This window comes from Kosakonia sp. SMBL-WEM22 (assembly GCF_014490785.1).
Classification (GTDB): Bacteria; Pseudomonadota; Gammaproteobacteria; order Enterobacterales; family Enterobacteriaceae; genus Kosakonia.
Genome location: NZ_CP051488.1, coordinates 2,182,585 through 2,294,851, shown reverse-complemented (window position 1 = coordinate 2,294,851; position 112,267 = coordinate 2,182,585). Strand labels below are relative to the sequence as shown.

Here is a 112,267-nt window from a genome sequence, read left to right as displayed (position 1 = left end):
AATGCGACCGGGCCTTTCTCCTCATCACATCCGGTCAAAATCAGGGCCAGAGAGACAAGTAATAACTGTTTTTTCAAAGGTTTCACCACAGTTTTCTTTAGAATGGCGCTTATATTAGCAAAACATTTACGCTATAGCGTAATGAGTTAATAACTTCCTTCGCTGTTATCTGGCTAATTTCACATACAGTTAAGATGATTCAGAGTTTTACCTTTTGTCGAAAAGAGAAGTGCTAAGCTTAAAGTGGACAATAAATAAGGAGACAAGCATGCACTACTCACGTTGGCTGTGCGCAGCACTGCTGGTAGGTTCTGTTCCTGCTTTCGCCGCGCCGGACTCATGCGAACGCGTAAAAACGGATATCCAGCAAAAAATTATTAACAATGGTGTCCCGGAATCCGGCTTCGAATTGACCGTGGTACCAAACGATCAAGCCGAACAGGCGGGTGGACAGGTAGTTGGTCACTGCGCCAATGATACCTACAAAATTATCTATGCCCGTAATGGCGGCGCATCAGCTCAGAACGAAAACAGTAACAGCAATCAGTAAATTCTAATCCCCCTTATATCCAGGGGGATCTCCCTCTCTTTGATCGTGCATAACATTCCCCTACTCCTAAATGATTACCATACCTCCATCATTAGCCTGCTTTTAATTTGCGCGGGCAAGTTTTTACTTAAAAATAATAATGGAGTGAGTCATGTCGAAGACGGAATATTCTGGGGGAATTAGCCGACGAACGTTGGTGAAGACGACCGCCCTCGGATCGCTAGCGCTGGCAGCAAGCAGTTTTTCTCTGCCGTTTGGCCTGCGCTCCGCCGCTGCTGCGGTGCAACAGGCGACGCAGCGCGCGCCGGATAAAGTGGTCTGGGGCGCTTGCTCCGTCAACTGCGGCAGCCGCTGCGCCCTGCGTCTCCACGTGCGCGATGATGAAGTCTACTGGGTTGAAACCGATAACACCGGCGAAGATCAGTACGGCAATCATCAAGTACGCGCCTGCCTGCGCGGCCGCTCTATTCGGCGGCGTATCAATCACCCGGATCGCCTCAACTACCCGATGAAACGCGTCGGTAAACGCGGTGAAGGCAAGTTCCAGCGTATCAGCTGGGACGAAGCCCTCGACACTATCGCCAACCGCCTAAAGGGTGTGGTGGAAAAATATGGCAATGAAGCGGTCTATATCAACTACTCTTCCGGCATCGTCGGCGGCAACATTACCCGCTCGTCCCCTTCCGCCTCGCTCGTTGCCCGTCTGATGGCGATGTACGGCGGCTTTCTTAATCAATATGGCACCTACAGCACGGCGCAAATCTCTTGCGCGATGCCCTACACTTACGGCTCCAATGAGGGTAATAGCACCTCCGATATTGAAAACAGCAAGCTGGTGGTGATGTTCGGCAACAACCCGGCGGAGACCCGCATGAGCGGCGGCGGCATCACTTACTTTCTGGAGCAGGCACGCGAACGCTCTAATGCCCGCATGGTTGTGATTGACCCACGCTATACCGATACCGCAGCCGGGCGCGAAGATGAGTGGGTGCCGATCCGCCCCGGCACCGATGCCGCGCTGGTCGCTGGCATGGCCTGGGTGCTGATCAGCGAAAACCTGGTCGATCAGACCTTCCTGGATAACTACTGCGTCGGCTACGACGAGAAGACCCTGCCCGCTGGTGCGCCAGCAAACGGCCACTACAAAGCCTATATTCTCGGCCAGGGCGACGATGGCGTGGCGAAAACGCCGCAGTGGGCGTCGCGCATTACCGGCATTCCGGCAGACAAAATCATTAAGCTCGCCAGAGAGATTGGCAGCACCAAACCGGCCTATATCTGCCAGGGCTGGGGCCCGCAGCGGCAGGCCAACGGTGAGCTGACTGCCCGTGCGATCGCCATGCTGCCGATCCTCACCGGCAACGTCGGTATTAACGGCGGCAACAGCGGCGCGCGCGAGTCGACCTACACCATCACCATCGAGCGGATGCCGATGCCGGAGAACCCGGTGAAAACCGCCATCTCCTGCTTCAGCTGGACCGACGCTATCGCCCGCGGGCCGGAGATGACGGCAACGCGCGACGGCGTGCGCGGCAAAGAGAAGCTCGAGGTACCGATTAAGTTCATCTGGAACTATGCCGGAAACACCCTCGTCAACCAGCACGGCGACATTAACCACACCCACGATGTGCTGCAGGATGAGAGCAAGTGCGAGACGATCGTGGTGATTGAGAACTTTATGACCTCGTCGGCGATGTACGCCGATATCCTGCTGCCGGATCTGATGACCGTTGAGCAGGAGGACATTATCCCCAACGATTACGCCGGCAACATGGGCTATCTCATCTTCCTGCAGCCGGTCACCGCACCGAAATTCGAGCGCAAAGGCATCTACTGGATCACCAGCGAGATCGCCCGCCGCCTCGGGCCGGATATCTACCAGCGCTTCACCGAAGGGCGCAGCCAGGAGGAGTGGCTGAAATTCCTCTACGCCAGAATGGTAGAGAAAGATCCCGCGCTGCCCAGCTATGAAGAGTTAAAAGCGATGGGTATCTACAAGCGTAAAGATCCAAATGGTCACTTCGTTGCCTATAAAAAATTCCGCGATGATCCGCAGGCCAACCCGCTGAAAACACCGTCGGGCAAAATTGAGATCTACTCCAGCAAGCTGGCAGAGATCGCAAGCCGCTGGGAGTTACAAAAGGATGAGGTGATAAGCCCGCTGCCGGTCTACGCCCCCACCTTTGAAGGCTGGGACGATCCGGCGCGCGCCACCTTCCCGCTGCAACTTTTCGGTTTTCACTACAAAGCGCGTACCCACTCCAGCTACGGCAACATTGATGTGCTGAAAGAGGCCTGCCGCCAGGAGGTGTGGATCAACCCGCTTGATGCCGAACGGCGCGGGATTAAGAACGGCGATCTGGTGCGCGTGTTTAACGACCGCGGCGAAGTGCGGATTGCGGCGAAAGTCACGCCGCGCATTATGCCGGGCGTCAGCGCCATGGGCCAGGGTGCATGGCATCAGGCGGATATGACGGGCGATCGCGTCGATCACGGCGGCTGCGTCAATACGCTTACCACGCACCGCCCTTCGCCGCTGGCGAAAGGCAACCCGCAGCACACCAATCTGGTCGATATTCAAAAGGTTTGAGGAGTAGCCGATGAGCACCCAGTATGGATTTTTTATTGATTCCGCCCGCTGCACCGGTTGTAAAACCTGCGAACTGGCCTGTAAAGATTACAAAGATTTAACCCCGGACGTCAGTTTCCGCCGCGTCTATGAGTACGCTGGCGGCAGTTGGCAGGAGGATAACGGCGTCTGGCAGCAAAACGTCTTTGCCTACTATCTCTCGCTCTCCTGTAACCACTGTGAGGATCCGGCTTGCACCAAAGTCTGCCCGAGCGGTGCAATGCATAAACGCGAAGATGGCTTTGTGGTTGTCGACGAAGAGGTCTGCATCGGCTGCCGCTACTGCCATATGGCCTGCCCGTATGGCGCGCCGCAATACAATGCGGCGAAAGGCCATATGACCAAGTGCGACGGCTGCCACGAGCGCGTAGCAGAAGGTAAAAAGCCGGTCTGCGTGGAGTCCTGCCCGCTGCGCGCCCTCGATTTTGGTCCAATTGAGACGCTGCGTAAAAAGCACGGCACGCTGGCGGCGGTCGCGCCCATTCCGGCGGCGCACTTTACACGGCCAAATATTGTCATCAAACCCAACGCCAACAGCCGCCCGACCGGAGATACAACCGGCTATCTGGCTAATCCACAGGAGGTATAAAAATGGGAAACGGATGGCATGAATGGCCGTTGGTACTGTTTACGGTACTCGGTCAGTGCGTGGCAGGCGGCGTGATTGGCACCGGTCTGGTGTGGATGGCCAATGAGAGCGACCGCCGCGGGCAGCTGCACATTGTGCGCAGCCAGTTTTTCCTCTGGCTGCTGATGGGCATCGGCTTTGTCGCCTCGATGATGCACCTCGGCTCGCCGCTGCGCGCCTTTAACTCCCTTAACCGCATTGGCGCCTCTGCGTTGAGTAATGAGATTGCCGCCGGCTCGCTCTTTTTTGCTCTCGGCGGCATCTGGTGGCTACTGAGCTGGCTCGGCAAAATGCCCGCCGGGCTCGGACGCATCTGGCTGCTGGTCAGCATGGCCTCTGGCGTGCTGTTTGTCTGGGCGATGACACGGGTCTATCAAATTGAGACCGTGCCGACCTGGCATAACGGCTACACCACCGCCAGCTTCTTTCTGACCATGCTGATCGGTGGCCCGATGCTGGCGGCACTGCTGCTACGACTCGTTGGTATGCGCTTTCCGGCATCCCGTTTTGCGGCGATAAGCGTAGTCGCGCTGCTGGCAAGCGCGGCGGTGGTGATGTTGCAGAGCATCCAGCTTGGCGAAACGCACTCCTCCGTGCAGCAGGCGAGTGCGCTGATTCCTGATTACGGCTTATTGCAGGCGCTGCGATTGCTGCTTTTAGCGCTGGGGCTAGGGTGCTGGCTCTGCCCGCTGGTGCTGCGCAGGCAGCCACGTGTCAGTAGCCTGCTGATTGGGTTCCTGCTGGTGGTCGCCGGGGAGCTGATTGGCCGCGGCCTCTTTTACGGGCTGCATATGACCGTTGGCGTCGCCGTTGCCGGGTGATCGATTACGGAGCCGGAGAGCGGTTGACGTATCTCCGGCCTTCGGCACTTTTTTCAGGGAATACCATGACAGTTGAGAAGCGTGAATCGTTTATCTTTACCGCCCGCGTGCTCGGTGCGCTCTTTTACTACCCGCCGGAGAGCGAGTCCTCTGCGCCGCTGGTCAGCGCCTTTACGCATAATGCGTGGATGGCGTCATGGCCGCTGGCGCAAAGCCGCCTGCTGCCACTGGCTGAACTGTTTTCAGCGGATGGCGAAGAGCCGTTAACCGATGCCTGGCAGCGGCTGTTTATCGGCCCGTGGGCGCTGCCTGCGCCGCCGTGGGGGTCAGTATGGCTGGATAAGGAGTGCGTGCTGTTTGGCGACTCGACGCTGGCTCTGCGCCAGTGGCTTCGAGAGAACAACATTGCTTACGAGGCACAGCAAAATGAGCCGGAGGATCATATTGGCACCCTGCTGCTGTTAGCGGCCTGGCTGGCGGAGCAGGGAGAGATGCAGGCCTGCGATGAGCTTCTGGCCTGGCATCTGCTGCCGTGGTCGGGCCGCTTTCTTACCGTGCTGGAGGCGCAGGCGCAGCACTCTTTCTGGCAGGCCTTTGCCCGGCTGGCGCAGCTTACGCTGGCGGAGTGGCAAGCAAACCTGCTGATACCGGTGGCGCAGAAACCACTTTTTCGTTAACGCCCTCTTTTTCACATGCCGGGATTGTTTATTCCGGCAACTATATGTGACAACGTCACTCCTGCCGCTTCGCTTTTAAGACAATTCTTTAATCTTCCGATCAGCCTGTATCCGGCAAGGCTTACTCCAAAAAAGTGGCCTGCCGCTGGGTTTTAAAAAGCGGCTTCAGAATTGGAATCCTTGCGGGACGCAAGCTATAGCTCAAAGCACCCTGCCGAACATGGCATAACAACACGCAACCCGCCGTTGCCATAACCGCATGCAACCAGGGAGAGACACTGCAATGCAGACTTCTATGCTTACCCGCGCGCTGCTTTTCATCGCCGGGATAGTCGCCATACTGGCGCTGATTACCTGGGGCGTCGGACTCGAGACGATAAAAGCCCGCCAGGTGGATTTAATATACCTCGGGCAACAGCATCTGATTCTGGTGTTCAGCTCGATGTTTTTTGCCCTCTTAGTCGGCATTCCCAGCGGTATTGCCCTTAGCCGCCCCGCCGCACGCGGCGTTGCCGAGTATGTGATGCAGATTTTTAACGTCGGCAACACGCTGCCGCCGCTGGCGGTGCTGGCCCTGGCGATGGTAGTGATTGGCATTGGCGATACGCCGGCTATCATCGCGCTGTTCCTCGCCTCGCTGCTGCCAATTGTGCGCAACACCTATGCCGGTCTCTGCTCGGTGCCCGCCTCGCTAATCGAAGCGGCGAACGGGATTGGCATGACAAAGTGGCAGCGCTTACGCCAGGTGGAACTACCGAATGCCCTGCCGGTGATCCTCTCCGGGGTGCGAATTGCAACGGCCATCAACGTCGGCACCGCGCCGCTGGCATTTCTGATTGGTGCCAGCAGCTATGGCGAACTGATCTTCCCCGGTATCTATCTCAATGATTTCCCAACGCTGATTTTAGGCGCAGCCGCCACGGCGCTGTTTGCCCTGATCCTCGATACCCTGCTGGCGGCGCTGGGCCGTCTCCTGAGCCCGCACTCGGCATGAAAACAATAAGAGGAAATGTGATGAAGCGACTTTTTCATACGCTGGGCTGGCTGGCGGCAACGGCGCTACTCACCGCCAGCGCCCATGCAGCACCGCTGATTGTGGCGACCAAAAGCTTTACCGAACAGCATATTTTGTCGGCCCTTACCGTGCAGTATTTGCAGAAAAAAGGCTTTCAGGTGCAGCCGCAGACCAATATCGCGACGGTGATTTCACGTAATGCGATGATCAACAAGCAGGTCGATATGACCTGGGAATATACCGGCACGTCACTGATTATTTTTAACCACATTAACAAACGCATGTCGGCCCAGGAGACTTACGACACCGTTAAACGTCTCGATGCGAAACACGGTCTGGTGTGGCTCAACCCGGCCAACATGAACAATACCTATGCCTTTGCGATGCAGCGTAAACGTGCCGAAGCGGAGCACATCACCACCATGTCGCAGATGGTGGCGAAAATTGAAGAGATCCGTAAAACCAATCCGAAGAGGAACTGGCTGCTGGGCCTCGACCTGGAGTTTGCCGGACGCAGCGACGGCATGAAACCGTTGCAGGAGGCCTATGCCATGGAGCTGGATCGCCCGCAAATCCGCCAGATGGACCCCGGTCTGGTCTATAACGCCATCCGCGACGGTTTTGTCGATGCCGGTCTGGTCTACACCACCGATGGCCGCCTGAAAGGTTTCGATCTGAAAACGCTGGAGGATGATAAAGGCTTCTTCCCGAGCTATGCGGTCACGCCGGTGGTGCGTAAAGACACCCTTGAGGCCAATCCGGGCTTAGCGGATGCGCTCAATACCCTCTCCGGGCTGCTGAATAACGAGGTGATTATCTCCCTCAATGCCAAAGTCGATATCGATCACCAGACGCCGCAGCAGGTCGCCCGCGACTTCCTGCGCGAGAAAGGGTTGCTGTAAGGAGAGCCTATGGACACGATTCACTACATGATGGACAACGCCGGCTATCTGGCGAGCCTCACCTTTCAGCACCTCTGGCTGGTGCTGCTGGCGGTGGGCCTCGCGATACTGATTGGCGTGCCGCTGGGGATTTTGATTGTGCGCCACAAATGGCTGGCCACGCCGGTGCTCGGCCTGGCAACGCTGGTGCTGACCATCCCGTCGATTGCCCTGTTCGGCCTGATGATCCCGCTCTTTTCGCTGGTCGGTCAGGGGATTGGCGCGCTGCCGGCAATCACCGCAGTGTTTCTCTACTCCCTGCTGCCAATTGTGCGCAACACCCATACCGCCCTCGACAGCCTGCCACCGGGGCTGCGTGAAGCGGGCCGCGGAATTGGCATGACCTTCTGGCAGCGTCTGCGCTGGGTGGAGATCCCGATGGCGCTGCCAGTGATTTTTGGCGGGATCCGTACCGCCGTGGTGATGAATATTGGCGTGATGGCCATCGCCGCCGTGATTGGCGCGGGCGGGCTGGGGCTGCTGTTGCTGAACGGCATCGGCGGAAGTGATATTCGCATGCTGATTGCCGGGGCGGTGATGATCTGTTTATTGGCAGTCGTGCTCGACTGGTTACTGCACCGCTTACAAATCGTGCTGACGCCGAAGGGGATTCGATAATGATTAAACTGGAAAATCTGACTAAACAATTTACGCAGAAGAACGGCCAGAGTGTGAATGCCGTCGACAATGTCAATCTGATGGTGCCGGAAGGCGAAATGTGTGTGCTGCTCGGCCCCTCCGGCTGCGGTAAAACTACGACGCTGAAGATGATTAACCGGCTTATCACGCCAAGCAGCGGCACGATCCTGATTAACGGAGAGGATACCAGCGGCATGGATACGGTCACTCTGCGGCGCAATATCGGCTATGTGATCCAGCAGATTGGCCTGTTCCCCAATATGACCATCGAAGAGAACATTACCGTGGTGCCGCGCATGCTGGGCTGGGATAAAGCGCGCTGCAAAAGCCGCGCGGAAGAGCTGATGGAAATGGTAGCGCTGGATGCGAAAAAGTTTCTGCATCGCTACCCGCGCGAGATGTCGGGCGGTCAGCAGCAGCGTATTGGCGTGATCCGCGCGCTGGCGGCCGATCCGCCGGTGCTGCTGATGGATGAACCCTTTGGCGCGGTCGACCCCATCAACCGCGAAGTGATCCAGAACCAGTTTCTTGAGATGCAGCGCGCGCTGAAAAAGACCGTGCTGCTGGTCAGCCACGATATCGATGAAGCGTTAAAGCTCGGCGATCGTATCGCGGTCTTCCGCCAGGGACGCATAGTGCAGTGCGCCAGCCCCGACGAGCTGCTGGCAAAACCGGCGAATGAGTTTGTCGGATCGTTTGTTGGTCAGGACCGGACGCTCAAGCGACTGCTGCTCGTTTCAGCCGGTGACGTGACCGATCAGCAACCCACCATCACCGTGCGCGAATCGACTCCGGCCGCCGAGGCGTTCGCCATTATGGACGATAACGATATGCGCGCCGTAACGGTGGTCGACGGTGCCGGTAAACCGCTTGGCTTCGTCAAACGCCGTGAAGCACGACACGATCCGCGCGACTGCGCAGCCCTGCTGCACCCTTTCCGCATAACCGGAAAAGCCGAGGATAATCTGCGCGTGGTGCTTTCGCGGCTCTATGAGAGCAACACCAGCTGGATGCCGATTGTCGACGAAGAGGGTCGCTATAACGGCGAAATTTCGCAAGACTATATCGCCGAGTATTTAAGCTCCGGGAAAACGCGTCGGGCGCTGGCAATTCAGAGCGAAAGCTAACACCCGGCAGGCCAGATACCTGTTGAGCTGTTGTATTGATAACGTGCCCATCATCAGGGCACGTTTTATTTTATCGATTTCATTTTATTTTCAATATAACTCTTAATATTCGGCCAGTTGCGGGCATTTGATTGCAGATATAGATCGCTAAATCCTTCAGCAAATGCTTCCTCCGCTCCGCCACTGCTTCCACCTTGCCAGTAATAGTTATCGTGGGAATCTGGCGGCGTATTACTTAAATCCCTCTTCCAGGCCGCGATAAAGCTCTCTCTGCGGCTTAAAAAGTCACCAGCTTCGCCGGTCCCTTTCGGCCCCATCAGGCCTTTCTCGCCAAAGCTGCGATCAATTGCGTGCCCATACTCATGCAACACCAGATTTGTCGCACTGTGTCCACCGGCCAGCGACCATCCTCCCGCTGAATTTTTGCTTAATGCAATAATGGTCTCATCAGGATGGGTACCCTCCATGGCGACTTTACCGGGGGCCCCCATTCCACTGAGCGATTCCAGCGTTGTGCCGGCAGGCCAACCGCGAGGCGTGAAATGTTTATACTTATTCATGCGCGGATGGTTAGTAATATTATCATTCGTTGCGGTGAGGACCTGTCCAAACGAAAATGCTTTTTCTAGCACGTTTACAGGTATTTTCTGTAAATAACGTCTTATCTCAGCGACATCGATGGGTATATCGCTGGGCGTTGTGCGGGTATAAATTTTCCGCGAGATTAACTCTCTGGTTACGATAAAATCTGCTATCGCCTCCATATGTTGCGGCGTAATCAACTGCGTACTGTTGAGCGGTATTTTGTCACTTAGTGCACTCCACAGCTCGTTATAAGACTCAAGCCCATGTACTTGATAAATATAATGAAAAGCCTGCTGATAGGTTTGAATATACCCTGGAAGTAAAATCCGCCGGGCCTGTTTGGCAATTAACGCCTTATCATCGTTTCTGGTTTCATCTGTGCTGGTTGAGAATGAAGCACTCGGTTTATCTTCCTGTTTAGCATGAGCGTACATACGTTTTGTCTCCAGAGTGTTTACAGATAATTATGACAATACGCTCGGGTCCAGTGATTACCGATAAAGACGATAAATATCACCTTTGTACTTTTTCATCTCGGCGGCGGACTGCTCAACAAAACGATATGTCGTGCCCTCCCGGCCAATATATTTAAATTTTGCACCGACGGGAAAAAGTCTCTCTTTTTCGACAGGATCGCCAAACTTAAAATCGTGAGGATTGCCAATAATGTCATAGATAACGCCCAACTCATCCTGATCTTCAGCGGTGTTGTATACTCCTTCGGCAAAGCGCTCTGCCATTCTCTTACTTTCCGTTACAGACATCAGGAAATTGGCGCTGACCACATCGCCAGGTTTAATCACATCCAGAACAGGCCGGTGTCTCGTGCCCCGGTAATAGCTGTTTATACCGGATGTTTTCGCAGTCTCTACGGCTTGATTCATGATGACTATCGCTTGCCCCTTTTTACTTAATGTTTTTATAACGTTCTTGATATCAATTCCGGGCGCAAAGGGCGGCCTGTTCTCGCCTGCTTCAAACTGCATTTTGGCGTGTCTGGCCAACTGTGTCGTGTCAGGGATATCAATAACTTGCCCCTTCTCTTTACGGATAAGTGAATTAATAAACAGCGCGCCTTTATTTGTGGCATATAAATAGAGTGCGCCATCCACAATCTCAGCCGGGTATTTGTAGGCAGCAGAAGCTGTCGGACCGGCGGCCGATGAAGCAGGTTTTGCACGCACTTTTCCGCCTAAATTGACGCCCGCACGGTATTTACCGACCAGTAAATGCGGGTCTTTTAAGCGTGGATTGAGCTGTTTTATTTTATCGAGAATGGTTTTGAGGTCGTCTGTTGGCACATTTTGGCTTTTTAAATGCCCCAGTATTTCCTCTTCTGAAGGGCCCGCATGATGCGCTAGCTGAGGCTTAGTTTTTTGCTGGGCGTGAGCATACATAACCTTCGTCTCCGGCCTATTCTTTTCTATTGAGAATAGTGATATCCATCCGGGACGAAGTGAAGTTTCAGATGTTTCATACACCCTTTGCGCTGCGCCGGGGGACGCAAACAGCGTCTCGCCGGCGGGATCCGCAAGGTGTGGAGTCAGGCCAGTACGCGATCGGCGACCAGCATGCCGGTTGCCATCTGCAGATTGATATAGTGGGCAAGATCGCGCTGCTCGGCGCGCGGGAGATAAGGCAGCTCACCTACCAGCGGCGCAGGCAGTTTTTTACTGAGCACATTGATAATTTCGGCATAGTGCGCAAGGCCAGGGTTGATGCGGTTTGCCACCCAGCCGATCAGCGGCAGGCCATCGCTGGCGATCGCCTGAGCGGTGAGCAGTGCATGGTTAAGGCACCCCTCCTGGATCCCCACCACCATCACTACCGCCATCTGCTCCTGTACTACCCACTCGGACAGCGGGCGCAGGTCGTTCATCAGGCTGCGCCAGCCGCCGGTGCCTTCAACAACGACGTGATCAACCTGCCTACACAACTCTGCCAGCCCGTTAGACAGTAAGGTGTAGTTGATGGGGCAGCTGTGCGCCACGCTGCTCTCCTCTTCACTCAGCGCAATCGGATTGATGGCGCTGTACGGCAGCGCGAGGGAAGAGACGCTTTGCAGCACCAGCGCATCTTTATTACGCAGCCCTTCCGGCGTTGCCTGACTTCCTTTTGCAACAGGCTTATAACCTGCCACCGTTTTGCCGCTGGCAGCCAGCGCCTGGAGCAGCGCGCGGGACGCCACTGTCTTCCCGACAGAAGTGTCTGTACCCGTTACAAAGAAACGCTTAAGCATAAGTAACTCCACCGTTAAGCAACGAAAATATAAACCGGAAATATAATTCAGAGCAGAAAGTCTACGGGAAGTGGTGGAGGCTCAATTTGAGATAGCGCAATTTTTATCGCGACTACGTAAAAATGTTAGCCCTGTAACAAACGAATCAGCAACGATCCGTTATACATCGCATCTTTTACCAGCGCGGCACCCGCCATCGTGCCCTGATTGGTGAACTGCGTACTCTCAACGGAGATATTTTTGCTGTACGCTGGCAGCGCCTGCTGGCGAATGCAGTCAGCTATGGCAGGAAAAAGCACATCTGCCGCAAGGCTCAGCGGTGAACCAATCAATATTTTTTGCGGATTGAACAAATTGACCATGATGGCCAGAATGCGCCCGACATTTGCCCCAACGCCGCTGATGATATCTTTTGCCAGCAGATCGCCCTGCTGCGCTGCCTGGCAGAGCCACTCTACCGTCAGGGGCTGCTGGTGCAGCATGGAACTCATCGACTGGCTCATACGCAGCTGCGCCAGCTCCAGCACGCTTTCCACGCTGGCGATGGTCTCAAGGCAACCGTGATTTCCGCAGTAGCAGCGCTTGCCATAGGGATCGACCTGCGTGTGGCCAATCTCCACCAGGCTGCTGCTCCCCGCATGGAGCAGGCGTCCATCGGTGATGACCCCGGCACCGACGTTATGGTCAATCACCACCTGAATCACATCCCGCGCGCCGCGCGAGGCGCCAAACAGCGCTTCCGCCATCGTCCAGGCGCTGATATCGTGCTGCACATAGACCGGCACACCGGTGTGTGCTTCCAGCGCTTCGCCGAGCGGCATCTCCTTCACATCCTCATAAAATGGCATACGGTGGATAATGCCATTTTCGGTATCAATAATGCCCGGCAACGTAATGGCGATCGCCGTCAGCCGCTCAAGCCTGTGCTGATGGCGGGTAAAAAATTGATCGATATGGGTAATGATCCGGGTGAGCAAGGGTTCTGCGGCGGTTAAAGGAAGATCGAGACGATCCTCGACCACCAGTTTGCTGCTTAAATCGCGCAGGGAGAGAAAAATTTCGCCGCGGCTAATGCGTAACGAGAGGTAGTGCCAGGCTTCCGTCTCCACCACCAGCCCCACTGCAGGACGTCCACGGCTGCCCGGCTCCTGGATCTCTGTCTCCTGTACCAGGTGGGCTTCCAGCATTTCGCGCACGATTTTGGTAATACTTGCGGGGGCCAACTGCGCTAAACGTGAAAGGTCGATACGCGAGACCGGGCCAAGCTGATCGATGAGGCGATAGACTGCGCCCGCATTGGTCTGCTTTATTTGGTCAATATGCCCCGGCTGGCTATCAGCGACCACCTCATACTCCCTTATTTTCGCGCTTCGAAATAAACATTCGGCTATGGTGAAACACTTAACGGCCGTCGTCAAATATTTACCCATGCTTGTGATTTAACGCACATTTTGTTCACCGTTATGGGCAAAATTCAGCCGTTTGCCGCATCAAGCAGCTGCTGTTTGAAACGCGCCGCCGCCGCCCCCTGCTCCTGGTGTTTTGACCACACCAGCCACATCTCTGACACGGCATCCTCTTCAACAATTGGTATCCAGCGCATCTCGCTGAGCTGAACGCGGTGAAATGAGGCGGGTAAAATCGAAACGCCCAGCCCGGCAGCCACCAGGCCGATAATGGTCATCGCCTCACCCACCTCCTGTGCGATGCGCGGCGTCAGCTGGTAGCGGCGCATCAGGCTGAGGATATCGTCATACAGTCCGGTGCCAACATGGGGATCGAAAAAGACAAACGGCTCCTGCGCCAGTTCGTGCAGCGAAACTGCCGTACGTTTTGCCAGCGGGTGGGTACGCGGGATCATCGCCAGCAGCGGCTCGCGCAGGATCACCTCCCAAGCCAGCGTCTCCGGCAGCGGGGTGTTGCGCATTAAACCGAGATCCAGCGTTCCTTCATTAAGGGGTGCTATCTGTTCGCGGGTGTTGATCTCCCGCGTCTGGATATGCACATCCGGATAGCGTTGACGAAAGGAAGAGAGAGTATCAGAAACCGCTTTGATAAAGGGCGCGGAGGAGGTGAAGCCGATCCTTAACTCACCCGTTTCGCCCTGGTGCAAACGCAGCGCACGGGCGGCGGCCTCCTCCACCAGGTTTAAGATCTGCCGGCTATCCGCCAGAAACTGTCGCCCGGCGGGGGTCAATGAGACGCTACGATTCGTGCGGGCCAGCAGCCGCGCACCAACCTGCTGTTCGAGGATCTGAATTTGCTGGCTCAGGGGCGGTTGCGAAATGTTCAGACGCGCGGCGGCATGACCAAAATGGAGCTCTTCAGCGACGGCAATAAAGTAGCGCAGATGGCGCAGTTCGATATTCATATTTTTAAAGTATTATTTGAGATTATTAATATATTAGACAGAATATTTCCGCTTTCATACCCTTACGCCGTGGTAAGCCTGTCGCCGTAATGACAGGTCAAAAAGCTAAGGATCTCAAGTGAGTCGTACAACAACGGTTGATAACGAACCGACACACATCGTCAACGAGCAACCCGTCGCCCCGCAGGGGCAATTTATTAAACGTGGCACCCCCCAATTTATGCGCGTCACGCTGGCGCTCTTTTCCGCCGGGCTGGCGACTTTCGCCCTGCTCTACTGCGTGCAGCCTATTTTGCCGGTGCTCTCCCATGAGTTCGGCATCTCCCCCGCCAGCAGCAGTATCTCTCTCTCCATCTCCACCGCCATGCTGGCGATTGGCCTGCTCTTTACCGGGCCATTATCGGATGCGATTGGGCGCAAAAACGTGATGGTCACCGCGCTGCTTCTGGCGTCATGCTGCACGCTGCTCTCAACGATAATGAGCAGTTGGCACGGCATTCTGGTGATGCGCGCGCTGGTGGGATTATCGCTGAGCGGCGTGGCGGCGGTCGGCATGACCTACCTGAGTGAAGAGATCCACCCCAGTTTTGTCGCCTTCTCCATGGGGCTCTATATCAGCGGCAACTCCATCGGCGGCATGAGTGGTCGTCTGTTAAGCGGAGTTTTTACTGACCTCTTTAACTGGCGGGTGGCGGTGGCGGTGATTGGCTGCTTTGCGCTGGCATCGGCGCTAATGTTCTGGAAGATTCTGCCTCCCTCACGCCATTTTCGCCCCTCTTCGCTGCGGCCAAAAACGCTGCTGATCAACTTCCGCCTGCACTGGCGTGATAAGGGGCTGCCGCTGCTCTTTCTCGAAGGCTTCTTGCTGATGGGATCGTTTGTTACGCTATTTAACTATATCGGTTATCGCCTGATGCAATCCCCGTGGATGCTGAGCCAGGCCGTGGTTGGCCTGCTGTCGGTGGCTTATCTGACCGGTACCTGGAGTTCGCCAAAAGCGGGCGCGATGACCAGCAAATATGGCCGAGGACCGGTGATGATCGCCTTTACCGCTATCATGCTGCTCGGCTTATTGCTGACGCTCTTCTCATCACTGTGGCTCATCTTCCCTGGCATGCTGCTTTTTACCGCCGGTTTTTTTGCCGCGCACTCCGTCGCCAGCAGCTGGATTGGACCACGCGCTAAGCGCGCCAGAGGCCAGGCTTCGTCGCTCTATCTCTTCAGCTACTATCTTGGCTCCAGCCTGGCAGGAACCCTGGGCGGCGTATTCTGGCACAGCTATGGCTGGAACGGCGTCGGCGGATTTATTGCGGCAATGCTGGTGCTGGCCGTCGTGGTCGGCAGCAGGCTGCACTCGCGTCTGCGGTAGCGCATAAAAAACGTGCTCGCCCTGCGCAAGCGGGGCTTGTTATTACCGCAGACCTGAATTTAATATCGCGCCTGGATTATCCTCAATGATATCAGCGACCTGAGGTTTGAATTTAAACGACATATTTTCGATTAACTTTTTACGCCCCCCCTCAACGCGCCAGCTGACGCCTTTGTGCATATAGCTATTTTCACCTGCGAATATCTTCGCCTGCGCCTCGGTGAATTGATCGTAGCCATTTATCCAGGCGCGAAGCATTGAGTTTCTGACGTTGCCCCACGCTGAACCGGAGTAGCCTTTGGTGGGAAGATTGAATTCATTGGCGATTTGTTGAGCCAGTGGCGATCCACTGTCTGCGGAGCGGCAACAGACCAGCCGAACTTTTTTATAGCGCGTGAGGTTTACACCCGACTCTACCAGCAGCTTTTTAAGTTCTTTCCCGTCGTAGTAATCATGTTTGGCATCCACCATTACCCCTTTATTATTGATGACATAACCATGCCCCTGGATAGTAAGCCTTCGTCCCTCTTTGGTCATATCCTCAAAAGCAAATATTCCTCTTACAACCTCTTTTGCGTTTCTTACTGCTTTATAAGGCTGCACCTCCTCCTCTTCCTGTGCGTCGCTCGGCGTACCGTAATTCATAAACGTATTCAGCACCCTGTTCAGAACTTTATACATAGTCAGCTCCTGTTGAACACTGATGTAACGTGAGCAAATAGATGTATACACCCAGTGACCAGCACAGGGCTCTCTAAAACTGTAGTGGCTATTTTTTATACAGGCAAGACGCTACTCGCGCATCTGCGTTAGCGCGTGAAGGGGGGGCTGCCCCTACGTAAGCGGGGCGTTGTACGCTATTCCAGCGCGGTAGGGCTAGAAAAGTGCGAAGACGGAGCTTGCGCCCATCCATTCCCGCACGGCGTCGAGCACCATCAAACTGCAGATCACCCAAATGAAAGGATTCATGGTTTTTTGCTGTGTTAAGAGTTTATTGGTTAAATGAATATGTTCCCTATTATGGTACAGATTTTAACATTAGCCGCGGAACTACTATTTTTAGGTGTTCAGGCTGAGAAAATACAAAAAAATCAGAGGCATTATGGATAAGCAAAACTACCAACAACTCACCCGTACCTTCCTTCGCCTGTCACGTTTCTCTCATCTTACTGCCATTGCCAGCTGGGATATGTTCGCCATGATGCCGCCAGGCGGCAGCGCCACGCGCGGTGAAGCGCTGGCGGAAATGAGTGTCCTGCGCCACCAGATTTTAACCAACCCGCAGGTTGGCCAGTGGCTCTCCAGCGCCGCTCAGGAAGATCTCAACGACGTCGAGCAGGCTAACCTGCGCGAAATGCAGCGTCACTACGATGAAGCGGCGCTGCTACCGGAAGCGCTGGTTGAAGCCCTGTCGCTGGCAGGCAGTAAATGTGAACACGCCTGGCGTACCCAGCGCCCGGCCAATGACTGGGTGGGTTTCTCCGCCAATCTGAAAGAGGTCGTAAAACTCACCCGCGAAGAGGCGAAGCTGCGCGCGGCGGCGAAAGGCTGCTCGCCCTATGACGCCCTGCTTGATAAATTTGAGCCGGATATGACCAGCGCCCGTCTTGATGAGTTATTTGGCGAGGTAAAAAGCTGGCTACCCGATCTGCTGAAGCAGGCGGTAGCGAAGCAGGGGCAGCAATCGCTCATCGCGCCACAAGGGCCGTTCCCGATTGCCGATCAGCGCGAGCTGGGGTTACAGGCGATGAAGACGCTCGGTTTCGACTTTGACGGTGGACGCCTTGATGTCAGCGCCCACCCCTTCTGCGGCGGTGTGCCGGAAGATGTGCGCATCACCACCCGTTATGATGAAAATGAGTTGCTGAGTGCTCTGTTCGGCGTGGTGCATGAGACGGGACATGCCCGCTATGAGCAGAACCTGCCACGCAGCTGGCCGGGCCAGCCGATTGCGCTGGCGCGCTCCACGGCGATTCACGAATCACAGAGCCTCTTCTTTGAGATGCAGCTCGGGCGCAGCGAAGCCTTCCTGCGTCGCCTGCAGCCCGCGATTATCGAGCGTTTTGGTATGCAGCCTGCCTTTGAAGAGCGCAATTTTATCGCCTGGAACCAGCGTGTGAAGCCGGGTTATATTCGCGTTGACGCCGACGAAGTAAGTTATCCGGCGCACGTTATTTTGCGCTATGAGATCGAGCGGGCGCTGATCGACGGTGAGATTGAGGTCGACGATATCCCGGGGCTGTGGAATGAGAAAATGCAGGCCTGGCTTGGGCTTTCGACGGAAGGCAACTACCGCAACGGCTGTATGCAGGATATTCACTGGACTGACGGCGGCTTTGGCTATTTCCCCTCTTATACTCTGGGCGCGATGTATGCCGCGCAGCTGTTCCACGCCGCGCGCCGCGCGCTGCCGGGTCTTGATGACGCCATCGCCGCCGGCGATTTCAGCGCATTGTTTGAGTGGCTGCGCCAGAACATCTGGCAGCACGGCAGCCGCTTTAGCACCGCACAGCTGATTGCCAACGCCACCGGCGAGCCGCTGAACGCGGACTATTTCCGCCAGCACCTTACCCGCCGTTACCTCTGAACCTGTCGCGCCGGAGCCACTCTCCGGCGCACTTTACCCTCGTTGTACATTCCGTTACACGCCGATACCAATCACTCACGGAAAGGCTTTGCTTACAGGGATATAGTTCTTTCAACGGCCCCGCAGTGGGGTTGAATGAAGAAACCAATTCGAGGATATCGGAATGAAAAAAGTATTAGCTCTGGTTGTTGCCGCTGCAATGGGTCTGTCTTCTGCTGCTTTCGCTGCTGACACCGCTGCCACCTCTCAGGCGCCGGCTGCTGCGCCGACCACCACTACTGCTGCTCCGGCTGCTGCTGACACCAAAGCGGCTCCGGCGAAGAAAGTTCACCACAAGAAACACAAAAAAGCCGCTGAGCAGAAAGCCCAGGCTGCTAAAAAACACCACAAAAAAGCCGCCGCTAAACCGGCTGCAGAGCAGAAAGCCCAGGCTGCTAAAAAGCACCATAAAAAAGCCGCCGCTAAACCGGCTGTAGAGCAGAAAGCTCAGGCTGCTAAAAAACATCACAAACATGTAAAACACGCTGCTGCTAAACCGGCTGCACAGCCGGCTGCATAAGCCACGTGTCTGTAACCGGCGCTCCCCCGAGCGCCGTGCTAAAACGCGGCGCTGAGCCCTTCGGGTGAAGCGCCGCTTTTCTCTGGAGGCCTGAGCATGCTGCGACGTTATCGTTTTGAAGTTATCCTGATGATGTTAATTCTGTGCGCGCTTATTGCCCTCCGTTTCTATCTTTATTGATGTAGCACGCTGATTTTACTCCCGCTTTCTATGCGTCCCGTCTATATTTATTACTCATGGCTCGACCTTAATAATCATAATTTCCCCACCTGAGAGTACTATGCGAAGAACCGTTGTGCTGTTGCTGGGACCGCTGCTTTTGTTTTCCGCTGTTGGACATGCTGATGATGGCGATGAGGCCGCGGTTAGCGCCAGGGATATAAAAACCCTCTTTTTTGGGCATGACGATCGTGTCCGCGTCGCGTCGCCGACCACCGCACCGTGGGATGCGATAGGTCAGTTGGAGACCGCCAGCGGCAATCTCTGTACCGCCACACTTATCTCTCCGCATCTCGCCTTAACCGCCGGGCACTGCCTGCTGACGCCGCCGCGCGGCAAAATCGATAAGGCAATAGCGCTGCGGTTTGTGTCGCAAAAAGGGATTTGGCGCTATGAGATCCACGGTATCGAAGGGCGCGTTGATGCCTCACTGGGCCGACGCCTGAAGGCGGACGGCGAAGGGTGGATTGTCCCCTCCTCGGCCGCCTCATGGGATTTTGGGCTGATCGTTTTACGCTATCCGCCCTCTGGCATTACGCCCCTACCGCTGTTTAGCGGTGATAAAGAGGCGCTTACCGCCGCGCTGAAGGCCGCCAATCGTAAAGTGACGCAGGCGGGTTATCCGCAAGATCATCTGGACAATCTTTTCAGCCACCAGGATTGCGTCGTGACAGGTTGGGCGCAGAGCAGCGTGCTGTCGCATCAGTGCGATACGCTGCCGGGCGATAGCGGTTCGCCGCTGATGTTAAAAACCGATGATGGCTGGCAGTTGATCGCCGTGCAAAGTTCAGCCCCGGCGGCAAAAGATCGCTGGCGCGCCGACAACCGTGCCATTGCGGTAACCGGTTTTCGTGACAAGCTGGACGCACTGGCCAGCGACACGGTGCAGTGATGACTCACTCCTGCCGCTGGCGATGCTGCTGTAACAGCCTCTCCAGCGGCATCGGCGCGCTAAAGTAGAACCCCTGCAATTGATCGCAGCCCGCATCACGCAGCAGCCCCATTTGCCTTTCGTTTTCCACCCCTTCCGCCACAACCTGCATCCCCAGCGCGCTGGCAATGCGGATTGTACCGCTCACTAATATCGAAGCCTGCTCATCGCTATCCACCAGCCCTGCCAGCGATTTATCAATCTTGATGGTGTCGAAATTAAATCGCCGCAGATAGCCGATGCTGGAGTAGCCAGTGCCGAAATCGTCGAGCGCGACCGCGGTGCCCAGCGCTTTTAAGTTGGCGATTGCCGCTTGCGCGCGCTCCGGGTTCTCCAGCACGTAAGTCTCCGTGACCTCCAGTTGCAGGCGCTGCGCCGGAAAGCGGCAGCTCTCCAGCACATGCGCCACTTTGTCTTCAAATTCCGGATCACGAAACTGCGCCGGAGAGATGTTGACCGACAGTTTCAGTCCGGTTTGCGGATAGAGATCGCGACAGGCGCGGCGCAGAACAAACTGCCCCAGCGCGTAAATCAGGCCGCTGGTTTCAGCGATGGGGATAAACTCGTCCGGTTTAAGCTCACCCTCCGGGCGACGCGGCCAGCGCGCCAGCGCTTCAACGCCGCTCATCGCGCCACTGCTGGCATCGATAATGGGTTGATACCAGACGTCAAACTCCTCGCGCTCCAGCCCGTTGCGGATATCGTTTTCAATCATCAGCTGCCGCTCGCGGGCGCTGTTGAGCGCGGCGTCATAGTGCGTCATCCGCGCTTTACCGCACATTTTCGAATGGTACATAGCGATATCGGCGCGGCGAAACAGCTCGGAGCTTGAACACGCCACCAGCGTTCCGCTGGCAATGCCGATGCTGGCGCTAATATGCAGCGTACGTTTGCCAATGCGCACCGGTGCGCAGAAGTAGTCGAGCACCGTTTGCGCAAAGTCGGTGGCTTTTTCAACTGACCACGGCCCGCTCAGGGTCATGGCGAACTCATCCCCACCCATGCGCGCCAGCATGCCGTCGGTCGGTACTTTTTCCTGCAATGTCTGCGCGATGGTGACAATCAACCGGTCACCCACATCGTGACCATAGATATCGTTCACATCTTTAAAACCATCAAGATCGATAAACACCACGCTAATCAGTTCGTTGTTACCCCATTCGCTCCACTGATCTAGCTGCTCAATCAGCGCGCGCCGGTTGGGCAGACGGCTGAGCCAGTCGGTTAGCGCAATGCTGCGCGCCAGTTTTTCCCCTTTTGCCAGTTTGTAGAGCCCGGCGCTGCTGAGCCCGATAAACAGCAGGATAAGGCCGGAGCCAAGCAGGGCGATCTGGCGGATATCGCTTGCCGCCGCGTCTGCCGCTTCAGCGCCCGGAAAGTGCGGCTTCCAGATCATATAACCGAGAAATTCGTCGGCGGATCCGTATAAAGGGATGCTGCTTGCCTGCGTGTTTTGCGACGTCAGCCGCAGGTTCTGGATCTGAAAGGTCGTGCCAAGTTCGCTAAGCAGTTCATCATCAAGATGACGGGTCATCACTAAATAACGCCGCGCACTGCCCTGTTTCTCAAGCCGCCCCGACACCGGGCGGATCAAGCCAATGCTGACAAACGCGACCCCCCGCTGCGTACGGGTGATGCCAGCAAAAATGTCCTTGCCCTGCTGCAGGTCTGCGGCATGGTTGCGAATAAGCGCCGCCAGCCCGTCGCCAAAAAAGGCGAGATTGCGTTCGGAGAAGGGCTGGCTGCGAAAGGCGCCCCATACCACCGCAAAGTGCTCATCCAGCACAAAGGTGCCGTCATAGAGATTATCGACCTTAAAGCCCGCCCCCCAGGTGTTGTAGAGCCAGCCAGTATCCATCGGCGTGCGGTAGACCACGCGCACCGCTTCATCCCACACTGCGTTATCGAGACCGAGGGATCGCATTCTGTTAACAGAGGTCTGGATCGCTCCCTGCACGGCAAGCGCCGCGCGGTGCTCATCAATTTCATTCGCTTTACTGCTAATCAGGTGGAGTGAGAGATAAAGGAGCGCAACGACGGAGATGATTAAGCCCACCCCTGCCAGAAAAATCATCACAAAAAGCGTTCTTGCTGTGGGGATATTGCGCCAGCTTAGCGGATTGAGCATCGACGACCCTTACTGGTGTCCCGTAACGTTTGTTATTGTCCTCTAAGCGTAATACAGCCCACAAATTTCGTTGCCCGCAAACGCGGGCAACATCACATCAGGAGAGTTTTATCAGCATCATGCCGATAAGCAGCAGCGCCAGGCCGAGCCAGCCTTTGCCATTAAGGCGCTGTCCGAAGAGGATCCAGCCGGCGGCAAGCGTCGCCACGATACCAAACCCGCCCCACAGGGCGTAGGCGACGGAGAGATCGATCCCCTTTACCGCCTGCGACAAGGCGCTGAAGGCAGCCAGCACCGCCACTAGCGATCCGCAGCCATAGAGTTTGCGACGAAAGCCGTCAGAAAGTTTTAAAAAGATATTGGCGACAATTTCCAGAATAATGGCCATCGCCAGCCATAATGCGTGCACCCACTCAAGCAGTAACATGACCCTGCTCCTGACGTGGGGCTTTACGCGTGCCGGACTTAATCAGCACAATACCGAGCGCCAGCGCTACCAGACCCGCCGCTTTCAACGGTGAGAGGGGTTCATCAAACAGCAGCACGCTAAATAGCGTAATAATGGCAATACCGACACCTTCCCATAATGCGTAGGCCACGCCGAGGGCAATTTTTTTCACTGCAAACGCCAGGAAAATATAGGAACAGGTAATCATCACCAGCATTAAAATAAAGCCGCTGTGGCTATTATTAATACTTGCCCATTTCATCGATAGCGTACCGGTTATTTCCGAGAGAATCGCCAGCGCTAATAAAATCCAGTAAAACATATTTTTCTCCTGCTTGAGAATAGAGATCCTTGCGATTTACCGCATGGCGGAAAACCGTAAAATAATTAACAGTTGCGCACAGAGCGCCGAATCGGGCAGGAGAAAACTACAGCGCGGTGCACCAGTATTGTTCGCCCACAGGCGGGCAGCAGAAGGAGACAGGAAGTGAAAAACAGGGGGCAAGACGACTGAACCGAATGTCCATATTTTTACAATTTACCGCGCGTTGCTTCTCTTCGTGGCGGTTAAAAATTGTCCTCAGTTGTTGTACATGCTTTATATTTAGCACAAGCTAAGATTTTACTCAAAGTATTTGCAATTCTTTACCGCTCAGCAAATTAATTAAACGAAGAGTAAACGAACGCTGCCGGTTTATTTCCGGCAGCGTAGTCCGTTTTATTCTGGCGGCGTATTAAGCGCATTCGCACGTGCTTCTGCCAGTAAGTTCCATGAGGAGATAAACAGCCCTGCGATCAGTGGCCCAAGCACGAAGCCGTTGATGCCAAAGAATTGCAGGCCGCCAAGGGTGGTCAGCAGGATCAGATAGTCCGGCATGCGGGTATCTTTCCCCACCAGCAGCGGGCGCAACAGGTTGTCCGCCAGCCCGACCACAATCACAAAGTAGAGGGTCAGTAGCGTGGCGGTGAGCAGCTCGCCCGTGGAGTAGAGGAAGATCACCGCCGGGATCCAGATAAGTGCGGTACCGACCGCCGGGATCAGCGACAGGAACGCCATCAGCGCGCCCCACAGCAGACTGCCGTTCAGCCCGGCGAACCAGAAGCCAATCCCGCCCAGCGCCCCCTGCGCAATCGCTACCACCAGCGTCCCTTTTACCGTCGCGCGCGCCACACCGGCAAATTTCAGGAACAGGCGGCGTTTGATTTTGGCCGATAACGGCATCACCTCGTAGATTTTCTTCACCAGCGCGGCGCCATCTTTCAGCAGGAAAAAGAGCAGATAGACCATCAGTGAGAAGCTGATGGTTAACCCCAGCGTACCCTTACCGATAATCACCGCGCTGCCCGCCAGATAGCGCCCGACGCTAAGCGCCGCCCCGGAGAGTTTTTCGCGAATGGCCTCAACCGAATCGAAATTGTTTTCACGCAGCGCGTGTTTCGCCCACTCCGGCAGGTGCGCAATGCCGTTACTTAACAGCTGCGGCAGATCCGTCGCGTTAGTTTGCAGACGCTGATAGAGCGCGTTGATCTCAACCGCCAGCGACGAGAGCACGATCATCATCGGAATAAAGACGAGGATACAGATCAGCAGCACGGTGATCAGCGAGGCGATACCGTTTCGCCCGCGCAGCAGCCCGGTGAGCTTTGTACGCAGCGGATAGAAGATCAACGCCAGGATCACCGCCCAGATAATGGCGGAGTAGTAAGGCTGGATCAGGGTGAAAAACGCCACGCTGACCAGTAATAACAAAATGGTAAAAAAGAAGTTGTTGCTCTTGAGCGTTGTCATGCGGACCGTCCAATGGAAAGATTCCCTCTAAGTGTAGTGGCTTACCCTTTGATTGCAAAAGCATTAACCGTTAAAGCATGCAGTCCGCGGCGCAAACGCTGAAAATGATTGTGCAAAAAATTGCCAATATCATCAGGATCTTTCAACGATCCTGCCTCCAGGGGGTTGATCCTTTCGTGCGAACAACGATACTGTATTTATATACAGTAATAATAAAAGATCGACACCCATTATGACTACCAGCGCTTTTCCCAGTCCGGCTACGGACTACATTGAAGATGCGATCGACCTGGTGAGTAGCCTGATCGCCCACCCGTCGGCCACCTATGTGATGCGGGCTTCCAGTGACGCTATGTGCGAAGCCGCGATCCTGCCAGGTTCTCTGTTACTGGTTGATACCAGCCTGCAACCGGGCGATGGCGATATTGTTGTCGCCCGCCTGCTAAGCGGTTTTATGGTAAAGCGGCTACGGCTGCGCCCTTACCCGCAGCTGGTGGCGGATAACCCCGCCTATCCGGCGATCAGGATCGAAGAAGAGGAAGGCGCGCATATAGTTGGCGTCGTAACCACCGTGATCACTTTGCCGCCTCGCCATCATGTACGCGCTCGTTGATGTTAATTCGTTCTATACCAGTTGCGAGACCGTCTTCCGGCCCGATTTAACCGGTAAGCCGGTGGTGGTGTTATCCAATAACGATGGCTGCGTCATCTCCCGTTCGGCTGAAGCTAAAGCGCTTGGCATCACGATGGCTGACCCCTACTTCAAGCAGAAGGCGCTTATGGAGCGTCACGGCGTGGCGGTGTTCAGCAGTAACTACGCACTGTATGGCGATATGAGCCATCGGGTGATGACACTGCTGGAGGAGCTCTGTCCGGCGGTGGATACCTACAGCATCGATGAAGCGTTTGTGGATTTGACCGGCATTCCGCAGCTGCGAGAATTTGGGCGCACCCTGCGTAATGCCATTTATCAGCGCACCATGCTTACCGTCGGCGTCGGCATTGCGCCGACGAAAACGCTGGCCAAGCTAGCCAATAACGCCGCGAAAAAGTGGCCGGAGGCGTCGGGCGGCGTGGTGGATCTCTCGCGCCAGGCACAGCAATTAAAGCTAATGGCTGCCCTGCCGGTAGGTGAAGTGTGGGGAATCGGCCGCCGCCTGAGCAAGCGGCTGGAGGCGATGGGGATTGATACCGTGCTCAAGCTGGCGCAGAGCGATTTGTGGTTTATCCGTAAAAACTTCAGCGTGGTGCTGGAGCGAACGGTACGTGAACTGCGCGGCGAACCCTGCCTTGGATTTGCCGAGTTCGCACCGGCGAAGCATGAGATCATCAGCTCACGCTCCTTTGGCGAGCGCGTCAGCGACTACGCATCGGTGCGCGAAGGGATCTGCACCTGGGCGGCGCGCGCCGCTGAGAAGCTGCGCGCGGATCATCAATATTGCCGCTATGTCGGTGCGTTTATTAAGAGTAGCCCCCACGATGATGAGGAACCTTATTACAGCAACAGCGCAGGCATTCGTTTACTGACGCCAACACACGACACCCGCGATATTATTGCAGCGGCAACGCGTAGCCTGGATATTATCTGGAAGCAAGGGCCGAGATATCAAAAAGCAGGCGTTATGCTGGGGGACTTTTTTAGTAAAGGCGTCGCGCAGCTTAATTTATTCGATGATTTTTCTCCGCGAGAAAATAGCGAATCGCTAATGAATGTTTTAGACATGCTTAATAAAAAGGGAAATAAACTATGGTTTGCCGGCCAGGGCGTTACGCCAGGCTGGAAGATGAAGCGCTCCCTGCTCTCCCCCGCCTGGACCACACGCTTAGCGGATGTGCCGCTTGTCGGCTAGCGGCTGCGCTTAGCGTGCCGCTCCCAGTTCTCCTGCTTTGCCTGTTCGGATTTGCGCAGGGCGACATAGCACGCGCCGCTGCCGCCGTGGTGCGGCAATGCCGGGCAGAACGCCTGTACATCCTCAAACTCCGGCAGCCAGCGCGCCAGGTAGCTGCGGATAATATTGGCGTGTGAGGTCTCGTCGCGCCCTTTTCCGTGAATGATCAATACATTGCGCAGCCCATCCTGGCGGCACTGATGCATAAAGCTAAACAGCATCTGCCGGCACTGCTCGACGGGCTGACGCAGCAGGTTTAGGCTCGCCTGCTGGGTATATTTGCCCAGCCGCAGTTTATCGAGCACGCCGATTTGCAGCCCTTCACGGCGAAACTCTAGCGGCGTATCGAGCGCAACCGGGTCAAGAAAACCGGTGGTGAGAAAATTATCGAGTTGCAGGGTGTCAATGCGCTGCAAGGGTCGGGATTTATGACTCGGGTGCCAGTGCACATCGGCACTGCGCTTCAGGGGTTGGACATCCTCCATGGCGTCAAGAAACAGCGATTTTTCATCCGGGTTCATGGGGCAGTCCTCCAGCAATATCTGCTGAAACACTATAGCTGGCGCTGGGCCGCTTCTCAATGCCGCACGCGAATTACGCGTACGCACAAGAACTTATAAAAAGGGTATAAAGACATGCCCTGTTATGCCCTTAATGTCCGTTAAATAAACGTGAAATTAATCACTGATTAAAACTGGCAATAATTATCGTGACCGCTATATATATAAGGAAGGCGCAAGGATGGCGCGCAAAAAATAAAGATCGGATGCTCAGTTTGTGTGTACTCTGGAGCCTGACGGATGTCGGCAGGCTCTATTTTTTTAATTAATAAACGTTATTAACCTTATATTTTCTGTGTCAACTACCTCTTAAGTGTTATTTCTTTATTGATAACCATCACTACCACCCTTTCAGGGTATGGTGAGGCACTTTTTTGTTTGCTAAATTATCGCCGCTGTGTAGCGATAAGGATGCCCGATGCTCACCCTACTTGAAGATAAAATCGCCACCCCGCTTGGCCCGCTGTGGGTCATCTGCGATGAGCAGTTTCAGCTGCGCGCCGTAGAGTGGGAGGAACACGATGCCCGGATGGTTGAACTGCTTAATATTCACTATCGCCGCGAAGGGTATCAGCGCGTGGCTTCACACAACCCAGGCGGGCTGAGCCAAAAATTGCAGGACTATTTCGACGGCGATCTGGCGGTGATTGATACCCTGCCAACCGCAACCGGCGGTACCCCTTTTCAACGCGAAGTGTGGCAGATGCTGCGCACCATTCCCTGCGGTCAAGTGATGCATTATGGTCAACTGGCGACAATTCTTGGTCGCACGGGCGCGGCGCGTGCCGTGGGGGCTGCTAACGGAGCCAATCCCATCAGTATTGTTGTGCCCTGCCACCGCGTAATCGGCAGTAACGGCATGCTCACCGGCTATGCGGGTGGGGTTGCGCGTAAAGAGTGGCTGCTGCGCCATGAGCGTTACTTACTATTGTGAGAAAACAGGTCGGTTTGGTATGCATTTCATGCACTTCGCTCGCTAAAGCCTTAGTGAACCAGTGGAAATTCAATAACATGAGTCAAAGTAAGCCTTTACCGTTTCGTTCCACTGTTTCATTTATGGTGAATTGACGTTTTGCCAGGCTTACGTGCGCCCTAAAAAGATGTTAAAATTGACCAATATCAATTACGGCGTAGAGCAGACCTATGATCCCGGAAAAGCGAATTATTCGACGCATTCAGTCTGGCGGTTGTGCTATCCACTGTCAGGATTGCAGTATCAGCCAGCTTTGCATCCCCTTTACTCTTAATGAACATGAGCTGGATCAGCTCGACAATATCATTGAGCGTAAAAAGCCCATCCAGAAAGGTCAGACCCTGTTTAAAGCAGGTGATGAGCTGAAATCGCTCTACGCTATCCGCTCGGGCACAATCAAAAGCTATACCATTACCGAACAGGGTGATGAGCAGATCACCGGTTTCCATCTGGCGGGCGATCTGGTGGGCTTTGACGCCATCGGTACCGGCCACCACCCGAGCTTTGCTCAGGCGCTCGAGACCTCAATGGTCTGTGAGATCCCGTTCGAAACGTTGGACGATCTCTCGGGTAAAATGCCAAGCCTGCGTCAGCAGATGATGCGTCTGATGAGCGGCGAGATCAAAGGCGATCAGGATATGATCCTGCTGCTGTCGAAGAAAAACGCAGAAGAGCGCCTGGCTGCATTTATCTATAACCTCTCGCGCCGTTTTGCGCAGCGTGGTTTCTCACCGCGTGAGTTCCGTCTGACCATGACCCGTGGCGATATCGGCAACTATCTGGGCCTGACCGTTGAGACCATCAGTCGTCTGCTGGGTCGTTTCCAGAAGAGCGGCATGCTGGCGGTGAAAGGGAAATATATCACCATCGAAAACGGCGATCTGCTCTCTGAGCTGGCGGGTCACGCTCATAACGCTGCCTGAGTTTTACCCCCGCCTTTTGCCTTTTTGCCGGGTCATTACATTTTTCTGATTTATTGATCCGGCAAAAGGTTTCCGCTGTTTCATTCAGCTTATATGGGTTATCTTTTACTGTCAGAGAGTGGTGACAGATGTAAGGAGACCCTGTATGGCTAAGTATCAGAATATGTTGGTCGCCATCGATCCTAATCAGGACGATCAACCCGCATTACGACGTGCCGTGTATTTGCATCAACGGATTGGCGGTCGGATCAAAGCATTTTTGCCGATTTACGACTTCTCATACGAGATGACCACCCTTCTGTCCCCCGATGAACGAACGGCGATGCGCCAGGGGGTTATCAGCCAGCGCACCGCATGGATCCGCGAACAGGCAAAATACTATCTCGACGCCGGAGTGCCCATTGATATCAAAGTGGTATGGCACAACCGTCCTTTCGAAGCGATTATTCAGGAAGTGCTCTCCGGCGGCCACGATCTGCTGCTGAAGATGACCCACCAGCATGACAAACTGGAATCGGTAATTTTCACCCCTACCGACTGGCATCTGCTGCGTAAATGCCCCTGCCCGGTGTGGATGGTAAAAGATCAGCCGTGGCCAGAAGGCGGGCGCGCTGTTGTTGCCGTTAATCTTGCCAGCGAAGAGATCTACCACAACGCGCTGAATGAAAAGCTGGTGAAAGAGACCCTGCACCTGGCTGAACAGGTCAACCATACTGAAGTGCATCTCGTCGGTGCCTATCCTGTCACCCCCATCAATATTGCTATTGAGCTGCCGGAATTTGATCCAAGCGTCTATAACGACGCCATTCGCGGTCAGCATCTGCTGGCGATGAAAGCGCTACGGCAAAAATTTGGTATCGATGAGAAAATGACGCATGTCGATAAAGGGTTACCAGAAGAGGTGATCCCGGATCTGGCAGAACATCTGCAGGCCGGGATTGTGGTGCTTGGCACAATTGGCCGCACCGGTATCTCCGCGGCGTTTCTCGGCAATACCGCAGAGCAGGTGATCGATCACCTGCGCTGCGATTTGTTGGTTATCAAACCGGATGATTACCAGTCGCCCGTTGAGCTGGATGATGACGAAGACGACTGAATAAGCAACCCGCCGCGAGGCGGGTTTTTTTATACCGCCGGTTGCTCACTCTGCGGCTCTGCGGAGGGCGTTTCCACTGCCAGCCCCCCTTTCACTACCACACACGGGATCGCAAGCTCAATCCCTTCTGCCGCCAGCTGCTCCATAATGCGGATATTGATCTCCTGCTGAATATCCATGTAGGTGTTGTAATCCGCTGAATTCACAATATGTACCACTTCAAAATTCAGCCGATCGGTGCCAAAGCCGAGGAAGTGGGCACGATCGAAGCGCGTATTGCCCACTTCAGTAATGATGGCTTTCACCATCTCACCCACTTTGCGCAGCTTGTCCGGCGGTGTGGTAAGCGCAAGACCAAAGGTGAAGACGATACGGCGCGTCTGCATACGCTTATAGTTGTGCAGCGTTTGTTGCAGCAGAATGGCGTTGCCGCAGACGATCTGCTCCCCGCTGAGGCTGCGAATACGCGTGGTTTTAAGACCTATATGCTCAATGGTACCGGCAACATCGCCGAACACCACAAAATCACCGATCTCGAAGGGTTTATCGAAGCCGATAGAGAGCGAGGCGAAAACATCGCTCAGAATAGTTTGCACCGCCAGCGCAATGGCGATACCGCCCACCCCGAGACTCGCTACCAGCGCGGTAATATTGACACCGACGTTCGCCAGAATCGACAGCAGCATCATCGTCCAGAGCATCATGCGCAGCAGCAGACCGGCAATTACCATGGTGACCGGGTTTTTGCTGGTGTTAGGGGAATACATCAGATGACGCATCCATGACACCACGCCCTGATCCAGCCAGAGCGCAATCTGGATGGCCAGCACTAAGAACCAGGCGTGCCCGAGGGTATTGAATAGGTGATCGGGAAGGTCAACGAAGCGCAGGCTGAAAAGCAGCGCCGCCACAAAGAGCAGGAATTTACTGGTGCGTCTGAGCATGTCCACCACAACATGCTGCAACGTGCCAACACCACCCTGCTTCTCACTCCAGTTGTGCGCGCCTTTCAGCACCATTTTTAGTAAGTGGGTGAAGAGCCAGTAGACCACCAGCGTCACAATCACTACCGTGCCAAGACCAATCCAGAATGAGGGCAGCATCAAGATGGATATAAAGTCAAAACGTGACAGAAACGTCATCCTTCCTCCTTATAAAAAAGATCAAGCAAGAAGTATAGACGCTCTCACCAGCCTCACCGCGGGCAAAAAAATACCGCTCCGAAGAGCGGTATCAGTGAGGGGTGAATCTTATAGCGCTTTGAGAATAGCATCGACACTGGCTTTGGCATCGCCAAACAGCATCTGCGTATTCTCTTTGAAGAAGAGCGGGTTCTGCACGCCTGCGTAACCGGTGTTCATAGAACGTTTGAAGACAATCACGTTCTGCGCTTTCCACACTTCCAACACCGGCATACCGGCGATGGGGCTGCGCGGATCGTCCTGCGCTGCCGGGTTAACAGTGTCGTTCGCGCCAATCACCAGAACCGTGTCAGTATCGGCGAAATCATCGTTGATCTCATCCATCTCCAGCACGATGTCATAGGGCACTTTCGCTTCCGCCAGCAGCACATTCATATGGCCCGGCAAACGGCCGGCAACCGGGTGGATACCGAAACGCACTTTCACGCCGCGGGCGCGCAGTTTTTCAGTAATTTCCGCTACCGGATACTGCGCCTGCGCCACCGCCATGCCGTAGCCTGGGGTGATGATCACCGACTGGGAGCTTTTCAGCAGTTCCGCCGTCTCTTCAGCGTTGATTTCACGGTGCTCACCCGCTTCCTCTTCGCTACCGCTGGAGGAGCCGTCGGTACCAAACCCACCGGCAATCACGCTGATAAAGGAGCGGTTCATCGCCTTACACATAATGTAGGAGAGGATGGCCCCGGACGAACCCACCAGCGCACCGGTGACGATCAGCAGATCGTTGCTGAGCATAAAGCCCGCCGCCGCCGCCGCCCAGCCGGAGTAGGAGTTAAGCATTGATACTACGACCGGCATATCCGCCCCGCCAATCGACGCCACCAGATGCCAGCCAAACACCAGCGCGATGATGGTCATCAGCAGCAGCGCCATCACCTGCAGACCGACGCTGTCGGTACGCACAAACACCAGCAGCAGCACAAAGGAAACCACCAGCGCGGCAAGGTTCATCTTGTGACGATTCGGCAGCATCAGCGGCTTAGAGGAGATCTTTCCGCGCAGCTTGCCGAAGGCCACAATCGATCCGGTAAAAGTGACGGCACCGATAAAGATACCGATAAACACTTCGGTAAGATGAATATTCACCAGCACCGGATCCATACCCGGGTTGTGATCGAGATAGCTGTTGAAGCCTACCAGCACCGCTGCCAGGCCGACAAAGCTATGCAGCACTGCTACCAGCTCCGGCATTTCGGTCATTTCGACGCGCTTCGCCAGGCGCATACCAATTGCGCCACCGATGATCATCGCCAGCAGGATCCAGGCAACATTACCGGTATCCGGACCAAAAATAGTCGCCACCAACGCAATCGCCATCCCGGCGATACCGAAGTTGTTACCTTGCTGCGAGGTTTCATGCTTTGAAAGCCCCGCCAGGCTGAAAATAAACAGGATCGCGGCAACAATGTATGCAGCTGTAACTAATCCACCAGACATTTGTTACCCCTTAGTTCTTCCGGAACATTTTCAGCATGCGCTGAGTGACGGTGAAACCACCAAAAATATTGATACTGGCAATCAGCACCGCAATAAAGCTGAAGAAGCTGACCCAGCCGCCGTGCCCCATCTGCAACAGCGCGCCAACCACAATAATGCCGGAGATGGCATTAGTGACTGACATCAGCGGTGTATGCAGCGCATGGGAGACGTTCCACACGACGTAGAAGCCGACAACGCAGGAGAGCGCAAACACGGTGAAGTGACCGAGGAACTCTTTCGGTGCAACATCGGCAAGCCAGCCAAACAGCACAATTGCCAGCGCCATCAGCGCATATTTACGCCATGGTGAAGCCGGTTTCGGTTCCTCTTTCGGCGCTGCGGTTGCGGCTGCGGCTTTAGGTGTGGCCTGCGGCTGGGCAGATACCTGAATCGGCGGTGCCGGCCAGGTTACTTCGCCTTCGCGCACCACCGTTACCCCGCGCACCACTACATCGTCGAAATTAACCACCACGTTGCCATCTTTTTCAACGCAGAGCAGTTTCAGCAGGTTAACCAGGTTGGTGCCATAGAGTTGTGAGGCCTGGGTCGGCAGGCGGCCCGGAAGATCGGTATAACCAATCACTTTGACACCGTTAGCGGTCGTGGTGACCTGATTCGGCACGGTATATTCGCAGTTGCCGCCGTTTTGCGCCGCCAGATCGACAATCACGCTGCCCGGTTGCATAGCATCAACCATCTCACGGGTGATAAGTTTCGGCGCAGGTTTACCCGGAATTAATGCCGTGGTGACGATGATGTCGACCTCTTTCGCCTGCGCGGCAAAGAGTTCCATCTCTGCTTTAATAAAAGCTTCAGACATTACCTTCGCATAACCGTCGCCGCTGCCCGCCTCCTCCTCAAAATCAAGCTCAAGGAACTCAGCGCCCATACTTTGCACCTGCTCCTTCACTTCCGGACGGGTATCGAACGCGCGGACGATAGCACCGAGGCTGTTAGCCGCACCGATGGCAGCAAGGCCAGCAACGCCTGCGCCAATCACCATCACTTTAGCGGGTGGCACTTTACCAGCGGCGGTGATCTGCCCGGTGAAAAAGCGGCCAAACTCGTGGGCGGCTTCCACAATGGCGCGATAACCGGCAATATTCGCCATCGAACTCAGCGCATCCAGCGACTGGGCGCGTGAGATGCGCGGAACAGAGTCCATCGCCATCACTGTGACATTGCGCGCCGCCAGCGTCTCAATCAGCGCCGGGTTTTGCGCAGGCCAGATAAAGCTCACCAGCGTGGTGCCCGGATTAAGTAGCGCAATCTCCTCCTCCAGCGGCGCGTTGACTTTCAGGATCACATCCGAATGCCAGACATTATCCCCCTCGACAATGGTCGCGCCCGCCAGGGCAAACGCTTCGTCGTCAAAACTTGCCAGCTTGCCTGCGCCGCTCTCAATCGCGACGGTGAAACCCAGTTTTAGTAGCTGCTCGACCGTTTTCGGCGTAGCGGCCACGCGGGTTTCATTGGCCAACCTCTCTTTAGGTACACCAATACGCATAGTTTTCCCTTCCATCGGTTTTAGTTGATGGTTTGTCCGTTTTACGCGGCGGCTTATTAACGCCGGGCGGAAAATAAAACAGTAACAAACTTTCTATAACCTACTGAAAATAACGCCTGCGATCCACCTTCAGAAAAGCGAAATGGTGCACTAATCCGTGAAAATTAAGCGCTGAAGCGGGCTGACAGGGTTATTTGACTTAAATTAACGTGGAAAGGCTGATATTCCGCTTAAGCGAAGCGGCAAAACATGATTTATCTCCGGCTCACTACACCTTTTAACATTACATTAACTTTAAAAAGTCATAACCTTTACCGCTTTTGCTGGTCAAGGGGCTGTTTTTTCAACATATCACCAAAGGTTATCGTTCACCCCCCTGACGACGCACACTCTGTAAAAAATGACGCAGACAGTTGCGCGGTTTAAATGCAATAATCACCGACGTTTTATCAATAACAACTTATGGTTTGCGCAAGGCGAAGGATTATTTTTATGAAGCTCAAGTACACCCTCCTGGCGTCAGCACTTCTGTCCGCAACCGCGTTTACTGCTAACGCCGCGACAGAGTTAACACCGGAGCAAGCCGCTGCGGTGAAGCCGTACGATCGCATCGTGATTACCGGACGTTTTAACGCGATTGGCGATGCGGTTAACGCCGTCTCAAAACGTGCAGATAAAGAAGGCGCCGCGTCCTTTTATGTGGTTGATACTTCTGATGCCAACAACAGCGGCAATCAGCGTGTCACTGCCGATCTCTACAAAGCTGACGCGCCAAAAGCAGATAAGCCCACATATCGCGTGATCAATGGCGTAACCGAATATCCAAAAGATAAAGCCATTGCGCTCGAGCCTTACGATACCGTAACGGTGCAGGGTTTCTATCGTACCCAGCCAGAAGTGAACGCCGCAATCACCAAAGCGGCGAAAGCCAAAGGTGCTGATGCGTTTTACATTGTGCGCCAGGTTGATGCCAACCAGGGCGGCAACCAGCTGATCACCGCGTTTATCTATAAAGCTAATGCGAAAAAACGCGTAATTCAGAGCGCAGACGCCATTCCACGCGACTCCGAAGCGGGCCGTGCAGCGCTGGCGAAAGGCGGTGAAGAGGCGAAACGCGTTGAAATTCCGGGCGTAGCGTCAGATGCTACCCCAGGCGTCGGCGTCGGCCGTTTCTTTGAAACGCAATCAACAAGCGGCGGTCGTTACAGTGTCACGCTCCCGGACGGTAAAAAGATTGAAGAGCTGAATAAAATCACCGCCGCGCAGATGGTGCCTTTTGACAGCGTTAAGTTCACCGGCAACTATGGCAACATGAGTGAAATCTCTTATCAGGTCGCCAAACGTGCCGCCGCGAAAGGCGCGAAGTATTACCACATCACGCGTCAGTGGTCTGAAAGCGGCAACAACATGACCATCAGCGCCGACCTCTATAAATAAGGCGTCGCAAAGAGAAAAGGCGGCTTAGAAAGCCGCCTTTTTTTTCAGTTTTATCTACTTTTTCACAAAATTCCCCTCGCCCTCATTGCATGCCCTGGCGACTCTCCGTAAAATTCCGCGCCTTAGTGATATCCACCATATTTATGCGCTCCGGCAAAATAATTATTCTGGATGAGTTGCTTTTTTGACAGGATAACAATGGAAAAGAAACTTGGCCTTAGCGCTTTAACTGCGCTGGTTCTGAGCTCAATGCTTGGCGCGGGCGTCTTCAGCCTGCCGCAAAATATGGCGGAAGTCGCCAGCCCCGCCGCGCTGATCATCGGCTGGCTGATCACCGGCGTCGGCATAATCCTTCTCGCCTTTGCCATGCTGATCCTGACCCGCATCCGCCCGGATCTTGATGGCGGCATCTTCACCTATGCCCGCGAAGGCTTTGGTGAGCTGATTGGTTTCTGCTCCGCCTGGGGCTACTGGTTATGCGCGGTGATCGCCAATGTCTCCTATCTGGTGATCGTCTTCTCTGCCCTCAGTTTCTTCACCGACAGCCCGTCGTTGCGCCTGTTTGGCGATGGCAACACCTGGCAGTCGATCGTCGGCGCCTCCGCACTGCTGTGGATTGTTCATGCGCTGGTGCTGCGCGGTGTGCAAACCGCAGCAAGCATCAACCTGGCGGCAACGCTGGCGAAACTGGTTCCACTGGGGCTGTTTGTCGTGCTGGCAGCGCTGGCCTTTAACCTCGATAAATTCTCCCTCGACTTCAGCGGCGTGGCGCTTGGCGTGCCGGTCTGGGAGCAGGTGAAAAACACCATGCTGATCACCCTGTGGGTGTTTATCGGCGTCGAGGGCGCGGTGGTCGTCTCTGCCCGCGCGCGTAATAAACAGGATGTGGGCCGCGCGACGCTGCTGGCAGTGCTGGCAGCGCTGACGGTCTATCTGCTGGTGACGCTGCTCTCCCTCGGTGTGGTCGCACGCCCCGAGCTGGCGGAGATGCGCAACCCGTCGATGGCCGGGCTGATGGTAAAACTGCTGGGCAGCTGGGGCGAAGTGGTGATCGCCGCGGGGTTGATTATCTCCGTGTGCGGTGCCTACCTGAGCTGGACCATTATGGCGGCAGAAGTGCCGCTGCTGGCGGCAACGCATAAAGCCTTCCCGCGTATCTTTGCGCACCAGAACAAACAGAGCGCGCCTGCGGCCTCACTGTGGCTGACCAATGCCAGCGTGCAGATCTGCCTGGTGCTGATCTGGCTTACCGGCTCGGATTATAACACCCTGCTGACCATTGCTTCAGAGATGATCCTCGTGCCCTATCTGCTGGTTGGCGCTTTCCTGCTGAAAATCGCGCGCCGTCCGCTGCACCGCATGGTCGCCGTTGGGGCTTGCCTCTACGGTTTATGGCTGCTCTATGCCTCCGGCCCGATGCACCTGCTGCTCTCGGTGGTGCTCTATGCCCCAGGTCTGCTGGTCTTTATCTACGCCCGCAGCACCCATAGCGAAACCATCTCGCTGATGCAGCGCGAAAAAGTACTGATTTTCCTGCTGCTGGTTGCCGCCCTGCCCGCCACCTGGATGCTGGTGCGTTGAGATCAGTGCAGGCGACTCCAGCAGTAAATTAACAGCCAGGCGCTGAGGCTCCAGCAGATCACCGCACAGCCCAGCGCCGGGCCTACCCGCATAAACGCAGTGAAGTACCAGAGCGAAAGCAGATAGAGAAAGTAAGGGATGATCGCCCACATGCCAAAGATAATGGTGGTGCGCAGCGCTTCAACACCGCGCTCGGTGGCGACAATATAGTGCGCAATCATGGCAAAGGTAGGAAAGAGCGGGATTAACCCGGCTATATAGTAGTTTTTTGTCTTCGCCAGCAGACCAATCAGCACCACCACCAGCGCGCCAATCGCCGCTTTAATCAGCAAACCCATCATTTTTCCTGTTAACACTTCAACAACATAGACCGCCAGCATAGCGGAAGCGCATGCGTTTAGAAAAGAGTAATGGCAGGTTCAATCAAGGCGGTGTATGTTGACGTTTTTGTTCATCATGATGGCTTATGAATAAGATCGTTTTTGTAGAAGACGACCCGGATGTGGGCGCACTGATTGCCGCATACCTCGGCAAGCACGATATGGATGTGATTGTCGAGGCAAGAGGCGATCGTGCGGAAGAGGCGATCGCGCGGGAAAACCCGGAGCTGGTGCTGCTCGATATTATGCTGCCAGGCAAAGATGGCATGACCCTGTGCCGCGATCTGCGTAAACAGTGGAACGGCCCGATTGTCCTGCTGACCTCTCTCGATAGCGATATGAACCATATCCTGTCGCTGGAGATGGGCGCCAATGACTATATCCTGAAAACCACCCCGCCCGCCGTGCTGCTGGCGCGGCTGCGGCTCCATTTACGCCAGCGCAGCGCAGTGACCGCCGAGCCTGCTGTACCATCGCTAAAACAGCATAAAACAATCACCTTCGGCACGTTGTCGATTGACCCCGTTAACCGCCAGGTGCTGCTGGCAGGCATTGAGGTGGCACTCTCAACTGCCGACTTCGACCTGCTGTGGGAACTCGCCACCCACGCGGGGCAAATTATGGATCGCGATGCGCTACTGAAAAATCTGCGCGGCGTAAGCTACGACGGGATGGATCGCAGCGTCGATGTGGCGATTTCGCGCCTGCGCAAAAAGCTCCTCGACAGCGCCACTGAGCCCTATCGGATCAAAACCGTCCGTAACAAAGGCTATCTGTTTGCGCCCCACGCGTGGGACAACTGAAACCGTAACCAGGTGTCACGATGAAAAAGCTGTTCGTCCAGTTTTACCTTCTGCTGTTCGTCTGCTTTCTGGTGATGACGATGCTGGTCGGTCTGGTCTACAAATTTACCGCCGAGCGTGCCGGTCGCCAGTCTCTCGACGATTTGATGAAAAGCTCGCTCTACCTGATGCGCAGCGAGCTGCGAGAAATTCCGCCTCATGAGTGGGCAAAGACCTTAAAAGAGCTGGATCTCAACCTCTCTTTCGATCTGCAAGTTGAGCCAATGAATAAATTCGCCCTTGAACCGGCAGCCGCCCAGCGTCTGCGTGAAGGTGATATCGTGGCGCTTGATTCGCAGTACACCTTTATTCAGCGCATTCCGCGCAGCCATTACGTGCTGGCGGTTGGCCCGGTGCCCTATCTCTTTTTCCTGCATGAAACGCGGCTGCTGGATATGGGGCTGATGGCGCTGATTGCCATCTCGCTGGCCTTCCCGGTCTTTATCTGGATGCGGCCACACTGGCAGGAGATGCTGCGGCTGGAGTCCGCCGCCCAGCGCTTCGGCGAAGGCCATCTTGAGGAGCGCATCCACTTTGACAGCGCCTCCAGTTTTGAACGGCTCGGCATCGCCTTTAACCAGATGGCGGATAATATCAATGCCCTTATTGCCAGTAAAAAGCAGCTGATTGATGGCATCGCCCACGAACTGCGTACGCCACTGGTCAGGCTGCGTTACCGGCTGGAGATGAGCGATAACCTCAGCGAGGCCGAACACACCGCATTGAATCGCGATATCGGGCAACTGGAGGGGTTGATTGAGGAGCTGCTGACTTATGCCCGTCTCGATCGCCCGCAGACCGAATTGCAGTTAACGACGCCGGATCTGCCCGCCTGGTTTAGCAGTTATCTCGATGATGCGCGCAGCATGAACCCGCAGCACAGCTTACTGCTCGACTGTCAGGCTGGCGGCGAATATGGCGCGCTCGATATGCGCCTGATGGAGCGCGTACTCGACAACCTTGTGAATAATGCGCTGCGCTACAGTGAAGGAACCATTAAGGTGACGTTGCAGCGCCAGGGATCGCTTGCCAGCATGACGGTAGAGGATGATGGCCCCGGTATCGCCCCGGCGGAACGGGAGCGCATTTTCGAACCCTTTGTACGCCTCGATCCGAGCCGCGATCGCGCCACCGGCGGCTGCGGCTTAGGGCTGGCGATTGTCCACTCCATTGCCCAGGCCTTTGGCGGCAGCGTCAGCTGCGGCGAGAGCGAGCTTGGCGGCGCAAAATTTACCTTCCAGTGGCCGATCTACCATAATCTTCCGCTTCCTGCTTAACCCTTAAACGCACAGTGGCTAATGCCCGGCTCCTGTGCTATAAACCATTAGCATGTTGTAACTACAGGAGTAAAAAATGGCCGCGTTAGATCTGATTGACCGCCTGAACAGCACCTTTCGCCAGCTGGAGCGTGAGCTGGCGGCGCTGAAGGCTGAACTGAGCGAGTGCCGCCTGATGGTCGCGCGCGTCTTTACCCTGCCGGAGATTGCCAAAGGGGCCGAGCACGATCCACTCCCCTCTATCGCGGTGAAGCAGCATATCGGCAAAGCAGCGGCCAGCCTCGCACTTAACCACTACACTCACTTCTTTATTCAGCAGCAGTCGGAAAACCGCAGCAGTAAAGCGGCAGTCCGGTTGCCGGGCGTGGTCTGTTATCAGGGGAGTGACGCTATGTTGCAGGTGTTGCAGGCGCGTATTGACACTATCAATACGCTCAAGCAGGCGTTTGAAAAGATCGTCACGGTTGAATCCGGGCTGGCCCCAACTGCCCGCTTCGAGTGGGTGCACCGTCATCTGCCAGGGCTTATCACCCTCAATGCCTACCGCACGCTGACGCTGCTGCGCGCGCCGGCGACCATCCGTTTCGGCTGGGCCAATAAGCACATTATTAAAAATTTCACCCGCGACGAGGTGCTGGCGCAGCTGGAGAAGAGCCTGAAATCACCGCGCGCGGTGGCAGGCTGGAGCCGGGAAGAGTGGCTGGCACGTGTGCAGCAGGAGTATAACGATGTCGCCGCCCTGCCGCAGAAGGCGCGGCTGAAGATCAAGCGTCCGGTGAAGGTGCAACCTATCGCCCGGGTCTGGTACGCCGGTTCGCAAAAGCAGGTGCAGCACGCCTGCCCGACACCGATTATCACGCTGATCTCTGAGGAGAACGGCGGCGCGGTGCCGGACGTCGGCGAACTGCTGGACTACAACGCCGATAACATTCAGCACCGCTATAAACCACAGGCGCAGCCGTTAACTTTACTCATTCCCCGGCTGCACCTTTATGTGGCGGATTAGGCTGGCTTCATGCTGCCAACCATCGATTCCGGCCGTACCCAGCTGTCGAACTCGGCTTCCGTCAGGTAGCCGAGCGCCAGCGCAGACGCTTTCAGCGTCAGCCCCTCTTTATGCGCCTTCTTGGCAATCTCCGCTGCTTTGTCGTAGCCAATATGGGTATTAAGGGCGGTCACCAGCATCAGCGACTCATTCAGCAGCTGATCGATACGCTCGCGGTTCGGCTCAATGCCCACCGCACAGTGCTCATTGAAGCTCTCCATGCCATCTGCCAGCAGGCGAATCGACTGCAGGAAGTTATGGATCACCATTGGGCGAAAGACGTTAAGTTCAAAGTTGCCCGACGCGCCGCCCATATTGACCGCTACATCGTTGCCCAGCACCTGGCAGCAGAGCATGGTCATCGCTTCACACTGGGTCGGGTTGACTTTACCCGGCATGATGGAGCTGCCCGGCTCGTTTTCCGGGATCGAAATTTCGCCAATTCCGCAGCGAGGGCCGGAGGCGAGCCAGCGCACATCATTGGCGATTTTCATCAGCGATGCGGCAAGCCCCTTTAACGCGCCGTGCGCATGCACAAGCGCATCGCAGGTTGCCAGTGCTTCAAACTTGTTCGGGGCAGTGATGAACGGCTGTTGCGTAAAGCTTGCCAGCTCTTTTGCCACCCGTTCAGCATATTCCGGATGGGTATTCAGCCCGGTGCCCACCGCGGTGCCGCCGAGCGCCAGCTCGCCAAGATGCGGCAAGCTCTGTTCGATATGTTTAAGATTGTGCTCAAGCATCGCCACCCAGCCGGAGATCTCCTGGCCGAGGGTCAGCGGCGTCGCATCCTGGAGGTGGGTACGGCCAATTTTGACGATGTCGGCAAAGGCGGTCGCTTTTTCACTGAGGGTCTTTTTCAACACCTCAAGCTGCGGGATGAGTTGATCACGCACGCCAATTACTGCCGCAACGTGCATCGCCGTCGGGAAGACATCATTGGAGCTCTGGCTCTTGTTGACGTCATCATTGGGGTGGATTTTGCGCGCCATACCGCGCTCGCCGCCGAGGATCTCACTGGCGCGGTTTGCCAGCACCTCATTCATGTTCATGTTGCTCTGGGTGCCGGACCCGGTCTGCCAGATCGCCAGCGGAAACTCGTCAGGGTGTTTCCCGGACAGCACCTCATCGGCTGCGGCCATAATCGCGCGCGCCTTCTCTTCTGGCAGCAGGCCCAGATCCTGGTTCACTTTCGCCGCCGCGCGTTTGGTCAGCGCCAGGGCGTGGATCAGCGAGACCGGCATCTTCTCGGTTGAGATACGGAAATGCTTAAGCGACCGCTGGGTCTGCGCGCCCCACAGCTTATCTGCCGGGACGTCAATCGCGCCCATCGAATCTTTCTCACTGCGATGCGTTGTCATTACTCTCTCCTTGGGTACAAAGTGATAGGGTTTTCGACTGGCTCACTTGCAAACAGGTAAAAGTATTGATGCTTTTTAGAATGTTGTTGTGAAGTTCGTGCTTTATAACTGCCAAAACGGGGGAAAAAGCCGCCCCGCAGGGCGGCATAGACTATTTCAGGCAGCTGGCGCACTGACCAGACTGGATTTGCTGGAAGAAGTCATTACCTTTGTCATCCACGAGGATAAACGCCGGGAAATCCTCCACCTCAATTTTCCAGATAGCTTCCATACCCAGCTCCGGATAAGCGACACACTCCAGCTGTTTAATACTGTTCTGCGCGAGGATCGCCGCCGGGCCGCCAATGCTGCCAAGGTAGAAACCGCCGTGCTTCGCGCAGGCATCCGTCACCTGCTTGCTGCGGTTGCCCTTCGCCAGCATGATCATGCTACCGCCCTGGGATTGCAGCTGATCGACGTAGGAGTCCATACGTCCGGCGGTGGTAGGGCCAAGCGATCCCGATGCGTACCCTTCCGGGGTTTTTGCCGGGCCGGCGTAGTAGATCGGGTGATCTTTTACGTACTGCGGCAGATGCTCACCGCTGTCCATTAGCTCTTTCAGCTTCGCGTGAGCGATATCGCGGGCGACGATGATCGTCCCGCTTAGCGACAGGCGCGTGGAGACCGGGTATTGCGACAGCTGGGCCAGGATCTCACTCATCGGGCGGTTAAGATTGACTTTTACCGCTTCGCCCTCGCCCGCCTGGCGCAGTGCTTCAGGAATGTATTTACCCGGGTTCTGTTCGAGGCGCTCGAGCCAGATGCCATCGCGGGTAATTTTGCCTTTGATATTGCGATCTGCGGAGCACGACACGCCCATGCCCACCGGGCAGGATGCGCCATGGCGCGGCAGGCGGATCACGCGAATGTCGTGGGCGAAGTATTTACCACCGAACTGCGCACCAAGGCCGAGGTTACGCGCCTCCTGCAGTAGCTCTTGCTCTAGCTGCACATCGCGAAACGCCTGACCATGCTCGTTCCCCTGGGTCGGCAGCGCATCATAATATTTGGTTGAGGCCAGTTTGACCGTTTTTAACGTCGCTTCCGCCGAGGTCCCGCCAATGACAAAAGCGATATGGTACGGCGGGCAGGCCGCTGTGCCGAGGGTGCGCATTTTTTCCACCAGATAGTTTTTCAGCTTCGCCGGGGTGATAAGCGCTTTTGTCTCCTGGTAGAGATAGGTTTTGTTCGCCGAGCCGCCACCTTTGGCGATAAACAGGAATTTATACGCCTCACCGTCAACACTGTAGAGATCGATCTGCGCCGGCAGGTTAGTGCCGGTATTGACCTCTTTGTACATATCCAGCGGCGCATTCTGCGAGTAGCGCAGGTTATCTTCGGTATAGGTGTTGTAAACGCCCTGGGCCAGCGCAGCTTCATCGCCGCCGCCGGTCCAGACGCGCTGCCCCTTTTTGCCCATGATGATGGCGGTGCCCGTATCCTGGCAGGTCGGCAAAATGCCTTTGGCGGCGATTTCCGAGTTGCGCAAGAATTGCAGCGCCACATATTTGTCGTTTTCGCTTGCCTCCGGGTCGCTCAGAATATCGGCAACTTGCTGCTGATGCGCCGGGCGCAAGAGAAACGAGGCATCATGAAAAGCGTGCTGCGCCAGCAGCGTCAGCGCCTGCGGGTCAACTTTGAGAATATCCTGCCCCTCGAACTGGGCAACGGAGACGTGGTCGCGGCTTAGCAGGTAGTATTCGGTGTCATCCTCTCCGAGGGGGAAAGGATCCTGATAACAGAAGGGTTTGTTCGACATTGTTCTCTCACTTACGGCACGATTTGGTTATTGTTCAGGCAGGAGATCCCTCAGCCTGTGTTAAAGCGAGTCGCCATATCCTACACAAATTTTTAACAAAAACTGAGACTAGTACGACTTTTTGCCCTCACTGATTACTTCCGCCGGGTTTGTTGCTTTAATGGCGCGATAATTTTTCCTAATCAAAAAGGGCTTGATAATGCAAAAACTCATCAACTCCGTGCAGAACTATGCCTGGGGAAGTAAAACTGCGTTAACGGATCTCTACGGCATCGCCAATCCGGACAATCTGCCAATGGCCGAGTTATGGATGGGTGCGCACCCGAAGAGCAGCTCAAAAGTGCAGGACGAGGCAGGGGAAACCCGTGCGCTGCGCGAAGTGATCGAGGCTGATAAGCAGCGCCTGCTCGGGGATGCCGTGGCTGAACGCTTTGGCGAACTGCCGTTCCTGTTTAAAGTGCTGTGCGCTGACCAGCCGCTCTCCATCCAGGTTCACCCGAACAAGAAAAACTCAGAGCAGGGCTTTGCCAAAGAGAATGCCGCCGGTATCCCGATGGATGCCGCAGAGCGCAACTACAAAGATCCTAACCACAAGCCGGAGCTGGTCTTCGCCCTCACCCCTTTTTTGGCGATGAACGCGTTTCGCGAGTTCTCTGACATTGTCTCACTGCTGCAACCGGTCGCCGGTGCGCACCCCGCCATTGCTCACTTCCTGCAGGCCCCCGGTGCCGATCGCCTGAGCGAGCTTTTTGCCGCGCTGCTCAATATGCAGAACGAGGAGAAATCCCGCGCGCTGGCGGTACTGAAGTCGGTGCTTGATAAAGAGCATGGCGAGCCATGGAACACCATCCGCACCATTGCGGAGTTCTACCCGGACGACAGCGGCCTCTTCTCGCCGCTGCTGCTCAACGTGGTCAAACTCAATCCTGGCGAGGCGATGTTCCTCTTCGCGGAAACGCCGCACGCTTACCTGCAGGGCGTGGCGCTGGAGGTGATGGCCAACTCCGATAACGTGCTGCGTGCTGGGTTAACGCCGAAATATATCGATATCCCGGAACTGGTAGCGAACGTAAAATTCACCCCGAAGGCCGCCGATGAGCTGCTGACGCAACCGGTTCGTAACGATGCCGCCCTCGATTTCCCAATCCCGGTCGCGGATTTTGCCTTCTCGCTGCACGACCTCTCTACCCACGAAACGCCGCTGGCGCAGCAGAGCGCGGCGATTATCTTCTGTATCGAGGGTGAAGCGGTGCTCAGCAAAGGTGAGCAAACGCTGGTGCTGAAAGCGGGCGAATCGGCCTTTATTGGCGCGGATGAGTCGCCGGTCGGCGCAAGCGGCACCGGACGCCTGGCGCGCGTGTTTAATAAAATAGACTAAGTTACTGAAGTTTTAAGCAACTATTGCTAAGCTTTAGCGAACTTCATTCGACAGTCCAGGCGGTTTACACCGCCTGGTTTCTTTTTCAGGGATAAGCGCTATGAAAAAAACGTTGGTTGCCGCCGGGGTTATTGTTGCATTAGGTGTCGTCTGGGCAGGCGGAGCCTGGTATACCGGGAAACAGCTGGAGGGTCGCCTGGGCGAGATGGTGAGCCAGGCAAATGCCCAGATCAAACGCAGCGCGCCGGACGCCAATGTTGAGCTTTCGGCACAGGATTACAAACGCAGCCTCTTCTCAAGTACTTTCACGCTGCAGGTCAAGCCGATTGCAGGCACCACCAGCCCGTGGCTGAAGCCGGGACAGAGCGTGGTTTTGCATGAAAATGTCGATCACGGCCCCTTCCCGCTGGCACAGCTGAAATCTTTCAGCCTGACGCCGGCGATGGCCTCCGTCCACACGCAGCTGGTCAATAATGATGTCACCAAGGCATTGTTTGAGATGGCGAAAGGCGAGTCGCCGTTCGTCGCAGAAACGCGTATTGGCTACTCTGGTGATACCCGTAGCGACATCAACCTGCGCGCCCTAAATGTGGAAAAAGAGGGTGAGAAAGTGGCTTTCGGCGGCGGTAACTTCCGCGTCAGCGCCGATAAAGAGGGCAATGCGGTTGCGGTAAGCGGCGAGGCGCAAAGCGGCCTTGTCGATACGGTCAATGAATTTGGCCAGAAAGTACAGCTCTCCTTTAATAACTTCAAGACCGATGGCTCCAGTGAAATCAGCGCTTTTAACGAGCGTACCGGCAGCCAGAAGATGAGTCTTGATAAACTCGCTATCTCCATTGAAAACAAAGAGATGGCGATTCTTGAAGGGATGGAGCTGACGGCGAAATCGGACGTGGCGGATGATAAAAAAAATATCAACAGCCAGGTCGACTACACCTTAAACAGCCTGAAAGTACAGGGCCAGGATCTCGGCAACGGCAAGCTAACGCTGAAAGTCGGCCAGGTTGATGGCAACGCCTGGCATCAGGCCACGCAGCAGTATGATGCGCAGATCCGCGCCCTGATGGCGCAGCCTGATATCGCTCAGAACCCTGAGCTGTACCAGCAGAAAGCGACCGAAGCGTTTCTCAGTGTTGTGCCGCTGCTGTTGAAAGGCGAGCCGGTGATTACCGTTGCGCCGCTGAGCTGGAAAAATGCGAAGGGTGAATCAACCTTTAACCTCTCTCTGTTCCTCAAAGACCCGGCTAAAACCGCTGACGCCCCGCAAACGCTGGCGCAGCAGGTCGATCGCAATGTGAAATCTCTCGACGGTAAACTCTCCATTCCGGTGGATATGGCGACCGAACTGATGACCCAGGTTGCGAAACTGCAGGGGTATCAGCAGGAGGATGCGGCGAAACTGGCTAACCAGCAGGTGAAAGGCCTGGCAGCAATGGGGCAGATGTTCCGCATCACCACGCTTGAAAACAACACCATTCTCACCAGCCTGCAGTATGCTAATGGCCAGGTAACGCTGAACGGCGAGAAGATGCCGCTGGAGCAGTTTGTCGGCATGTTTGGCCTGCCATCACTGCAGCCAGCCGTGCCGGGCGAAGCGGTTCCTCCCGCTCCGCCTGCCATCCCGCAGCAGTAAGCAAAACGCCCCTCAATCGAGGGGCATTTTTTTACGCCTCCCTGGAAGATATATCCTTCAGAACCCCCCTTTTCCCTTCCCTATCTATTTCTTTCAGTTATTATTAGCCAGCAAAATTCGGGGCTGCTGAATGCTTTGTAGCGCGAGGCTGATAACCGAATCAGTCCGTTGATGCAAAATCATTCTTTTGGCATTTAGCCCGTTGAAGAGAGGACAGTCGTGAAAGGTTTCCAGGGTAAAGGTCCGGATGAGAGTGCGTTCTTCCCGCCGGGTTGCACGCCCTCGCAAGAGGAGTTGTTAGGCGAAGTTGTGATCGAGCTTTTGCGTGAAAAAGGCCAGGTCAGCCGCCAGAGCCTCTGTATCAAACTGGCAGCGCGCCTCGATAAAGCCAACGATCCGTTAACAGAAGCGCGTTATGGCGATCTGCTGAAGCTCATTTTCACCAGAAAAATGGGCTCTTCATTTCCATAATTTTAATGAATGCGCTATAACGTTTAGCATAACGTTACTAAGATGCATGACCGGGAACCCCTTGTACGGTGTAGCAAATGTGTGAGGCAGAATGAGTAAAAATGAGTCAGATAAGCTTGTAGATACGGTAATGGGCGAGGCGGTACTGGCCCTGCTTGATTCAGATGATGATGTCTCTTTCGATGCGCTTATTGGGCAACTGCAAGAGTCCCTGATGAGCGAAACCGACAGCACACGACGTGAAGCCCTGCAAACCGCGATTGGCGGTATTCACCACTATAAAACCCAACCGGCCTTACGCGGTCGCAAAAGCAGTTTACAGGTCAGCCGCCTAAAGAGCCGGTTACCTTTGTCAGGCCCGGGCATCGATAACAAAGCCCGTAAGCACTGATTTTTCCAGCAACCTATCTTCACCAGGTCTGGCGTTCCCTACCGGACCACTATTTTCACCCTTCTATTCAGACTTGCTTCGCATGTTTCCATCAATGCACAGTGGATTTGATCTGGCCAACAGGCTTAGAAGAAAAAGTCACCCGTGCCACAAGGGAGAATCATTGAACGACGATGTGCAAGTTCAACCCGCAGAGATCCATGAGGCCATCGGCTTAGCCGCTACCTACCTTATGCATTCTCAACGGCCTGTGAAACCCAGCAACCTGATAATGGTGCTACGTGCGCAGAGCAGCATAACCACTGACCCGAGAAAGAAGCGCGTACTTGACGCCGCCCGACAGCTTATCCTCGACAGAGTTACTTACTCCGCCTGATCTGTCTTTCGTGAAAACGCCTTCGTCTGCGAGGAAGGCGTCTTCGTTGGTAAATCAATGCGGGTTTAGATATCGTCCGGCGTCTTCTGCACAACTCTCTCTAATGCCTTGCGATAACTCTCCAGCAGTGCGGGATCCTCTTCGGTTTCCAGAAGTCTAACCAGCGCCAGGATGAGATGTTTATGGGTGACGTCTCGCTGTTGCAAACGCAGGTTTGCAATAAGGGTGCTGATCACCTGCCTTTCCGCCTCGTTATCATCCGCGTTCACGCCAAAAAAGGCGTTAAGCTGCTCTTCTGTGGTTGTGGTTTGCATAGTCATCCTGAATAAAAATATCGATAGCGACCCTCCGCATCATGCTTAGAGGGTCTCATTTCGCTCCTAAAAATAGTCGTGCTTTTCAGACTTCGCAACCGGGTATATGAAATTTTCTCATCCATTTGCCAAAGCTGGAAAACAGCTCGCAAATCCCTCGCTATCTTGTTGAATTCCTAATTAAGATCGTCAGGATGATTAGCTGTGCCGCCAGCGCCAGAAACCTGATACAACGCTATGCGCAGAGTCAGGAAGCCTGCCGTTCGCTTACTTTTATGAGGAGTTGTTATGACGGGTAAAAAAAGATCGGGCAATGCCGTATGGGAGTTTTTTCAGCAACTGGGCCGCACCTTTATGCTGCCGGTCGCGCTGCTCTCCTTTTGCGGCATTATGCTGGGCATTGGCAGCTCGTTGAGCAGCCGCGATGTGATTACCCTGCTGCCGCTGTTAGGCCACCCGTTACTGCAGGCGGTCTTTATCTGGATGAGCAAAATCGGCGCGTTTGCCTTCACCTTCTTGCCGGTGATGTTCTGTATTGCTATCCCACTGGGTCTTGCACGGGAAGAGAAAGGCGTCGCCGCCTTCTCCGGCTTTGTCGGCTATGCGGTGATGAACCTGGCGGCCAACTTCTGGCTCACCGCGCAGGGCATTTTACCGACTACCGATGCTGCCGTGTTAAAAGCGCATAACGTTCAGAGCGTGCTCGGCATTCAGTCGATTGATACCGGCATTCTTGGCGCAGTGATTGCAGGGGTGATCGTCTGGCGGCTGCATGAGCGCTTCCACACGTTGCGGCTGCCCGATGCCCTGGCCTTTTTTGGCGGCACGCGCTCCGTTCCGATTGTTACCAGCGTGGTGATGGGCATTGTCGGCCTGCTCATCCCGCTTATCTGGCCCTGGTTTGCGCTCGGCATCAGCGGCCTCGGGCAGCTTATCGATCGCGCGGGTGACTTCGGGCCGATGATCTTCGGCACCGGCGAGAGGCTGCTGCTCCCTTTCGGCTTGCAGCATATTCTGGTAGCGCTGATCCGCTTTACCGATGCAGGGGGCACAATGGAGGTTTGCGGTCATCAGGTGAGCGGTGCGCTGACCATCTTCCAGGCACAGCTTGGCTGCCCGCAGACGCACGGCTTTTCTGAGAGCGCGACGCGTTTTCTCTCGCAGGGAAAAATGCCCGCCTTCCTCGGCGGGTTACCCGGCGCAGCATTGGCAATGTACCACTGCGCACGGCCAGAAAACCGCCATAAGATTAAGGGACTGCTTATTTCCGGCGTCATCGCCTGCGTGGTCGGTGGCACCACCGAGCCCATTGAGTTTCTGTTTCTTTTTGTCGCCCCCGCGCTTTATCTAATCCATGCCCTTCTCACCGGGCTGGGCTTTACCATTATGGCAGTACTGGGTGTGACAATTGGCAACACCGACGGCAATGTGATTGATTTCATCGTCTTCGGCGTGCTGCATGGGCTGGCGACCAAATGGTATCTGGTGCCGCTGGTCGCCGCGGTGTGGTTTATTGTTTACTACGCGCTGTTCCGCTTCGCCATCACCCGTTTCGATCTGAAAACGCCTGGCCGTGAGCCGCAGACGGTCGGGAACGAGCAAAGCACTACCCCTGAGGGGACAGGCCGCTCCGGCTATGATGTCCCGGCCTTGCTTGCCGCCCTTGGCGGGGCGCAAAATGTGCAGAGCCTGGATAACTGTATTACCCGCCTGCGCCTGTCGGTGAGCAGCATGAAGCCGGTTGATGCCGCCGCGCTGAAAGCCCATCGCGCCCTCGGCGTGGTGAAAGTCAACGACCACAACCTGCAGGTGGTGATTGGGCCGCAAGTGCAGTCGGTAAAAGATGAAATGGCGCAGCTCATCGCGGCGGCGCGGGTCCAGACAACCCCAGAGGCAGAGTAGATGAAACACGACATCGCTTTTGATTTTTCCACCCCGGTCGATCGCCACGGTACCTGGTGCACACAGTGGGACTATGTGAGCGACCGTTTTGGCCACGCTCACCTGCTGCCCTTTACCATCTCGGATATGGATTTTGCCACCGCGCCCTGCATTCTTGACGCTCTGCAAACCCGCCTCGCGCACGGGGTCTTCGGTTATAGCCGCTGGCAAAACGACGACTTTCTTGGCGCGATCGAATACTGGCTCGCCAGCCGTTTTGACACCCGCATCGACTGCGACGCCCTGGTCTATGGGCCGTCGGTTATCTGGATGATTGCCGAGACCATCCGTCAGTGGACGCAGCCCGGTGACGCCGTTGTGGTTCATACGCCCGCCTATGACGCTTTCCCGAAGATGATAAGCCACAACCAGCGCAGGCTGCTGACAGTGCCGCTGCATCAATATCACGGCGGCTGGGTCTGTGACATGACGCAGCTCGAAGCGGCGCTGGCGCGCCCCGAGAGCAAAGTTCTGCTGCTCTGCAGCCCGCATAACCCGACCGGCAAAGTGTGGACGCACGAAGAGTTGACGGCTATGGCGCTGCTCTGCGAGCGCCACCAGGTGAAAGTGATCAGCGACGAGATCCATATGGATATGGTCTGGGGCGCGCAGCAACACATTCCATGGGGCAATGTCGCGCGCTCGCCGTGGGCGCTCTTCTCCTCGGCATCGAAAAGTTTCAATATCCCGGCCTTAACCGGCGCATGGGGGCTGTTTGGCGATAAGGCGTCGCGTGAGCGCTATCTCGACGCGTTAAAAAACGGCAACGGCTTATCCTCGCCGTCGGTGCTGTCAGTAACGGCGCATGTTGCCGCCTATCGTGAAGGGGCTCCCTGGCTTGAGGCGCTGCGTCGCTATCTGCGCGCTAACCTGGCATACCTCGCTATGACTCTGAATGACGCCTTCCCGCAACTGCGCTGGCAGCCGCCGGAGTCGACCTATCTGGCGTGGATCGATCTGCGAGCGCTGGAGATTGACGATGACGAGCTGCAAAAAACGCTGATTGAGGAGCAGAAGGTGGCGATTATGCGCGGCGATATCTATGGCCCAGAGGGGCGCGGATTTCTTCGCCTTAATGTCGGCTGTCCGCGTGAGAAGCTGGAAGAGGGAGTAAAAAGGCTGATTGCCGCGCTGCGTTCATGTTAGCCTGTGGCGAAATGTATCAACGGAGTGAATGATGGTCTGGGGCGTGTCGGCGGTTTACTTTATTCTTGGCTGGATCTTTTTTACCCGCACGTTCCGCCTCTATGCGCTGGTATCGAGCCTGCTGCTGGCCATCGCGCTGCACAATGTGCTGCAGAGCCAGCTGCTGGTGATGCTCTATCTCGCGATCCTGGCGGTGGCGTTTTTCACCCTCCTTTTGCTTAAACGAAGCCCGGACAAAAAGGGCACGCTCTATTTTTCAGTACCCTGCTGGCTGCTGATCGCCACGGTAATTATCAACGTCTTCTTTTGAGTGCGTGATCGATGCCAGCCCGGCTTGCACTGGCACCAGCAGGTGCATACTTTTCCCTCATCTTTGCACGCCCTCTTTTGCCATCCTCCTCATTTTATTACTATTTTTAATAAGTTAACGAAGTGTTGTATAATGCTTTGCACTTTTACAAAAATATGAGTGCGATCATGATTGATTTAAAACTGCCTTTAACCGATATCCATCGTCATCTTGACGGCAATATCCGTGCCCAAACCATCCTCGATCTTGGCCGCCAGTATAATTTAACTCTTCCCGCGCAGACCCTCGACGCGCTGCGCCCGCATGTGCAGGTGACGTCGAACGAACCCGACCTGGTGAGTTTTCTGGCTAAACTCGACTGGGGCGTGAAGGTGCTGGCCTCGCTGGATGCCTGCCGCCGTGTAGCCTATGAAAATATGGAAGATGCGGCGCGCAATGGCCTGCACTATGTTGAGCTGCGCTTCTCGCCGGGCTACATGGCGATGACCCATAACCTGCCGGTAGCTGGCGTGGTGGAAGCGGTAATTGCCGGCGTGCGTGACGGGAGCCGCGACTTTAACGTGCAGGCGCGCTTAATTGGCATTTTGAGCCGCACTTTTGGCGAAGCAGCCTGCGAACAGGAGCTGGACGCCCTGCTCGCCCATCGCGACAGTATTACTGCGCTCGATCTGGCGGGCGATGAGCTCGGTTTTCCGGGAAGCCTGTTCCTTTCCCACTTTACCCGCGCCCGCGATGCCGGATGGCAGATCACCGTGCATGCCGGCGAAGCCGCGGGGCCTGAGAGCATCTGGCAGGCGATCCGTGAACTGGGTGCCGTGCGCATCGGCCATGGGGTAAAAGCAATTGAAGATACCGCACTGATGGACTTCCTCGCAGAGCAGCGCATTGGTATTGAGTCCTGCCTTACCTCCAACATTCAGACCAGCACCGTGGCCTCGCTCGATCGCCATCCGCTGAAAACCTTCCTCGACCACGGCATTCTGGCCAGCATTAATACGGACGATCCGGCGGTACAGGGGATCGACATTGGTCACGAATATGAGATTGCTGCCCCGGCTGCCGGCCTGAGCGCTGCGCAGATACGCCAGGCGCAGATTAACGGGCTGGAGATGGCCTTTATCACTGCCGAAGAGAAACAGGCGCTGCGCGAACGCGTCGCGCAGGCTTGATGAACGTGGCTCACGCGCTGCGTGAGCCACTTAGTCAGGTGAGGCTGAGGGTGGCGCGGTGTTTTGCCGATTCGATACCAAGCTCAATCAGCTCCATAATGCGGATCGCCTGGCTGACCGGAACCGGGTTCTCTCCGCCGCCCATCAGCGCATCGCGGATTGCCGCATAATAGGCCGGATAGTTGCCCGGCAGCGTCAGCCAGGTCTCCTCTTTCCGCGCTTCGCCATCGATGCGGGTTAACACCCCATCGCGCATGTCGTAGCCCCAATCTTCCTGCGGTAAGCGCGCCCCGCTTTTCAACCGCTCCTCCTGCGGATCGAGACCATACTTCACATAACTGCCCCGCGTACCATGCACGATGTAACGGGCGGATTCTGCCGCTGCCAGCATGGTGCCATGCAGCACTACGCGGCGCTGCGGGTAGGTCAATACCGCGTGAAAATAGTCGGTGGATTGCGCGCCAGGCCGCAGCTGCGCCAGATCGACTGTTAATGAGACCGGTAGACCAAACAGGTTAACCGCCTGATCGAGCAGATGTGGCGCTAAATCGTACCAGATGCCGCTGCCCGGGCCGCCCTGCTCGCGCCAGCGGTCACGCACCTGTGGCCGAAAGCGGTCGAAATGGGATTCAAAATAGGCCACTTCACCCAGCGCACCGTCGGCAAGCAGCGCTTTCAGCGTCAGGAAGTCGCTATCCCAGCGCCGATTGTGAAACACAGAGAGCAGGCGACCATAACTCCGGGCCAGCGCGTCAAGCTCGCGCGCCTGTGACAGTGTCACAGTAAAGGGTTTATCTACCACCACATGCTTACCCGCTTCAAGCGCCGCTTTTGCCAGCGGAAAGTGGGTATCGTTAGGCGTAGGGATGACGATCAAATCGATATTGGGATCGTTAAACAGACGTTTGGGATCGGCGACGACATCGACGTTTGGCCAGTCCGCTTTCACTTTTGACTCATCACTGCTGGAAATAGCCGCCAGCGTCATACCGGCGGTGCCAGCAATCAGCGGTGCATGAAATGTTTTACTGGCGTAGCCATATCCGATTACGCCAACCCGAATAATATCACTCATATCACGGCCTCTTTTCAGTGGTCCTCCATTTCACACTATCTGCCTGACGCCGACAACCGCTGTTATAAAGCATTTTTAAGGTGAATAATTCAGCGCATTCTGGTCTGGTTTCCGCTTACAAAATCTGCTTAAATCTGCGCCCGACACCCGTTAATGACTACCGGCGTGTGATGTTAATCCCAGGGAGCAGTATAAATATGACCGCAATATTCAATCGGATTGTTGAATTAATGGGCTGGATCGTACTCGGCGTATCAACCATTCTGTTGGTGTTTGCCAGCCATATTGATAATTACCAGCCGCCTGAGCAGAGCGTAGTCGCTCAAAAGAAATAGCGGCAATTCCTCCTGGTGCTGCGATAGCACGTAGCGCCAGACGCGGATTGCCCGTCATGAGAAAGACGTTAACCTTTCTCACCCGGCACCCTTCCGGTGCCGGGTTTTTATCTGAAAGAATAGGCTTAATTCAACGGCAGATTATTCTCACGCTATTTACGCCTGGATAATAACGTCTATTATTTGCGCGCATAGCCGGTCTTATTTTGCCTCTTCATTATATGGACACTCTCCGACATGACTGTGCAGGACTATTTATTAAAATTTCGCAAAATCAGTTCGCTTGAAAGCCTGGAAAAGCTCTTTGATCATCTCAACTACAACCTGACGGAGAGCAATGACATTATTAATATGTACCGCGCGGCCGATCACCGTCGCGCAGAGCTGGTTTCTGGCGGGCGATTATTTGACATTGGGTGCGTTCCGCGCTCGGTATGGCGCTACGTAGTCTGAGGCTGCTGGCAATCGCCGTGCGATGCTTTATACTCGTCGCCCGGCAATGTTTGCCGCAACTGAATGTGTTAACAGAGGAAATGGCATGACAACAACACCCGCAGAACGTATCGGAGGCTGGTTACTCGCCCCTCTGGCCTGGTTGCTGGTTGCGTTATTAAGCACCTCGCTGGCGTTAATGCTCTATGTCACCGCCCTGTTAACGCCACATGCACTTACCGCATTGATGTCGCAGCCGGCAAAAGAGATGCTGCTATTGATCTTCTCATTCGTTTTTGCCGCCGCACTCTGGTGCTATACGCTCTGGTTGGTTATCGCCTTTTTTAAACGCCGTAGCCTGGTACCAAAACACTACATCATCTGGCTGCTGGTCTGCGTTTTGCTGGCGATAAAAGCCTTTGCTTTTTCACCAGTTTCCGATGCGATGGCGGTCCGTCAGCTGATCTTCCCTTTGCTGGCGGCGGCGCTGTTTGTGCCTTACTTCAAGCGCGCGGTGCGCGTGAAGAAGACCTTTATTAACCCGTAAATAACCTTACAGTTAACCTGTTGTCGCCCGGGGCAGTTTGCCCGATAATAGGCGGCTTTTTTCATTTCAGGCCACATAATGACAGACTATCTTCTGCTATTTATCGGAACGGTACTGGTCAACAACTTCGTGCTGGTGAAGTTTCTTGGCCTGTGTCCGTTTATGGGCGTTTCCAAAAAGCTGGAAAGCGCAATGGGTATGGGGCTGGCGACCACCTTCGTGATGACCATGGCTTCGATCTGCTCATGGCTTATCGATAACTGGGTGCTGATCCCATTGAACCTTGTTTATCTGCGCACCCTCTCCTTTATTCTGATTATTGCCGTAGTGGTGCAGTTCACCGAGATGGTGGTGCGTAAAACCAGCCCGGCACTCTATCGCCTGCTCGGAATTTTTCTGCCGCTTATCACCACCAACTGCGCGGTGCTCGGCGTCGCCCTGCTCAACATCAACCTTGGGCACAACTTTATGCAGTCGGCGCTCTATGGCTTCGCTGCCGCCGTCGGCTTCTCACTGGTGATGGTGCTGTTCGCCGCGATCCGCGAACGCCTTGCCGTCGCCGATGTTCCCGCGCCGTTTCGCGGTAATGCGATTGCGTTAGTTACCGCGGGCTTAATGTCTCTGGCCTTTATGGGCTTTAGTGGTTTGGTAAAACTGTAATGAATGCGATAACCATCGCCGTTGCAGTCCTGAGCGTACTTGGGCTGCTGTTCGGCCTGATCCTCGGTTACGCCTCGCGCCGTTTTGCGGTCGAGGACGATCCGGTTGTTGAACGTATTGATGAAGTGCTGCCGCAGAGCCAGTGTGGGCAGTGCGGCTACCCCGGCTGTCGCCCCTACGCCGAAGCGGTGGGCACCCAGGGTGAAAAGATCAACCGCTGTGCCCCCGGTGGCGAAGCGGTGATGCAGAAAATCGCCACGCTGTTGAACGTCGACCCGCAGCCGATTGACGGCGATGCTGAAGCGCAGGAGCCGGTGCGTATGCTTGCCATCATTGATGAAAGCAACTGCATTGGCTGCACAAAATGCATTCAGGCCTGCCCGGTCGACGCCATCGTCGGCGCAACCCGCGCCATGCATACGGTGATAAGCGATCTCTGCACCGGCTGTAATCTTTGTGTGGACCCGTGCCCGACGCAGTGTATCGACCTGCGCCCGGTTGCGCCAACCACGCAGAACTGGAAATGGGATCTGCACACCATTCCGGTGCGCACTATTCCCGTGGAGCACCATGCTTAAGTTATTTTCCGCATTCCGAAAAGAGAAACTGTGGGATTTCCACGGCGGCATTCATCCGCCGGAGATGAAAACCCAGTCTAACGGTACGCCGCTGCGTCAACTGCCTCTGGCGAACCGTTTTGTCATTCCCTTAAAACAGCATATCGGTACTGAAGGCGAGCTGTGCGTCAGCGTGGGCGATAGCGTTTTGCGCGGTCAGCCACTGACCCGTGGCCGCGGTCGTATGCTGCCGGTGCACGCGCCGACCTCCGGCACCGTTGTAGCGATTGCCCCTCACGCCACCGCACACCCCTCCGCCCTGCCAGAGCTGAGCGTCATTATCGAGGCGGACGGTGAAGATCGCTGGATTGCGCGCGAAGGGTGGCAGGATTATCGCAGCCAGAGCGTTGAGGCGCTGATTGAGCGCATCCATCAGTTCGGCGTTGCCGGGCTGGGCGGCGCTGGCTTCCCGACCGGTGCGAAGCTGCAAGGCGCCGGCGACAAGGTCGACACGCTCATCATCAACGCCGCCGAGTGCGAGCCCTATATCACCGCCGACGATCGGCTGATGCAGGATTGCGCCGCACAGATTATGGAAGGGGTGCGCATCCTCGCGCATATCCTTCAGCCGCGCCAAGTGTTGATCGGCATCGAAGATAACAAACCGCAGGCGATCTCGATGATGCGTGCGGTATTGGCGGGTAGCCACGATATTCAGCTGAAAGTCATTCCGACTAAATACCCCTCCGGTGGTGCAAAGCAGCTGACGCAGATCCTCACCGGCAAGCAGGTGCCCCATGGCGGACGCTCGTCCGATATCGGCGTGCTGATGCAGAACGTCGGCACTGCCTACGCGGTAAAGCGCGCGGTGATCGACGGTGAACCGTTAACGGAGCGCGTCGTGACCCTGACCGGTGAAGCGGTTGCCCGGCCAGGCAACGTCTGGGCGCGGCTCGGCACGCCGGTTCGCCACCTGCTCGATTACGCTGGCTTCCAGCCGTCGGCAGAACAGCTAGTGATCATGGGCGGTCCGCTGATGGGCTTTACCCTGCCGTGGCTGGATGTGCCGGTGGTCAAAATTACTAACTGCCTGCTCGCCCCTTCGGCCAGTGAAATGGGCGAAACGCAGGAAGAGAAAGGCTGCATCCGCTGTAGCGCCTGCGCCGACGCCTGTCCGGCGGACTTGCTGCCGCAGCAGCTCTACTGGTTCAGCAAAGGCCAACAGCACGACAAAGCCATCGCACACAATCTCTCTGACTGTATCGAGTGCGGTGCCTGCGCATGGGTTTGCCCGAGCAATATTCCACTGGTGCAATATTTCCGCCAGGAGAAAGCGGAGATCTCCGCCATCGCCGAGGAAGAGCGACGCACCGCCGAAGCGAAGGCGCGTTTTGAAGCCCGTCAGGCGCGTCTTGAGCGCGAGAAGCTGGCGCGCCAGGCGCGTCATAAGCAGGCCGCCGCGAAGCCTGGCGACGAGGATAAGCAGGCGATTGAAGCAGCGCTTTCCCGCGTGAAAGAGAAACAGACTACTGCCGCAGAGCCGGTGGTGGTGCAGGCTGGCGCCGAGCCGGATAACCGTGAAGTGATTGCTGCCCGTGAAGCGCGTAAAGCCGAGGCGCGCGCGCGTCAGGCGGAAAAAGCGCAGCAGGCTGAGGCTGAGGGCGACGATCCGCGCAAATCCGCTGTTGAAGCAGCGATTGCCCGCGCCAAAGCCCGTAAAGCCGAACATGCGCAGAAAGTCGCTGCCGCTACCGAGCCGGAAACCACCGAACTGGTTGATCCGCGCAAAGCCGCCGTCGAAGCGGCGATTGCCCGTGCGAAAGCGCGTAAAGCGGAGCAGGCGCAGAAAGAGGCTCCGGCTGCTGAATCAGAAAGCAGCGAGCCGGTCGACCCGCGCAAAGCCGCCGTCGAAGCGGCAATTGCCCGTGCAAAAGCACGAAAAGCAGAGCAGGCCCGCGCGCAGTCCAGCGCAGAAGAGGCCTCCACGCACACCCAGGCTGCCAATGACGATCCGCGTAAAGCGGCGGTCGCAGCGGCCATTGCCCGAGTTCAGGCTAAAAAAGCCGCGCAGCAAGCTGTTAACGAGGATTAAATGGTTTTCAGAATCGCAAGTTCCCCTTACACCCATAACCAGCGCCAGACCTCGCGCATTATGCTGCTGGTCACGCTGGCGACAATACCGGGCATCGCCGCGCAGCTCTGGTTTTTTGGCTGGGGAACGTTGATCCAGCTTATCCTCGCGATCGTCAGCGCACTGCTGGCTGAAGGGCTGGTGCTGAAGCTGCGTAAACAGTCCGTCAGCACCATTCTGGCGGACAACTCGGCCCTGTTAACCGGCCTGCTGCTCGCCATCAGTATCCCCTCGTTTGCGCCGTGGTGGATGGTGGTGCTGGGTACCCTGTTTGCGGTGATTATTGCCAAGCAACTGTATGGCGGTCTTGGCCATAACCCCTTTAACCCGGCGATGATCGGTTATGTGGTGCTGCTTATCTCCTTCCCGGTGCAGATGACCAGCTGGTTACCGCCCCATGATATTGCGCGCACGGTGCCCAGCTTGCTGGATGCCATCGGGGTGATCTTTACCGGCCACAGCACCAACGGTGCAACGATGGATGCCCTGCGTATGGGCGTTGATGGTATTAGCCAGGCGACGCCGCTCGACACATTCAAGACGTCGCTGCATGCAGGACACAGCGTTGAGCAAATTATGCAGTACCCTATTTTCAGCGGCGTGCTGGCGGGTGCAGGCTGGCAGTGGGTCAACCTCGGCTATCTGGCGGGCGGGATCTTCTTGCTGTCGCAAAACACCATTCGCTGGCATATCCCGGTCAGTTTCCTGCTCTCGCTGACCCTGTGCGCCACCCTTGGCTGGCTCTTCGCTCCGCAGACCTTCTTAGCGCCGCAGCTCCATCTGCTCTCTGGTGCGACGATGCTCGGCGCGTTCTTTATTCTGACGGATCCGGTCACCGCCTCGACCACCAATAAAGGCCGCCTGATCTTCGGCGCGCTGGCCGGTTTACTGGTGTGGCTGATCCGCAGCTTCGGCGGCTACCCGGATGGCGTGGCCTTTGCGGTGCTGCTGGCGAATATTACCGTGCCGCTGATTGATTACTACACGCGCCCGCGCGTGTATGGACACCGTTAAGGAGCCGTCATGCTAGAGACAATGCGTAAACATGGCGTCACGCTGGCCCTCTTTGCCGCCGGCTCCACCGGCCTGACCGCCGCCATTAACCAGCTGACCAAAAGCACCATCGCAGACCAGGCGGTGTTGCAGCAAAAAGCCCTCTTCGATCAGGTGCTACCGCCTGAGAGCTATACTAACGCGCTGGCGCAGAGCTGTTATGTGGTGAGCGACCCGGCGCTCGGTAAAGGCCCGCATCGCGTGTGGATTGCGCAAAAAGAGGATAAACCGGTGGCAGCGGTGATTGAATCGACCGCGCCGGATGGCTACTCCGGTGCCATCCAGCTGCTGGTCGGCGCGGATTTTAGCGGCACGGTGCTGGGCGTGCGTGTTACTGAACACCATGAAACGCCAGGGCTTGGGGATAAAATCGAGCTGCGCATCAGTAACTGGATCACCTACTTTGCCGGTAAGAAAATCGACGGCCCGGCCGATAGCCACTTCGCCGTGAAGAAAGATGGCGGCGATTTCGATCAGTTTACCGGTGCCACCATCACCCCGCGCGCGGTGGTGAATGCGGTGAAACGCACCGGGATTTACGCCATGACGCTGCCTGAGCAGCTGTCCCGTTTGCCAGAGTGTGGAGAGTAAACGATGAGCGAAGTAAAAGAGGTCATTGTCCAGGGGTTGTGGAAAAACAACTCTGCGCTGGTGCAGCTACTCGGCATGTGTCCGCTGCTGGCGGTAACGTCGACGGCCACTAACGCCCTCGGGCTGGGGCTGGCGACCACGCTGGTACTGACCCTGACAAACCTGTTTGTCTCCCTGCTGCGCCGCTGGACGCCGTCGGAGATCCGCATTCCCATCTACGTAATGATCATCGCATCGGTGGTCAGCGCCGTGCAGATGCTGATTAACGCCTATGCTTTTGGCCTCTATCAGTCGCTGGGGATCTTTATTCCACTGATCGTCACCAACTGTATCGTGGTGGGTCGTGCAGAAGCCTTCGCGGCGAAAAAAGGCCCGGCGCTGTCGGCACTGGATGGTTTTGCCATCGGCATGGGGGCGACCGCCGCGATGTTTGTGCTCGGCTCGATGCGTGAAATACTCGGTAACGGCACGCTGTTTGACGGCGCGGATGGTCTGCTGGGAAGCTGGGCCAAAGGGCTGCGCATCGAAGTGTTCCACACGGACGCCCCTTTCCTGCTGGCAATGCTGCCGCCAGGGGCCTTTATCGGCCTGGGCATGATGCTGGCGGGCAAGTACCTAATCGATCAGAAAATGAAAAAACGTCGCGAAGCCGCTGCCGCCGCGCAGGCAAGCGACGCGCCAGAGACATCGCCCGGGAAGGCATAATGAATAAAGCGAAACGCCTCGAAATCCTCACCCGGCTGCGGGAGAACAACCCGCATCCGACCACCGAACTGAACTTCACCTCGCCCTTTGAGCTGCTCATCGCCGTGCTGCTTTCAGCCCAGGCGACGGATGTCAGCGTCAATAAAGCGACGGCGCTGCTCTACCCGGTTGCCAATACGCCGCAGGCGATGCTGGAGCTGGGCGTCGATGGCGTGAAGCAGTACATCAAAACCATCGGCCTTTACAACAGCAAAGCGGAGAACGTCATTAAGACCTGCCGAATTCTGCTGGAAAAACATGGCGGTGACGTGCCGGAAGATCGTGCCGCGCTGGAAGCGTTACCGGGCGTCGGGCGTAAAACCGCCAACGTGGTACTGAATACCGCCTTTGGCTGGCCGACTATCGCCGTCGATACCCATATTTTCCGCGTCTCAAACCGCACGCGCTTTGCGCCGGGGAAAAATGTCGAAGAGGTGGAGGAGAAGTTGCTGAAAGTGGTGCCGGCAGAGTTCAAGGTCGACTGCCATCACTGGCTTATTCTGCACGGGCGATACACCTGCATCGCCCGTAAGCCCCGCTGCGGCTCCTGCATTATTGAAGATTTGTGCGAATACGACAGCAAGACCGATTAACGCCTCAGAAGGGGCGTACCACTGCCAGCAGGGTAATCACCACGGTAAAGAGCACCAGCAGCAGCGTAGCGTTGTTTAGCGCGCCTGTACGCTTCAGGGCTTCGCCATTCGCCAGACGGCGCAGCGTGGCGGAGAGGAAGCCATGCAGGCCCGATAACAGCACCACAAACACAATCTTCACGATTAACCACAGGTGCGGCATCTGCCCGTAGGCCACCAGCATGGCGATCCCGGCAATCCACAGCACGATCATCGCGGGGCTGGTCATTCTGCGGTTCCAGCTGCGCACATCGTTGAGCAGAACCACGGTAGTACTTTTATCTTTCTGTCGCAGGTTCCACTGCGCCACCATGGCTGACATCAGCATGCCGCCAATCCAGACAATCGCGCTGACAATATGTACTGCGTTGATCCACGGATGAAAATTCATCGCTTTGCTCCCATAAAAATGAAGTCAGAAGTCTGCCACTGCGGCCCCCGGCTGTCATGAATAAACGGCCTATCCGGCCAAAAATGTTCATTATTTATCTGTTAAGCGTATCGCTTATGGAAAAAGGCGCCATAAAGTGACTGATTTTAGGAGATAACTCATTGTGATACGCCTCACAACTCTGCAAAAGAGTCACCCTGTGACACGATCGGGCAGTGAAATCCCCATTTGAGCAAATAATCATCCACTTATACACTTTCATATAGTTAAAACCTTTTTTTAGAAGAAAAAAATCCAACACTGAGCTAAATTGGCTTCATTTGCTAAGGTAATGTTAATAAAGGGCTAAATGTTAAAACTCAGGCATCCCGGATACCCATTCCACTCCGCTCGCAGCGGGACATCACACCAGATATCTCTCAGAAACCAGCCCAATGCACTGCCTGTGTGCGAAAATAGCCGAACATATCCCTTACCCCCGCGTTCAGATGTTAAGAACCAGTATAAAAATCCACTTTTACCAAAATGATAAAATTAAACTCTGAATAACAATTCAGTTTGCCGAGCAAAGTTATGCGCTGGATCTATGTAACAGGATATGTCAAAAGACTTGCCTCACAGGCCAGGATAGTGAACATTACCCGCCGTTTCTCCTCCCAATATAACTAAAAGCGTGATGCAAACGGGTTATCACGCACTGAATACCACCCGTTAATATGGGATGTAAAAAAAGAGGTCTACGTGTCAACTGCAAACAAACCAACAGAAAGCGTCAGCATGAACGCTTTCAAACAACCGAAAGCGTTCTATCTCATCTTCTCAATTGAACTGTGGGAACGTTTTGGTTACTACGGCCTGCAAGGAATTATGGCCGTTTACCTGGTTAAGCAACTGGGAATGTCGGAATCAGACTCCATCACGCTCTTCTCATCCTTTAGTGCGCTGGTCTATGGCCTGGTGGCTATCGGCGGCTGGCTGGGCGACAAAGTGCTCGGTACTAAACGTGTGATTTTGCTGGGCGCGATTGTGCTGGCGCTGGGTTATGCGCTGGTCGCATGGTCAGGTCACGATGCCAGCATCGTCTATATGGGCATGGCGGCTATCGCCGTGGGTAACGGCCTGTTTAAAGCCAACCCCTCTTCGCTGCTCTCTACCTGCTATGAGAAGGATGACCCCCGTCTTGATGGCGCATTCACCATGTATTACATGGCGGTGAACGTTGGCTCCTTCTTCTCAATGCTGGCTACGCCGTGGCTTGCTGCCCGCTTTGGCTGGAGCACCGCGTTTGGTTTGAGCGTCGTTGGCCTGCTGATCACCATCGTTAACTTTGCTTTCTGCAAACGCTGGGTGAAAAACTACGGTTCGAAGCCGGACTTTGAACCGCTGCGCATTGGCTACCTGCTGGCAACTATCGTCGGTATTGCGGTGCTGATCACCATCGCCACCTGGCTGCTGCATAACCAGGGTATCGCGCGTATGGTGCTGGGCGTGATCGCACTGGGCATCATCGCCATCTTCGCCAAAGAGACCTTTACCCTGCAGGGCGCGGCGCGTCGTAAGATGATCGTTGCCTTTATCCTGATGGTGCAGGCTATCGTCTTCTTCGTACTCTACAGCCAGATGCCGACCTCTCTGAACTTCTTTGCGATCCGTAACGTTGAACATACCCTGTTCGGCATTGCGTTCGAGCCAGAGCAGTATCAGGCGCTGAACCCGTTCTGGATCATTATCGGCAGCCCGATTCTTGCCGCTATCTATAACAAAATGGGCGATACCCTGCCGATGCCGCACAAGTTTGCCATCGGGATGGTGCTCTGCTCAGGCGCGTTCCTCGTGCTGCCGCTGGGTACCAAATTCGCCTCTGATGCCGGTATTGTTTCCGTGAGCTGGCTGATTGCGAGCTACGGCCTGCAGAGTATCGGTGAGCTGATGATCTCCGGCCTCGGTCTGGCGATGGTCGCGCAGCTGGTGCCGCAGCGTCTGATGGGCTTTATTATGGGTAGCTGGTTCCTGACCACCGCGGGCGCGAATATCATCGCCGGCTATGTGGCCAACCAGATGGCGATCCCGGAGAATGTCACCGATCCGCTGTTGTCTCTGAACATCTACGGTAGCGTCTTCCTGCAGATCGGCATTGCTACTGCGGTGATTGCCCTGCTGATGGTGCTCACTGCGCCGAAGCTGAACCGCATGACGCAGAGCCGTGACGATGCGGATGAAGCGTCCAAAACCGCCACTGTCTAATGGCAAGCGGGTAGAAATGAAGAAGCCGTTAACGTCAGTTAGCGGCTTTTTTTTATGCAACGGCGTACTACTCTATGCCGGAATTCAGATAAAAGGAAACGTCGATGAAACTGTTCTACAAGCCAGGTGCCTGCTCACTCGCCTCCCATATCGCGCTGCGCGAAGCTGGAGAAGAGATTACTCTTATCAGCGTCGATCTGATGAAAAAACGTCTGGAAGATGGCGAAGACTTTTTCGCCATTAACCCAAAAGGGCAGGTTCCCGCGCTGCTGCTGGATGACAATACGCTTATCACCGAAGGCGTCGCCATCATGCAGTACGTTGCAGATAACGCGCCGCAAAGCCAGCTGCTGCCGGCTGTTGGCACGCTTCCGCGCTACAAGGCGCTGGAGTGGTTGAACTATATCGCTACCGAGCTGCACAAGGGCTTCACCCCGCTGTTCCGCCCGGATACACCGGAAGAGTACAAACCGACCGTACGCGCACAGCTGGAGAAGAAGCTGCACTACGTTAACGACGCCCTGAGCGGTAACGGCTGGATTGCCGGTGAGCACTTCACCCTTGCCGATGGCTATCTCTTTACCGTGCTGCGCTGGGCGCATGCGGTAAAACTCGATATGAGTGGTCTTGGCAATATTGAAGCCTATATGGCACGCGTGTCGGCACGCCCGGCAGTAGCTGCGGCGCTCTCTGCGGAAGGTATTGCCTGATTTAACACAGCCTGGCTAAACGCCGGGCAAAGAAAAGGCGGGAATATCCCGCCTTTTTTATCGTCTGGAGCCGGAGAATTACTTCCAGCACACCAGGCAGTAGTTCTTCTTACCGCGACGCAGCAGCGTGTAGCGACCAAACAGACGGTCGGCATCCGTGAAGAAGTACTCCGGATCGGCCTGCTTTTCGCCGTTAATGGTGACCGCATTAGAGGCGATGGTTTTGCGCGCCTGGCCGCGGGACGGCTGCAGCTCGGAGTCCACCAGCGCCTGCATCAGATCCGCGCCCTTCTCCATCTCGACCATCGGCACACCATCCTGCGCCAGCTGTTCGAAGTCGGCTTCACTGAGATCGCTCAGTGTGCCGTTGAACAGGCTTGCAGTGATGCGTTTCGCGGCGGTCAGACCCTCGTCACCGTGAACCAGACGTGTGACCTGCTCGGCCAGCACATACTGTGCGCGCGGCGCTTTCCCGCTGCTCTTATCCTCTTCTTCCAGCGCGTTGATCTCGGCGATGTCCATAAAGGTGAAGAACTTCAGGAAGCGATAGACATCGGCATCGGCAGTGTTGATCCAGAATTGGTAGAACTTGTACGGGCTGGTTTTCTTCGGATCGAGCCACACCGCGCCGCCTTCGGTTTTACCAAACTTTGTGCCGTCGGCTTTGGTGATCAGCGGTACGGTCAGGCCGAAGACCTGATTCTGGTGCAGACGACGCGTCAGATCGATACCGGAGGTGATGTTGCCCCACTGATCGGAGCCGCCAATCTGCAACGCCACGCCATAGCGCTCGTTAAGGCAGGCAAAGTCATAGCCCTGCAGCAGGTTGTAGGAGAATTCAGTGAAGGAGATGCCGACATCATCGCGGTTCAGACGCTGTTTGACCGCTTCTTTGTTAATCATCTGGTTAACAGAGAAGTGCTTACCGATGTCGCGCAGAAAGGTCAGCACGTTCATGCTGCCAAACCAGTCGTAGTTGTTCGCCGCGACAGCCGCGTTCTCGCCGCAGTCAAAATCGAGAAACGGTGCGACCTGGTTGCGGATCTTGTCGACCCACTCCTGCACGGTATCTGCGGTATTGAGTTTACGCTCGGTGGCTTTAAAGCTTGGATCGCCAATAAGCCCCGTTGCGCCGCCTACCAGCGCGACCGGTTTGTGACCCGCCTGCTGGAAGCGTTTCAGGCATAACAAAGGAACCAGATGCCCCAAGTGCAAGCTGTCAGCGGTGGGATCGAAGCCGCAATAGAGCGCGATTGGCCCCTGCGCCAGTCGCTCTGCTAACGCTTCCTCATCCGTCACCTGGGCCACCAGGCCCCGCTCTTGCAATTGTTTAATCAAGTTACTGCTAGCCATCAAATTCTCCATGTATAAAACGGACTGCACCTATGCCGGTACACGACTTTTCGCCAGATGCGAAAGGATACTTCAGGGGGGCAGATAGCATAAAGCGCCGGGCTACGTTGCACCAGCGCTTATCACAACATTTTCGGCGTTTTACGGTGCCAGACGGTCGATTTTCCACGCGTTGTTTTCACGTTGGTACAAAAAACGATCGTGCAGACGATTTGCGCCGCCCTGCCAGAACTCCATCTGCTCAATCGGGATGCGATAGCCGCCCCAGAAACTGGGCAGTGGCACCTCACCTTGCTGGAATTTCTGTTTTAGCTCAAGGAATTTGCTCTCGAGGATACCGCGCGCGGAGATGCGGCTCGATTGCTTTGAGACCCATGCGCCGATCTGGCTGTCGCGCGGGCGGCTGTGGAAATATTTGACCACCTCAAGGGTGGAGAGACGCTCCGCTTTGCCGGTCACCATCACCTGGCGCTCCAGCATATGCCACGGGAAGAGCAGACTGATGGCCGGGTTGTTTTCCAGATGCTGCGCTTTACGGCTGCCAAGGTTGGTATAAAACACCAGCCCTTTTTCGTCGTAGTGCTTAAGCAGCACGATGCGCTGGTAAGGTTGCCCCTGCTCGTCAACGGTGGCGACCACCATCGCGGTCGGGTCCGCGAGCTGCGCTTCGCATGCCTGACCCAGCCAGCGTTCAAAGAGCGTTAAGGGATCGGCAGGCAAATCGGCGCGGCGCAGACCGCCTTTGGTGTACTCACGGCGCAGGTGCGCAATGTGCTGCAATTGATCGTTATCAGTCATGGCGTTAGCGTAAGTTGTCTTCAGGGAGAGCTATTATGCGCCCCCCGGTGAAAATCTCAACGCTGCGGAATTAACTGACAGTTGTTTAACACGATACGGTCGCGTTTATAAACGGTGGCGTTATCGCCTTTTGACCAGAAAACGTACACGCCGTCGGTGTAACGTGCGCCCGAGGCGGAAAGGCCCTGTTGCAGGGTGAGTTGCTGGTTATCAAGCACGAAACTGGCCTGCTGACGCGTCTGGTTAATCTTGACGGTCAGCGGCTTCTCATCGCACTGATAGGCAAGGGTATCGGTGTGCATGCGATCGACGAGCTGATTGTAATAACTGCATCCGGCGAGCAGCGCGGGCAGGCAGATGATAAGGATTTTTTTCATAGGATACTCCGGGACGCTCCTGGTCACGGAGAGCGAAGCGCCCTCCTTAAACCCGGTCAGTCTAGCGGCGTACCCCTGAAGTAAAATGCGGTTAACTCTGATTCTGCCGAGGATTAGCCGGGAAGATAGCCCCCAGCACCGTTGGCGCAGCTGCCCCGGTTACCGAAGGGAGGTTGCCCGGCAACCCGGCAAGCGTACGCCAGGCAAGCCACGCAAAAGCCAGCGCTTCCATATCGTCGCCGCTGATCCCGGCATCATCCGTCGGGGCCACTTCAATACCGGGAAGCTGGCTTGCCAGGCGCGCCATCAAGAGTGGATTGCGGCTGCCGCCACCGCACACCAACAGGCGCTCGCAGCCGCCGCTTAGCAGCACCTGTTCAGAGATGGTGATTGCTGTCAGCTCCACCAGCGTCGCCTGTACGTCACAGGCGGCAAGCCCCGGATAGTGAACAAGATGGCGCTCCAGCCAGCCTGCATTGAAATACTCCCGCCCGGTACTTTTCGGTGCCGGCTCGGCAAAATAGGGGTCGCTCAACATGCTTTGCAGCAGCGGCAGGATCACTTTGCCCTCGCTCGCCCACTGCGCGTTATCATCATAAGGTTTGCCCTGATGACGCCAGATCCACGCATCAAGCAGCATATTGCCCGGCCCGGTGTCGAAACCTCTGACTGGCTGACCAGGGATCAAAAGAGAGAGGTTGGCGATACCGCCGATGTTGAGTACCATGCGCCGCTCAACCGGGTGCGCGAGCAGCGCGTGATGAAAGGCGGGCACCAGCGGCGCGCCCTGGCCGCCGAGCGCCATATCGCGGCGACGAAAATCGCCAACTACCGTCACGCCGGTGCGTGCGGCGATCTGGTTGTTATCGCCAATTTGCAACGTATGCGGCGCAATGCCCGTTGGCTCGTGCCAGACGGTCTGGCCATGACACCCAATCGCCACAATATCTTGTGCAATAAGCTGCTCTCTATCCATCAGGGCTAACACTGCATCGGCAAAGAGTTGACCGAGCTGTGTATCCAGGCGACCGAGTTGTGAAAGGGTCAGTTGCTGCCCCTGACAGATGTTGAGGATCCCCTCTTTTAGCGGCAGCGGAATGGGAAAGGTCAGGCTTGCCTGCTGCGCGACCATGGTGTCGTCGATGGCGGCCAGCACCACATCCACCCCGTCCAGACTGGTGCCCGACATCACCCCAATATAGCGACCTGATTTCATACCCCTTCCTTTCATGCATGACAGAGAGGCTCCACTCCACCATAAAGCGTCCGTTTACGCCATCGACTGCAAACACTTTTTAACAATCCTCACCATTTTGCTTAAGTGAAAATAGCGTGAAGTGCGCTTATAATCGCTTCGTTTAGATCGGGTTGATCGCGCTTTGTGTATCATTTTTTTCGGGAATTGGCTGAAGATTCGAGTGGCATCGCGAATATGCCATATAATTTAGCCATGACGGATGCTCGCAAGGGCGTTTCATGGTGAACAGGAGATTCATAAATGATGTTACGTGCACTGGCAGTTTCGCTGGTTGGTTTTACATTGGCTGGGTGTGTGAATAACGACTCGCTCTCCGGCGACGTCTACTCTGCATCCGAAGCCAAACAGGTGCAAAATGTCACTTACGGCACCGTGGTTAACGTTCGTCCGGTGCAGATTCAGGGCGGTGATGACAGCAATGTTATCGGCGCGCTGGGCGGTGCCGTACTGGGTGGTTTCCTGGGCAACACCATCGGCGGCGGCGCAGGCCGTTCGCTGGCAACGGCCGCAGGCGCAGTCGCCGGTGGCGTTGCGGGTCAATCCGCTCAGGGTGCAATGAACAAAACCCAGGGCGTAGAGCTGGAAATTCGTAAAGATGACGGCAACACCATTATGGTGGTGCAGAAACAGGGTAAAACCCAGTATGTGGCAGGTCAGCGCGTCGTCATGGCGAGCAATGGCCGCGAAATTACCGTTTCCCCGCGTTAATCATAAGCGAGTGCGGTCATGCTGTGACCGCCTAAGCCTGCCCGGCAACGGGCATAAAAAAAGCCTTGCGATTGCAAGGCTTTTTGCTTTCAGTCTCGCGACTGGAGCTCAGTAATATTGTGCTCCAGCCGGGCGATCATCTTAATCAACATCTCAAGCTCCTCCGCAGAGAACCCGGATAAAATTTCCCCCCGGGTCTTACGAATGACCGTCTCCATCTGATCGATGATAGGCGACGCTTTGTCAGTCAATTTAATGCGTTTTGCCCGCCGATCGCTGGCGCAAGTCTGGCGAGAAATCAGCCCCTTCTCTTCCAGTTGATCGAGCGTGCGCACCAGTGAAGGCTGCTCAATGCCGATCGCTTTTGCCAGTTGAATTTGCGACTGATCGGGCGGTAACTGATGAATATTGTGCAGCGTCACCCAGTGTGTCTGCGTTAATTCCAGAGGTTTCAGGCGATGGTCAATCAAAGCACGCCAAATGCGCACTAAGCGTGCCAGATCAGAACCTAATGGCGATTCCAATTTCATCTCCTTATAATTAGTTTGCTAAGTTATTATACTCATTTTAGAATAGTTTGCAGCATTTATATTGGTAAAACAAATATATTGCTTGCCCCGTCAGGGCTTGTGCCGGGCCGCTTTCCGCGCGCTGTCGCACTCACTTAAACAGGACTGTAACGCGTGAAGTTAACCTCAAGTTCTCCCGATTTACCCTTCCAGGATCTCATCTTTGGTGCCTCGGTCTATTTCCCGCCGCTCTTCAAAGCCGTGATGCTGGGCTTTTTCATCTGGTTGCTGGCGCACCGCCTGCTGCGCGACGGGATCTACGCGGGCAACATCTGGCACCCGATGCTGATGGACCTCTCCCTTTTTGTGATTGCACTGAGCCTGGCGCTCGCCCTGTTGATGGTGTGGTAATGATGCGGCTTAATTCGCTTAAGTATTTCTCTACGTTATTAGTCGTGGCGATTGCGCTGGTCGCAGGCTGGTGGATGTGGAACGTCTATATGCAGTCGCCCTGGACACGGGATGGCAAAGTTCGCGCCGAACAGGTGAGCATTACGCCGCAGGTCTCCGGCAGCATTCGCCAGCTGGCGGTGAAAGATAACCAGTACGTTCACGCAGGCGATGTGCTGTTTCAGCTTGACGATACACCCTATAACATTGCGGTGGTGAATGCCGAAGGGCAGCTGGCGAAGGCGCAAACCGAGCTGGCAAAAGCCAATAACGAAGCTAATCGTCGCCGCCACCTCTCCCATAACTACATTTCGGCCGAAGATCTCGACACCGCCAACATTGGCGTCAAAGCCGCCCAGGCTGACGTCGCTGTCGCCATGGCGCAACTCAATCAGGCGAAGTGGCAGCTGGCGCAAACCCGCGTTACTGCGCCGGTCGATGGCTGGGTAACCAACCTCTCGGCGCGCACCGGCAACTACGCCACTGCCGGTCAGCCGGTATTTGCGCTAGTGGATAGCCACTCGTTTTATGTCGTTGGCTATTTTGAAGAGACGAAACTGCGCCACATTCGTGAAGGCGCTGCCGCGCAGATTGTGCTCTACAGCAGCAACCAAACGTTACAGGGTCACGTATCCAGCATAGGCCGCGCCATTTACGATCAGAGCGTGGAGGCCGACAGTGGCCTTGTGGCGGATATCAAACCCACCGTTCCGTGGGTGCGGCTGGCGCAGCGCGTGCCGGTACGCATTCAGTTTGATGCCCTGCCGCAGGGAATAACGCTGGTGGCGGGCACCACCTGCACCGTGACCATCAGTGAGCAGCCGTGAACAGGCTGGCGCCGCTGTGGCAAAACCTGCCGTGGGTTAAGGCGACCGGTGGTCAGTGGCGCTACGCGCTGCGTAATGGCATAGCCATGTGCCTGGCGCTGACGCTGGCTTACGCGCTTAACCTTGATGAGCCCTACTGGGCGATGACTTCGGCGGCGGTGGTCAGTTTTCCCACCGTGGGCGGCGTGATCAGCAAAAGCCTCGGGCGCATTGCTGGTAGCCTGCTTGGCGCATGCGCTGCATTGATCATCGCCGGGCAAACCCTCAACGATCCGTGGCTTTTTCTCTTCGCTATGGCGGGCTGGATAGGCTTTTGCACCTGGGCCTGCGCCCAGTTCAGCAATAATGTCGCCTACGCTTTTCAGCTGGCAGGCTACACCGCTGCCATCATTGCGTTTGCGATGACCAATATCACTGAAATTACCGAACTGTGGGATATCGCCCAGGCGCGCGTCTGCGAGGTGATCCTCGGTATCCTTTGCGGCGGCATGATGATGATGATCCTGCCCGGCACCGCCGATGGCCCGACGTTGCTTGCTGCGCTAAAAAAGATGCATGCCCGCCTGCTGGAACACGCCAGCCTGCTCTGGCAGGTGGAAACAAACGACGCCATTCGCAGCGCCCATGAGAGCGTGATTGGGCAGATCCTCACCACCAACCTGCTGCGCATTCAGGCTTTCTGGAGCCACTATCGCTTTCGCCGTCAAAACCGGGTGCTCACCTGGCTACTCCATCAGCAGCTCCGTCTGACCAGCGTCATCTCGAGCCTGCGGCGAATGATGCTCAACTGGCCGGACGCACCCGCCACGCTACGCCCGGTGCTTGAGCAGTTGCTGGCAGAATTAGCCCATCCCCGCGCCGATGCGCTAACGATCGCGCGCACTATCGCCCCTCTGGCACCCACGCCGGACGCTGATTATCGCCATCGTGCTTTCTGGGAGCGGCTGCGCTACTTCTGTCGTTTATACCTGGCCAGCAGCCGTTGGTTACGTCATCTGGAAAACCCCTCGCCAGTAAGCGAAGCGCTGCCCCCGCAAAGCCCTACGCTGATGCGTGATATCGATAACGCCGAGGCGCTGTGGAGCGGGCTACGAACCGTTGTCGCGCTGATGATGGTCGGAGCATGGAGCATCAACGCACAGTGGGAGCATGGCTCCGCTGCGCTGACACTGGCGGCGATCAGCTGCGTGCTCTACTCCGTCTCGCCCGCGCCGTTTAACTCTTTAACCCTGCTGCTGCGTACCCTTGCCCTGCTGACACTGTTTAGCTTTGTAGTGAAGTTTGGCCTGATGGTGCAAATAAACGCACTGGCGCTGTTCCTGCTGTTTCTCTTTCCGCTGCTTACCACCCTGCAACTGCTCAAGCTTCAGATGCCGAAGCGCGCCGGGTTGTGGGGGCAGCTGATTGTCTTTATGGGATCGTTTATTGCGGTGAGCAACCCGCCGGTGTTTGATTTTGCCGATTTTCTTAATGACGACCTGGCAAAACTGCTCGGCGTGGCGCTGGCTTGGCTCGCCTTTGCGGTGCTACGACCGGGGTCGGATGCGCGCAAAAGCCGTCGCCATATTCGCGCCCTGCGCCGCCATTTCGTTGATCAGTTGAGCCGCGCGCCGAGGCTCAATGAGCACCACTATGAGTCGGTCGTCTATCACCACATTAGCCAGCTCAGTAACAGCCAGGATGCGCTGGCGCGGCGCTGGTTATTGCGCTGGGGCGTGGTGCTGCTCAACTGCTCGCATGTGGTGTGGCAACTGCGCGGCTGGGAAACCCGTTCCGATCCGCTAAGCCGGGTGCGGGATCGCGCGATTGGGCTACTGCGGGATGTGATGAGTGAGCGCGGCGTGCAGCAACGATCGCTGAACGCCACGCTCGCAGAGTTAGAGCGGATTTGCGCAGCGCTGGGTCAGCATCACCAGCCCGCCGCGCGGGAACTCGCCTCGCTAATCTGGCGTCTCTACTGCGCGCTTGCCCAGCTGGAAAACGCGCCTGCACCAGGTACGATCAGCGAGCCGGTTACTTAATTACGCCGCAGGCATAACGCGCTCCGCCACCGCCGAGGGGTTTTGGCTGATCGGACATGTTATCGCCACCGACGTGGATCATCAGCGCCTTGCCTTTCACCTCATCGAGTTTTTTCAGGCGCGGCGCGACGACGGCATCAGTCGCTTTGCCATCATTATTGACCACCAGCACCGGCAGGTCGCCTAAGTGGCCTTCCCCTTCCGGCCCTTCGTGCTTGCCTGTGTTATGAGGATCAAGATGACCACCCGCCGCTTCTGCAGCAGAGGGCTTGCCCTCTTTCATTGCTGGTTCGCAGCTGCCTTTGGCGTGGACATGGAAACCGTGCTCGCCGGGCGGCAGGGCGTTAAGATCGGGCGCGAACGCCAGCCCTTTATCGGTTTCGCTGATCTTCACGCTACCGACGGACTGCCCGACGCCCTCTGCGGTGACGAGGTTCATCTGCACTTCTTCACTGGCGGCCTGCGCACCCGCACAGGTGAGCAGAGCCAGCATTGCCAGACTAAAACGCTTCATATGACCTCCGTTGGATTGTTTTCTCTCTGTAAGTGTAGGCCAGAGCGGCACATTTCACCGGGAGGTCATAGCGTTAGCTTACGGCACGTCGTAGCCGAGCGCCGCTTTGCGGATGCGGAACCACTGCTGGCGGGACATCTGTAGATTGAGCGCGCCAAGGGATGAACGTACGCGCTCAATTTTGCCGGAGCCGATGATCGGCAGCGGCGCAGAGGGTAAACGCAACACCCAGGCGTAGATCACCTGCTCGATGTTTTCGGCATTCAGCTCCGTTGCCACCTTGTGCAGCTCATCGCGCAGCAGCTGGCAGTCGGCATCGCTGAAGATGCGCCCGCCACCCAGGCAGGACCACGCCATCGGGCGGATGCGCAGCTGCTGAAGCTGATCGAGGGTGCCGTCAAGCAGCAGCGGCTGATGAACCGGCGAGATCTCCACCTGATTGGTCACCAGCATAAAGGGCAGGCGCGATTGCAGCAGGGAGAATTGCGCAGGCGTAAAGTTGGAGACGCCAAAGTGACGCACTTTACCGCTCTGATGCAGTTGTAAAAAAGCTTCGGCAACCTCGTCAGCATCCATTAGCGGGTCCGGGCGATGGATCAACAGCAGATCGAGATTGTCGGTCGCCAGGTTGACCAGCGACTGCTCGGCGCTGCGAATAATATGATCGCGCTCGGTGATGTAGTGACCGAGCGCGTTTTCCGGCTTCGCGGTAGTGGCGATGCCACATTTGGTGACTATCTCCATGCGCGCACGCAGATGCGGGGCAAGTTTGAGGGCTTCGCCGAACGCGGCTTCACACTGATAGCCGCCATAGATATCGGCATGATCGACGGTGGTAACGCCAAGGTCGAGATGGGCTTCAATAAAACTCACCAGCTGGCGCGGGGTAAAGTTCCACTCCATCAGACGCCAGTAACCCATCACAAAACGTGAGAACTCAGGACCTTGCGGCGCAAGGGCAATACGCTGAACCATCATAGTTTCCTCGAAGGTAATTTGCCCCGAGTATACCCATTTTTGCCCTTAAAACAGCGAAGGTTGATCAGGTTCTTCCGGGGGCTGGTCACGCATTGCGCGCAATTTACGCTGCCAGCGCTGGCGGCAGAGGCGCAGCACCTCCTGCTTTTGCGCGTCGCTCATCGCTTGCCAGTTAAAGCGCTCATCGCGGCTGCGCATACAGCCACGGCAAAAGCCGCGCTCATCTGTTTGACAGATGCCGCGACAGGGACTCTGGACCGGGAAAAACTCCAGTTGTTCAGGCAATGGACGCTCCATAGATGCAGGCTTTCTCTACATTCAAGACCGCGGCGAGATATTGCGCAACTGTTAAAAACGCATTGTTCGCCAATTGCCATCACAAAGTTCGCCCGCTAGAGTGTGTCGATGCGCAAGAATTCTGAACACGATACACGCGAACACCTCCTGGCCACTGGCGAGCAGCTCTGTATGCATCGCGGCTTTACCGGCATGGGGTTAAGCGAATTACTGAAAACAGCGGAAGTGCCAAAAGGCTCCTTCTACCACTACTTTCGCTCGAAAGAGGCGTTTGGCGTGGCGTTGCTTGAGCGCTACTACGCCGGTTACCACCAGCGGCTGGCGAACCATTTTGCCCAGGGCCCGGGCACGGCGCGCGACAGATTGCTGGCCTATTATCAGGAGACGCTGCATCAGTTTTGCCAGCAGGGTCACATCAGCGGCTGCCTGACCGTTAAACTCTCGGCGGAAGTGTGCGATCTCTCGGAAGATATGCGCACGGCGATGGACAGCGGCGCGCGCGGGATTATCGCCCTGCTCGCGCAAGCGCTGGAACAGGGACGCGAGGAGAAGAGCCTCGTCTTTGCAGGCGAAGCGCGCTCCCAGGCGCAGGTGTTATATGCCCTGTGGCTCGGCGCAAACCTGCAGGCAAAAATTTCGCGCAGTGCCGTGCCGCTGGAGAGCGCGCTGGCGCATGCGCAACAGATCATTACCCGGCCTGAATAACATCAGGCTTTTTATTTCACCTTTTACTAGTCGACCGGTCTATTCAGGAGTTGTTTATGTCCAGTAAATTATTTACGCCGTTGAAAGTCGGTGCCATTACCGTACCGAACCGCGTGTTGATGGCGCCCCTGACGCGCCTGCGCAGCATTGAACCGGGCGATGTGCCGACGCCGCTGATGGCAGAGTACTACCGCCAGCGCGCCAGCGCCGGGCTGATTATCAGTGAAGCGACGCAGATCTCCGCCCAGGCCAAAGGCTATGCGGGTGCGCCGGGTCTGCACAGCGATGAGCAGATCGCCGCCTGGAAAAAGATCACCGAGGCAGTGCATGGCGATGATGGCCGCATTGCGGTTCAGCTGTGGCACACCGGCCGTATCTCTCACAGCAGCTTACAGCCGGGCGGTGCCGCACCGGTTGCGCCGTCAGCGATCAGCGCGGGTACCCGTACCTCTCTGCGAGATGAAAATGGCAACGCCACGCGTGAAGATACCTCTATGCCGCGCGCACTGGAGACCGATGAGATCCCCGGTATCGTTAATGATTTCCGCCAGGCTGTCGCCAACGCGCGCGAAGCCGGTTTTGATCTGGTTGAGCTGCATTCTGCCCACGGCTACCTGCTGCACCAGTTCCTCTCGCCTTCTGCTAACCAGCGTACCGACCAGTATGGCGGCAGCGTTGAAAACCGCGCGCGCCTGGTGCTGGAAGTGATTGACGCCGTGTGTGAAGAGTGGAGCGCCGATCGCATCGGTATTCGCGTCTCGCCCATCGGCTCTTTCCAGAACACCGACAACGGCCCGAACGAAGAAGCTGACGCGCTCTACCTGATTGAAGAGCTGGGTAAACGCGGTATCGCTTACCTGCACATGTCCGAGCCGGACTGGGCGGGCGGCGAGCCCTACAGCGAAACGTTCCGTGAAAAAGTGCGTGCGCGCTTCCACGGCCCGATTATCGGCGCGGGCGCATACAGCGTTGAGAAAGCGGAAGATCTGATAAATAAGGGGCTGATTGATGCCGTGGCCTTTGGCCGCGCCTATATTGCCAACCCGGATCTGGTCAAACGCCTGCAGCTGAAAGCAGAACTCAACCCGCAGCGCCCGGAAAGCTTCTATGGCGGCGGCGCGGAAGGCTATACCGACTACCCTTCTCTTTAAGAAGCGGATTGAGATTTGATAGCGGCCCGGATCGGCCGCTATACTAAAACCGTGTTTCGAACTGGAACGTTAACGCATTCATAAAAGAGGATATTATGCGCTTACTTCACACCATGCTGCGCGTCGGCGACCTGCAACGCTCAATCAACTTTTACACCAACGTGCTGGGCATGAAACTGCTGCGCACCAGCGAAAACCCGGAGTACAAATATTCGCTGGCTTTTGTCGGTTACGGTGATGAGAGCGAAGAAGCGGTCATTGAGCTGACCTACAACTGGGGTGTCGACAGCTATGAGCTGGGCACGGCGTATGGTCACATCGCCCTGAGCGTTGAAAACGCGGCGGAGTCCTGCGAAGCGATCCGTAAAAACGGCGGCAACGTCACCCGTGAAGCTGGCCCGGTTAAAGGCGGCACCACGGTTATCGCCTTCGTTGAAGATCCGGACGGTTACAAAATCGAACTGATTGAAGAGAAAGACGCCGGACGCGGTCTGGGTCACTGATCTCCCCGGGCGCGCAATGCGCCCGCTGTTTTACTTCTTTCCGTAAAATTTGCCATAATGCGCTGCCCTTTTTTCCTATCAAGAGATCCTGATGTCCGATAATGCTCAACTGACTGCTCTGTGCGACCGTTTTCGCGGTTTTTACCCTGTGGTAATCGATGTTGAAACCGCCGGGTTTAACGCCAAAACCGACGCCCTGCTGGAGGTCGCCGCCGTTACGTTAAAAATGGATGAGCAAGGCTGGCTAATGCCTGACAGCACCCTGCACTTTCACGTTGAGCCATTCGAAGGAGCTAATCTGCAGCCGGAAGCGCTGGCATTTAATGGCATCGACCCGACCAACCCGCTGCGCGGCGCGGTGAGCGAATATGATGCCCTGCATGCCATTTTCAAACTGGTGCGCAAAGGGATGAAAGACCAGAACTGCAACCGCGCCATCATGGTGGCGCATAACGCGACATTCGATCATGGTTTTATGATGGCCGCCGCCGAGCGTGCGGCGCTGAAACGTAATCCGTTTCACCCTTTTGTGACTTTTGATACCGCCTCATTAAGCGGGCTGGCGCTCGGTCAGACCGTGCTCTCTAAAGCCTGTGCGGCCGCCGGAATCGCTTTTGACGCTACGCAGGCACATTCGGCGTTGTATGACACGGAGCAGACCGCACAGCTGTTTTGTGAAATCGTTAACCGCTGGAAGCGGCTTGGCGGCTGGCCGTTGCCGACGCCAGAAGTCGATTCAGAAGCCTGAAAAAAAACCGGTCTGTTGACCGGTTTTTTATTAAAAGTGGTAGACCAGTCCGGCGGTGGTGAGCAGCGCGGAGTGTTCTATCCCGGCGCTATCCTTGAAAGCGGCACGCGCATAGGTACCCTCCTGAGAGAAGGTGGCGGTATTGGTCCCTTTTTTGTTTAACGTCCGGTCCCATGTGCTTTCCAGATAGAGCTTTACCTGCTGCGTGACGTAATAGCCGACGTTAGCCGAAAGGGAAAAACTCTGCTGGTGCCGGGTTGTATCCCGGAAGGTGATGCTGCGTAAGTAGTGCTGGTCTGTCGCCTGCGCACTTACCCAGCGGCTATATTTCAGACTGGTTCCTGCTTCAACATTGCCATAGCGATAATGACCGGTAAGGCCAACATAGGGTACGTTGAAGCGCTGTGAATATCCGAGTACTTTCACATCATCGAAATGGCCAACTTTTTCGCCATTATTACGGCTGAAGGTACCGCCGTGTGCAGAGAAGCTGGAACGGCTTTGCCGATAGCCGCCCATCACGCCAAGCCGCCAGCCAGGCTGGTGAACGAGCCACCCCGTCAGATGGAGATCCCACTGGTTAGCAAAATTGAGCCACGTATGAGGGTGAGAGCTGTGGTCAGTCCATCGGGATTGTGAAGCCTGCTGCCAGTCGTAATCATCCATCTTGCTGCCACTGTGCGCGACGGTTGCCCATCCGGACGCACCGAAAGTGAGCCATGACTGCACCGGCCACTCGATAGAGCCCTGCACCACGACAGCGTGACGATAGCGCCAGTCAAGCTCGCTGAGTTTGCGTCCGCCCTCATCGGTATCGTAGACCCGCTCCTTCGCCGTTCCGCTTAGGGTGCCCAGTGAGATAGTGGTCGTCACATCCTCCTTGCTTACCAGCGGCTGCTGCTGCGCCGTGACTGAAAAAGCAAAGAGAAGCGTCATCGACGCAATTATCTTGTCTATTTTTTTCATCATTCATCCTGAATTAAGGCAATCCTGTTCACAGCTCTTCGTCAGAAAAAGCATGCCTGGGTTTATGAAAATCATTAAAATAGGATAATTAACAATTAGTTACATTAGAAATTCATACAGTAATACCCAATGATTTAGGTTAAGTCAACGCGCCGCGAGCAGGTGACAGGCAATAAAAAAGGGCTCATGTCGAAACATGAGCCCTTTCAAGGCAGAGCCGATAACGCCGGGTTATTCGGCGTCCGGTACGCCTTTATACTTCGCTGCGGCCTCTTTGATCAGCGGCTGCAATTCACCACGCTGATACATCTCGATAATAATATCGCAGCCGCCAACCAGCTCACCCTCAACCCACAGCTGCGGGAAGGTTGGCCAGTTTGCGTATTTTGGCAGTTCGGCACGGATATCCGGGTTTTGCAGGATATCCACATAGGCAAAACGCTCGCCGCATGCAGAGAGCGCCTGAACGGCCTGGGCGGAGAAACCGCAGCTTGGCAGTTTCGGCGAGCCTTTCATGTACAGCAGAATCGGGTTCTCAGCGATCTGGCGCTGAATTTTTTCAAGAGTCTCACTCATTGTCTTTGCTTCCTTCAACTTCTTCTACGGCAGAGATCGGACATTGTAGCGGGTCAGGCTTACTTCGGAAAATAACATTTTATTCACCGCGCGGATTTAAGGTGTTACAGGCACGATAAGGTAAAGGTGATTTGAGCCAACTCGCCATGGTTCAGGCGGCGAAAAATCGGCTTTTAGCGAAACGTTTTGCTCCTTTTTTTGCGCTTGTTAACGAAACGACGCTACAGATGCAAAAACAGTATTAACGTTTGGGCTTTTTATAGATTAGAATCGACGAGTTTTTTAAATCATACGCAAGCATTATAGATGCCTGCCCTAACAGGGGATTGCTCAGTGGCGCGGATACCAAAAGCTTCAATCACGCTCTGTGCTTTGTTGTTCACCACGTTGTCTTTCACGCCATTAGCGAGCGCTTCTGAACAAGCGCCAGCCTCGGCCGTGCAAAAAACACATCTGGCGAAAGCATCCGAACGTAAGAAAAAAAACGGTTCTACCAAAACAGTAAAGAAAAGCAGTGGCACTTCGGCAGAAAAAGCCAGCAGTAAAAAAACCGCAAAAAATAAAACCTCGACCAAAAAGAAAAGCAGCGCTACCCCGCAGAAAACCGCTAAAACTCCCTCGCGTCGTAAAACTTCAGGCTCACTGAAAACAGCATCCGTTACGTTGACTGAGAAGTGTACGCCGCGCAAAGGCCACAAGCCGCACTGTATTAAAGTGAAAAGCAGCCAGACCCGCACGCTGGCTGACGTGCATAAACTGCGCGTGCAAAAAGTGCAAAAAACCGCGATGTCGAAGCTGATGAATCAGCTTGGTAAACCCTACCACTGGGGCGGCTCTTCGCCGAAAACCGGTTTTGATTGCAGTGGGCTTGTTTATTACGCCTACAAAGATCTGGTGAAGTTCCGTATTCCGCGTACCGCCAATGAGATGTATCACCTGCGTGACGCCTCGCCGGTTAACCTGCGCGAGCTGGAGAGCGGCGATCTGGTCTTTTTCCGCACTCAGGGTCGTGGCACGGCCGATCATGTTGGCGTTTATGTTGGTAACGGCAAATTTATCCAGTCACCGCGTAGCGGCCAGGATATTCAGGTTACCTCATTAAGCGAAGATTACTGGCAGCGCCACTATGTTGGTGCGCGCCGCGTTGTGACGCCGAAAACCATTCGCTAATCCCCTCTCCCACCTGCCGCTCTCGCGGCAGGTGTTACTTCGCCTTACTCCGCTGCGGCACAGACGCGCGACGCTGAATTACGCCCGGAGAAGAGCACCAGCAGCAGCCCCAGCCCGGCAATAATCGCCCCCATCACCGGAACAAACGTGTAACCGAGGCCGCCGGAGATCACCGCGCCGCCTGCCGCCGCGCCAAGGGCATTACCCAGGTTAAATGCGCCAATATTGACCGATGACGACAGCCCCGGAGCTTCATGGGCAACGCGCATCACGCGCATCTGCAACGGTGGCACCACCGCGAAGGTTGCCGCGCCCCACACTACCATGGCGATTGCCGCGCCGATCTCGCTGCGTGCCAGCAGCGGGATTGCCAGCATGATCGCAATCAGCAGCAGCAAAAACCCTTTTAGGGTACCGGTTACTGAGCGATCCGCCAGTTTCCCGCCCAGATAGTTACCCATAGAAAAACCAACGCCAATCAGCACCAGCATGGCGGTGACAAACCCCGGCGTGGCGTCGGTCAGCGTGCGCAACACCGGCGAGATGTAGGTGTAAAGAGTGAACATTGCGCCGGCACCGAGCACCGTAGTCAGCAGCGCCGTCAGCACCTGTGGGCGCATCAGCACCGCCAGTTCGTTGCGCACATTGGGTCGCGCGCCCGCACCGCCTTGCGGTAAGGAGAAGAAGAGCGAAACCATGGAGATCACCCCAAGCCCGGCGGTTGCCATAAAGGACATGCGCCAGCCGATGGTTTCCCCAAGCCAGGTGGCGGCGGGCACTCCGCCAATATTGGCGATGGTCAGCCCCATAAACATCGTTGCCACCGCGCTGGCCTGCTTCTCTTTCGCGACAACGCTTGCGGCGACCACCGAGCCAAGCCCGAAGAACGCGCCGTGATTAAGGCTGGTGATAATACGGGCGATCATCAGGGTGGCGTAATCCGGCGCAATGGCGGAGAGCACATTGCCGACGGTGAAAATCGCCATTAAGAAAATCAGCGCATTGCGACGGCCACGATGAGAAAGTAACAGCGTCATCAGCGGCGCGCCCACCATAACGCCGATGGCGTAGGCGCTGATCAGCATCCCCGCCGCTGGAATGGAAACCCCAACGCCCTGCGCAATCACCGGCAGTAATCCCATCGGGGAGAATTCGGTGGTCCCAATCCCAAACGCGCCAATCGCCAGCGCAAGCAGGGGGAAATTTATTTTCATCTTTTGACTCCGAAATGAACATGCGACCCTCAGCCAGGCCGCGAAAAGGCAAAAGTATGACAGCTGTCACAAAAAACAGAAGTGAGCGGGAGGAGAAAAGTTAATTGCGCAACGAGGAACAATGGTGGCGCAAGAATCGAGGGAGAGGGCTCTCCCTCGCATCAGATCAATGCAGTGCAGCGGTCAGCGCGCCGAAAACAATCAGGCTCAGAACGATGACGGTGGTGAAGAGTGAATACTTAAGATCGGTGCTCATCAATTTTTCTCCATTTAATTTCCCCACAAAAAGTGAGCCTGCGCATTTTTGCACAAATTTTCTGAAAAATCTTGCGCGATTTGGCAGCATAAACGTTTTAATACTTCCCCTTTTGCTCAAGATCAGCCAAAATTCGACGCTAAATTTATTAGCGTACCGGCCATTGACTCCCCTCCTGACGTCCAGTGTCGTTTTCCCGGCGTACCGCACTCACTTTGATGAGTTCAGGGTGATTAAAGGCAAACGTTTACCTTGCGAATTATCAGGAGCTTACGATATGGTCTGGAGTAATATCTGATGGCAACGATTAAAGATGTCGCGAAACGAGCAAACGTTTCCACTACAACCGTATCACATGTAATTAACAAAACCCGTTTCGTCGCCGAAGAGACGCGCAACGCCGTCTGGGCGGCAATCAAAGAGCTGCACTATTCGCCAAGCGCCGTCGCCCGCAGCCTAAAAGTGAATCACACCAAATCGATTGGTCTGCTGGCGACCAGCAGTGAAGCGGCCTACTTCGCCGAAATCATCGAAGCGGTTGAGAAGAAGTGTTTCCAGAAGGGCTACACCCTGATCCTCGGCAACGCGTGGAACAGCCAGGAGAAGCAGCGCGCTTACCTGTCGATGATGGCGCAAAAACGTGTCGATGGCCTGCTGGTGATGTGCTCGGAGTACCCGGAAACCGTACTCACCATGCTGGAGGAGTATCGTCATATTCCCATGGTGGTGATGGACTGGGGAGAATCGAAAGCAGACTTCACTGATTCGGTGATTGATAACGCTTTTGAAGGCGGCTATATGGCCGGCCGTTACCTGATTGAGCGCGGGCATCGCGACATCGGCGTGATCCCGGGCCCGCTGGAGCGCAACACTGGCGCAGGTCGTCTGGCCGGTTTTATGAAGGCGATGACCGAGGCGATGATCAACGTGCCCGAGCACTGGATTGTGCAGGGGGACTTTGAGCCGGAATCCGGCTACCGCGCCATGCAGCAGATCCTCGGCCAGTCCTCGCGCCCGACCGCGGTCTTCTGCGGCGGCGACATTATGGCGATGGGCGCGCTCTGCGCCGCCGATGAGATGGGGCTGCGCGTGCCGCAGGATATCTCCGTCATCGGTTATGACAACGTGCGCAACTCACGCTTCTTCACCCCGGCGCTGACGACGATTCATCAGCCGAAAGACTCGCTGGGTGAAACGGCCTTCACCATGCTGCTCGATCGCATTGTGAACAAGCGCGAACAGTCGCAGTCGATTGAAGTGCATCCGCGCCTGGTGGAGCGCCGCTCGGTGGCCGATGGCCCCTTCCGCGACTACCGCCGTTAATCCCTTCCCGCGGGAGCCTTACTCCGGCTCCCGCAGCCACTCTCTATTCAACGTTTCACTGTCGCCCAGATAATCCAGTAGCCAGTTCAGCGCAGGCGACGCCTCGCTTTGTTGCCATGTCAGGCAGCAGGCGGCATCCGGAAACGGGTTTTCCAGCTCAAGCGCCACCCAGTCGCCGCTATCAAGCCGTGGCCGGGCAAAATGGGCTGGCACCATCCCTACACAAAGCCCCGCCGACAGGCACGCTTCCGACGAGGCCCAGTCTGGCACCATCACCCGTTTCTGGTTATCCAGCAGCCAGGTAATACGCTTTGGCAGCGAGCGGGAGGTATCCTCCTGGATCAGCGATGGCCAGTTGCGCAACGTCTCATCGCTTAACGGACCGTTGAGCTGCGCCAGCGGATGCTGACGTGAGACGACACACTTCCAGCTCAGGGTGCCCATATCACGAAAGGCATAGCGGCCACCGACCGGGATCGCCTGCGTGGCCCCAATCGCCAGTTCAACGCGGCCATCGGCGAGCGCATCCCAGACGCCGTTAAACACCTCCTGGTAGACCACCAGCTCGACATCACTGAAGTGGCGATAAAAATCGACAATCATCTGCCGGGTGCGGGCGGGTTTCACAATGTTATCGACAGCAATCGGCAACTGCCCGCGCCAGCCATTGGCGATCTGCTGACACTGCTGGCGGGTGATCACCATTTTTTTGATAACAGATCGCCCCTCCTTTAAAAACCAGACCCCGGCGGGGGTTAATTCTACGTCGCGGTGACGGCGCACAAACAGCGGCACCGCCAGCCACTCCTCCAGCTGACGCACGGTGTAGCTCACCGCTGAGGGCACGCGGTGCAGCTCCTGCGCTGCGCCGCTAAAGCTGCCATTACGCGCTACGGCATCCACCACTTCAAGAGAGTATTCTGACCACATATTTTGCCTGCAAAATTTTTGAAACCAACATGCAAATATTAGCGTTTCACAACCAGGAAAGCACTCCTTACACTTCCCCACCCTGATTACCTGCAATTAAAGAGAAAAGAGAATGCAACCTGGCAAAGGATTTTTAGTCTGGCTCGGGGGGTTAAGCGTGCTGGGCTTTTTAGCCACCGACATGTATCTGCCCGCTTTCAGCGCGATTCAGCAAGATTTAAACACCTCTCCCGCCGTGATCAGCGCCTCGCTGAGCCTCTTCCTGGCCGGATTCGCGGTGGCGCAGCTGCTGTGGGGGCCGCTGTCGGATCGCTATGGTCGCAAGCCAATTCTGCTGACTGGGCTCGCTATTTTCGCCCTCGGCTGCCTCGGAACGATTTGGGTGCGTGACGCTACCTGGCTTCTGGTGCTGCGTTTTGTACAGGCCGTCGGCGTCTGTGCGGCCACCGTTAGCTGGCAGGCGCTGGTGACGGATTACTACCCGGCGCACCGCGTTAACCGTATTTTCGCCACCATTATGCCGCTGGTCGGTTTAACCCCGGCGCTGGCTCCGCTGCTCGGTGCCTGGCTGCTGGCCCATATTGAATGGCAAGCGATTTTCGCCACCCTGCTGGCCATCACCGTGGTGTTGATGATCCCGGTTTTCCGCCTCAAATCGCCGGTAAAAGAGGTGACGCATGACCAGCAGGCACTCACCTTCCTCGATCTGCTGCGCGCCCGCGATTATCGCGGCAATGTGATGATCTACGCCGCCTGCTCCGCCAGCTTCTTTGCCTGGCTGACCGGATCGCCGTTTATCCTGCATGAGATGGGCTATGGTCCGTCAGTAATTGGCCTGAGCTATGTGCCACAAACCTTCGCTTTCCTGATTGGTGGTTACGGCTGCCGCGCAGCGCTGCAAAAATGGCAGGGGTCGCGTATGTTGCCGTGGTTACTGAGCGGCTTTGCTCTAAGCGTGCTGGCGACCTGGGCAGTTGGCTTTATTCCGGGCGTCTCGCTGACCGCGCTGATGATCCCTTTCTGCCTGATGGCGGTGGCGAACGGGGCTATTTACCCTATCGTGGTTGCGCGGGCGCTGCGTCCCTTCCCGCAGGCGACGGGGCGCGCGGCGGCGTTGCAGAATACCCTGCAACTGGGGCTCTGCTTCCTGGCAAGCCTCGTTGTTTCGTGGCTGATCATTACCCCGCTGCTGACCACCACCAGCGTGATGCTCGCCATGGTGCTGCTCGCCGCGCTCGGTTATGGCATGCAGCATCGGGCAGGCGAAGAGCAGGATGAGGCGCGTGAGCCCTCCTCCGCGCGCGGGTAGTTGCCAGGGGGACTGTCGCTGATGGCGTAATTAGCACGCTATTAGCGACAAGTTGAATCACCTCATATTGAGGCCTATACTGATTTTCGGCTGTCATATAAATACGATAAATATTATGCAGTAACGGGCACAGGAGCGTGCCTGAATCACCAAGGAGGGCCTTTCTGGCAAGGGTCTCTCCCTTCCTCTGTTCTACGTCTGATATCAGCCTCACGGTGCAAACCGTGAGATTTCTCACAAACTCTGCCAGCGTCTACGCTTGTAGAGTTCTGATCGCTATTCGTGATGGAGAAGGTATGAGTTCATCGTGTATAGAAGAAGTGAGCGTGCGGGATGATAACTGGTTCCGTATAGCAAACGAACTGCTGGGCCGCGCAGGCATTCGTATTAATGGTCCCGCTCCTGCAGATATTCGGGTGAAAAACCCTGATTTTTTCAAACGCGTTTTACGGGAGGGATCGCTCGGACTCGGCGAAAGTTATATGGACGGCTGGTGGGAGTGCGACCGCCTGGATATCTTTTTCACCCAGGTGCTGCGCGCTGGCCTGGAAAAACAGCTTCCACACCATCTCAAAGATACGCTGCGTATTGCCGCCGCCCGGCTCTTCAACCTGCAGAGTAAAAAGCGGGCGTGGATTGTCGGCAAAGAGCATTACGATCTCGGCAACGATCTCTTTACCCGCATGCTCGACCCCGCGATGCAGTACTCCTGCGGCTACTGGAAAGAGGCAACCACCCTTGCCGAGGCGCAGCAGGCAAAATTGCGGCTTATCTGCGAAAAATTGCAGTTAACGCCCGGCATGCGCGTGCTGGATATCGGCTGCGGCTGGGGGGGCCTGGCACAGTTTATGGCGCAGCACTATGGCGTGCGCGTGGTCGGCGTCACCATTTCGGCAGAGCAGCAGAAGATGGCGCAACAGCGCTGCGCGGGGCTGGATGTCGAGATTCTGTTACAGGACTACCGCGATCTGCGCGATCAGTTTGACCGCATCGTCTCCGTCGGCATGTTTGAGCATGTCGGGCCGAAAAACTACGCCACTTACTTTGATGTGGTCGACAGAAACCTGAAGCCGGACGGTCTCTTTTTACTCCATACCATCGGCTCAAGGCAGACCGATAATAATGTTGACCCGTGGATCAATCGCTACATCTTCCCAAACGGCTGTCTGCCTTCGGTGCGCCACATCGCCACCGCCAGCGAACCGTACTTTGTGATGGAGGACTGGCACAACTTCGGCGCTGATTATGACCGCACGCTGATGGCCTGGTATGGCCGCTTTCTTGCCGCGTGGCCGGAGATTGCCGACAACTACTCTGAGCGCTTTAAACGCATGTTTAGCTACTACCTCAACGCCTGCGCCGGGGCGTTTCGCGCCCGCGACATTCAGCTCTGGCAGGTGGTATTTAGCCGCGGCGTGGAGAAAGGTCTGCGCGTCGCACGTTAACGCTGTATTTGGCCGACAAAAAAGCCGCAACCAACACGCTGCGGCTTTTTGCTGTTTGTGGCGCCTGGTTACTCGACGACATTCACCACAACAGCGGCCTCTTTTGCCGCCAGCACGCGCTCGACGGTATCGACAACGGCCTGAGTTTGCGGATCGATCTCAATATTGACGCGCTGGCCCAGCTTTTTGGCACTCAGGGTGGTGCGCTGCAGCGTTTCCGGAATCAGATATACGCAAAAACGCGTTGCGGTCACTTCGCCGACCGTCAGGCTAATACCGTCGATACCGATAAAACCTTTATAGAGGATATATTTCATCAGCGTCGGATCCTGCACTTTAAACCAGATCTGGCGGTTATTTTCCGAGGCGAGGATTTTGACGATTTCTGCGGTCGACATAATATGGCCCGACATTAAATGCCCGCCAATTTCGTCGCTGAATTTCGCCGCGCGCTCAACGTTGACCATATCCCCGACTTCGAGTTCGCCAAGGTTGGTAATACGCAGCGTCTCTTTCATTAAATCGAAGCTGATATGGCTACCGTTAATCTCGGTGACGGTCAGGCAGCAGCCGTTATGCGCAATGGACGCTCCGGTCTCAATCCCGTCCAGCATCGTTTCAGGCAGCTCAACAACGTGGGTGCGAAAATTCGGTTTTTCGTCAATCGACACCACTTTTGCCGTGCCCTGTACAATACCCGTAAACATAATCATCACTCCTGTTTCATTCTTACGGCATTACCGTGTGCTTCTGGCACAATAACAGGTGAAAATTCCCCTTGCCAGCCTGAAGCCCGCTTTGCGGCGAAAGATAATTTCGATTTATGGATAACGTGGCAAAAAGGGGCGTTAACAGGTACTATTTGAGCAGATGTCGCACCTGTCGCAGTGCGGCATTTTTTGTCGCACAAGGATATAACTCCTTTCTCTTAAGTCTTTCCATTCTCTCTTATAACAACAATATATAGGTGTTCTCGTGCAGAAGTATGTAACAGAGGCGCGTCAATTACTGGCACTTGCCCTGCCGGTGATTTTTGCGCAGGTTGCCCAGACAGCGATGGGCTTCGTCGATACCGTGATGGCCGGGGGCTATAGCGCCACGGATATGGCCGCGGTCGCTATCGGTACCTCTATCTGGTTCCCCGCGATTCTATTTGGTCACGGTCTGCTACTGGCAATGACGCCGGTGATTGCGCAGCTGAATGGTTCCGGGCGTCGCGATCGCATCGCGCATCAGGTGAGCCAGGGGTTCTGGCTGGCGGGTGCCGTATCGGTGCTGATTATGATTGTGCTGTGGAACGCCGGTCATATTATTCGCACTATGCATAATATCGACCCGCTGATGGCCGATAAAGCGGTCCACTTTTTACGCGCACTGATGTGGGGCGCACCGGGCTACCTCTTCTTCCAGGTGTTGCGCAACCAGTGCGAAGGGCTGGCGCGCACCAAACCCGGCATGGTAATGGGCTTTATCGGCCTGCTGGTCAATATTCCGGTTAACTACGCCTTTATCTATGGCCGCTTCGGTATGCCTGAGTTGGGCGGCGTTGGCTGCGGCGTGGCGACCGCCTCGGTTTACTGGGTGATGTTTATCTTTATGCGCCTCTACGTGAAACACGCGGGAGCGATGCGCGATATCAAACACGCCGCCCGCTTCGCACGGCCCGATATGGCGGTACTGAAACGGCTGACCCAGCTCGGCTTACCGATTGCACTGGCGCTCTTTTTCGAAGTGACCCTGTTTGCCGTGGTCGCGCTACTGGTTTCGCCGCTGGGGATTGTCGATGTTGCCGGACACCAGATTGCGCTGAACTTCAGCTCGCTGATGTTCGTGTTGCCGATGTCGCTGGCGGCGGCGGTAACCATTCGCGTCGGCTTTCGCCTCGGTCAGGGCTCAACGATTGACGCCAAAACCTCGGCGCGCACCGGCCTGATGGTTGGTATCTGTATGGCGGCCATTACCGCAGTGTTTACGGTACTGATGCGCGAGCAGATCGCCCTGCTCTATAACGACAACCCGGAAGTGGTGGCGCTGGCGTCGCATCTGATGCTGCTGGCGGCGATTTATCAGATCTCCGATTCGATTCAGGTGATCGGCAGCGGCATCTTGCGCGGGTATAAAGATACGCGCTCGATCTTCTTTATTACCTTTATTGCCTACTGGGTGCTGGGGCTGCCGACCGGCTACATTCTGGCGCTGACGGATCTGGTGGTTACACCAATGGGGCCGGCCGGCTTCTGGATGGGCTTTATTATCGGCCTCACCTCGGCGGCGGTAATGATGATGCTGCGTATGCGTCATTTGCAGCGTCAGTCTTCGAGCCGGATTTTGCAACGCGCGGCGCACTAAACCGCGATAGCCGCCTGCGGGCGGCTACTTTCAGCGCGTTTTGCTCAGTTGTTCCGCAATCGAGTGAATTCAGTAAGAAATCTGCCATTTTCCGCTTGCCACATCTGCGGGCTGCCGCTAATATTCGTCCCCGTTGTCAACCACAACATTGCGTTCATAGCTCAGTTGGTTAGAGCACCACCTTGACATGGTGGGGGTCGTTGGTTCGAGTCCAATTGAACGCACCATCCTTCTTCAGTGCGTCCGTAGCTCAGTTGGTTAGAGCACCACCTTGACATGGTGGGGGTCGGTGGTTCGAGTCCACTCGGACGCACCATTCGTTGTTACTCTCTGTTTTATCCCCTCTGTTTCATCTCAGCTTCAGCATCACCCGCACGCCTTCTGCGCGTTACCGGCCGTGGTAAAACGTTTCCCCACAGAAAACACAGATAAAAAAAACCGCACCTTGCGGCGCGGCTTTTATGTTACTGCAAGGCTTATCAGAAGCCGACTTTCAGCGTGATTTGACCGCCGTAGCCGCCAGTACCGGCGTCATCGATGCTGCGGGTATAGCCCGCGCGCACCCCGAGGGTCACGTTATCGCGGATCTGGCCGTCGATGCCGATATCCAGCGCTGCTGCGGTGCCATCCTGATCCGGATTGAATGACGTTTCGCTGCCCGCTACACCCGGTGCGCTGACATTCAGCGTGCCCTTCGAGTCGAAAGTCTGGATGAAGGACGGACGGATAAACCAGCTTACCGGTACCGGCTTGCCGCTCTCCTTCAGCGTCGCGTTGTTGCCCAGACGCAGACCAGCACGCACCTGCTGGCTGTGACCGTCGCCGAACTGAACATCAGCCACATCATCATTGCCATCTTTCAGGTTCACGCCGCGATACTGGTACTGCACTTGCGGTTCCAGTACCAGGCCGCTGCCAATCTCAAACGGCAGACCGGTTTCGAAGGAGCCAACATAGCCCCAGCCGTGGGTTTTCAGGCCGTCGCCGTCGCGCGGATTGGTGTCGAAGTTGTGGCGAGTCCCCTGCGCCACCACATCCATCCACCAGCCGCTCTCATGCACGCCGTTTAGGTAGAGGCCGCCGCTGTAAGCGTCGTCGCGTACCGTACCGGCTTTCGACTTGTTGTTACGCTGCACGTCAATGGCAGAGAGACCCGCCGCACCGTAGATCCCGGCGGTCCACTCCATGCCAGAGCCTGAACCCTGCCACAGATCGCTACCGATCTGCAGGAAGGTGTAGCCGCCTTTGCTTTCCGGCGTGTTGCCGTTGCTCAGGTCACTGCCGCCGTGATCGTGGCTCAGCTGACCTGCCTGGAAGCGGGCCCACATATTGCTGCCGCCTTCGGTCGGGGTACGCGCCGCGTAGCGACGGGCATCCAGCGAGCCGAGCAGCGCACTGTCATAATCCATCGCCTGGGCGTAGACAGAGCTGTAGAGATACATCGCCGAACGGTAGTTCTGCGGGCCATCTGCGTTACCACCCGCCTCAGCGGTGGTCAGATACCAGCTCTCGTCAGCGCTGCCCTGTTGCAGAGTGTAGTTATAGGCACCCGCCTGCAGGCTGCCCTCGAGACGGAAAGCATCATCGGTGGTGGTCGCGCCATTAATGGCGTTTACTACCTGAATGCCGTTACCGCTAGTACGTGCCCCCAGGCCACCCTGGCTGCGAATGGCGATATTGGTGCTACCGGAGGCGGTGCCGCCATCCAGCACCAGGCTGTCACTCACTGCGGTATCACCATCAAACCGAGTGTTTAGAGTGATGGTGCCGCCATTGCCCACGAGGTTAGTGACGGTCAGGGTTTTCGGTACAAACGCCCCGGTCGGTGCCTGGTAATCAATGGTGCCGCCCAGCGTCAGGTTATCGAGCAGCGAGCTGTCGGTCATTAGCCAGTTAGAACCCGCATCCACGGTCAGGTCGGTCGGGTCGATCATCCCCGTCAGCGTGGAGCCGTTGGTCAACTGCAGCGAAGTGCCGGCCTGGGCGATAATGTCGGTCACCGCATCAAGCCCGCTGAATACCAGAGTACCGCTCTGCAGGAAGGTGCCGCCCGCCTGATTCAGTCCACCACTCAGAGTCAGGGTGTTGTTACCCTCTTTATAGAGCGTACCATTGCCGCTGATCGCCGCGTTAACGGTGCTGGCGCTGTTCTCGGTGGTGATGCGCAGTTCGCCGGCGTTATTAACGTTACCAGCCAGGGTGCCGCCATCACTGACTTTGGTGACCCCGGTCAACATGCCGCCCTCGGCAACGTTCAGCGTACCCTTCTCGCTGACTACAGTGTTGTTGGCGACGCCGTCCGCAGCAACCGACAGCAGACCGCCGCTTTCCAGCAGCAGGCTATTGGCGATCTTATTGGCAATGGAGAAGCTGCCATTGGCATTGGTGCCGTTAAGCGTGGTGTTTGTACCCGCCATCAGCGCTGCGCCGCTGTTGAGGTTGATGTTAGTGACCGTAGCGCCATCTTCCAGCGCCAGCATGCCGCCGCGCTCAATCGCCGTCAGATCCGCCACGCCCCCGGCGCGAACGAATTGGGCACCGCCTTTGCTGACGGTAGTGGCAATAGCCTTGCCGCCGAAGGTGACGCTCTGAGCGCCGTTTTCGCTGACGGTGCTGGAGGCAACGGTACCGCCCTGATTCACCACCTGATCGCCAACCACCTTGTTGTCGATGACGATTGCGCCGTCATTAACGTTCTGGATGCCGCCCTCGCGGATGATGGTGGAGATCACCGTCCCGCCGCTGTTGACGTTCTGCGTACCGCCATCGTTAATGGTGGTGTTGCTGGCGGTGCCGCCGGTCAGCACGTTCTGCACCCCGCCGACGTTGATGACGGCGAAATCAGATGAGCCTCCGCTGTAGATATTCTGCGTACCGCGCTCATAGAGCGTGGTGCGTGTCGCGCTGCCACCGCGGTAGACGTTCTGCACGCTGTTCGCGGAGAGGTCGGTATCTACCGCGCTACCGCGCACGTTCTGCTGGCTGTCGTTACCCAACGAAGTGCGGACCGCCGTTCCCCCGGCGGCGATATTCTGCACCGCAAAGTTATCCATCAGATTGTTTTCCGCACGACCACCGCTGTAGATATTCTGGATGCCGTGGCGGTTACGGGTATCGGTGACCACTGCGCCGTCGTAAATCCCCTGTACCGCATCGTCGTTCAGCACAGTAGAGATAGCTGAACCGCCGCTGTAGATACGCTGTTCTGCACGAGTGATCTCCGAACCGGTAGTGGTACCGAACACCTCCTGGATACCGCCATCAGTAACGATAGAGACTTCGGCGTTGGCATTTTTGTTGACCACCTGACGCCCGCCATTTTTTACGATGCTGACAATCGACGTGCCATCAACCACCTGCAGGCCGCCATCGACGAAGGTGAAGTCGGTAACGCCGCCAGACGCAACGTTTTGTCTGCCACCGGCAGAGATCGTACCGCCGTAGGTATAACCGCCATCGTTAACGTTCTGCACGCCGCCCTTCTCAATACGCGCTTCGAAGGCCTGGCCGCCGCTGCCGATATTCTGCGTCCCGCCCAGCACGCGCGCGGCGAAAGATTTCGCCCCATTATTGACATGCTGCGCACCGCCGTTCAGCACGGTAGAGATCGCCACCGCCGCATTGCTGAGGATCTGCTTGCCGCCCGCGTTAATCACGCTCTGACGCGACCAGCCGTACGGGTCAACAATTTGCTGACCGCCGTTATTGATCACCGCATCGAACGACTGACCGTCGACGCGCTGGACGCCGCCGCTGTTGACCAGCGTGCCGCGTGCCTGACCACCTTTGGTGATCAGCTGCACCCCGCCGTCGCTGATGCTGGTGCCGGAAGCCGTACCTTCAACCAGCTGCGTACCGCCGCCGAACACCGTGCCGTCGGAAGCCGCACCACCCGCGGAGACATGCTGCACACCGCCGTTTTTCACGATTGAACCGGCCGCGAGGCCGCCGTAGTTAACGATCTGCTGACCGCCATCGTTAACAACTGAGGAGATAGCGGTGCCATCCACGCTCTGTACGCCGCCGCGGTTGATATGGGTATCGGTGGTTTTACCGCTCTCAAGAACCAGCTGCATACCGCCATCGCTCAGGCTGGTGCCGGACGCCGTGCCCGCAACCACCTGTTTGCCGCCGCCAAACACCGTGCCGTCGGAGGCCGCACCGCCAACATTGATGTGCTGCAAGCCGCCGCTGTGTACCGTGGTGCCTGCCGCCAGACCGCCTCTGTTCACCAATTGCGTACCGCCGTTGCGTACGACTGATGAAGTGGCATTACCGTCGACGCTCTGTACACCGCCGCTGTTGATATGCGTATCGGTAGTTTTGCCGCTCGCCTGCACGATCTGCTGGCCACCATCACTGACGCTTGTGCCTGAAGCCGTACCCACTACCAGCTGTTTACCGCCGCCGAATACCGTGCCGTCAGAGGCCGCACCGCCGACATTAATGTGCTGCAGGCCACCGCTGTTAACAATGGAGCCCGCGGCAAGCCCGCCGCTGTTCACCAGCTGCACACCGCCGTTATTGACTACAGCTGAGGTCGCCGAGCCATCAACGCGCTGCAAACCGCCGCTGTTGATGAGCGATCCGGTGGCGCTACCGCCCACCTGCACATGCTGAATACCGCCGTCGCCGATGACCGTATCACCCGCCAGACCGGCAACCTGCTGTGTTCCCCCCAGCAGGGTGGTTTTCGAAGCCGCACCGTTGGCCCGCACAATCTGCACGCCATCTTTATCAACGCGGGTATCGTTGACATGACCGCCGCTGCGGATCAGCTGTTTGCCGCCGCTGTAGACGATGGTGCCGTTCGCCGTGCCGTCAACATCCTGGAAACCGCCGTCATAGATTTTGCTGTCGGTGGTTTTGCCGGTCACGTGTACCTGCTGTACGCCGCCTGCGTCCACGCGGGTGTTGGACGCCGTCCCTTCGACAATCTGGGTGCCGCCAAACAGCAGCGCATCGGAGGCCGCGCCGCCTTCGTTAATGTGTTGCAGACCGCCGCTGTTCACCTGCGAACCGCTGGCCAGCGCGCCGGCGTGGATCAGCTGTACCCCGCCATCATTGACCACCGCCGCGATCGCTGTGCCATCTACCGCCTGGGTACCGCCGCTGTTGATGATGGTATCGGTGGCTTTACCGGTGGCCTGCACCAGCTGATGACCGCCGTTATTGATGCTGGTCCCGGACGCCGTCCCGGCAACAACCTGCTTACCGCCGCCAAACACCGTGGTGTCGGACGCCGCTCCGCCAACATTGATGTGCTGCAGGCCGCCGCTGTTTACGGTAGCGCTCTTCGCCAGGCCGCCGTTATTGACCAGTTGCGTGCCACCGTCATAGATAACCGAGGAGGTGGCCGTGCCGTCTACGCGCTGCAGACCGCCTTCGTTGATAAGCGATCCCGTCGCGCTACCGCCCACCTGAACATGCTGTACGCCGCCCGCACCGATAATGGTGTCTGCCGCCACGCCCGCTAACTGCTGAATACCGCCCAACAGCGTGGTGGCAACGGTTGAACCGCCCGTAAGCACGCTCTGGATCCCGCCAGTGTTGATCACTGCGCTGGTTGCGCTACCGCCGCTGCGCACTTTTTGCAGACCGCCGTCGTTCACCTCTGCCGAGAGTGAAACGCCGTCGACATCCTGTTCGCCGCCCGCGTTAACCACCGCGTCTTTGCTCATGCCGCTGGCGTGGATCTGCTGCAAACCGCCGTTATTAATGACAGTACCAGACGCCATGCCCTCCACCAGTTGGGTGCCGCCGAGCAGGGTGGCATCTGATGCTGCTCCACCCACGCTGATATGCTGCAGAGCGCCGGTGTTGACCACGCCGCCGGTCGCCAGACCGCCGCGGTTAACCTGCTGCGTACCACCCGCGTTGACGACAGAGTCGATCGCCTGACCGTCAACGGTCTGGGTGCCGCGATTGTTGATGATGGTCCCGGTGGATTTACCGGTCTCCTGAACTAACTGCGCACCGCCGTCGCTGACGCTGGTGCCGGATGCGGTTCCCGAGAGCACCTGGGTGCCGCCGCCAAACACGACGCCGTCTGAGGCTGCGCCGCCCTGTTTGATATGCTGGATGCCGCCGTTGTTGACGGTGGTGCCCGCAGCCAGACCGCCGCTATGCACCAGTTGGGTACCGCCGCCGTTGACCACGGCCGAGATCGCGGTGCCGTCGACGGTCTGAGTGCCGCGGTTATTGATGATGGTGCCGATGGCTTTACCGGTTTGTTGAACCAGCTGCGCGCCACCGTCATTGAGGTGTGCACCGGATACCGTACCGGCAACAATTTGATTGCCGCCGCCAAAGATAGCGGTATCGGCGGCGGAACCGCCGACGTTAACATGCTGGCTACCACCGCTGTTGACCGTCGCATCCTGTGAGAAGCCGCCGCTGTTGATAAGTTGCGTGCCGCCAGCGTTGACGACGCCCTCAACTGAGGTGCCATTGACGGCCTGCACGCCGCCATTGTTAATCACCGTCTGGCTTACCAGCCCGCTTTGCAATACGGTCTGCACGCCGCCTGCACCGACAACGGTGCCGCTCGCTTTGCCGGAGACCGCCTGCGTACCACCGCTATTAAGCTGCGAGCCGGTTGCGGTGCCGTCCACTTCCACAATCTGTACGCCGTTGGTGACCACGGTACCGGTGGTCTGGCCGTTCTGGCGCACAATCTGCGAACCGCCATCCTGAACGCGGGTATCGACAGTTTGACCGCCTGCTACAATCTGGGTACCACGGTTGCCAATGGTATGATTAGTGGTTAATCCGCCGGTGCGCACGTTCTGTACGCCCTCCTGCACCACCTCATCCCGAACCGAATCGGTGACATCCGGGGTGAATGCCATCGCCCCGCTGCTGGCGAACAGACCGCCCACCGCCGCCGAGATCAATACCGCGCCGCCTGCGCGCTTGCCTTTCGCCCGTGTCAGTTCTGAAACCACCACGAACGCCCGCTGAACGTCATTCCACACCAGCCGGTAACTGCAGTTAAGACTTTTCTTCATTTCAATGTCCTCGAAACCCGTCTCGCATCCGCTAGGCGGCGTGTTGATTGGGGTCTGCCAATGCTGTTGTTTTGATGCCAAAGGGATTGCTTCGCAGAGCCATCAGCCGACGTAAATGACCGATGACCTGCTTGCCAGTGATAAATCTTGTGCACTCGTACTGCCGGTCCGTGCCTTTGTGGCGCGGACACCAGAAATAGTCCTGATGATCAAAGTTGAGCCGCACGTCATCCCAGCAGCCGTTGCAGACATGGGTATTGATGACGCGCCATGGGGTATAAAATTCGCTGTTTGGCAGGCTGAAGCCACTGATCAGCACCACCGGGATATGGCAGCCCCAGGCAAGCCAGGAGAGACCGCTGCCGAGGCCGATAAAAAACTCCGCGTGCTCCAGCAGCGCCACGCGTTCTGCCAGCGGCAGATTGCCGGTGAAATCCTCCGCGCCGTGGGGGATTTTGTTCCAGACGTAACCGCGCCCGACCACGCGCTCTTTGTCGATACAGAGCACGCGGTAGCCCTGCGCTTTCAGATAGTCGATAACCTCATGCCAGCCGGTGCCGTTATTCCAGAATTTGGCCTGGCTGGTAGATTGGGTAGCGATGCAGACATAGGGTTCAGCGATGCGGCGCGGGGTGTGCTGGCGCAGATCGGGAATGATTTCGGTCGGGTCGACGCCGAGAATATTCCCGGCGGTGCGATGCAGGCCTACAGCACGAAAATCAAAGGGTTGTTTGTCGAGATCGCCGTTAAAAAAGAGGCCAACGCGCCAGCTCGCGTAAGGCGGCGTAGCCACGCCAGGCCCGGCCTGCCAGTTTTCTGGAGTGAAAAAATTGAGCTGCGGATAGACCGGCGCGAAGAGCTCGACAATCGGCTGCGCCAGGGTGCAGTCGACATTGCACTGATAGGTCTGCCGGAAGCGTTCGGCGTAAGGCACCCAGCCGACAAGATCGCCAAGCGTACCGCTGGGAAATGAGACCAGTACCCTTTTACCGCGCATATCCAGCGCATGATCCAGCACGGGCTCCGACTTAACCCTGTCCCACACTCGCAGACGAAACGGCACATAATATTTTTTTGTACTGATGACCCATCCCTGCCCGACATCGTCAGCAAAGAGGATATTTCCCGTTTCGTCATCGCTTATTTCTACCCGCCAGTTACCTTCCGGCAACAGTAAACGGGCACCGTCATTAAAATCATACAGAATACCCATCGGCCCCTGTTGGGTCGGTATTTCTGGCGGTGAAATAAAAGCATATCCATGACCAGCAACAGTGGACGTCGTCATCGCCTAACCTTCATCAAGAGTGAACGCATTTAATAGGGCTGGCGGTAATAATGAGCAGGCACCAGCCGACCTCCGGGAGACATTCTCCGGAATAAATCTTTTTATGAATTTTTGTGACTCATTAAGAGTCGCTTAAGCGTAGTTACGCCGCGCTTTATTGCAAATTATCTCAAAAAGTTAAGATTCAAATATATCAATGACTTAGCATTTAGGCATTTTCACGCTGCGTTTGCAGAAACTAACTAAAACAAAAAGTTAGCCACGCTTAAATGCAAGCGTTTTAGGATTTTCCTTAATCTAAATTTCGTATAAAAACGTGATATTGATTTGGAAATATGAGATATATTTTCGAGATATTGCTGGCTAAATAAACGATATATCCGGCGGGCTTTCTATCGAATGTGATTAAAAAAAATGGCTATCGTGATAATTAATTAAACTGCAAGTAGTTCATCTTTTATCCATTAAATTCCTGAGCAGTAAGCCTGGGTTAACTGTCATATAGAGAACTTTCTTATTGCCAATTCTGTTAGATGAAAGAGAGGTTCGATAATAAAACATATGCGCAGCTGTACAATATTATTGCCGCAAAATCTGCCCGGGCTTACACCGCTGCCAGCTTCACATACAGGCGAAAGGGAACGCCTGCGGCGATGCAACGGTTGCGCAATTATGTGATAACAGTTGCATAACGAAACGATAATGGTGAGCGATTCCTGTTTTGAAACAGCGTTTTTAATTCCTTTCTGCCACTGTGGACGCTATAATGCCGCCATCCTAATTTGAATGGATTCAGCTGATTGAACTGTAAAGCAGATAACTCACATCAATGTTTCCCCAGGCTGGCTGAACCTCAGGCACACATTCCTCTGCACGCTTTTTTGATGTCACCTATCCTTAGTCAGTGGCATCGCTCTTTTCGCAACACAGGTTTGACTCCGGCGCCGTGCGCATCCCGGAGCGTGAATTCCTATTCCTTCTCAACCCAAACTTAAAGACCAGAAACTGTCATGAAAAAGACCAAAATTGTATGCACCATCGGGCCGAAAACCGAATCCGAAGAGATGTTGACCAAAATGCTGGACGCGGGCATGAACGTCATGCGTCTGAACTTCTCTCACGGTGATTATGCTGAGCACGGCCAGCGCATCCAGAACCTGCGCAACGTGATGAGCAAAACCGGTAAGAAAGCGGCCATCCTGCTGGACACCAAAGGTCCGGAAATCCGCACCATCAAACTGGAAGGCGGTAACGACGTTTCGCTGAAAGCGGGTCAGACTTTCACCTTCACCACCGACAAATCCGTGGTCGGTAACAGCGACACCGTTGCCGTGACCTATGAAGGTTTCACCAACGACCTGAGCGTCGGCGATACCGTGCTGGTCGACGATGGCCTGATCGGTATGGAAGTGACTGCCATTGAAGGGAATAAAGTTGTTTGTAAAGTGCTGAACAACGGCGATCTTGGCGAAAACAAAGGTGTGAACCTGCCGGGCGTCTCCATCGCCCTGCCGGCACTGGCGGAAAAAGATAAGCAGGATCTGATCTTCGGCTGCGAGCAAGGCGTCGATTTCGTTGCCGCTTCCTTTATCCGTAAGCGTTCTGACGTGGTTGAAATCCGTGAGCACCTGAAAGCGCACGGCGGCGAAAATATCCAGATCATCTCCAAAATCGAAAACCAGGAAGGGCTGAACAACTTCGACGAGATCCTTGAAGCCTCCGACGGCATCATGGTTGCCCGTGGCGACCTGGGCGTTGAGATCCCGGTTGAAGAGGTGATCTTCGCGCAGAAGATGATGATCGAAAAATGTATTCGCGCGCGCAAAGTGGTGATCACCGCCACCCAGATGCTCGATTCCATGATCAAAAACCCGCGTCCGACCCGCGCTGAAGCTGGCGACGTGGCGAACGCCATCCTCGACGGCACCGATGCCGTGATGCTCTCTGGCGAATCCGCTAAAGGGAAATACCCGCTGGAAGCGGTCTCTATTATGGCAACCATCTGCGAACGTACTGACCGCGTGATGACCAGCCGTCTGGACTACAACAACGACAGCCGCAAACTGCGTATTACCGAAGCTGTTTGCCGTGGCGCAGTGGAAACCGCTGAGAAGCTGGAAGCGCCGCTGATCGTTGTCGCCACTCAGGGCGGTAAATCTGCGCGTGCCGTGCGTAAATATTTCCCGGATGCCACCATTCTGGCACTGACCACTAACGAAGTGACCGCGCGTCAGCTGGTGCTGAGCAAAGGCGTTGTTGCCCAACTGGTGAAAGAGATCTCCTCTACCGATGATTTCTACCGTCTGGGTAAAGAAGTCGCGCTGGAAAGCGGCCTGGCGAGCAAAGGCGAGGTGGTGGTGATGGTCTCCGGCGCACTGGTTCCGAGCGGCACCACCAACACCGCATCTGTCCACGTCCTGTAATAAAGACCGGACTTTCCGACAGATTAAAAAAGCGCCTATACGGCGCTTTTTTTTTAATATTTTTCTCTGAGGATTGAATTAAAAGTTTCAATCGGATTTTGCTATTTAAATCACCCTTTATCTAAGATGAATCCGATGAGAATCAGCTGTTTTAATAGGCGTTTTTAGCAAGTTAGAACAAAGTCGATGCTTCTTTGAGCGAACGAGCAAATTTAAGTGCATTCTCATCAAAAAAATATTCTCAACATAAAAAACTTTGTGTAATACTTGTAACGCTACATGGAGATTAACTCAATCTAGAGGGTATTAATAATGAATCGTACTAAACTGGTACTGGGCGCGGTAATCCTGGGTTCTACTCTGCTGGCTGGTTGCTCCAGCAACGCTAAAATCGATCAGCTGTCTTCTGACGTTCAGACTCTGAACGCTAAAGTTGACCAGCTGAGCAACGACGTGAACGCAGTGCGTTCTGACGTTCAGGCTGCTAAAGACGACGCAGCTCGCGCTAACCAGCGTCTGGACAACCAGGCTCACTCTTACCGTAAGTAAGAGTACCTGTAATGAAAATGGCGCACACTGTGCGCCATTTTTTTTGCCTTCCTTCTATCCTCTCTTACCTACTGCATCATCGCTTCGCTCTGCCCTTCGATGCCCGCAGTCGGCTTAATGCTGTTTTGTACCGACAACACTGCGGTTGACGCAGGGGTGACTTTCCCGCCAGCAACGTTAACCGGATAACCGGCACGACGAGAGAGCGCTTTCTCAATCATCGTACGATCCCCGCCTGCCTGCTCGATAAACGCGCCAAGGGTTGGCGAGAAGACGATGGGCTGCGTTTGCGTGTCCTGTTCAACGGTCTGCGCCAGCGGGCGATGCACTTCGATGTAGTGCTTACCATCAGGCTCTACGGCATACTTCACCGGTTCATTAATGATGGCTACCCGCGTGCCCGCCGCGACCTGAGCAAACAGCGCTTCGATGTCCGGCGCGTTCATGCGGATACAACCGGAGCTTACGCGCAACCCTACACTGTCCTGCGCATTGGTGCCGTGAATCAGGTATTCGCCATTACCAAGCCCCAGACGCATGGCAAAGCGTCCCAACGGGTTATTAGGCCCGGCGGGTACCACTTTCGGCAGCTCCACGCCTCGCTCAAGCGATCGCGCACGGATACCTGCGGTCGGGGTCCAGGTCGGGTTAGGGATCTTCTGGCTAATGCGGGTCACCGACACCGGCGTTTCCAGCCCCTGCTGACCAATCCCAATCGGGTAGACCTGCACGCTGTTTTTGCCCGGCGGATAGAAGTAGAGACGCAGCTCTGCCAGGTTGACGACAATCCCCTCCCGTGGCGTATCCGGCAGCAGCATCTGCGTCGGGATCGTCACCGTCGTACCCGGTGCAGGCACCGGCGCGATAGTATTATTCGCCTCAAGGATCAACATGGCCGCCGTATCAAAATGGCGGGCGATGGCCTGCAGGTTTTTATCGCTGGCCTGTACGGTGTAGGTCTGGTTCTGACCAATCAGCCGACCGCCGTTTGCAGGCAGACTGTACTCCGCCGCATGGGCCAGACTAAGCGTGCTTAATGCACCAAAAAGTGAGAGAAAAAGTAAAGACGCGCGTTTCATGCTGTGTTTCCTGTAATCACTGACAGGTTGTCAGAAAGCTGAAGAATCAGCGAGGCGGCAAGCGCCCCGCGTAAACAGGATAGAAGGGTCTTTTGAGTTTAGCTAAGATTGGCAGCTTTGGTACGGATGGCGCGGATCATCGCTTCCAGCCCCTGCGAGCGCGAAGGGGTTAAGTGCTGCGTCAGGGCGAGTTTTTCAAACCACGGGCGGACATCGAAGGCAATAATATCCTGCGGGGTCATCTGCTGATAGAGGGCGAAGACAATCGCGATAAGCCCTTTGACAATGGCGGCATCGCTGTCGCCGGCCAGCTCGATCACGCCCTCGTCATTTCGCTGCATCACAATCCACACCTGGCTTTGACAGCCCTGAATCAGATTGTCTGCGTTATGCGCTTCAGGGCTCAGCGCCGGTAAGCGCTGGCCCAGCTCAATAATGTAGAGGTACTTCTCTTCCCAGTTGGCGCAGCGGTTAAAGTTGCGCAACAGCTTATCTTTATCGGGTAGTGCGGCCATCTCTTGCTCCCTGTTAGCCCAGTAACTGATGAATACGTTTCAGGCCGGTAACCAGACGATCCACCTCTTCATGCGTGTTGTACATCGCGAACGACGCGCGGCACATCGCCGGGACATTATAGAAGGCCATCAGCGGCATCGCACAATGGTGACCGGTGCGCACCGCAATACCGTAATTATCGAGGAAACTGCCCACGTCATAGGCGTGATGTTTGCCGAGATTAAAAGCAATCACCCCTTTTCTGTCGGCCGGGCCGTAGAGCGTGAGATCCGGTACTTCGCGCAGCGCATCGAGAGCGTAGCGCATCAGCGTCTCTTCATACTCGCCAATCGCTTCCAGACCGAGGCGCGTGACGTACTCCATCGCCGCACCAAAGCCCATAATACTGCCGGTATTTGGCGTACCGGCCTCGAAGCGCCACGGCGCTTTCGCATAGGTCGTGCCTTCAGTGAGGCTGACAGTGGCAATCATCGCCCCGCCCCCTTCCCACGGTGGCATCGCCTGCAAAATATCCTCTTTGGCGTAGAGCACACCAATGCCGGTCGGGCCGTAGAGTTTATGGGCAGAGAAGACATAGAAGTCGCAATCGAGCGCCTGCACATCAATGGCATGGTGCATCACCGCCTGCGCGCCATCCACCAGCACCTTCGCGCCGTGTTGATGCGCCAGCGCGACGACTTCAGCAACGGGGTTCTCGGTACCCAGCACGTTAGAGATGTGGGTGATCGCCAGCAGTCTGGTCCGCGCATCCAGCAGCCCAGGTAATGCCTCCAGTTGCAGGGTGCCATCCTGATTAAGCGGAATAACGCGTAACTCTGCACCAACCCGCTCACAGAGCATCTGCCACGGCACAATGTTGGCATGGTGCTCCATAGCGCTGATGATGATGTTATCGCCCGCGTTTACCTGGCTGTTGCCCCAGCTGTTAGCGACAAGGTTGATCCCTTCAGTGGTACCGCGTACGAATACGATCTCTTCCGGCAGACGCGCGTTGAGGAAAGAAGCGGCCTGTACGCGCACATTTTCCATTTTCTGCGTCGCTTCTGCGCTGAGCGTATGGATGCCGCGATGCACGGCGGCATAACCGTGGCGGAAAAACTCCGCTTCGGCATCGATCACCGCATTCGGTTTTTGCGCGCTGGCGGCGCTGTCGAGATATGCCAGCGGGAGTCCGTTTACTTCACGTTGCAGTACCGGAAAATCGGCACGTACCTCGTTCACGGGAAAACTCATGCTTCGCCCCCTGCAAGACGCTGGCTGATACGCGCCAGAATCTGCTGTTTTAGCGCCTCGTCGCTGATGGCTTCGGTCAACTCAGCGGCAAAGGCATGGATGATCATCTGCTGCGCCGCGTTCTCATCAATGCCGCGCGAGCGCAGGTAAAACATCTGCTCGTCGTCGATGCGGCCAATGGTCGCCCCGTGGCTACACTTGACGTCATCGGCATAAATTTCCAGCTGCGGTTTGGTATCCACTTCCGAAAGACGACCGAGCAGCAGGTTGTTGTTGGTCATCTGCCCGTCGGTCTTAATGGCGTGTTGCGCCACCTTGATCAGACCGTTGAACACCGCCCGCCCCTTACCGCTGACAATGGTTTTATGCAGCTGGCGGCTGTTGCAGTAGCCCTTATTGTGCTCAAGCCAGGTGCGGGTATCGCACACTTCGCTCTTCACCGGCATCGCCAGGCTGTTGATATTGAGCTGCGTGTTTTCACCGTTCAGCTGGGTACTGGTGTTATGTCGCAACACCGCGCCGCCGAGCAGGAAGCTGTGGCTGTCGGCTGCGCCATCGTCGCCGAGCACAATGTCGTTATGGGCAAAGTGGTAACTGAGCGGGTTCTCAAAAGCCAGCTTGACATGGTGCAGCCGCGCATTGGCACCAACCTGCATGGTGAAGCGCGAGCCGGTGAAATGGCTTGCGTCGTTCAGGCTGACATAGTGTTCATAAACCGTCGCTTCCGCGCCTTGCGCCAGTGCGATATGGTGGCGATAGTGCGCCGTGTTCATCTCCTCCCCGGCCAGCCCTTGCGTAACGTGCATCAGCAGCAGCGGCTTTTCCGGGCGCTGGTTGCGCGCGACCTCGATGCGGGTGATACTCTGCGCCAGGCTTTCGGTAAGGTGTAAAAAGACCTCCGGCTGCACCGGCGCAGGCAGGTTTTCACCCGCCTCACTTACCGTCACTGCAAACCCGGAATCAGTGGTGTCGTCGCTCAGCTCCGCGCTGAACAGCCCGTCGACAAAGACCAGCCGCAGCGCATCCACCGGCAGCGCCAGCGCATCACGCTGCGCGGCGTCGAGGGTGGCATTGCTGGCGACAAACTGGCTATTTAACAGGCCATCCAGCGGCGTATATTTCCAGTTCTCATGTTTACGCGTCGGCAGGCCGAGACGCAGCATCTGTTGCAGGTGCTGCTCAGCCGTGGCGGAGTGCGCGCCTCTCTTTGTTTCAAACAGATGGTGCCACTGTTGCAGCGCGTTACTGCTGTTCTGTAAGCCAGCCATAGCCCTGCTCCTCCAGTTGCTTAACCAGCGTGAAATCGCCTGATTTCACGATGCGCCCCTGATACAGCACATGCACAAAGTCCGGTTTGATGTAGTCGAGAATGCGCTGGTAGTGGGTGACGATAATAAAGGCGCGCTTCTCATCGCGCAGCGCGTTCACCCCTTCAGCAACAATCTTCAGCGCATCGATATCGAGGCCCGAGTCGGTCTCATCAAGAATACAAAGCTCCGGCTCCAGCACCGCCATCTGCAGGATGTCGTTCCGCTTCTTCTCACCGCCGGAGAAGCCGACGTTAACCGAGCGGCTCAGCAGATCTTCTGGCATCTTCAGCAACTTGATCTTCTCTTCCATCAAATCCTGAAAATCGAAGCGATCCAGCGCCTCTTCGCCGCGATACTTACGCACCGCGTTCAGCGCCGTTTGCAGGAAGAACTGGTTGCTAACGCCCGGGATCTCTACCGGATACTGGAAGGCCATAAAGACGCCTTCGCCCGCGCGATCTTCCGGTGACAGCTCCAGCAGATCTTTGCCTTTAAACTCCACGCTGCCGCCGGTCACTTCGTAATCTTCACGCCCGGCCAGGGTCGCGGAGAGCGTACTTTTCCCGGAGCCGTTCGGGCCCATAATGGCGTGCACTTCGCCCGGACGCACCTCAAGGTTGAGGCCGCGCAGAATCGACTTATCTTCAACACCAACCTGCAAATCTTTGATACTTAACATTTATTATCCTTTAATTCTTAACCGACGCTGTGTTCAAGGCTAATTGCCAGCAGTTTTTGCGCTTCGACCGCAAATTCCAGCGGCAGCTCGGAGAAGACATCTTTACAGAAGCCGTTAACAATCATGGAGATGGCGTCATCTTCGCTGATGCCGCGCTGCAGACAGTAAAAGAGCTGGTCTTCGCCTATGCGCGAGGTAGTCGCTTCATGCTCCAGCTGCGCGCTGTTGTTACGGCACTCGACATACGGGAAGGTGTGCGCGCCACAATCGGGGCCAATCAGCATTGAGTCACACTGGGTGAAGTTTCGCGCATTGGTCGCCGTCGGCATGATTTTCACCAGCCCGCGGTAGCTGTTCTGGCTGTGTCCGGCCGAAATCCCTTTCGAGATAATCGTCGATTTGGTGTTCTTACCGATGTGGATCATCTTGGTGCCGGTATCCGCCTGCTGATGCCCGCTGGTGAGCGCCACCGAGAAAAACTCGCCAATCGAGTTGTCACCGCGCAGGATACAGCTCGGGTACTTCCAGGTGATCGCCGAACCGGTCTCCGACTGGGTCCACGACATTTTGCTGTTCTCGCCTTCGCACAACGCACGCTTGGTGACGAAGTTTAAGATCCCGCCGGTGTTGTTATCGCCCGGGAACCAGTTCTGCACCGTGGAGTACTTCACCTCCGCATCTTTATGGATGATCACTTCCACCACCGCCGCATGCAGCTGGTAGCTGTCGCGTACTGGCGCAGAGCAGCCTTCGATATAGCTGACGTAGCTGCTCTCATCCGCCACCAGAATGGTGCGTTCGAACTGGCCGGTCTTCTCCGCGTTGATGCGGAAATAGGTCGACAGCTCCATCGGGCAGCGCACCCCTTTCGGAATGTAGATAAACGTGCCATCAGAGGCGACGGCCGCATTCAGCGCGGCAAAGAAGTTATCATTCGAAGGCACCACGGTACCGAGGTACTTCTGCACCAGCTCCGGATGATCGTGGATCGCCTCGCCAAAGGAGCAGAAGATAATCCCCTGCTCAGAGAGCTTTTCGCGATAGGTGGTGGCCACGGAGACCGAGTCAAAAATGGCGTCAACCGCCACCTCTTTGCCTTCACGCACCGGCACGCCGAGCTGGTTAAAAGCCTCTTCGACCTCTTCGGTTAGCCACGCATTGGCGTTGGTTTGCTGCACCGCGCCGGGCTGCGAGGCGCAGGCGTCATCGCAGTTGCCGCAGGAGGGCGCAGAGTAGTAGCTGTAATCCTGGTAATTAAGCTTGTCGTAATGGGCTTTTAACCAGTGCGGCTCCTCCATCTCCAGCCAGGCGTGAAACGCATTCAGGCGAAACTCCAGCATCCACTCAGGCTCGTTACGCTTCGCTGAAATGGCGCGCACGACCTCTTCGTTGATGCCTTTCGCCAGCTCATCCGTGCTTAACCGGGTGAAAAAGCCCTCTTTATAATTGATATTGCCGGTCCAGATTTTGACATCGTCAGTTGCTTCAGTATTACGAGACATAGTACCGCCTATACCCCAAAGCTTTCGCCGCAGCCGCACTCGTGCTGCGCTTTCGGGTTATTAAATTTGAAGATCTGGTTCAAGCCTTCACGCACGTAGTCCACTTCGGTGCCATCGATAAAGGGCATGGCCTGTAAAGGGACATAGAGGCGAGCGCCATCAGATTCGTACAGCAGGTCGTCGTCGTTCGGCTCGCTTACAGTGTCGAGCACATAACCAAAGCCTGCGCAGCCGGTCTGCTTAATGCCAAGCCGTACGCCGAGAAGGCCTGCCTCTTTTTCCGTGAGTGCACGGATATGATCTGCGGCAGCTGGGGTCATGGTGAGACCGCGCCATGCAAAATCGTCGGGGTTAAATGATTCCATCGTGTTACCTCACTTCATCTGAGCTGAAGAGCATAACGCTATGTTAGTGATAATAATTCTCACTTCAACCTCCTGACCGCAGGGTTATTCTCCTTGCGGCCCTTTTTAAAGCGTCTCTATTAAGCATAGACCCTGTTGAAAAGGTGTAGAAGGCGGTGAAGAACTGATTAATAAATTGATAAATAATGGTTTTAGCAAGCGTAACGCCTTAAATCGGCAAAAGCGCAAAAAATGTATAGGAAATGCCTATTTTTATTATAGGAGGGGCTTAAAGATCGCTCCCGGGCGAAGAATAGGATTTTGCAGGCTCCAGACGGGATCGATCTTTTATATGATGAGCACACTTTTACTGTGCCCATTGCTATGGGCGCTCATATAAGGAAAAGAGTGATGCAGACACCATCGAGCCTCTCATACATTGATAGCGGTAGCGGCTATCCCCTCCTTCTTGGCCACAGCTATTTGTTTGATAAAACCATGTGGTCACCGCAGATGACCGCACTCGCTAAGCAGTTTCGCCTCATCGTGCCTGACCTTTGGGGTCACGGCGAATCGCCCGCCCTGCCCGCAGGAAGAAGCACCATGGCCGATCTCGCCGCCGATCATTTACAGATTATGGACGCACTCGGCATTGAGGAGTTTGCAGTTGTCGGATTATCGGTAGGTGGGATGTGGGGCGCTGAACTCGCCGCAATGGCACCGCAGCGGGTTAAAGCGCTGATGCTTATCGACACTTTTGTCGGCAATGAGACGGATGAAGCACGTGAAAAGTATTTCGCGATGCTTAACGCTATCGACGCCGCAGGCACCCTTCCCGCGCCCCTGCTGGAGTATGTCGTTTCGCAGTTCTACTCCTGTCATGCTGACCCGGCTGACGTGCAGGCTCTTACCGCCCGGCTTGGTGCCCTGAATGCAGAACAGCTGCGCGGCAGCATCGTTCCGCTTGGCAAACTTATCTTTGGTCGCCCCGATCGCATGACAATACTGGAGAAAATGACCTGCCCGGTGCAGATCGCTACCGGAGAACTGGATTTACCGCGTCCGCCGCTGGAGGGCCAATTAATGGCGGAGAAATTAGGTTGTGAATTTAGCCTTATTCCCCATGCCGCCCACATTAGCAACAGAGAAAACCCTGAATTTGTCACCCGGCTGATTATCGATTTTTTAACTCGTCATACTTAATCGCCGTTTTTTCTCCCGGGCGCGTTTTTTCTTCAGATGCGCCCGCTCTATTTTTCCTCTGCTGCTGTTTTATTAGCGGCGGTTAGCTCAGGTTTAAACAATAAATGCTTTTAAAAGATAATAAAAAAGCCAGCTGCCATCATCGCAAAGGGATTTCGTGGTGATTTTTTCAGAGAGTATACAAATAAATTTTTCATCTTTTATCAGCGATAACAAGAGGATAAGAAAAACCCAAAACAAACCAACAGATAATAATATGCCGTTAAAAGAAATATCAGGATGATAACGCTAACTGCTTGTATAGATTTAAGCGATCGGTTTTGTGATAGCAATAGCCAAAGGCTATCAAACAGTGACAGATCGATCACTTAAAACAATTTTCAAATGTGATGATTGCGTAGGTAAAATTACAAACTTGTATATTGGAAAAGTCCTGTTCTTTTGAGTAGGGAGCTTAACTAGGGAAATGAGATCAATAATAGTCGATATTTCTGATAAGAAACTTCTCGTAACCGCAGAATTTCTGCCCGTAACCGATCTGGCGGGTAAAAATATTATTTGTTACCAGGCGAGTGCGCGATTTTTTGAATACAGCGAACAGCCCACCCTCCCACGTCCGGTAGAGATAACCTGTGCGCAGCCACCGTGCGTGGCCGATTTTGTTTTTACGTCACTCTGCCAGCTGGCAAAGAAAAAAGAGACGCTCTGTTTCTCTTTTACTCTTCCGCCGCAGCGCATGAACGATACCGATTATCTCGCCACGCTTTATCATCTCTGTACGAGCAATGGTGTTGCGACGGAGCGTATCGAAATTGCTTTCGATGAGCAGATCACGCAAGCGGAGCTTCAGCAGAGCCTGCCCTTTTTGCGCGAGATTAAATCGTACGGTTTTATGCTGGGTCTACAGAATCGTGCAGAGCACCTTCTGCAGAGTCGAGACAGGGAATGGCGAAGTCTCTTTCCTGCTGTCAAAGGCTATGCGTTACCGCGTGCCCTGACCCTTTCACAGTTGCAGTTACTGGAAAACCTTGGCAGTTAACACCCTGCCCACGCCTTACGGTGACGGTGTTTCTTTATCCTGGCTACAGAGAATCGCCTTCTCATCGGTATGGTTTTTATCGGAAAAGAAAAAGGCTTTTGTCCCCGTTCCCAACTGCGTGATGACGTGGATCGCAACCCAGTTTGTTTCGGTATTCTGATCCTGCTTATCGCTGTAAAAGAGCGAACGCCCGGTGTATTGATTGCCGATCTTATAAGGTTTCTCACGCGGATCGCTGTAGTGACGCCCGTTTACTGTAAGTCCGTTGGGCTCCACTTCAACGCTATACTCATCGCAGAGCAGCGTGATGCCGGCTGACCATGAGCAGGCAGAGAAAAGTGCGATGCACCCTGCGGCAATAACCCTGATCATAATCTCTCCCATAGTGTTAAACGGCAAAACGCCCCTGAAGGGGCGTTAATTAAGATTAGCTGTAAAGCGAAGGCTCGCCGAGCGGGCGCGTTTTGAAACGCCGGTGGATCCATAAATATTGTTCCGGCGCACGCAGGATTTCACGCTCAATGACCCGGTTCATATAGCTGGCTGCGGCAAACTCGTTATGCGCAGGATAATCATTCAGCGCCTGCCCGATGTGCAGCGAGTAGCCGGAGCTATCCTCTTTGCGCACCATCGTCACGGTCAACATTTTCGCGCCGGAGAGGCGGGAGAGCACAAAAGTGCCGTTAGTGGTTGCCGCATCTTTCACCGAGAAGAACGGCGCGAAGCTGCTGCCTTTACGCCCATAATCCTGATCCGGAGCAAACCAGACGGCTTCGCCCTGCTTGAGCGCTTGCACCAGCCCTTTCAGGTTGCGGCGATCGATCATGGATTTATTAGACCGCATGCGTCCGCGGGTTTGCACCCACTCCATCACCGGGCTGTTATGCGGGCGATAGGTTGCCATCATCGGCTGACAGAGCCCCATCACGCGGCCACCCAGCTCCAGCGACATAAAATGCACACCGACAACCATCACACCCTGCCGGCTGGCCTGAGCGGCCTGTAAGTGTTGATAACCGTCAACGTCAAACCAGCGGCGCACGCGTTTATCCGACCAGAACCAGGCCATGCCGGTCTCAATCAGACCCATGCCCAGCGAGACAAAATTTTTGGCGATAAGGGTTTCGCGTATCTCGTCGCTCATATCAGGGAAGCAGAGTTCGAGATTACGCTTTGCGATCTTCTCGCGGCGTTTGAGGAAGCGGCGTGATTGCCGTCCCAGACCGGAGCCAAGACGCGAAAGAAGAGGATAAGGAAGTTGCACCAGCAACCAGAGAACCCCTAAACCAGCCCAGGTGAGCCAGTAACGGGGGTGTAGAAAAGCCAATTTAAATGCCGTCATTCATCAATCCTTCAAGCCTGTATCCAGTAGCGCTTAAAGAGACAATGAAAAACTTCATCAGGTCATTACGCGTTACAGCCATTCGCTTGCTTCAGAGCGCAAGCGTTACATCCCGTAGCGCGCAATATAGCACGGAGTGCAAACCCATTAGCTTAAGAATAGTGAATAAATCGTGAAGATTTTCGGCGGTTACTCGCCGAAATGCCTTACACGACGGCGGTGGTCAACCGTGAAGAGCAGCAGAGACGCGCCTGCTCATCGAAGATATCGATCTGCCACACCTGATGGCGGCCACCGGTATGCAGCGCCTTACAGAGACCGCGCACCCGGCCACAGCGCACCGAGCGTAGGTGGTTGGCGTTGACCTCCAGCCCGACCACTTTTTGCTCCCCTTCCGTGCAGAGATAACCCGCCACCGAGCCGAGGGTCTCCGCCAGCACCACCGACGCGCCGCCGTGCAGCAGGCCAAAGGGCTGATGCGTGCGCTCATCGACGGGCATCGAGGCTTCGAGCGTATCGTCGCTGATGCGCTCGAAACGGATATCCAGCAGGCCCACCATATTGCCTTCGCCCATGGTATTGAGCGCTTCCAGCGTCACCGCGCGCTTCCAGATCATCACACCATCTCCAGCAGAGCCTGCAACGGATGGCGCACACCGTTTCCTTCGATACGCTTCACCTGGCTGCGGCAGGAGTAGCCCGTCGCCAGACAGCGGTTGCGCGGGAGACGCTGCATCGCCTGATGCCACGACAACTCATAAATACCGAGCGAATTGGCGTGGTTCTTCACTTCATGACCATAGGTGCCGGCCATGCCGCAGCAGCCGACACTGACATTTTCCAGCAGCGCGCCGAAACGCGCGAAGATGGCCGCCCACTGCGCAGGCGCGCCGGGTAAAGCGGTCACTTCGGTACAGTGGCCGAAAAGATACCAGGGCTCGCCGCTCACGGCACGTGGCTCAACCTTATCGAGCACCGCCGGCAGCCACTCATGGACCAGTTGCACATGGAAGTCGCCGCGTTTATCCGCCAGCGCCAGCTTGTACTCATCGCGATAACAGAGCACCAGCGCCGGATCGACGCCAACCATCGGCATCCCCAGCTCCGCAACACGGTTGAGGAAATCCGCGGTCCGCTGCGCCGTTTTCGCAAAGCGCGTAAGGAAGCCCTTGATGTGCTGCGCTT

General features: G+C 55.9%; 109 protein-coding genes and 2 tRNA genes (2 of these 111 running past the window's edge). 62 read left to right on the top strand and 49 right to left on the bottom strand.

The window, feature by feature from the left end; all coding sequences use genetic code 11:
• A protein-coding gene (locus tag HF650_RS10905) for a YnfC family lipoprotein (protein ID WP_187802662.1) crosses the window boundary here: on the bottom strand, positions 1-77 show its start. The gene continues 634 nt to the left of window position 1, outside the view; 77 of the gene's 711 nt are visible here — the first part of the coding sequence; its start codon is at positions 75-77; the stop codon falls past the left edge of the window.
• Positions 78-268: 191 nt separating this feature from the next.
• On the opposite strand from HF650_RS10905, the gene HF650_RS10900 reads away from it, so the two are divergent.
• From HF650_RS10900 to osmV, 9 genes are all read left to right on the top strand, one after another.
• Positions 269-550: a DUF1161 domain-containing protein gene (locus HF650_RS10900; protein ID WP_187802375.1), complete on the top strand. Its 282-nt coding sequence runs from the start codon at positions 269-271 to the stop codon at positions 548-550.
• Between the two features lie 151 nt (positions 551-701).
• A complete protein-coding gene (gene ynfE, locus HF650_RS10895) occupies positions 702-3,140 on the top strand; it encodes a selenate/tellurate reductase subunit YnfE (RefSeq protein ID WP_187802374.1) in 2,439 nt (812 codons plus the stop codon).
• 10 nt (positions 3,141-3,150) lie between these two features.
• Positions 3,151-3,768, top strand: a complete 618-nt coding sequence (locus HF650_RS10890) for a DMSO/selenate family reductase complex B subunit (protein WP_187802373.1) — start codon at positions 3,151-3,153, stop codon at positions 3,766-3,768.
• A gap of 2 nt (positions 3,769-3,770) precedes the next feature.
• Positions 3,771-4,628, top strand: coding sequence for a dimethyl sulfoxide reductase anchor subunit family protein (locus HF650_RS10885; RefSeq protein WP_187802372.1), 858 nt, complete (start codon positions 3,771-3,773; stop codon positions 4,626-4,628).
• Between the two features lie 65 nt (positions 4,629-4,693).
• Positions 4,694-5,305: a Tat proofreading chaperone DmsD gene (dmsD, locus tag HF650_RS10880; RefSeq protein WP_187802371.1), complete on the top strand. Its 612-nt coding sequence runs from the start codon at positions 4,694-4,696 to the stop codon at positions 5,303-5,305.
• A 283-nt stretch (positions 5,306-5,588) separates the two neighbouring features.
• Positions 5,589-6,299 (top strand): osmoprotectant ABC transporter permease OsmY, encoded by a 711-nt coding sequence (osmY, locus tag HF650_RS10875; protein ID WP_187802370.1) that lies wholly within the window; start codon positions 5,589-5,591, stop codon positions 6,297-6,299.
• Positions 6,300-6,319: 20 nt separating this feature from the next.
• Positions 6,320-7,222, top strand: coding sequence for an osmoprotectant ABC transporter substrate-binding protein OsmX (osmX, locus tag HF650_RS10870; protein ID WP_187802369.1), 903 nt, complete (start codon positions 6,320-6,322; stop codon positions 7,220-7,222).
• A gap of 9 nt (positions 7,223-7,231) precedes the next feature.
• Positions 7,232-7,879, top strand: coding sequence for an osmoprotectant ABC transporter permease OsmW (osmW, locus tag HF650_RS10865; RefSeq protein WP_187802368.1), 648 nt, complete (start codon positions 7,232-7,234; stop codon positions 7,877-7,879).
• Positions 7,879-9,027: an osmoprotectant ABC transporter ATP-binding protein OsmV gene (gene osmV, locus HF650_RS10860; RefSeq protein WP_187802367.1), complete on the top strand. Its 1,149-nt coding sequence runs from the start codon at positions 7,879-7,881 to the stop codon at positions 9,025-9,027. The genes osmW and osmV overlap by 1 nt, the downstream gene beginning before the upstream one ends.
• A gap of 65 nt (positions 9,028-9,092) precedes the next feature.
• On the opposite strand, the gene HF650_RS10855 is transcribed toward osmV, so the two are convergent.
• The 5 genes from HF650_RS10855 to HF650_RS10835 all read right to left on the bottom strand — a co-directional run bounded on the left by HF650_RS10855 (position 9,093) and on the right by HF650_RS10835 (position 14,222).
• A complete protein-coding gene (locus HF650_RS10855) occupies positions 9,093-10,046 on the bottom strand; it encodes a hypothetical protein (protein WP_187802366.1) in 954 nt (317 codons plus the stop codon).
• A gap of 57 nt (positions 10,047-10,103) precedes the next feature.
• The gene (locus tag HF650_RS10850; protein WP_187802365.1) at positions 10,104-11,009 is read right to left on the bottom strand and encodes a hypothetical protein; all 906 of its coding nucleotides are present in this window, start codon (positions 11,007-11,009) and stop codon (positions 10,104-10,106) included.
• A 146-nt stretch (positions 11,010-11,155) separates the two neighbouring features.
• Positions 11,156-11,851, bottom strand: coding sequence for a dethiobiotin synthase (gene bioD, locus HF650_RS10845; protein ID WP_187802364.1), 696 nt, complete (start codon positions 11,849-11,851; stop codon positions 11,156-11,158).
• Between the two features lie 125 nt (positions 11,852-11,976).
• Complete coding sequence (gene mlc / locus HF650_RS10840; RefSeq protein ID WP_187802363.1) at positions 11,977-13,197, bottom strand: sugar metabolism global transcriptional regulator Mlc; 1,221 nt, start codon at positions 13,195-13,197, stop codon at positions 11,977-11,979.
• A 128-nt stretch (positions 13,198-13,325) separates the two neighbouring features.
• Positions 13,326-14,222, bottom strand: a complete 897-nt coding sequence (locus HF650_RS10835; protein ID WP_187802362.1) for a LysR family transcriptional regulator — start codon at positions 14,220-14,222, stop codon at positions 13,326-13,328.
• 118 nt (positions 14,223-14,340) lie between these two features.
• On the opposite strand from HF650_RS10835, the gene HF650_RS10830 reads away from it, so the two are divergent.
• Positions 14,341-15,591 (top strand): MFS transporter, encoded by a 1,251-nt coding sequence (locus HF650_RS10830; protein WP_187802361.1) that lies wholly within the window; start codon positions 14,341-14,343, stop codon positions 15,589-15,591.
• Positions 15,592-15,633: 42 nt separating this feature from the next.
• Here the strand turns inward: HF650_RS10830 and HF650_RS10825 are convergent, their stop codons facing one another.
• Together HF650_RS10825 and HF650_RS25255 are read right to left on the bottom strand one after the other, a co-directional pair.
• Positions 15,634-16,272: a hypothetical protein gene (locus HF650_RS10825; RefSeq protein WP_187802360.1), complete on the bottom strand. Its 639-nt coding sequence runs from the start codon at positions 16,270-16,272 to the stop codon at positions 15,634-15,636.
• A 195-nt stretch (positions 16,273-16,467) separates the two neighbouring features.
• Complete coding sequence (locus HF650_RS25255) at positions 16,468-16,560, bottom strand: KPN_01571 family protein (RefSeq protein ID WP_223284300.1); 93 nt, start codon at positions 16,558-16,560, stop codon at positions 16,468-16,470.
• A 133-nt stretch (positions 16,561-16,693) separates the two neighbouring features.
• Between HF650_RS25255 and HF650_RS10820 the strand changes: the two genes are divergently transcribed.
• The 3 genes from HF650_RS10820 to HF650_RS10810 all read left to right on the top strand — a co-directional run bounded on the left by HF650_RS10820 (position 16,694) and on the right by HF650_RS10810 (position 19,848).
• Positions 16,694-18,178 (top strand): carboxypeptidase M32, encoded by a 1,485-nt coding sequence (locus tag HF650_RS10820; RefSeq protein WP_187802359.1) that lies wholly within the window; start codon positions 16,694-16,696, stop codon positions 18,176-18,178.
• A gap of 163 nt (positions 18,179-18,341) precedes the next feature.
• Entirely contained in the window at positions 18,342-18,737 is a 396-nt protein-coding gene (asr, locus tag HF650_RS10815) for an acid resistance repetitive basic protein Asr (protein ID WP_187802358.1), read from the top strand.
• Positions 18,738-19,017: 280 nt separating this feature from the next.
• Positions 19,018-19,848 (top strand): serine protease, encoded by an 831-nt coding sequence (locus HF650_RS10810; protein WP_187802357.1) that lies wholly within the window; start codon positions 19,018-19,020, stop codon positions 19,846-19,848.
• Between the two features lie 4 nt (positions 19,849-19,852).
• Here HF650_RS10810 and HF650_RS10805 read toward each other — a convergent pair whose 3' ends face one another.
• From HF650_RS10805 to HF650_RS10790, 4 genes are all read right to left on the bottom strand, one after another.
• On the bottom strand, positions 19,853-22,015 hold the full coding sequence (locus HF650_RS10805) for a bifunctional diguanylate cyclase/phosphodiesterase (protein WP_187802356.1): 2,163 nt from the start codon (positions 22,013-22,015) through the stop codon (positions 19,853-19,855).
• A 97-nt stretch (positions 22,016-22,112) separates the two neighbouring features.
• Positions 22,113-22,442 carry a multidrug/spermidine efflux SMR transporter subunit MdtI gene (gene mdtI / locus HF650_RS10800; protein WP_187802355.1) on the bottom strand — a complete coding sequence of 110 codons (330 nt, stop codon included), beginning with the start codon at positions 22,440-22,442 and terminating at the stop codon, positions 22,113-22,115.
• A complete protein-coding gene (gene mdtJ, locus HF650_RS10795) occupies positions 22,429-22,785 on the bottom strand; it encodes a multidrug/spermidine efflux SMR transporter subunit MdtJ (protein WP_187802354.1) in 357 nt (118 codons plus the stop codon). Before mdtJ ends, mdtI begins: the two co-directional genes overlap by 14 nt.
• 396 nt (positions 22,786-23,181) lie before the next feature.
• Complete coding sequence (locus HF650_RS10790; RefSeq protein ID WP_187802353.1) at positions 23,182-24,252, bottom strand: AI-2E family transporter; 1,071 nt, start codon at positions 24,250-24,252, stop codon at positions 23,182-23,184.
• 232 nt (positions 24,253-24,484) lie between these two features.
• On the opposite strand from HF650_RS10790, the gene umuD reads away from it, so the two are divergent.
• Complete coding sequence (gene umuD / locus HF650_RS10785; protein ID WP_187802352.1) at positions 24,485-24,865, top strand: translesion error-prone DNA polymerase V autoproteolytic subunit; 381 nt, start codon at positions 24,485-24,487, stop codon at positions 24,863-24,865.
• Entirely contained in the window at positions 24,849-26,102 is a 1,254-nt protein-coding gene (umuC, locus tag HF650_RS10780) for a translesion error-prone DNA polymerase V subunit UmuC (RefSeq protein WP_187802351.1), read from the top strand. The genes umuD and umuC overlap by 17 nt, the downstream gene beginning before the upstream one ends.
• Here umuC and smrA read toward each other — a convergent pair.
• Complete coding sequence (smrA, locus tag HF650_RS10775) at positions 26,099-26,662, bottom strand: DNA endonuclease SmrA (RefSeq protein WP_187802350.1); 564 nt, start codon at positions 26,660-26,662, stop codon at positions 26,099-26,101. The two genes, umuC and smrA, sit on opposite strands and share 4 nt — an antisense overlap.
• A 457-nt stretch (positions 26,663-27,119) precedes the next feature.
• On the opposite strand from smrA, the gene ogt reads away from it, so the two are divergent.
• The 3 genes from ogt (at position 27,120) to uspE (ending at position 29,693) form a co-directional block, all read left to right on the top strand.
• Complete coding sequence (ogt, locus tag HF650_RS10770) at positions 27,120-27,635, top strand: methylated-DNA--[protein]-cysteine S-methyltransferase (protein WP_187802349.1); 516 nt, start codon at positions 27,120-27,122, stop codon at positions 27,633-27,635.
• Positions 27,636-27,844: 209 nt separating this feature from the next.
• The gene (fnr, locus tag HF650_RS10765; protein ID WP_187802348.1) at positions 27,845-28,597 is read left to right on the top strand and encodes a fumarate/nitrate reduction transcriptional regulator Fnr; all 753 of its coding nucleotides are present in this window, start codon (positions 27,845-27,847) and stop codon (positions 28,595-28,597) included.
• Between the two features lie 145 nt (positions 28,598-28,742).
• A complete protein-coding gene (gene uspE, locus HF650_RS10760) occupies positions 28,743-29,693 on the top strand; it encodes a universal stress protein UspE (protein ID WP_187802347.1) in 951 nt (316 codons plus the stop codon).
• A gap of 29 nt (positions 29,694-29,722) precedes the next feature.
• Here the strand turns inward: uspE and HF650_RS10755 are convergent, their stop codons facing one another.
• The 3 genes from HF650_RS10755 to pntA all read right to left on the bottom strand — a co-directional run bounded on the left by HF650_RS10755 (position 29,723) and on the right by pntA (position 33,881).
• On the bottom strand, positions 29,723-30,835 hold the full coding sequence (locus HF650_RS10755) for a mechanosensitive ion channel family protein (RefSeq protein ID WP_187802346.1): 1,113 nt from the start codon (positions 30,833-30,835) through the stop codon (positions 29,723-29,725).
• A gap of 108 nt (positions 30,836-30,943) precedes the next feature.
• On the bottom strand, positions 30,944-32,332 hold the full coding sequence (gene pntB / locus HF650_RS10750; RefSeq protein ID WP_187802345.1) for a Re/Si-specific NAD(P)(+) transhydrogenase subunit beta: 1,389 nt from the start codon (positions 32,330-32,332) through the stop codon (positions 30,944-30,946).
• A gap of 10 nt (positions 32,333-32,342) precedes the next feature.
• Entirely contained in the window at positions 32,343-33,881 is a 1,539-nt protein-coding gene (gene pntA, locus HF650_RS10745; RefSeq protein ID WP_187802344.1) for a Re/Si-specific NAD(P)(+) transhydrogenase subunit alpha, read from the bottom strand.
• 492 nt (positions 33,882-34,373) lie between these two features.
• Between pntA and ydgH the strand changes: the two genes are divergently transcribed.
• Both ydgH and HF650_RS10735 read left to right on the top strand, forming a co-directional pair.
• Positions 34,374-35,318: a DUF1471 family protein YdgH gene (ydgH, locus tag HF650_RS10740; RefSeq protein WP_187802343.1), complete on the top strand. Its 945-nt coding sequence runs from the start codon at positions 34,374-34,376 to the stop codon at positions 35,316-35,318.
• Positions 35,319-35,516: 198 nt separating this feature from the next.
• Positions 35,517-36,899 carry an amino acid permease gene (locus tag HF650_RS10735; protein ID WP_187802342.1) on the top strand — a complete coding sequence of 461 codons (1,383 nt, stop codon included), beginning with the start codon at positions 35,517-35,519 and terminating at the stop codon, positions 36,897-36,899.
• A gap of 2 nt (positions 36,900-36,901) precedes the next feature.
• Here HF650_RS10735 and HF650_RS10730 read toward each other — a convergent pair whose 3' ends face one another.
• Positions 36,902-37,237 (bottom strand): GlpM family protein, encoded by a 336-nt coding sequence (locus tag HF650_RS10730; protein WP_187802661.1) that lies wholly within the window; start codon positions 37,235-37,237, stop codon positions 36,902-36,904.
• Positions 37,238-37,365: 128 nt separating this feature from the next.
• Between HF650_RS10730 and rstA the strand changes: the two genes are divergently transcribed.
• The 3 genes from rstA to tus all read left to right on the top strand — a co-directional run bounded on the left by rstA (position 37,366) and on the right by tus (position 40,404).
• On the top strand, positions 37,366-38,082 hold the full coding sequence (rstA, locus tag HF650_RS10725) for a two-component system response regulator RstA (RefSeq protein ID WP_187802341.1): 717 nt from the start codon (positions 37,366-37,368) through the stop codon (positions 38,080-38,082).
• Positions 38,083-38,102: 20 nt separating this feature from the next.
• A complete protein-coding gene (rstB, locus tag HF650_RS10720; RefSeq protein WP_187802340.1) occupies positions 38,103-39,398 on the top strand; it encodes a two-component system sensor histidine kinase RstB in 1,296 nt (431 codons plus the stop codon).
• Positions 39,399-39,474: 76 nt separating this feature from the next.
• The gene (gene tus / locus HF650_RS10715) at positions 39,475-40,404 is read left to right on the top strand and encodes a DNA replication terminus site-binding protein (RefSeq protein ID WP_187802339.1); all 930 of its coding nucleotides are present in this window, start codon (positions 39,475-39,477) and stop codon (positions 40,402-40,404) included.
• Here the strand turns inward: tus and fumC are convergent.
• Positions 40,401-41,801: a class II fumarate hydratase gene (gene fumC / locus HF650_RS10710; protein ID WP_187802338.1), complete on the bottom strand. Its 1,401-nt coding sequence runs from the start codon at positions 41,799-41,801 to the stop codon at positions 40,401-40,403. The genes tus and fumC overlap by 4 nt on opposite strands.
• A 151-nt stretch (positions 41,802-41,952) precedes the next feature.
• Positions 41,953-43,599, bottom strand: coding sequence for a class I fumarate hydratase FumA (fumA, locus tag HF650_RS10705; protein WP_187802337.1), 1,647 nt, complete (start codon positions 43,597-43,599; stop codon positions 41,953-41,955).
• Positions 43,600-43,798: 199 nt separating this feature from the next.
• Here fumA and manA point away from each other — a divergent pair, with 199 nt between their 5' ends.
• The 4 genes from manA to HF650_RS10685 all read left to right on the top strand — a co-directional run bounded on the left by manA (position 43,799) and on the right by HF650_RS10685 (position 47,472).
• Positions 43,799-44,977 (top strand): mannose-6-phosphate isomerase, encoded by a 1,179-nt coding sequence (gene manA / locus HF650_RS10700; RefSeq protein WP_187802336.1) that lies wholly within the window; start codon positions 43,799-43,801, stop codon positions 44,975-44,977.
• Positions 44,978-45,077: 100 nt separating this feature from the next.
• Positions 45,078-46,610, top strand: a complete 1,533-nt coding sequence (locus HF650_RS10695) for a YdgA family protein (protein ID WP_187802335.1) — start codon at positions 45,078-45,080, stop codon at positions 46,608-46,610.
• Positions 46,611-46,829: 219 nt separating this feature from the next.
• Entirely contained in the window at positions 46,830-47,081 is a 252-nt protein-coding gene (locus tag HF650_RS10690; RefSeq protein ID WP_187802334.1) for a two-component-system connector protein YcgZ, read from the top strand.
• 91 nt (positions 47,082-47,172) lie between these two features.
• Positions 47,173-47,472, top strand: a complete 300-nt coding sequence (locus tag HF650_RS10685; RefSeq protein ID WP_187802333.1) for a hypothetical protein — start codon at positions 47,173-47,175, stop codon at positions 47,470-47,472.
• A 441-nt stretch (positions 47,473-47,913) separates the two neighbouring features.
• Here the strand turns inward: HF650_RS10685 and HF650_RS10680 are convergent, their stop codons facing one another.
• On the bottom strand, positions 47,914-48,162 hold the full coding sequence (locus tag HF650_RS10680) for a biofilm development regulator YmgB/AriR family protein (RefSeq protein WP_187802332.1): 249 nt from the start codon (positions 48,160-48,162) through the stop codon (positions 47,914-47,916).
• A 288-nt stretch (positions 48,163-48,450) separates the two neighbouring features.
• On the opposite strand from HF650_RS10680, the gene malX reads away from it, so the two are divergent.
• From malX to add, 4 genes are all read left to right on the top strand, one after another.
• Positions 48,451-50,064: a maltose/glucose-specific PTS transporter subunit IIBC gene (gene malX / locus HF650_RS10675; RefSeq protein WP_187802331.1), complete on the top strand. Its 1,614-nt coding sequence runs from the start codon at positions 48,451-48,453 to the stop codon at positions 50,062-50,064.
• On the top strand, positions 50,065-51,249 hold the full coding sequence (locus HF650_RS10670; protein WP_187802330.1) for a MalY/PatB family protein: 1,185 nt from the start codon (positions 50,065-50,067) through the stop codon (positions 51,247-51,249).
• Positions 51,250-51,277: 28 nt separating this feature from the next.
• Entirely contained in the window at positions 51,278-51,559 is a 282-nt protein-coding gene (locus HF650_RS10665; protein WP_223284299.1) for a hypothetical protein, read from the top strand.
• A gap of 167 nt (positions 51,560-51,726) precedes the next feature.
• Positions 51,727-52,728 (top strand): adenosine deaminase, encoded by a 1,002-nt coding sequence (gene add / locus HF650_RS10660; protein WP_187802329.1) that lies wholly within the window; start codon positions 51,727-51,729, stop codon positions 52,726-52,728.
• 34 nt (positions 52,729-52,762) lie between these two features.
• On the opposite strand, the gene HF650_RS10655 is transcribed toward add, so the two are convergent.
• The gene (locus HF650_RS10655) at positions 52,763-53,803 is read right to left on the bottom strand and encodes an oxidoreductase (RefSeq protein WP_187802328.1); all 1,041 of its coding nucleotides are present in this window, start codon (positions 53,801-53,803) and stop codon (positions 52,763-52,765) included.
• 197 nt (positions 53,804-54,000) lie between these two features.
• Here HF650_RS10655 and blr point away from each other — a divergent pair, with 197 nt between their 5' ends.
• The 10 genes from blr (at position 54,001) to nth (ending at position 61,446) form a co-directional block, all read left to right on the top strand.
• On the top strand, positions 54,001-54,138 hold the full coding sequence (gene blr / locus HF650_RS10650; RefSeq protein WP_187802327.1) for a division septum protein Blr: 138 nt from the start codon (positions 54,001-54,003) through the stop codon (positions 54,136-54,138).
• Positions 54,139-54,375: 237 nt separating this feature from the next.
• The gene (ydgT, locus tag HF650_RS10645) at positions 54,376-54,591 is read left to right on the top strand and encodes a transcription modulator YdgT (RefSeq protein WP_187802326.1); all 216 of its coding nucleotides are present in this window, start codon (positions 54,376-54,378) and stop codon (positions 54,589-54,591) included.
• Positions 54,592-54,676: 85 nt separating this feature from the next.
• A complete protein-coding gene (locus HF650_RS10640) occupies positions 54,677-55,117 on the top strand; it encodes a DUF2569 domain-containing protein (RefSeq protein WP_187802325.1) in 441 nt (146 codons plus the stop codon).
• Between the two features lie 78 nt (positions 55,118-55,195).
• A complete protein-coding gene (gene rsxA / locus HF650_RS10635; protein WP_023481348.1) occupies positions 55,196-55,777 on the top strand; it encodes an electron transport complex subunit RsxA in 582 nt (193 codons plus the stop codon).
• On the top strand, positions 55,777-56,355 hold the full coding sequence (gene rsxB / locus HF650_RS10630) for an electron transport complex subunit RsxB (protein ID WP_187802324.1): 579 nt from the start codon (positions 55,777-55,779) through the stop codon (positions 56,353-56,355). Before rsxA ends, rsxB begins: the two co-directional genes overlap by 1 nt.
• The gene (gene rsxC, locus HF650_RS10625) at positions 56,348-58,426 is read left to right on the top strand and encodes an electron transport complex subunit RsxC (RefSeq protein ID WP_187802323.1); all 2,079 of its coding nucleotides are present in this window, start codon (positions 56,348-56,350) and stop codon (positions 58,424-58,426) included. The genes rsxB and rsxC overlap by 8 nt, the downstream gene beginning before the upstream one ends.
• Complete coding sequence (gene rsxD / locus HF650_RS10620) at positions 58,427-59,479, top strand: electron transport complex subunit RsxD (RefSeq protein ID WP_187802322.1); 1,053 nt, start codon at positions 58,427-58,429, stop codon at positions 59,477-59,479.
• A 9-nt stretch (positions 59,480-59,488) separates the two neighbouring features.
• The gene (rsxG, locus tag HF650_RS10615; protein ID WP_187802321.1) at positions 59,489-60,109 is read left to right on the top strand and encodes an electron transport complex subunit RsxG; all 621 of its coding nucleotides are present in this window, start codon (positions 59,489-59,491) and stop codon (positions 60,107-60,109) included.
• A gap of 3 nt (positions 60,110-60,112) precedes the next feature.
• A complete protein-coding gene (locus HF650_RS10610; RefSeq protein WP_187802320.1) occupies positions 60,113-60,814 on the top strand; it encodes an electron transport complex subunit E in 702 nt (233 codons plus the stop codon).
• The gene (gene nth / locus HF650_RS10605) at positions 60,814-61,446 is read left to right on the top strand and encodes an endonuclease III (protein ID WP_187802319.1); all 633 of its coding nucleotides are present in this window, start codon (positions 60,814-60,816) and stop codon (positions 61,444-61,446) included. Before HF650_RS10610 ends, nth begins: the two co-directional genes overlap by 1 nt.
• A 4-nt stretch (positions 61,447-61,450) precedes the next feature.
• On the opposite strand, the gene HF650_RS10600 is transcribed toward nth, so the two are convergent.
• On the bottom strand, positions 61,451-61,876 hold the full coding sequence (locus tag HF650_RS10600) for a CopD family protein (RefSeq protein WP_187802318.1): 426 nt from the start codon (positions 61,874-61,876) through the stop codon (positions 61,451-61,453).
• Positions 61,877-62,617: 741 nt separating this feature from the next.
• On the opposite strand from HF650_RS10600, the gene dtpA reads away from it, so the two are divergent.
• Complete coding sequence (dtpA, locus tag HF650_RS10595) at positions 62,618-64,120, top strand: dipeptide/tripeptide permease DtpA (protein ID WP_187802317.1); 1,503 nt, start codon at positions 62,618-62,620, stop codon at positions 64,118-64,120.
• Between the two features lie 104 nt (positions 64,121-64,224).
• Positions 64,225-64,830: a glutathione transferase GstA gene (gene gstA / locus HF650_RS10590; RefSeq protein ID WP_187802316.1), complete on the top strand. Its 606-nt coding sequence runs from the start codon at positions 64,225-64,227 to the stop codon at positions 64,828-64,830.
• Between the two features lie 78 nt (positions 64,831-64,908).
• Here gstA and tyrS read toward each other — a convergent pair whose 3' ends face one another.
• From tyrS to anmK, 4 genes are all read right to left on the bottom strand, one after another.
• Positions 64,909-66,183, bottom strand: a complete 1,275-nt coding sequence (tyrS, locus tag HF650_RS10585) for a tyrosine--tRNA ligase (protein WP_187802315.1) — start codon at positions 66,181-66,183, stop codon at positions 64,909-64,911.
• A gap of 141 nt (positions 66,184-66,324) precedes the next feature.
• A complete protein-coding gene (gene pdxH, locus HF650_RS10580; RefSeq protein WP_187802314.1) occupies positions 66,325-66,981 on the bottom strand; it encodes a pyridoxamine 5'-phosphate oxidase in 657 nt (218 codons plus the stop codon).
• Positions 66,982-67,037: 56 nt separating this feature from the next.
• Positions 67,038-67,358, bottom strand: a complete 321-nt coding sequence (gene mliC, locus HF650_RS10575) for a C-type lysozyme inhibitor (RefSeq protein ID WP_187802313.1) — start codon at positions 67,356-67,358, stop codon at positions 67,038-67,040.
• Positions 67,359-67,449: 91 nt separating this feature from the next.
• A complete protein-coding gene (gene anmK, locus HF650_RS10570) occupies positions 67,450-68,574 on the bottom strand; it encodes an anhydro-N-acetylmuramic acid kinase (protein ID WP_187802312.1) in 1,125 nt (374 codons plus the stop codon).
• A gap of 282 nt (positions 68,575-68,856) precedes the next feature.
• On the opposite strand from anmK, the gene slyB reads away from it, so the two are divergent.
• The gene (slyB, locus tag HF650_RS10565) at positions 68,857-69,324 is read left to right on the top strand and encodes an outer membrane lipoprotein SlyB (protein WP_023481629.1); all 468 of its coding nucleotides are present in this window, start codon (positions 68,857-68,859) and stop codon (positions 69,322-69,324) included.
• 89 nt (positions 69,325-69,413) lie between these two features.
• Here slyB and slyA read toward each other — a convergent pair whose 3' ends face one another.
• Positions 69,414-69,854, bottom strand: coding sequence for a transcriptional regulator SlyA (gene slyA / locus HF650_RS10560; RefSeq protein WP_054802850.1), 441 nt, complete (start codon positions 69,852-69,854; stop codon positions 69,414-69,416).
• 153 nt (positions 69,855-70,007) lie between these two features.
• On the opposite strand from slyA, the gene HF650_RS10555 reads away from it, so the two are divergent.
• From HF650_RS10555 to HF650_RS10545, 3 genes are read left to right on the top strand one after another with little or no spacing between them, the layout of a single operon-like run.
• Positions 70,008-70,244, top strand: coding sequence for a DUF1656 domain-containing protein (locus HF650_RS10555; RefSeq protein WP_187802311.1), 237 nt, complete (start codon positions 70,008-70,010; stop codon positions 70,242-70,244).
• 2 nt (positions 70,245-70,246) lie between these two features.
• A complete protein-coding gene (locus HF650_RS10550) occupies positions 70,247-71,110 on the top strand; it encodes an HlyD family secretion protein (protein WP_187802659.1) in 864 nt (287 codons plus the stop codon).
• Entirely contained in the window at positions 71,107-73,131 is a 2,025-nt protein-coding gene (locus tag HF650_RS10545; protein WP_187802310.1) for an FUSC family protein, read from the top strand. The genes HF650_RS10550 and HF650_RS10545 overlap by 4 nt, the downstream gene beginning before the upstream one ends.
• On the opposite strand, the gene sodC is transcribed toward HF650_RS10545, so the two are convergent.
• From sodC to HF650_RS10530, 3 genes are all read right to left on the bottom strand, one after another.
• Complete coding sequence (sodC, locus tag HF650_RS10540) at positions 73,124-73,645, bottom strand: superoxide dismutase [Cu-Zn] SodC (protein ID WP_187802309.1); 522 nt, start codon at positions 73,643-73,645, stop codon at positions 73,124-73,126. The genes HF650_RS10545 and sodC overlap by 8 nt on opposite strands.
• A gap of 78 nt (positions 73,646-73,723) precedes the next feature.
• Entirely contained in the window at positions 73,724-74,620 is an 897-nt protein-coding gene (locus HF650_RS10535; RefSeq protein ID WP_187802658.1) for an aldo/keto reductase family oxidoreductase, read from the bottom strand.
• Positions 74,621-74,668: 48 nt separating this feature from the next.
• Positions 74,669-74,920 (bottom strand): DUF1289 domain-containing protein, encoded by a 252-nt coding sequence (locus tag HF650_RS10530; protein WP_187802308.1) that lies wholly within the window; start codon positions 74,918-74,920, stop codon positions 74,669-74,671.
• A gap of 108 nt (positions 74,921-75,028) precedes the next feature.
• Between HF650_RS10530 and HF650_RS10525 the strand changes: the two genes are divergently transcribed.
• From HF650_RS10525 to rnt, 4 genes are all read left to right on the top strand, one after another.
• The gene (locus tag HF650_RS10525) at positions 75,029-75,625 is read left to right on the top strand and encodes a TetR/AcrR family transcriptional regulator (RefSeq protein ID WP_187802307.1); all 597 of its coding nucleotides are present in this window, start codon (positions 75,029-75,031) and stop codon (positions 75,623-75,625) included.
• 56 nt (positions 75,626-75,681) lie between these two features.
• Positions 75,682-76,776, top strand: coding sequence for an alkene reductase (locus HF650_RS10520; RefSeq protein ID WP_187802306.1), 1,095 nt, complete (start codon positions 75,682-75,684; stop codon positions 76,774-76,776).
• Between the two features lie 95 nt (positions 76,777-76,871).
• The gene (gene gloA / locus HF650_RS10515) at positions 76,872-77,279 is read left to right on the top strand and encodes a lactoylglutathione lyase (RefSeq protein WP_023481879.1); all 408 of its coding nucleotides are present in this window, start codon (positions 76,872-76,874) and stop codon (positions 77,277-77,279) included.
• 91 nt (positions 77,280-77,370) lie between these two features.
• A complete protein-coding gene (gene rnt / locus HF650_RS10510) occupies positions 77,371-78,027 on the top strand; it encodes a ribonuclease T (protein WP_187802305.1) in 657 nt (218 codons plus the stop codon).
• 30 nt (positions 78,028-78,057) lie between these two features.
• Here the strand turns inward: rnt and HF650_RS10505 are convergent, their stop codons facing one another.
• Positions 78,058-78,996, bottom strand: a complete 939-nt coding sequence (locus tag HF650_RS10505; protein WP_187802304.1) for an omptin family outer membrane protease — start codon at positions 78,994-78,996, stop codon at positions 78,058-78,060.
• Between the two features lie 228 nt (positions 78,997-79,224).
• Positions 79,225-79,569 carry a Grx4 family monothiol glutaredoxin gene (locus HF650_RS10500; RefSeq protein WP_023481856.1) on the bottom strand — a complete coding sequence of 115 codons (345 nt, stop codon included), beginning with the start codon at positions 79,567-79,569 and terminating at the stop codon, positions 79,225-79,227.
• Between the two features lie 333 nt (positions 79,570-79,902).
• Between HF650_RS10500 and HF650_RS10495 the strand changes: the two genes are divergently transcribed.
• Positions 79,903-80,739: a C40 family peptidase gene (locus HF650_RS10495; RefSeq protein WP_187802303.1), complete on the top strand. Its 837-nt coding sequence runs from the start codon at positions 79,903-79,905 to the stop codon at positions 80,737-80,739.
• 44 nt (positions 80,740-80,783) lie between these two features.
• Here the strand turns inward: HF650_RS10495 and HF650_RS10490 are convergent, their stop codons facing one another.
• On the bottom strand, positions 80,784-81,953 hold the full coding sequence (locus HF650_RS10490) for an MFS transporter (RefSeq protein ID WP_187802302.1): 1,170 nt from the start codon (positions 81,951-81,953) through the stop codon (positions 80,784-80,786).
• A 166-nt stretch (positions 81,954-82,119) separates the two neighbouring features.
• Complete coding sequence (locus tag HF650_RS10485) at positions 82,120-82,209, bottom strand: YnhF family membrane protein (protein ID WP_094192965.1); 90 nt, start codon at positions 82,207-82,209, stop codon at positions 82,120-82,122.
• 297 nt (positions 82,210-82,506) lie between these two features.
• On the opposite strand from HF650_RS10485, the gene purR reads away from it, so the two are divergent.
• Positions 82,507-83,532 carry an HTH-type transcriptional repressor PurR gene (gene purR, locus HF650_RS10480; RefSeq protein WP_187802301.1) on the top strand — a complete coding sequence of 342 codons (1,026 nt, stop codon included), beginning with the start codon at positions 82,507-82,509 and terminating at the stop codon, positions 83,530-83,532.
• 18 nt (positions 83,533-83,550) lie between these two features.
• On the opposite strand, the gene punR is transcribed toward purR, so the two are convergent.
• Positions 83,551-84,462, bottom strand: a complete 912-nt coding sequence (punR, locus tag HF650_RS10475) for a DNA-binding transcriptional activator PunR (protein ID WP_187802300.1) — start codon at positions 84,460-84,462, stop codon at positions 83,551-83,553.
• A gap of 112 nt (positions 84,463-84,574) precedes the next feature.
• On the opposite strand from punR, the gene punC reads away from it, so the two are divergent.
• Both punC and cfa read left to right on the top strand, forming a co-directional pair.
• Complete coding sequence (gene punC / locus HF650_RS10470; protein ID WP_187802299.1) at positions 84,575-85,771, top strand: purine nucleoside transporter PunC; 1,197 nt, start codon at positions 84,575-84,577, stop codon at positions 85,769-85,771.
• A gap of 296 nt (positions 85,772-86,067) precedes the next feature.
• A complete protein-coding gene (gene cfa / locus HF650_RS10465) occupies positions 86,068-87,216 on the top strand; it encodes a cyclopropane fatty acyl phospholipid synthase (protein ID WP_187802298.1) in 1,149 nt (382 codons plus the stop codon).
• Between the two features lie 68 nt (positions 87,217-87,284).
• Here cfa and HF650_RS10460 read toward each other — a convergent pair whose 3' ends face one another.
• On the bottom strand, positions 87,285-87,923 hold the full coding sequence (locus HF650_RS10460) for a riboflavin synthase subunit alpha (RefSeq protein ID WP_187802297.1): 639 nt from the start codon (positions 87,921-87,923) through the stop codon (positions 87,285-87,287).
• 268 nt (positions 87,924-88,191) lie between these two features.
• Between HF650_RS10460 and mdtK the strand changes: the two genes are divergently transcribed.
• The 3 genes from mdtK (at position 88,192) to HF650_RS10445 (ending at position 89,881) form a co-directional block, all read left to right on the top strand.
• Entirely contained in the window at positions 88,192-89,565 is a 1,374-nt protein-coding gene (mdtK, locus tag HF650_RS10455; RefSeq protein ID WP_187802296.1) for an MdtK family multidrug efflux MATE transporter, read from the top strand.
• Between the two features lie 150 nt (positions 89,566-89,715).
• A tRNA-Val gene (locus HF650_RS10450) sits at positions 89,716-89,792 on the top strand.
• A gap of 12 nt (positions 89,793-89,804) precedes the next feature.
• Positions 89,805-89,881: transfer RNA gene (locus HF650_RS10445), tRNA-Val, on the top strand.
• Positions 89,882-90,044: 163 nt separating this feature from the next.
• On the opposite strand, the gene HF650_RS10440 is transcribed toward HF650_RS10445, so the two are convergent.
• Both HF650_RS10440 and HF650_RS10435 read right to left on the bottom strand, forming a co-directional pair.
• Positions 90,045-96,575 (bottom strand): AIDA repeat-containing protein, encoded by a 6,531-nt coding sequence (locus HF650_RS10440; protein WP_187802295.1) that lies wholly within the window; start codon positions 96,573-96,575, stop codon positions 90,045-90,047.
• Positions 96,576-96,606: 31 nt separating this feature from the next.
• Entirely contained in the window at positions 96,607-97,863 is a 1,257-nt protein-coding gene (locus HF650_RS10435; protein WP_187802294.1) for an autotransporter strand-loop-strand O-heptosyltransferase, read from the bottom strand.
• A gap of 1,010 nt (positions 97,864-98,873) precedes the next feature.
• On the opposite strand from HF650_RS10435, the gene pykF reads away from it, so the two are divergent.
• Positions 98,874-100,286: a pyruvate kinase PykF gene (gene pykF, locus HF650_RS10430; protein ID WP_187802293.1), complete on the top strand. Its 1,413-nt coding sequence runs from the start codon at positions 98,874-98,876 to the stop codon at positions 100,284-100,286.
• A gap of 312 nt (positions 100,287-100,598) precedes the next feature.
• Positions 100,599-100,835 (top strand): major outer membrane lipoprotein, encoded by a 237-nt coding sequence (locus HF650_RS10425; protein WP_006118977.1) that lies wholly within the window; start codon positions 100,599-100,601, stop codon positions 100,833-100,835.
• A gap of 68 nt (positions 100,836-100,903) precedes the next feature.
• Here HF650_RS10425 and HF650_RS10420 read toward each other — a convergent pair whose 3' ends face one another.
• The 7 genes from HF650_RS10420 to sufA all read right to left on the bottom strand — a co-directional run bounded on the left by HF650_RS10420 (position 100,904) and on the right by sufA (position 107,519).
• Positions 100,904-101,914 carry a L,D-transpeptidase family protein gene (locus HF650_RS10420; RefSeq protein WP_187802292.1) on the bottom strand — a complete coding sequence of 337 codons (1,011 nt, stop codon included), beginning with the start codon at positions 101,912-101,914 and terminating at the stop codon, positions 100,904-100,906.
• Positions 101,915-102,012: 98 nt separating this feature from the next.
• Complete coding sequence (gene sufE / locus HF650_RS10415) at positions 102,013-102,429, bottom strand: cysteine desulfuration protein SufE (RefSeq protein ID WP_187802291.1); 417 nt, start codon at positions 102,427-102,429, stop codon at positions 102,013-102,015.
• Positions 102,430-102,442: 13 nt separating this feature from the next.
• Entirely contained in the window at positions 102,443-103,663 is a 1,221-nt protein-coding gene (gene sufS, locus HF650_RS10410; RefSeq protein WP_187802290.1) for a cysteine desulfurase SufS, read from the bottom strand.
• Complete coding sequence (sufD, locus tag HF650_RS10405; protein WP_187802289.1) at positions 103,660-104,931, bottom strand: Fe-S cluster assembly protein SufD; 1,272 nt, start codon at positions 104,929-104,931, stop codon at positions 103,660-103,662. Before sufD ends, sufS begins: the two co-directional genes overlap by 4 nt.
• Positions 104,906-105,652: a Fe-S cluster assembly ATPase SufC gene (gene sufC / locus HF650_RS10400; RefSeq protein ID WP_187802288.1), complete on the bottom strand. Its 747-nt coding sequence runs from the start codon at positions 105,650-105,652 to the stop codon at positions 104,906-104,908. Before sufC ends, sufD begins: the two co-directional genes overlap by 26 nt.
• 17 nt (positions 105,653-105,669) lie before the next feature.
• On the bottom strand, positions 105,670-107,154 hold the full coding sequence (gene sufB / locus HF650_RS10395) for a Fe-S cluster assembly protein SufB (RefSeq protein ID WP_187802287.1): 1,485 nt from the start codon (positions 107,152-107,154) through the stop codon (positions 105,670-105,672).
• An 8-nt stretch (positions 107,155-107,162) separates the two neighbouring features.
• Positions 107,163-107,519, bottom strand: coding sequence for a Fe-S cluster assembly scaffold SufA (gene sufA, locus HF650_RS10390; RefSeq protein ID WP_187802286.1), 357 nt, complete (start codon positions 107,517-107,519; stop codon positions 107,163-107,165).
• Positions 107,520-107,909: 390 nt separating this feature from the next.
• Here sufA and HF650_RS10385 point away from each other — a divergent pair, with 390 nt between their 5' ends.
• On the top strand, positions 107,910-108,701 hold the full coding sequence (locus HF650_RS10385; RefSeq protein WP_187802285.1) for an alpha/beta hydrolase: 792 nt from the start codon (positions 107,910-107,912) through the stop codon (positions 108,699-108,701).
• A 466-nt stretch (positions 108,702-109,167) separates the two neighbouring features.
• Entirely contained in the window at positions 109,168-109,740 is a 573-nt protein-coding gene (locus tag HF650_RS10380) for a hypothetical protein (RefSeq protein ID WP_187802284.1), read from the top strand.
• 15 nt (positions 109,741-109,755) lie between these two features.
• On the opposite strand, the gene HF650_RS10375 is transcribed toward HF650_RS10380, so the two are convergent.
• The 4 genes from HF650_RS10375 to HF650_RS10360 all read right to left on the bottom strand — a co-directional run.
• Complete coding sequence (locus tag HF650_RS10375) at positions 109,756-110,112, bottom strand: hypothetical protein (protein ID WP_223284298.1); 357 nt, start codon at positions 110,110-110,112, stop codon at positions 109,756-109,758.
• Between the two features lie 55 nt (positions 110,113-110,167).
• Positions 110,168-111,082, bottom strand: a complete 915-nt coding sequence (gene lpxP / locus HF650_RS10370; protein ID WP_187802283.1) for a kdo(2)-lipid IV(A) palmitoleoyltransferase — start codon at positions 111,080-111,082, stop codon at positions 110,168-110,170.
• Positions 111,083-111,288: 206 nt separating this feature from the next.
• Entirely contained in the window at positions 111,289-111,699 is a 411-nt protein-coding gene (menI, locus tag HF650_RS10365; protein ID WP_187802656.1) for a 1,4-dihydroxy-2-naphthoyl-CoA hydrolase, read from the bottom strand.
• On the bottom strand, positions 111,699-112,267 hold the 3' end of the coding sequence (locus HF650_RS10360) for an FAD-binding and (Fe-S)-binding domain-containing protein (protein ID WP_187802282.1). It continues 2,485 nt past the right edge of the window; 569 of the gene's 3,054 nt are visible here — the last part of the coding sequence; its start codon lies beyond the right edge, outside the window — the gene reads right to left on this strand; its stop codon occupies positions 111,699-111,701. The genes menI and HF650_RS10360 overlap by 1 nt, the downstream gene beginning before the upstream one ends.

What these genes read in the sequence shown, in the direction of transcription:
- HF650_RS10900 (WP_187802375.1), top strand. Translation starts at nt 269, where the DNA reads ATGCACTACTCACGTTGGCTGTGCGCAGCACTGCTGGTAGGTTCTGTT.
- ynfE (WP_187802374.1), top strand. Translation starts at nt 702, where the DNA reads ATGTCGAAGACGGAATATTCTGGGGGAATTAGCCGACGAACGTTGGTG.
- HF650_RS10890 (WP_187802373.1), top strand. Translation starts at nt 3,151, where the DNA reads ATGAGCACCCAGTATGGATTTTTTATTGATTCCGCCCGCTGCACCGGT.
- HF650_RS10885 (WP_187802372.1), top strand. Translation starts at nt 3,771, where the DNA reads ATGGGAAACGGATGGCATGAATGGCCGTTGGTACTGTTTACGGTACTC.
- dmsD (WP_187802371.1), top strand. Translation starts at nt 4,694, where the DNA reads ATGACAGTTGAGAAGCGTGAATCGTTTATCTTTACCGCCCGCGTGCTC.
- osmY (WP_187802370.1), top strand. Translation starts at nt 5,589, where the DNA reads ATGCAGACTTCTATGCTTACCCGCGCGCTGCTTTTCATCGCCGGGATA.
- osmX (WP_187802369.1), top strand. Translation starts at nt 6,320, where the DNA reads ATGAAGCGACTTTTTCATACGCTGGGCTGGCTGGCGGCAACGGCGCTA.
- osmW (WP_187802368.1), top strand. Translation starts at nt 7,232, where the DNA reads ATGGACACGATTCACTACATGATGGACAACGCCGGCTATCTGGCGAGC.
- osmV (WP_187802367.1), top strand. Translation starts at nt 7,879, where the DNA reads ATGATTAAACTGGAAAATCTGACTAAACAATTTACGCAGAAGAACGGC.
- HF650_RS10855 (WP_187802366.1), bottom strand. Translation starts at nt 10,046, where the DNA reads ATGTACGCTCATGCTAAACAGGAAGATAAACCGAGTGCTTCATTCTCA.
- HF650_RS10850 (WP_187802365.1), bottom strand. Translation starts at nt 11,009, where the DNA reads ATGTATGCTCACGCCCAGCAAAAAACTAAGCCTCAGCTAGCGCATCAT.
- bioD (WP_187802364.1), bottom strand. Translation starts at nt 11,851, where the DNA reads ATGCTTAAGCGTTTCTTTGTAACGGGTACAGACACTTCTGTCGGGAAG.
- HF650_RS10835 (WP_187802362.1), bottom strand. Translation starts at nt 14,222, where the DNA reads ATGAATATCGAACTGCGCCATCTGCGCTACTTTATTGCCGTCGCTGAA.
- HF650_RS10825 (WP_187802360.1), bottom strand. Translation starts at nt 16,272, where the DNA reads ATGTATAAAGTTCTGAACAGGGTGCTGAATACGTTTATGAATTACGGT.
- HF650_RS25255 (WP_223284300.1), bottom strand. Translation starts at nt 16,560, where the DNA reads ATGAATCCTTTCATTTGGGTGATCTGCAGTTTGATGGTGCTCGACGCC.
- HF650_RS10820 (WP_187802359.1), top strand. Translation starts at nt 16,694, where the DNA reads ATGGATAAGCAAAACTACCAACAACTCACCCGTACCTTCCTTCGCCTG.
- asr (WP_187802358.1), top strand. Translation starts at nt 18,342, where the DNA reads ATGAAAAAAGTATTAGCTCTGGTTGTTGCCGCTGCAATGGGTCTGTCT.
- HF650_RS10810 (WP_187802357.1), top strand. Translation starts at nt 19,018, where the DNA reads ATGCGAAGAACCGTTGTGCTGTTGCTGGGACCGCTGCTTTTGTTTTCC.
- HF650_RS10805 (WP_187802356.1), bottom strand. Translation starts at nt 22,015, where the DNA reads ATGCTCAATCCGCTAAGCTGGCGCAATATCCCCACAGCAAGAACGCTT.
- mdtI (WP_187802355.1), bottom strand. Translation starts at nt 22,442, where the DNA reads ATGTTACTGCTTGAGTGGGTGCACGCATTATGGCTGGCGATGGCCATT.
- mdtJ (WP_187802354.1), bottom strand. Translation starts at nt 22,785, where the DNA reads ATGTTTTACTGGATTTTATTAGCGCTGGCGATTCTCTCGGAAATAACC.
- HF650_RS10790 (WP_187802353.1), bottom strand. Translation starts at nt 24,252, where the DNA reads ATGACAACGCTCAAGAGCAACAACTTCTTTTTTACCATTTTGTTATTA.
- umuD (WP_187802352.1), top strand. Translation starts at nt 24,485, where the DNA reads ATGACTACCAGCGCTTTTCCCAGTCCGGCTACGGACTACATTGAAGAT.
- umuC (WP_187802351.1), top strand. Translation starts at nt 24,849, where the DNA reads ATGTACGCGCTCGTTGATGTTAATTCGTTCTATACCAGTTGCGAGACC.
- smrA (WP_187802350.1), bottom strand. Translation starts at nt 26,662, where the DNA reads ATGAACCCGGATGAAAAATCGCTGTTTCTTGACGCCATGGAGGATGTC.
- ogt (WP_187802349.1), top strand. Translation starts at nt 27,120, where the DNA reads ATGCTCACCCTACTTGAAGATAAAATCGCCACCCCGCTTGGCCCGCTG.
- fnr (WP_187802348.1), top strand. Translation starts at nt 27,845, where the DNA reads ATGATCCCGGAAAAGCGAATTATTCGACGCATTCAGTCTGGCGGTTGT.
- uspE (WP_187802347.1), top strand. Translation starts at nt 28,743, where the DNA reads ATGGCTAAGTATCAGAATATGTTGGTCGCCATCGATCCTAATCAGGAC.
- HF650_RS10755 (WP_187802346.1), bottom strand. Translation starts at nt 30,835, where the DNA reads ATGACGTTTCTGTCACGTTTTGACTTTATATCCATCTTGATGCTGCCC.
- pntB (WP_187802345.1), bottom strand. Translation starts at nt 32,332, where the DNA reads ATGTCTGGTGGATTAGTTACAGCTGCATACATTGTTGCCGCGATCCTG.
- pntA (WP_187802344.1), bottom strand. Translation starts at nt 33,881, where the DNA reads ATGCGTATTGGTGTACCTAAAGAGAGGTTGGCCAATGAAACCCGCGTG.
- ydgH (WP_187802343.1), top strand. Translation starts at nt 34,374, where the DNA reads ATGAAGCTCAAGTACACCCTCCTGGCGTCAGCACTTCTGTCCGCAACC.
- HF650_RS10735 (WP_187802342.1), top strand. Translation starts at nt 35,517, where the DNA reads ATGGAAAAGAAACTTGGCCTTAGCGCTTTAACTGCGCTGGTTCTGAGC.
- HF650_RS10730 (WP_187802661.1), bottom strand. Translation starts at nt 37,237, where the DNA reads ATGGGTTTGCTGATTAAAGCGGCGATTGGCGCGCTGGTGGTGGTGCTG.
- rstA (WP_187802341.1), top strand. Translation starts at nt 37,366, where the DNA reads ATGAATAAGATCGTTTTTGTAGAAGACGACCCGGATGTGGGCGCACTG.
- rstB (WP_187802340.1), top strand. Translation starts at nt 38,103, where the DNA reads ATGAAAAAGCTGTTCGTCCAGTTTTACCTTCTGCTGTTCGTCTGCTTT.
- tus (WP_187802339.1), top strand. Translation starts at nt 39,475, where the DNA reads ATGGCCGCGTTAGATCTGATTGACCGCCTGAACAGCACCTTTCGCCAG.
- fumC (WP_187802338.1), bottom strand. Translation starts at nt 41,801, where the DNA reads ATGACAACGCATCGCAGTGAGAAAGATTCGATGGGCGCGATTGACGTC.
- fumA (WP_187802337.1), bottom strand. Translation starts at nt 43,599, where the DNA reads ATGTCGAACAAACCCTTCTGTTATCAGGATCCTTTCCCCCTCGGAGAG.
- manA (WP_187802336.1), top strand. Translation starts at nt 43,799, where the DNA reads ATGCAAAAACTCATCAACTCCGTGCAGAACTATGCCTGGGGAAGTAAA.
- HF650_RS10695 (WP_187802335.1), top strand. Translation starts at nt 45,078, where the DNA reads ATGAAAAAAACGTTGGTTGCCGCCGGGGTTATTGTTGCATTAGGTGTC.
- HF650_RS10685 (WP_187802333.1), top strand. Translation starts at nt 47,173, where the DNA reads ATGAGTAAAAATGAGTCAGATAAGCTTGTAGATACGGTAATGGGCGAG.
- HF650_RS10680 (WP_187802332.1), bottom strand. Translation starts at nt 48,162, where the DNA reads ATGCAAACCACAACCACAGAAGAGCAGCTTAACGCCTTTTTTGGCGTG.
- malX (WP_187802331.1), top strand. Translation starts at nt 48,451, where the DNA reads ATGACGGGTAAAAAAAGATCGGGCAATGCCGTATGGGAGTTTTTTCAG.
- HF650_RS10670 (WP_187802330.1), top strand. Translation starts at nt 50,065, where the DNA reads ATGAAACACGACATCGCTTTTGATTTTTCCACCCCGGTCGATCGCCAC.
- HF650_RS10665 (WP_223284299.1), top strand. Translation starts at nt 51,278, where the DNA reads ATGATGGTCTGGGGCGTGTCGGCGGTTTACTTTATTCTTGGCTGGATC.
- add (WP_187802329.1), top strand. Translation starts at nt 51,727, where the DNA reads ATGATTGATTTAAAACTGCCTTTAACCGATATCCATCGTCATCTTGAC.
- HF650_RS10655 (WP_187802328.1), bottom strand. Translation starts at nt 53,803, where the DNA reads ATGAGTGATATTATTCGGGTTGGCGTAATCGGATATGGCTACGCCAGT.
- blr (WP_187802327.1), top strand. Translation starts at nt 54,001, where the DNA reads ATGACCGCAATATTCAATCGGATTGTTGAATTAATGGGCTGGATCGTA.
- ydgT (WP_187802326.1), top strand. Translation starts at nt 54,376, where the DNA reads ATGACTGTGCAGGACTATTTATTAAAATTTCGCAAAATCAGTTCGCTT.
- HF650_RS10640 (WP_187802325.1), top strand. Translation starts at nt 54,677, where the DNA reads ATGACAACAACACCCGCAGAACGTATCGGAGGCTGGTTACTCGCCCCT.
- rsxA (WP_023481348.1), top strand. Translation starts at nt 55,196, where the DNA reads ATGACAGACTATCTTCTGCTATTTATCGGAACGGTACTGGTCAACAAC.
- rsxB (WP_187802324.1), top strand. Translation starts at nt 55,777, where the DNA reads ATGAATGCGATAACCATCGCCGTTGCAGTCCTGAGCGTACTTGGGCTG.
- rsxC (WP_187802323.1), top strand. Translation starts at nt 56,348, where the DNA reads ATGCTTAAGTTATTTTCCGCATTCCGAAAAGAGAAACTGTGGGATTTC.
- rsxD (WP_187802322.1), top strand. Translation starts at nt 58,427, where the DNA reads ATGGTTTTCAGAATCGCAAGTTCCCCTTACACCCATAACCAGCGCCAG.
- rsxG (WP_187802321.1), top strand. Translation starts at nt 59,489, where the DNA reads ATGCTAGAGACAATGCGTAAACATGGCGTCACGCTGGCCCTCTTTGCC.
- HF650_RS10610 (WP_187802320.1), top strand. Translation starts at nt 60,113, where the DNA reads ATGAGCGAAGTAAAAGAGGTCATTGTCCAGGGGTTGTGGAAAAACAAC.
- nth (WP_187802319.1), top strand. Translation starts at nt 60,814, where the DNA reads ATGAATAAAGCGAAACGCCTCGAAATCCTCACCCGGCTGCGGGAGAAC.
- HF650_RS10600 (WP_187802318.1), bottom strand. Translation starts at nt 61,876, where the DNA reads ATGAATTTTCATCCGTGGATCAACGCAGTACATATTGTCAGCGCGATT.
- gstA (WP_187802316.1), top strand. Translation starts at nt 64,225, where the DNA reads ATGAAACTGTTCTACAAGCCAGGTGCCTGCTCACTCGCCTCCCATATC.
- tyrS (WP_187802315.1), bottom strand. Translation starts at nt 66,183, where the DNA reads ATGGCTAGCAGTAACTTGATTAAACAATTGCAAGAGCGGGGCCTGGTG.
- pdxH (WP_187802314.1), bottom strand. Translation starts at nt 66,981, where the DNA reads ATGACTGATAACGATCAATTGCAGCACATTGCGCACCTGCGCCGTGAG.
- mliC (WP_187802313.1), bottom strand. Translation starts at nt 67,358, where the DNA reads ATGAAAAAAATCCTTATCATCTGCCTGCCCGCGCTGCTCGCCGGATGC.
- anmK (WP_187802312.1), bottom strand. Translation starts at nt 68,574, where the DNA reads ATGAAATCAGGTCGCTATATTGGGGTGATGTCGGGCACCAGTCTGGAC.
- slyB (WP_023481629.1), top strand. Translation starts at nt 68,857, where the DNA reads ATGATGTTACGTGCACTGGCAGTTTCGCTGGTTGGTTTTACATTGGCT.
- slyA (WP_054802850.1), bottom strand. Translation starts at nt 69,854, where the DNA reads ATGAAATTGGAATCGCCATTAGGTTCTGATCTGGCACGCTTAGTGCGC.
- HF650_RS10550 (WP_187802659.1), top strand. Translation starts at nt 70,247, where the DNA reads ATGCGGCTTAATTCGCTTAAGTATTTCTCTACGTTATTAGTCGTGGCG.
- sodC (WP_187802309.1), bottom strand. Translation starts at nt 73,645, where the DNA reads ATGAAGCGTTTTAGTCTGGCAATGCTGGCTCTGCTCACCTGTGCGGGT.
- HF650_RS10535 (WP_187802658.1), bottom strand. Translation starts at nt 74,620, where the DNA reads ATGGTTCAGCGTATTGCCCTTGCGCCGCAAGGTCCTGAGTTCTCACGT.
- HF650_RS10530 (WP_187802308.1), bottom strand. Translation starts at nt 74,920, where the DNA reads ATGGAGCGTCCATTGCCTGAACAACTGGAGTTTTTCCCGGTCCAGAGT.
- HF650_RS10525 (WP_187802307.1), top strand. Translation starts at nt 75,029, where the DNA reads ATGCGCAAGAATTCTGAACACGATACACGCGAACACCTCCTGGCCACT.
- HF650_RS10520 (WP_187802306.1), top strand. Translation starts at nt 75,682, where the DNA reads ATGTCCAGTAAATTATTTACGCCGTTGAAAGTCGGTGCCATTACCGTA.
- gloA (WP_023481879.1), top strand. Translation starts at nt 76,872, where the DNA reads ATGCGCTTACTTCACACCATGCTGCGCGTCGGCGACCTGCAACGCTCA.
- rnt (WP_187802305.1), top strand. Translation starts at nt 77,371, where the DNA reads ATGTCCGATAATGCTCAACTGACTGCTCTGTGCGACCGTTTTCGCGGT.
- HF650_RS10505 (WP_187802304.1), bottom strand. Translation starts at nt 78,996, where the DNA reads ATGATGAAAAAAATAGACAAGATAATTGCGTCGATGACGCTTCTCTTT.
- HF650_RS10500 (WP_023481856.1), bottom strand. Translation starts at nt 79,569, where the DNA reads ATGAGTGAGACTCTTGAAAAAATTCAGCGCCAGATCGCTGAGAACCCG.
- HF650_RS10490 (WP_187802302.1), bottom strand. Translation starts at nt 81,953, where the DNA reads ATGAAAATAAATTTCCCCCTGCTTGCGCTGGCGATTGGCGCGTTTGGG.
- HF650_RS10485 (WP_094192965.1), bottom strand. Translation starts at nt 82,209, where the DNA reads ATGAGCACCGATCTTAAGTATTCACTCTTCACCACCGTCATCGTTCTG.
- purR (WP_187802301.1), top strand. Translation starts at nt 82,507, where the DNA reads ATGGCAACGATTAAAGATGTCGCGAAACGAGCAAACGTTTCCACTACA.
- punR (WP_187802300.1), bottom strand. Translation starts at nt 84,462, where the DNA reads ATGTGGTCAGAATACTCTCTTGAAGTGGTGGATGCCGTAGCGCGTAAT.
- punC (WP_187802299.1), top strand. Translation starts at nt 84,575, where the DNA reads ATGCAACCTGGCAAAGGATTTTTAGTCTGGCTCGGGGGGTTAAGCGTG.
- cfa (WP_187802298.1), top strand. Translation starts at nt 86,068, where the DNA reads ATGAGTTCATCGTGTATAGAAGAAGTGAGCGTGCGGGATGATAACTGG.
- HF650_RS10460 (WP_187802297.1), bottom strand. Translation starts at nt 87,923, where the DNA reads ATGTTTACGGGTATTGTACAGGGCACGGCAAAAGTGGTGTCGATTGAC.
- HF650_RS10440 (WP_187802295.1), bottom strand. Translation starts at nt 96,575, where the DNA reads ATGAAGAAAAGTCTTAACTGCAGTTACCGGCTGGTGTGGAATGACGTT.
- HF650_RS10435 (WP_187802294.1), bottom strand. Translation starts at nt 97,863, where the DNA reads ATGACGACGTCCACTGTTGCTGGTCATGGATATGCTTTTATTTCACCG.
- pykF (WP_187802293.1), top strand. Translation starts at nt 98,874, where the DNA reads ATGAAAAAGACCAAAATTGTATGCACCATCGGGCCGAAAACCGAATCC.
- HF650_RS10425 (WP_006118977.1), top strand. Translation starts at nt 100,599, where the DNA reads ATGAATCGTACTAAACTGGTACTGGGCGCGGTAATCCTGGGTTCTACT.
- HF650_RS10420 (WP_187802292.1), bottom strand. Translation starts at nt 101,914, where the DNA reads ATGAAACGCGCGTCTTTACTTTTTCTCTCACTTTTTGGTGCATTAAGC.
- sufE (WP_187802291.1), bottom strand. Translation starts at nt 102,429, where the DNA reads ATGGCCGCACTACCCGATAAAGATAAGCTGTTGCGCAACTTTAACCGC.
- sufS (WP_187802290.1), bottom strand. Translation starts at nt 103,663, where the DNA reads ATGAGTTTTCCCGTGAACGAGGTACGTGCCGATTTTCCGGTACTGCAA.
- sufD (WP_187802289.1), bottom strand. Translation starts at nt 104,931, where the DNA reads ATGGCTGGCTTACAGAACAGCAGTAACGCGCTGCAACAGTGGCACCAT.
- sufC (WP_187802288.1), bottom strand. Translation starts at nt 105,652, where the DNA reads ATGTTAAGTATCAAAGATTTGCAGGTTGGTGTTGAAGATAAGTCGATT.
- sufB (WP_187802287.1), bottom strand. Translation starts at nt 107,154, where the DNA reads ATGTCTCGTAATACTGAAGCAACTGACGATGTCAAAATCTGGACCGGC.
- sufA (WP_187802286.1), bottom strand. Translation starts at nt 107,519, where the DNA reads ATGGAATCATTTAACCCCGACGATTTTGCATGGCGCGGTCTCACCATG.
- HF650_RS10385 (WP_187802285.1), top strand. Translation starts at nt 107,910, where the DNA reads ATGCAGACACCATCGAGCCTCTCATACATTGATAGCGGTAGCGGCTAT.
- HF650_RS10380 (WP_187802284.1), top strand. Translation starts at nt 109,168, where the DNA reads ATGAGATCAATAATAGTCGATATTTCTGATAAGAAACTTCTCGTAACC.
- HF650_RS10375 (WP_223284298.1), bottom strand. Translation starts at nt 110,112, where the DNA reads ATGATCAGGGTTATTGCCGCAGGGTGCATCGCACTTTTCTCTGCCTGC.
- lpxP (WP_187802283.1), bottom strand. Translation starts at nt 111,082, where the DNA reads ATGACGGCATTTAAATTGGCTTTTCTACACCCCCGTTACTGGCTCACC.
- menI (WP_187802656.1), bottom strand. Translation starts at nt 111,699, where the DNA reads ATGATCTGGAAGCGCGCGGTGACGCTGGAAGCGCTCAATACCATGGGC.